The organism is Thioalkalivibrio sp. ALJ21 (genome assembly GCF_000378605.1).
GTDB lineage: Bacteria > Pseudomonadota > Gammaproteobacteria > Ectothiorhodospirales > Ectothiorhodospiraceae > Thioalkalivibrio.
The window spans coordinates 1-114,684 of sequence record NZ_KB905156.1 but is presented as its reverse complement, the minus strand read 5'-3'; the positions used below and the strand labels follow the sequence as shown (position 1 = coordinate 114,684).

Annotated in this window: 101 protein-coding genes, 9 tRNA genes and 1 other RNA gene; 71 read left to right on the top strand and 40 right to left on the bottom strand. The window is 66.4% G+C overall.

Annotated elements, in window-relative coordinates; all coding sequences use genetic code 11:
- Nucleotides 1-104: 104 nt before the first annotated feature.
- On the bottom strand, nt 105-428 hold the full coding sequence (locus F579_RS0106545; protein WP_019023903.1) for a high-potential iron-sulfur protein: 324 nt from the start codon (nt 426-428) through the stop codon (nt 105-107).
- Between the two features lie 313 nt (nt 429-741).
- Between F579_RS0106545 and F579_RS0106540 the strand changes: the two genes are divergently transcribed.
- Nucleotides 742-1,287 carry an outer membrane beta-barrel protein gene (locus tag F579_RS0106540; RefSeq protein ID WP_019023904.1) on the top strand — a complete coding sequence of 182 codons (546 nt, stop codon included), beginning with the start codon at nt 742-744 and terminating at the stop codon, nt 1,285-1,287.
- Nucleotides 1,288-1,383: 96 nt separating this feature from the next.
- On the top strand, nt 1,384-4,134 hold the full coding sequence (locus F579_RS0106535; RefSeq protein WP_019023905.1) for a cation-transporting P-type ATPase: 2,751 nt from the start codon (nt 1,384-1,386) through the stop codon (nt 4,132-4,134).
- A gap of 32 nt (nt 4,135-4,166) precedes the next feature.
- Here the strand turns inward: F579_RS0106535 and F579_RS0106530 are convergent, their stop codons facing one another.
- The 3 genes from F579_RS0106530 to F579_RS0106520 form a co-directional block, all read right to left on the bottom strand.
- Complete coding sequence (locus F579_RS0106530; RefSeq protein ID WP_019023906.1) at nt 4,167-6,224, bottom strand: bifunctional diguanylate cyclase/phosphodiesterase; 2,058 nt, start codon at nt 6,222-6,224, stop codon at nt 4,167-4,169.
- Nucleotides 6,225-6,428: 204 nt separating this feature from the next.
- Nucleotides 6,429-6,962, bottom strand: coding sequence for a cytochrome c (locus tag F579_RS0106525; RefSeq protein ID WP_019023907.1), 534 nt, complete (start codon nt 6,960-6,962; stop codon nt 6,429-6,431).
- Nucleotides 6,963-7,039: 77 nt separating this feature from the next.
- Nucleotides 7,040-7,609 carry a hypothetical protein gene (locus F579_RS0106520; RefSeq protein WP_019023908.1) on the bottom strand — a complete coding sequence of 190 codons (570 nt, stop codon included), beginning with the start codon at nt 7,607-7,609 and terminating at the stop codon, nt 7,040-7,042.
- Between the two features lie 115 nt (nt 7,610-7,724).
- Between F579_RS0106520 and F579_RS14625 the strand changes: the two genes are divergently transcribed.
- On the top strand, nt 7,725-8,141 hold the full coding sequence (locus F579_RS14625; protein ID WP_038029777.1) for a hypothetical protein: 417 nt from the start codon (nt 7,725-7,727) through the stop codon (nt 8,139-8,141).
- Nucleotides 8,142-8,171: 30 nt separating this feature from the next.
- Here F579_RS14625 and F579_RS0106510 read toward each other — a convergent pair whose 3' ends face one another.
- A complete protein-coding gene (locus F579_RS0106510) occupies nt 8,172-8,834 on the bottom strand; it encodes an O-methyltransferase (RefSeq protein ID WP_019023910.1) in 663 nt (220 codons plus the stop codon).
- 222 nt (nt 8,835-9,056) lie between these two features.
- On the opposite strand from F579_RS0106510, the gene F579_RS0106505 reads away from it, so the two are divergent.
- Nucleotides 9,057-9,524, top strand: coding sequence for a CopD family protein (locus F579_RS0106505; RefSeq protein ID WP_019023911.1), 468 nt, complete (start codon nt 9,057-9,059; stop codon nt 9,522-9,524).
- Here F579_RS0106505 and F579_RS0106500 read toward each other — a convergent pair.
- Nucleotides 9,521-10,018, bottom strand: coding sequence for a DUF3293 domain-containing protein (locus F579_RS0106500; protein WP_019023912.1), 498 nt, complete (start codon nt 10,016-10,018; stop codon nt 9,521-9,523). The two genes, F579_RS0106505 and F579_RS0106500, sit on opposite strands and share 4 nt — an antisense overlap.
- Before the next feature lie 156 nt (nt 10,019-10,174).
- Between F579_RS0106500 and F579_RS0106495 the strand changes: the two genes are divergently transcribed.
- Nucleotides 10,175-11,902, top strand: coding sequence for a diguanylate cyclase domain-containing protein (locus F579_RS0106495; protein WP_019023913.1), 1,728 nt, complete (start codon nt 10,175-10,177; stop codon nt 11,900-11,902).
- A gap of 11 nt (nt 11,903-11,913) precedes the next feature.
- Here the strand turns inward: F579_RS0106495 and F579_RS0106490 are convergent, their stop codons facing one another.
- Nucleotides 11,914-14,805, bottom strand: coding sequence for an EAL domain-containing protein (locus F579_RS0106490; RefSeq protein WP_019023914.1), 2,892 nt, complete (start codon nt 14,803-14,805; stop codon nt 11,914-11,916).
- 84 nt (nt 14,806-14,889) lie between these two features.
- Nucleotides 14,890-16,314, bottom strand: coding sequence for a phospholipase D-like domain-containing protein (locus tag F579_RS0106485; RefSeq protein ID WP_019023915.1), 1,425 nt, complete (start codon nt 16,312-16,314; stop codon nt 14,890-14,892).
- A 108-nt stretch (nt 16,315-16,422) separates the two neighbouring features.
- On the opposite strand from F579_RS0106485, the gene parC reads away from it, so the two are divergent.
- Nucleotides 16,423-18,684, top strand: a complete 2,262-nt coding sequence (gene parC, locus F579_RS0106480) for a DNA topoisomerase IV subunit A (protein ID WP_019023916.1) — start codon at nt 16,423-16,425, stop codon at nt 18,682-18,684.
- A 111-nt stretch (nt 18,685-18,795) separates the two neighbouring features.
- Nucleotides 18,796-19,683 carry a protease HtpX gene (gene htpX, locus F579_RS0106475; protein ID WP_019023917.1) on the top strand — a complete coding sequence of 296 codons (888 nt, stop codon included), beginning with the start codon at nt 18,796-18,798 and terminating at the stop codon, nt 19,681-19,683.
- A gap of 103 nt (nt 19,684-19,786) precedes the next feature.
- On the opposite strand, the gene F579_RS0106470 is transcribed toward htpX, so the two are convergent.
- Nucleotides 19,787-20,467 carry an MBL fold metallo-hydrolase gene (locus F579_RS0106470; protein WP_019023918.1) on the bottom strand — a complete coding sequence of 227 codons (681 nt, stop codon included), beginning with the start codon at nt 20,465-20,467 and terminating at the stop codon, nt 19,787-19,789.
- Nucleotides 20,468-20,833: 366 nt separating this feature from the next.
- On the opposite strand from F579_RS0106470, the gene F579_RS0106465 reads away from it, so the two are divergent.
- From F579_RS0106465 to F579_RS0106415, 12 genes are all read left to right on the top strand, one after another.
- The gene (locus F579_RS0106465) at nt 20,834-22,369 is read left to right on the top strand and encodes an ATP-binding protein (protein ID WP_019023919.1); all 1,536 of its coding nucleotides are present in this window, start codon (nt 20,834-20,836) and stop codon (nt 22,367-22,369) included.
- Nucleotides 22,366-23,793, top strand: coding sequence for a sigma-54 dependent transcriptional regulator (locus F579_RS0106460; protein ID WP_019023920.1), 1,428 nt, complete (start codon nt 22,366-22,368; stop codon nt 23,791-23,793). Before F579_RS0106465 ends, F579_RS0106460 begins: the two co-directional genes overlap by 4 nt.
- Nucleotides 23,794-24,105: 312 nt before the next feature.
- The gene (locus F579_RS0106455) at nt 24,106-24,564 is read left to right on the top strand and encodes a hypothetical protein (protein WP_019023921.1); all 459 of its coding nucleotides are present in this window, start codon (nt 24,106-24,108) and stop codon (nt 24,562-24,564) included.
- Between the two features lie 98 nt (nt 24,565-24,662).
- Nucleotides 24,663-25,190, top strand: a complete 528-nt coding sequence (locus F579_RS0106450; RefSeq protein ID WP_017925837.1) for a DUF4168 domain-containing protein — start codon at nt 24,663-24,665, stop codon at nt 25,188-25,190.
- A gap of 259 nt (nt 25,191-25,449) precedes the next feature.
- Entirely contained in the window at nt 25,450-25,878 is a 429-nt protein-coding gene (rplM, locus tag F579_RS0106445) for a 50S ribosomal protein L13 (protein ID WP_012981954.1), read from the top strand.
- Nucleotides 25,879-25,907: 29 nt separating this feature from the next.
- Nucleotides 25,908-26,300, top strand: a complete 393-nt coding sequence (gene rpsI / locus F579_RS0106440) for a 30S ribosomal protein S9 (protein WP_012981955.1) — start codon at nt 25,908-25,910, stop codon at nt 26,298-26,300.
- 39 nt (nt 26,301-26,339) lie between these two features.
- Nucleotides 26,340-26,413 (top strand) — tRNA-Gln (locus F579_RS0106435).
- 38 nt (nt 26,414-26,451) lie between these two features.
- A non-coding RNA gene (locus F579_RS14975) (RtT sRNA) lies at nt 26,452-26,585 on the top strand.
- Between the two features lie 427 nt (nt 26,586-27,012).
- On the top strand, nt 27,013-27,930 hold the full coding sequence (locus F579_RS0106430) for an MBL fold metallo-hydrolase (RefSeq protein ID WP_019023922.1): 918 nt from the start codon (nt 27,013-27,015) through the stop codon (nt 27,928-27,930).
- A gap of 53 nt (nt 27,931-27,983) precedes the next feature.
- Complete coding sequence (locus F579_RS14970) at nt 27,984-28,133, top strand: DUF3096 domain-containing protein (RefSeq protein WP_012981957.1); 150 nt, start codon at nt 27,984-27,986, stop codon at nt 28,131-28,133.
- 150 nt (nt 28,134-28,283) lie between these two features.
- Nucleotides 28,284-32,126: a DUF3683 domain-containing protein gene (locus tag F579_RS0106420; RefSeq protein ID WP_019023923.1), complete on the top strand. Its 3,843-nt coding sequence runs from the start codon at nt 28,284-28,286 to the stop codon at nt 32,124-32,126.
- 199 nt (nt 32,127-32,325) lie between these two features.
- Nucleotides 32,326-33,162 carry a rhodanese-like domain-containing protein gene (locus tag F579_RS0106415; protein ID WP_019023924.1) on the top strand — a complete coding sequence of 279 codons (837 nt, stop codon included), beginning with the start codon at nt 32,326-32,328 and terminating at the stop codon, nt 33,160-33,162.
- A gap of 79 nt (nt 33,163-33,241) precedes the next feature.
- On the opposite strand, the gene F579_RS0106410 is transcribed toward F579_RS0106415, so the two are convergent.
- The gene (locus F579_RS0106410) at nt 33,242-33,451 is read right to left on the bottom strand and encodes a DUF2905 domain-containing protein (protein ID WP_018138812.1); all 210 of its coding nucleotides are present in this window, start codon (nt 33,449-33,451) and stop codon (nt 33,242-33,244) included.
- Nucleotides 33,451-34,110, bottom strand: coding sequence for a ribose-5-phosphate isomerase RpiA (gene rpiA / locus F579_RS0106405; RefSeq protein WP_018138811.1), 660 nt, complete (start codon nt 34,108-34,110; stop codon nt 33,451-33,453). Before rpiA ends, F579_RS0106410 begins: the two co-directional genes overlap by 1 nt.
- A gap of 96 nt (nt 34,111-34,206) precedes the next feature.
- Between rpiA and ilvA the strand changes: the two genes are divergently transcribed.
- From ilvA to F579_RS0106390, 3 genes are all read left to right on the top strand, one after another.
- Entirely contained in the window at nt 34,207-35,721 is a 1,515-nt protein-coding gene (ilvA, locus tag F579_RS0106400; RefSeq protein ID WP_019023925.1) for a threonine ammonia-lyase, biosynthetic, read from the top strand.
- A 122-nt stretch (nt 35,722-35,843) separates the two neighbouring features.
- The gene (locus F579_RS0106395; protein WP_019023926.1) at nt 35,844-36,272 is read left to right on the top strand and encodes a rhodanese-like domain-containing protein; all 429 of its coding nucleotides are present in this window, start codon (nt 35,844-35,846) and stop codon (nt 36,270-36,272) included.
- Nucleotides 36,273-36,333: 61 nt separating this feature from the next.
- Nucleotides 36,334-38,667, top strand: a complete 2,334-nt coding sequence (locus F579_RS0106390; RefSeq protein ID WP_231365769.1) for a bifunctional diguanylate cyclase/phosphodiesterase — start codon at nt 36,334-36,336, stop codon at nt 38,665-38,667.
- 35 nt (nt 38,668-38,702) lie between these two features.
- Here the strand turns inward: F579_RS0106390 and F579_RS0106385 are convergent, their stop codons facing one another.
- The 4 genes from F579_RS0106385 to purM are packed head-to-tail and all read right to left on the bottom strand — an operon-like array spanning nt 38,703 to nt 42,658.
- Entirely contained in the window at nt 38,703-40,109 is a 1,407-nt protein-coding gene (locus tag F579_RS0106385) for an NAD(P)/FAD-dependent oxidoreductase (protein WP_019023928.1), read from the bottom strand.
- Between the two features lie 5 nt (nt 40,110-40,114).
- Nucleotides 40,115-40,915, bottom strand: coding sequence for a DUF3108 domain-containing protein (locus F579_RS0106380; RefSeq protein WP_019023929.1), 801 nt, complete (start codon nt 40,913-40,915; stop codon nt 40,115-40,117).
- On the bottom strand, nt 40,866-41,603 hold the full coding sequence (gene purN / locus F579_RS0106375) for a phosphoribosylglycinamide formyltransferase (RefSeq protein ID WP_019023930.1): 738 nt from the start codon (nt 41,601-41,603) through the stop codon (nt 40,866-40,868). Before purN ends, F579_RS0106380 begins: the two co-directional genes overlap by 50 nt.
- Nucleotides 41,600-42,658, bottom strand: a complete 1,059-nt coding sequence (gene purM, locus F579_RS0106370) for a phosphoribosylformylglycinamidine cyclo-ligase (protein ID WP_019023931.1) — start codon at nt 42,656-42,658, stop codon at nt 41,600-41,602. Before purM ends, purN begins: the two co-directional genes overlap by 4 nt.
- Before the next feature lie 441 nt (nt 42,659-43,099).
- Between purM and F579_RS0106365 the strand changes: the two genes are divergently transcribed.
- Genes F579_RS0106365 through hda form a run of 3 tightly spaced genes read left to right on the top strand, consistent with a single transcriptional unit; the run spans nt 43,100 to nt 45,935 of the window.
- Entirely contained in the window at nt 43,100-44,131 is a 1,032-nt protein-coding gene (locus F579_RS0106365; protein WP_038029785.1) for a DUF2066 domain-containing protein, read from the top strand.
- A complete protein-coding gene (locus tag F579_RS0106360; protein ID WP_019023933.1) occupies nt 44,128-45,207 on the top strand; it encodes an AI-2E family transporter in 1,080 nt (359 codons plus the stop codon). The genes F579_RS0106365 and F579_RS0106360 overlap by 4 nt, the downstream gene beginning before the upstream one ends.
- A gap of 32 nt (nt 45,208-45,239) precedes the next feature.
- Complete coding sequence (gene hda, locus F579_RS0106355; RefSeq protein ID WP_026301012.1) at nt 45,240-45,935, top strand: DnaA regulatory inactivator Hda; 696 nt, start codon at nt 45,240-45,242, stop codon at nt 45,933-45,935.
- A 12-nt stretch (nt 45,936-45,947) separates the two neighbouring features.
- Here hda and F579_RS0106350 read toward each other — a convergent pair whose 3' ends face one another.
- Genes F579_RS0106350 through arsC form a run of 3 tightly spaced genes read right to left on the bottom strand, consistent with a single transcriptional unit; the run spans nt 45,948 to nt 47,277 of the window.
- Nucleotides 45,948-46,310 carry a DUF2069 domain-containing protein gene (locus F579_RS0106350; RefSeq protein WP_012981970.1) on the bottom strand — a complete coding sequence of 121 codons (363 nt, stop codon included), beginning with the start codon at nt 46,308-46,310 and terminating at the stop codon, nt 45,948-45,950.
- Entirely contained in the window at nt 46,307-46,924 is a 618-nt protein-coding gene (wrbA, locus tag F579_RS0106345) for an NAD(P)H:quinone oxidoreductase (protein ID WP_019023935.1), read from the bottom strand. The genes F579_RS0106350 and wrbA overlap by 4 nt, the downstream gene beginning before the upstream one ends.
- Nucleotides 46,921-47,277, bottom strand: coding sequence for an arsenate reductase (glutaredoxin) (gene arsC, locus F579_RS0106340; RefSeq protein WP_019023936.1), 357 nt, complete (start codon nt 47,275-47,277; stop codon nt 46,921-46,923). Before arsC ends, wrbA begins: the two co-directional genes overlap by 4 nt.
- 22 nt (nt 47,278-47,299) lie before the next feature.
- Here arsC and yccX point away from each other — a divergent pair, with 22 nt between their 5' ends.
- The 21 genes from yccX to F579_RS0106235 all read left to right on the top strand — a co-directional run bounded on the left by yccX (nt 47,300) and on the right by F579_RS0106235 (nt 64,087).
- A complete protein-coding gene (yccX, locus tag F579_RS0106335) occupies nt 47,300-47,590 on the top strand; it encodes an acylphosphatase (protein WP_019023937.1) in 291 nt (96 codons plus the stop codon).
- Between the two features lie 81 nt (nt 47,591-47,671).
- Nucleotides 47,672-48,718: a Holliday junction branch migration DNA helicase RuvB gene (gene ruvB, locus F579_RS0106330; protein ID WP_019023938.1), complete on the top strand. Its 1,047-nt coding sequence runs from the start codon at nt 47,672-47,674 to the stop codon at nt 48,716-48,718.
- On the top strand, nt 48,715-49,167 hold the full coding sequence (ybgC, locus tag F579_RS0106325) for a tol-pal system-associated acyl-CoA thioesterase (protein WP_019023939.1): 453 nt from the start codon (nt 48,715-48,717) through the stop codon (nt 49,165-49,167). The genes ruvB and ybgC overlap by 4 nt, the downstream gene beginning before the upstream one ends.
- A gap of 40 nt (nt 49,168-49,207) precedes the next feature.
- Entirely contained in the window at nt 49,208-49,882 is a 675-nt protein-coding gene (tolQ, locus tag F579_RS0106320) for a protein TolQ (protein ID WP_018138796.1), read from the top strand.
- A gap of 3 nt (nt 49,883-49,885) precedes the next feature.
- Complete coding sequence (gene tolR / locus F579_RS0106315; RefSeq protein ID WP_018138795.1) at nt 49,886-50,338, top strand: protein TolR; 453 nt, start codon at nt 49,886-49,888, stop codon at nt 50,336-50,338.
- A gap of 11 nt (nt 50,339-50,349) precedes the next feature.
- A complete protein-coding gene (gene tolA, locus F579_RS0106310) occupies nt 50,350-51,363 on the top strand; it encodes a cell envelope integrity protein TolA (protein WP_012981978.1) in 1,014 nt (337 codons plus the stop codon).
- Nucleotides 51,364-51,395: 32 nt separating this feature from the next.
- Nucleotides 51,396-52,682 (top strand): Tol-Pal system beta propeller repeat protein TolB, encoded by a 1,287-nt coding sequence (tolB, locus tag F579_RS0106305; protein WP_019023941.1) that lies wholly within the window; start codon nt 51,396-51,398, stop codon nt 52,680-52,682.
- A gap of 39 nt (nt 52,683-52,721) precedes the next feature.
- Complete coding sequence (gene pal / locus F579_RS0106300; RefSeq protein WP_018138792.1) at nt 52,722-53,288, top strand: peptidoglycan-associated lipoprotein Pal; 567 nt, start codon at nt 52,722-52,724, stop codon at nt 53,286-53,288.
- Between the two features lie 78 nt (nt 53,289-53,366).
- Nucleotides 53,367-54,134, top strand: a complete 768-nt coding sequence (gene ybgF, locus F579_RS0106295; RefSeq protein ID WP_019023942.1) for a tol-pal system protein YbgF — start codon at nt 53,367-53,369, stop codon at nt 54,132-54,134.
- Nucleotides 54,131-54,829 carry a 7-carboxy-7-deazaguanine synthase QueE gene (queE, locus tag F579_RS0106290; RefSeq protein ID WP_019023943.1) on the top strand — a complete coding sequence of 233 codons (699 nt, stop codon included), beginning with the start codon at nt 54,131-54,133 and terminating at the stop codon, nt 54,827-54,829. The genes ybgF and queE overlap by 4 nt, the downstream gene beginning before the upstream one ends.
- A gap of 3 nt (nt 54,830-54,832) precedes the next feature.
- Nucleotides 54,833-55,516: a 7-cyano-7-deazaguanine synthase QueC gene (queC, locus tag F579_RS0106285; protein ID WP_038029789.1), complete on the top strand. Its 684-nt coding sequence runs from the start codon at nt 54,833-54,835 to the stop codon at nt 55,514-55,516.
- A gap of 137 nt (nt 55,517-55,653) precedes the next feature.
- Nucleotides 55,654-56,925 (top strand): YeeE/YedE family protein, encoded by a 1,272-nt coding sequence (locus F579_RS0106280; protein WP_012981984.1) that lies wholly within the window; start codon nt 55,654-55,656, stop codon nt 56,923-56,925.
- Nucleotides 56,926-57,056: 131 nt separating this feature from the next.
- Nucleotides 57,057-57,132 (top strand) — tRNA-Lys (locus F579_RS0106275).
- A gap of 118 nt (nt 57,133-57,250) precedes the next feature.
- A tRNA-Leu gene (locus F579_RS0106270) sits at nt 57,251-57,337 on the top strand.
- An 85-nt stretch (nt 57,338-57,422) separates the two neighbouring features.
- A complete protein-coding gene (tig, locus tag F579_RS0106265; RefSeq protein WP_019023945.1) occupies nt 57,423-58,730 on the top strand; it encodes a trigger factor in 1,308 nt (435 codons plus the stop codon).
- Nucleotides 58,727-59,401: an ATP-dependent Clp endopeptidase proteolytic subunit ClpP gene (gene clpP, locus F579_RS0106260; RefSeq protein WP_019023946.1), complete on the top strand. Its 675-nt coding sequence runs from the start codon at nt 58,727-58,729 to the stop codon at nt 59,399-59,401. Before tig ends, clpP begins: the two co-directional genes overlap by 4 nt.
- Before the next feature lie 115 nt (nt 59,402-59,516).
- Entirely contained in the window at nt 59,517-60,794 is a 1,278-nt protein-coding gene (gene clpX / locus F579_RS0106255) for an ATP-dependent Clp protease ATP-binding subunit ClpX (protein ID WP_019023947.1), read from the top strand.
- A gap of 108 nt (nt 60,795-60,902) precedes the next feature.
- Nucleotides 60,903-63,368, top strand: coding sequence for an endopeptidase La (lon, locus tag F579_RS0106250; protein ID WP_019023948.1), 2,466 nt, complete (start codon nt 60,903-60,905; stop codon nt 63,366-63,368).
- A gap of 250 nt (nt 63,369-63,618) precedes the next feature.
- Nucleotides 63,619-63,891, top strand: coding sequence for an HU family DNA-binding protein (locus F579_RS0106245; protein ID WP_012981989.1), 273 nt, complete (start codon nt 63,619-63,621; stop codon nt 63,889-63,891).
- A gap of 11 nt (nt 63,892-63,902) precedes the next feature.
- A tRNA-Val gene (locus tag F579_RS0106240) sits at nt 63,903-63,978 on the top strand.
- Nucleotides 63,979-64,010: 32 nt separating this feature from the next.
- Nucleotides 64,011-64,087 (top strand) — tRNA-Asp (locus tag F579_RS0106235).
- A gap of 206 nt (nt 64,088-64,293) precedes the next feature.
- Here F579_RS0106235 and motB read toward each other — a convergent pair.
- Both motB and motA read right to left on the bottom strand, forming a co-directional pair.
- On the bottom strand, nt 64,294-65,271 hold the full coding sequence (motB, locus tag F579_RS0106230) for a flagellar motor protein MotB (RefSeq protein WP_019023949.1): 978 nt from the start codon (nt 65,269-65,271) through the stop codon (nt 64,294-64,296).
- 19 nt (nt 65,272-65,290) lie between these two features.
- Entirely contained in the window at nt 65,291-66,142 is an 852-nt protein-coding gene (motA, locus tag F579_RS0106225) for a flagellar motor stator protein MotA (RefSeq protein ID WP_018138782.1), read from the bottom strand.
- A gap of 110 nt (nt 66,143-66,252) precedes the next feature.
- On the opposite strand from motA, the gene F579_RS0106220 reads away from it, so the two are divergent.
- The 4 genes from F579_RS0106220 (at nt 66,253) to F579_RS0106205 (ending at nt 72,089) form a co-directional block, all read left to right on the top strand.
- Nucleotides 66,253-67,626, top strand: coding sequence for an HDOD domain-containing protein (locus F579_RS0106220; RefSeq protein ID WP_019023951.1), 1,374 nt, complete (start codon nt 66,253-66,255; stop codon nt 67,624-67,626).
- 156 nt (nt 67,627-67,782) lie between these two features.
- Nucleotides 67,783-69,354 carry a PAS domain-containing methyl-accepting chemotaxis protein gene (locus F579_RS0106215; protein ID WP_019023952.1) on the top strand — a complete coding sequence of 524 codons (1,572 nt, stop codon included), beginning with the start codon at nt 67,783-67,785 and terminating at the stop codon, nt 69,352-69,354.
- A 609-nt stretch (nt 69,355-69,963) separates the two neighbouring features.
- Entirely contained in the window at nt 69,964-71,349 is a 1,386-nt protein-coding gene (gene mgtE, locus F579_RS0106210) for a magnesium transporter (RefSeq protein WP_019023953.1), read from the top strand.
- 83 nt (nt 71,350-71,432) lie between these two features.
- Nucleotides 71,433-72,089, top strand: coding sequence for a TorF family putative porin (locus F579_RS0106205; RefSeq protein ID WP_019023954.1), 657 nt, complete (start codon nt 71,433-71,435; stop codon nt 72,087-72,089).
- A gap of 128 nt (nt 72,090-72,217) precedes the next feature.
- Here F579_RS0106205 and ispG read toward each other — a convergent pair whose 3' ends face one another.
- From ispG to F579_RS0106190, 3 genes are all read right to left on the bottom strand, one after another.
- Nucleotides 72,218-73,444 carry a flavodoxin-dependent (E)-4-hydroxy-3-methylbut-2-enyl-diphosphate synthase gene (gene ispG, locus F579_RS0106200; protein ID WP_019023955.1) on the bottom strand — a complete coding sequence of 409 codons (1,227 nt, stop codon included), beginning with the start codon at nt 73,442-73,444 and terminating at the stop codon, nt 72,218-72,220.
- Between the two features lie 112 nt (nt 73,445-73,556).
- On the bottom strand, nt 73,557-74,651 hold the full coding sequence (locus tag F579_RS0106195; RefSeq protein WP_019023956.1) for a hypothetical protein: 1,095 nt from the start codon (nt 74,649-74,651) through the stop codon (nt 73,557-73,559).
- Complete coding sequence (locus tag F579_RS0106190) at nt 74,632-75,462, bottom strand: hypothetical protein (protein WP_019023957.1); 831 nt, start codon at nt 75,460-75,462, stop codon at nt 74,632-74,634. Before F579_RS0106190 ends, F579_RS0106195 begins: the two co-directional genes overlap by 20 nt.
- 107 nt (nt 75,463-75,569) lie before the next feature.
- On the opposite strand from F579_RS0106190, the gene F579_RS0106185 reads away from it, so the two are divergent.
- Together F579_RS0106185 and F579_RS0106180 are read left to right on the top strand one after the other, a co-directional pair.
- Nucleotides 75,570-76,208 carry a TIGR02281 family clan AA aspartic protease gene (locus tag F579_RS0106185; protein ID WP_019023958.1) on the top strand — a complete coding sequence of 213 codons (639 nt, stop codon included), beginning with the start codon at nt 75,570-75,572 and terminating at the stop codon, nt 76,206-76,208.
- A gap of 63 nt (nt 76,209-76,271) precedes the next feature.
- A complete protein-coding gene (locus tag F579_RS0106180) occupies nt 76,272-77,606 on the top strand; it encodes an MFS transporter (RefSeq protein ID WP_019023959.1) in 1,335 nt (444 codons plus the stop codon).
- Nucleotides 77,607-77,628: 22 nt separating this feature from the next.
- Here F579_RS0106180 and F579_RS0106175 read toward each other — a convergent pair whose 3' ends face one another.
- Complete coding sequence (locus tag F579_RS0106175; protein ID WP_019023960.1) at nt 77,629-78,336, bottom strand: MarC family protein; 708 nt, start codon at nt 78,334-78,336, stop codon at nt 77,629-77,631.
- A 220-nt stretch (nt 78,337-78,556) separates the two neighbouring features.
- Here F579_RS0106175 and cysM point away from each other — a divergent pair, with 220 nt between their 5' ends.
- From cysM to F579_RS0106125, 10 genes are all read left to right on the top strand, one after another.
- A complete protein-coding gene (gene cysM / locus F579_RS0106170) occupies nt 78,557-79,468 on the top strand; it encodes a cysteine synthase CysM (RefSeq protein ID WP_019023961.1) in 912 nt (303 codons plus the stop codon).
- Nucleotides 79,465-80,271, top strand: a complete 807-nt coding sequence (locus F579_RS0106165) for a 3'-5' exonuclease (protein WP_019023962.1) — start codon at nt 79,465-79,467, stop codon at nt 80,269-80,271. The genes cysM and F579_RS0106165 overlap by 4 nt, the downstream gene beginning before the upstream one ends.
- Entirely contained in the window at nt 80,271-81,599 is a 1,329-nt protein-coding gene (rlmD, locus tag F579_RS0106160; RefSeq protein ID WP_019023963.1) for a 23S rRNA (uracil(1939)-C(5))-methyltransferase RlmD, read from the top strand. The genes F579_RS0106165 and rlmD overlap by 1 nt, the downstream gene beginning before the upstream one ends.
- A gap of 35 nt (nt 81,600-81,634) precedes the next feature.
- Entirely contained in the window at nt 81,635-82,279 is a 645-nt protein-coding gene (locus tag F579_RS0106155) for a MotA/TolQ/ExbB proton channel family protein (RefSeq protein WP_018860499.1), read from the top strand.
- Entirely contained in the window at nt 82,276-82,701 is a 426-nt protein-coding gene (locus F579_RS0106150) for a biopolymer transporter ExbD (protein ID WP_018860498.1), read from the top strand. Before F579_RS0106155 ends, F579_RS0106150 begins: the two co-directional genes overlap by 4 nt.
- 35 nt (nt 82,702-82,736) lie before the next feature.
- Entirely contained in the window at nt 82,737-83,876 is a 1,140-nt protein-coding gene (locus tag F579_RS0106145) for a glycosyltransferase N-terminal domain-containing protein (protein WP_019023964.1), read from the top strand.
- Nucleotides 83,877-83,878: 2 nt separating this feature from the next.
- Nucleotides 83,879-84,904 carry a tetraacyldisaccharide 4'-kinase gene (gene lpxK, locus F579_RS0106140; protein ID WP_019023965.1) on the top strand — a complete coding sequence of 342 codons (1,026 nt, stop codon included), beginning with the start codon at nt 83,879-83,881 and terminating at the stop codon, nt 84,902-84,904.
- A gap of 29 nt (nt 84,905-84,933) precedes the next feature.
- Nucleotides 84,934-85,128 carry a Trm112 family protein gene (locus tag F579_RS0106135; protein ID WP_012982008.1) on the top strand — a complete coding sequence of 65 codons (195 nt, stop codon included), beginning with the start codon at nt 84,934-84,936 and terminating at the stop codon, nt 85,126-85,128.
- 7 nt (nt 85,129-85,135) lie between these two features.
- Nucleotides 85,136-85,903 (top strand): 3-deoxy-manno-octulosonate cytidylyltransferase, encoded by a 768-nt coding sequence (gene kdsB, locus F579_RS0106130; RefSeq protein ID WP_019023966.1) that lies wholly within the window; start codon nt 85,136-85,138, stop codon nt 85,901-85,903.
- 201 nt (nt 85,904-86,104) lie between these two features.
- Nucleotides 86,105-88,006 carry a SurA N-terminal domain-containing protein gene (locus tag F579_RS0106125; RefSeq protein WP_019023967.1) on the top strand — a complete coding sequence of 634 codons (1,902 nt, stop codon included), beginning with the start codon at nt 86,105-86,107 and terminating at the stop codon, nt 88,004-88,006.
- A 119-nt stretch (nt 88,007-88,125) separates the two neighbouring features.
- Here F579_RS0106125 and F579_RS0106120 read toward each other — a convergent pair whose 3' ends face one another.
- A complete protein-coding gene (locus tag F579_RS0106120; RefSeq protein ID WP_018138759.1) occupies nt 88,126-88,932 on the bottom strand; it encodes an enoyl-ACP reductase in 807 nt (268 codons plus the stop codon).
- Between the two features lie 372 nt (nt 88,933-89,304).
- Here F579_RS0106120 and F579_RS0106115 point away from each other — a divergent pair, with 372 nt between their 5' ends.
- The 4 genes from F579_RS0106115 to F579_RS0106100 are packed head-to-tail and all read left to right on the top strand — an operon-like array spanning nt 89,305 to nt 95,458.
- Nucleotides 89,305-91,164: a peptide-binding protein gene (locus F579_RS0106115; protein WP_019023968.1), complete on the top strand. Its 1,860-nt coding sequence runs from the start codon at nt 89,305-89,307 to the stop codon at nt 91,162-91,164.
- A gap of 45 nt (nt 91,165-91,209) precedes the next feature.
- A complete protein-coding gene (locus F579_RS0106110; RefSeq protein WP_019023969.1) occupies nt 91,210-92,589 on the top strand; it encodes an ABC transporter permease in 1,380 nt (459 codons plus the stop codon).
- Complete coding sequence (locus tag F579_RS0106105) at nt 92,582-93,835, top strand: ABC transporter permease (RefSeq protein WP_019023970.1); 1,254 nt, start codon at nt 92,582-92,584, stop codon at nt 93,833-93,835. The genes F579_RS0106110 and F579_RS0106105 overlap by 8 nt, the downstream gene beginning before the upstream one ends.
- 3 nt (nt 93,836-93,838) lie before the next feature.
- The gene (locus F579_RS0106100) at nt 93,839-95,458 is read left to right on the top strand and encodes an ABC transporter ATP-binding protein (protein ID WP_019023971.1); all 1,620 of its coding nucleotides are present in this window, start codon (nt 93,839-93,841) and stop codon (nt 95,456-95,458) included.
- 22 nt (nt 95,459-95,480) lie between these two features.
- Here F579_RS0106100 and folD read toward each other — a convergent pair whose 3' ends face one another.
- Nucleotides 95,481-96,344: a bifunctional methylenetetrahydrofolate dehydrogenase/methenyltetrahydrofolate cyclohydrolase FolD gene (gene folD, locus F579_RS0106095; protein WP_018860488.1), complete on the bottom strand. Its 864-nt coding sequence runs from the start codon at nt 96,342-96,344 to the stop codon at nt 95,481-95,483.
- A 79-nt stretch (nt 96,345-96,423) separates the two neighbouring features.
- Nucleotides 96,424-97,299, bottom strand: a complete 876-nt coding sequence (locus F579_RS0106090) for a GGDEF domain-containing protein (RefSeq protein ID WP_019023972.1) — start codon at nt 97,297-97,299, stop codon at nt 96,424-96,426.
- 162 nt (nt 97,300-97,461) lie between these two features.
- Here F579_RS0106090 and F579_RS0106085 point away from each other — a divergent pair.
- From F579_RS0106085 to F579_RS0106065, 5 genes are all read left to right on the top strand, one after another.
- Nucleotides 97,462-97,538: transfer RNA gene (locus F579_RS0106085), tRNA-Pro, on the top strand.
- A 68-nt stretch (nt 97,539-97,606) separates the two neighbouring features.
- Nucleotides 97,607-97,683 (top strand) — tRNA-Arg (locus F579_RS0106080).
- A gap of 39 nt (nt 97,684-97,722) precedes the next feature.
- A tRNA-His gene (locus F579_RS0106075) sits at nt 97,723-97,798 on the top strand.
- Between the two features lie 15 nt (nt 97,799-97,813).
- Nucleotides 97,814-97,889 (top strand) — tRNA-Lys (locus F579_RS0106070).
- 327 nt (nt 97,890-98,216) lie between these two features.
- Nucleotides 98,217-100,214 (top strand): nucleoside-diphosphate sugar epimerase/dehydratase, encoded by a 1,998-nt coding sequence (locus tag F579_RS0106065; RefSeq protein WP_019023973.1) that lies wholly within the window; start codon nt 98,217-98,219, stop codon nt 100,212-100,214.
- 59 nt (nt 100,215-100,273) lie between these two features.
- Here the strand turns inward: F579_RS0106065 and F579_RS0106060 are convergent, their stop codons facing one another.
- From F579_RS0106060 to F579_RS0106000, 13 genes are all read right to left on the bottom strand, one after another.
- Nucleotides 100,274-101,290: a glycosyltransferase family 4 protein gene (locus F579_RS0106060; protein WP_019023974.1), complete on the bottom strand. Its 1,017-nt coding sequence runs from the start codon at nt 101,288-101,290 to the stop codon at nt 100,274-100,276.
- A 153-nt stretch (nt 101,291-101,443) separates the two neighbouring features.
- Nucleotides 101,444-102,412, bottom strand: coding sequence for a D-2-hydroxyacid dehydrogenase (locus F579_RS0106055; RefSeq protein WP_019023975.1), 969 nt, complete (start codon nt 102,410-102,412; stop codon nt 101,444-101,446).
- Nucleotides 102,403-103,254, bottom strand: coding sequence for an aldolase/citrate lyase family protein (locus tag F579_RS0106050; RefSeq protein ID WP_019023976.1), 852 nt, complete (start codon nt 103,252-103,254; stop codon nt 102,403-102,405). Before F579_RS0106050 ends, F579_RS0106055 begins: the two co-directional genes overlap by 10 nt.
- Nucleotides 103,251-103,901, bottom strand: coding sequence for a sugar transferase (locus tag F579_RS0106045; protein ID WP_019023977.1), 651 nt, complete (start codon nt 103,899-103,901; stop codon nt 103,251-103,253). Before F579_RS0106045 ends, F579_RS0106050 begins: the two co-directional genes overlap by 4 nt.
- On the bottom strand, nt 103,898-105,112 hold the full coding sequence (locus tag F579_RS0106040; protein WP_019023978.1) for a glycosyltransferase family 4 protein: 1,215 nt from the start codon (nt 105,110-105,112) through the stop codon (nt 103,898-103,900). The genes F579_RS0106045 and F579_RS0106040 overlap by 4 nt, the downstream gene beginning before the upstream one ends.
- A 183-nt stretch (nt 105,113-105,295) precedes the next feature.
- Entirely contained in the window at nt 105,296-106,585 is a 1,290-nt protein-coding gene (gene tviB / locus F579_RS0106035) for a Vi polysaccharide biosynthesis UDP-N-acetylglucosamine C-6 dehydrogenase TviB (protein ID WP_018993711.1), read from the bottom strand.
- A gap of 74 nt (nt 106,586-106,659) precedes the next feature.
- Nucleotides 106,660-108,006, bottom strand: a complete 1,347-nt coding sequence (locus tag F579_RS0106030) for a glycosyltransferase family 39 protein (RefSeq protein WP_019023979.1) — start codon at nt 108,004-108,006, stop codon at nt 106,660-106,662.
- Nucleotides 108,003-109,139: a glycosyltransferase gene (locus F579_RS0106025; RefSeq protein ID WP_019023980.1), complete on the bottom strand. Its 1,137-nt coding sequence runs from the start codon at nt 109,137-109,139 to the stop codon at nt 108,003-108,005. The genes F579_RS0106030 and F579_RS0106025 overlap by 4 nt, the downstream gene beginning before the upstream one ends.
- Entirely contained in the window at nt 109,136-110,473 is a 1,338-nt protein-coding gene (locus tag F579_RS0106020; protein WP_019023981.1) for a phenylacetate--CoA ligase family protein, read from the bottom strand. The genes F579_RS0106025 and F579_RS0106020 overlap by 4 nt, the downstream gene beginning before the upstream one ends.
- A 12-nt stretch (nt 110,474-110,485) precedes the next feature.
- Nucleotides 110,486-111,205, bottom strand: coding sequence for a hypothetical protein (locus F579_RS0106015; RefSeq protein ID WP_018994653.1), 720 nt, complete (start codon nt 111,203-111,205; stop codon nt 110,486-110,488).
- 26 nt (nt 111,206-111,231) lie between these two features.
- Complete coding sequence (locus F579_RS0106010) at nt 111,232-112,317, bottom strand: sugar-transfer associated ATP-grasp domain-containing protein (protein WP_012982029.1); 1,086 nt, start codon at nt 112,315-112,317, stop codon at nt 111,232-111,234.
- A gap of 34 nt (nt 112,318-112,351) precedes the next feature.
- On the bottom strand, nt 112,352-114,187 hold the full coding sequence (locus F579_RS0106005) for an ABC transporter ATP-binding protein (RefSeq protein WP_019023982.1): 1,836 nt from the start codon (nt 114,185-114,187) through the stop codon (nt 112,352-112,354).
- The coding region (locus tag F579_RS0106000; protein ID WP_019023983.1) for an NAD-dependent epimerase/dehydratase family protein at nt 114,187-114,684 on the bottom strand (498 nt) is incomplete at its 5' end. The genes F579_RS0106000 and F579_RS0106005, both read right to left, overlap by 1 nt.

Genomic DNA, 114,684 nt, shown 5'->3' with positions numbered 1-114,684 from the left:
CGGTTTGTGACCCCGTCTGCAAGTCGGGCCGTTCAATTGCGGGGGCAGAAACGCGAACACCGCCCGGAGGCGGTGTTCACAGGTGCCCTCAGGCGGTGTGGCGATCAGCCGCCACGGACATGGGCATCGCACCATCCGTCGGCGTTGACCAGGACGTCCTGGAAGGCCTGGTGGTGGCAGCCACCCCAGCCGTCTTCTTCTTCACCCGCCCAGAAGGCGCAGTTTTCGCACACGGCACCGTCTTCGTAGGCGTCGTGGTCGGATGCGTCGGAGGCGTCGTTCACGTAGTCATGGGCGTGGCCGTCTTCGGCTTTGGGCTTGGCGTAGGCAACGCCGAAGGTGGTCAGGCTCGCGAGCGGGACGGCCGCCACCGCCATGGAGGCGCGGCGGAGAAAGGCTCGACGGTTCGCGTTCGGTTGATCGGACATGGAGTGACCTCCGTAAATCATTTGAATTTATTCTGAAGCCGATCCGGGGTACGCGGGGTACCGGCGAATCAGTCCATTTGAGTACGGGACTGGGCGGGTGTTCCCGGAAAATTTCGCCGTGGGTCGGCTTCGCCCCGGAAGATGCATCGGCGTCACGGAAAATTCCATTGCGCTCGTATTCCGTCGCTGAGCGTTCCGTTCAGGTTCCCGGGTGCCGATCGATGATCTAGGATTCGAGTCATGCCGTCGGCCGGTGGCGATACGGGAATCGGCCCGGTGGCAAGTCCTGGATGGAAAGACGCGGAGGTGGGCTATGTTGAAGAGTCATTCGTTCTGGGTGGTGCTGGCGGCGGGTACCGTTGCGCTGGCGACTACCGGCATCGCGCAGGCACAGGAGCGGGGTCCCCAGCCAAGCCTGGCCGTAATGGCCGGTTCGGTTTCGCCCGACCCCTCCGGCACCAGCTCGGACTGGGGCTATGGCATCGAGTTCGGTCACAACTGCCGTTTGTTGCAGCCAACGGTCGGGGTGCTCCGGCATAATCTCAGCGTCAGCCGCTACAGCGAGGATCCGCTGCGTATGACCAGCGCCGAACTCAACAGCCACTGGATGTTTGATGCGACGCCGAACCTGCAGATCGGTTTTGGCCCCGGGCTGGGTTATGTGCGCGCCAAGCTGGGTGACGAAACCAACGGCGTCTGGGCGGCGCAGGTGGGGGCCAGCCTGAAGTACAACATGGACAACCGCATGTTTCTCGGGCTGGAGGCGCGCCACCAGTTCACCGAAAGCGATCGTTTTCGCAATGGACGCGAAGACGTGGACAACTTCCGCGTGATGGCCAAGGTGGGCATGAATTTCTAGGCCACCTGGCAGGCTTGGGACAAACCCCGCGGCCAGGCTTGCCGGTCGCGGGGTCTTCGCCGAGGATGGGGGATCATATCTCGTCATCGATACGGCATGGACGAATCGCAAAACGCGCAGGCCTCGAAGACCGACCCCACCGCCTGGCATGCCCTGAAGCCCGATGTCGCCCTGAGCGAGTGCGACAGTCGCCGTGAGGGGCTGTCTGCCGAGGCGGCCCGGGAACGCCTGGACCAGTACGGCAGCAACCAGTTGCGCCCGCCGGAGCAGGCGAGCCTGATCCGGCGTTTCTTTCGCCACTTCCACAACATCCTGATCTACATTCTCCTGGCCGCCGCGGCCGGTACGGCCCTGCTCGGCCACTGGGTCGACACCGGCGTGATCCTGGCCGTGGTCCTGATCAACACGCTGATCGGCTTTGTCCAGGAGGGCAAGGCGGAGAAGGCACTGGACGCGATCCGCAAGATGCTCTCGCCGCGCGCGTTGGCGCTACGTGATGGTCATCGGCGCGAGGTGCCGGCCGAGGAGTTGGTCCCGGGGGATATCGTCTATCTCCAGGCGGGCGACCGCGTACCGGCGGACCTGCGCCTGCTGGAGGTCAAAAATCTGCGGATCGAGGAGGCGGTGCTGACCGGGGAGTCGGTCGCGGTGGAGAAATACCCCGAAGCCGTGGCTCGCGAGGCGGATCTGGGGGACCGAACCTGTATGGCCTTCTCCGGCACGCTGGTCGCCTTCGGGCGCGGGCATGGCGTGGTGGTGGCCACTGGCGAATACACCGAGATCGGTCGCATCTCGTCGATGCTGGGCGAGGTCGAAAGCCTGCAGACGCCGCTGGTCCGCCAGATGGAGCAGTTCGGCCGCTGGCTGGCGGGCGTGGTCGTGGTCATCTCCGCCGCGACGTTTGCCTTCGGCTACTGGGTGCGTAGCTACCCGCTGGACGAGATGTTCCTGGCGGCGGCCAGTCTGGCAGTCTCGTCCATCCCCGAGGGCCTGCCGGCAATCATGACGATTGCACTGGCGATCGGTGTGCAGAAGATGGCACGACGCAACGCGATCATCCGTCGCCTGCCGGCAGTGGAGACCCTGGGCTCGGTCTCCACGATCTGCTCCGACAAAACTGGCACGCTGACCCGCAACGAGATGACGGTGCAGACCGTGCGCACGGCGGGCGAAGAATACGGCGTCTCAGGCGTTGGCTATGCCCCGCAGGGCGATTTCTCCGTGGACCAGCAGGATGTGGAGGCCGACGAGCAGCCGGCACTGATGGAGGTTCTGCGTGCGGGCCTTCTGTGCAACGACGCCCAGGTATTCGAGCGCGAGGGCGAGTGGGTGATGGAGGGCGACCCGACCGAGGGGGCGCTGGTGGTGGCCGCGCGCAAGGCGGGGCTCGACCCGCACCTGGAGGCGGAGCGCTTGCCGCGTACCGATGTGATCCCCTTCGAGTCCGATCATCGCTATATGGCGACCCTGCATCATGATCACGACGGGCATGCACGGATCTTCCTGAAGGGGGCCCCGGAACGGGTGCTGGAGCTGTGCGATCAGGTGCGTACGGGCGAGGGTGTCGATGACCTCGACCGTAAGGCCTGGCACCAGGCGATGGAGGCCATCGCTGCCCGCGGCCAGCGTCTGCTGGCCATTGCGAGTCGCGAGGTGCCGCCCGATCAGCGCGAACTGAATTTCGATCATGTCGACGAGGGCGGGTTTGCGCTGCTCGCCCTAGTCGGGATTATCGACCCGCCGCGGGAAGAGGCGATTCAGGCCGTGGTCGAGTGCCGGGAGGCGGGCATCCGAGTGAAGATGATCACCGGTGATCATCTGGCGACCGCGAGGGCCATTGGCGAGCAGCTGGGGCTGGGGCGCGATGCCGAGGCGCACGCCGGGCACGAGCTGGATGATGTGGACGACGACCGCCTGGCGCAGATGGCCGAGGCCACCGACGTGTTCGCACGCACATCGCCCGAGCACAAGCTGCGCCTGGTCCAGGCCCTGCAGGGCCGCGGCCGGATTGTCGCCATGACCGGGGACGGGGTGAATGATGCCCCGGCGCTGAAGCGCGCGGACGTCGGGGTCGCGATGGGCGGCAAGGGGACCGAAGCGGCGAAGGAGGCCTCGGAGATGGTGCTGGCGGACGACAACTTCGCCTCGATTGCCCATGCGGTCGAGGAGGGGCGCACCGTCTACGACAACATCCGCAAGGCCATCCTGCACATGCTGCCGACCAACGCCGGGCAGTCACTGACTATCATGATGGCGATCCTGATGGGGCTGGCCCTGCCGCTGACACCGGTGCAGGTGCTGTGGGTGAATATGGTGACCTCGGTGACCCTGGCGATGGCGCTGGCCTTCGAGCGCGCCGAGCCCGGGGTCATGCAGCGTCCACCGCGTGATCCGGATCAGCCGCTGTTGTCCGGGTTCCTGTTGTGGCGTATCCCGTTCGTTGCGGTCCTGTTGTGGCTCGGGACCTTCGGACATTTCGTCTACATGGAGACGTTTGTCGGCGTCAGCGACGAGCTGGCACGGACTGTCGCAATCAACACCCTGGTGGCCGGGCAGGCCTTCTATCTGCTGAACCTGCGCCTGATCCACCAGCCGGTGCTGCCGGGGCTGGAGCTGTTTCGCTCGCACAGCATGTGGATTGCGATCGGTGTCCTGATCCTGCTCCAGCTGGCGTTCACCTATGCCCCGGTGATGCACACCCTGTTCGGGACGACCACGATCGGCCTGGGCGACTGGCTGCGCATCCTGGCCTTCGGCCTTGCAGTGTTCGTGGTCGTGGAGCTGGAAAAACTGGTTGTGCGACAGGTGCTGGCCCGCCGTCGGGGGGTTGCCCCGACGGCGGTGTAGCTCCATTGCCCCTTCCTGCCCGGGCAGTGACCTCAGGTGGTGACTAGCGGGAGCTGGTCGGCGGCCAGAAGTTCGCCGGCCCGGTCGGCGGGTACCGGGCGGGAGTAGTAGTAGCCCTGGGCGCGGGTGCACCCCAGGGCGCGCAGCGTGGCCGCGTGGGTATTGCTCTCGACGCCCTCGGCCACCGCCTCCAGCCCGAGGTTGCGCGCCATATTGATCACGGTCTGCACCAGGCGCTGGCTGTATTCGTCGCGGTCCAGCCCGGCCACGAAGGCGCGATCGATCTTCAGGATGTCCAGCGGCAGGCGGTGTAGATAACTGAGCGACGAGTAGCCTGTGCCAAAGTCATCCATTGCCAGGCTGACACCCAGGGCCTTCAGGCCCCTCAAGGTGGCGATCAGCTCGTCGAGGTTGCCCAGCGTCGCGGTCTCGGTGATCTCCAGGCGCAGTTGTTCTGGCGGGGTGTCGGTACCGCACAGGATCGTGGCGACCTCGTCTACCAGTTCGGGGCGGGTGAGCTGCCGTGCGGAGAGGTTGGTGCTGATCGTCAGCGGCGGGCCGCTGCGTTGGGCATTCCAGGCCTGTAGCTGGGAGCACGCCGTGTACAGTACCTGCATGTCGATCAGGTGGACCAGCCCGGCATCCTCCGCGATCGGGATGAAGCGATCCGGGGGCAGGAGTTCGCCTTCCCGTTCCCAGCGCACCAGGGCCTCGAACCCGGTAATGCGATTGTCCGCCAGGGACATGATCGGCTGGTAGTGCACGACAAAGGCATTGCGCTCGACCGATTCGCGCAGGCTGGTTTCCAGGCGCAGGCTCTCGAGTGCCTGCGTCTGCATGCCCGGGTCGCAGAACTCGCAGCGGGCCTTGCCGAGTGACTTGGCGCGATACATCGCCATGTCCGCCTCGCGCATCAGGTCCTCGGCGCAGGTCGGGCCGTCCTGATCGGGGCTGATCACCGGGCAGGCCTGGCCATAGGGGCGCGTGGCGATGCCGATGCTGACCGTGACATAGACGGTCTGGCCGACGATCGAAAAGGGTTCGTGCAGGACGGCCTGCAGGCGCTCGGCGACGCGCAGTGCGTCCACCGGCTCGTGCAGGCCCTCCAGTAGTATGGTGAACTCGTCACCGCCCAGACGAGCCAGTGTGTCGTCCGGTCTTGTGTTCTGGCTGCCCCCAGGCCGCGAGACGGTGTCGTTCTGGCGCAGGGCGGTCAGCAGGCGCTGGCCGACCTGGGACAGCAGCTCGTCGCCGGCCGTATGGCCGAGGCTGTCGTTGACGAGCTTGAAGCGGTCGAGGTCGACGAACAGTACGGCGAACAGCGACTCTGGCTCGCGCGCATAGCGCGCGATCGCGTGCTCCAGACGGTCATGAAAGAGCCGCCGGTTCGGCAGGCCCGTCAGCGGATCATGGGAGGCGTGGTGGATCAGCCGTTCGGCGTGGCGGTTGCGCTCGACCACGCGCCCCAGTTGCACACCGGCCTGCGCCAGCAGGGCCAGCACCTCCGGTTGCTCGGGCGTGGTCTCGGCGGCGAAGAACTCCAGCACGCAGGCCACCTCCTGGCCGACCATGACCGGGAAGGCAAAGCCCGAACACAGGCCGCTCGTGGCCGCCGCCGCGCGCCGGGGGAAATTGGGGTCCTGATCCAGATGCTCGACCCACACCGGGGCACGCTGTTCGAGGACGCGTCCGGGCAGGCCCTGGCCGGACCGGAAGACCGTGTCCTCGGTGGATTCGCGGAAGGCCTCGACGGGGTCGAGGGTCCGCAGGTGCCAGATGCCTGTGGGACCCAGTTCCAGGTCGCTGCTGGACGTCTTGCGCGCGAGGTAGGCGTGGCCGACTGGCCAGTCGAGGAACTCCCCGATCCCGTTCAGGGCCGTGCGCAGAACCTCGGCGATGGAGTCGGACTGGTTGGCCGCGGAGGCGATCGTGTTGAGCAGTTCGATCTGCTGTTGCTTCGCGTAGAGGTCCTGCAGGCGGGTCTCGGCCAGGGATTCGGCATGTTGCCGGGCCTCGCGTTCCTCGTAAATCAGGCCCTCAAGGCGCGCTCGCTCCTCGTCCGGGAGGGCGTCGCTACGGCGGCGATTCATGGGTGGTTTCCGTGTTCGCGGCGACCACTGGCTGCGTCATGCATGGGCTTCCCCGGTCTTCCATACCCTGGGTGTGAACGCGGCGGATCATAACCCGTTTGCGGCTAGTTATCTCGGCAGACGCCGCGACACTCGCAGCTATTCCCGCCTGGGCGCAATTCCCGTGGGGCGGTGCAGGGAGTGCGCGGCCCGGTTGAGCGCTGGTTAGTGATGCTCGTGCCCGGTGGAAGGGGTGCGCGGATCGGATGCATGAGTGACCCAGGGCTCGCCCATCTCTTCCTCCCAGGCCTCCTGAGTCGGGTGGTTCTGGTCGTAGCGGATCCATGCCTCGAAGATCTCGTCCGGCCACTGCGCCTGTATAAAGGCGATGATCGCCTCCACGTCGTCGTAGGACAGGGTGTCCTCGAAGCTGGGCATGGCCCCGCCGCGGGCTTCCGCGCCGTAGCGGATCATGTCCTTGAGCTGCCAGTAGGGGTGATGCCAGGTGTGGGCGCTGCCATCCAGGGGCGGGGGCGGCATGTAGCCGTCCTCATCGCGCTGGCGCCAGTTCTCCGCGCCCTCGCGATTCTCTCCGTGGCATACCGCGCAGTGCTGCATGTACAGCCGTTCGCCGTATTGCAGGGTCTGGTCGTCCCAGTCGCGCTGGTGATGTTCCGGGGTAGTGTCCAGGCCGGGCAGACCGTCGCAACCGACCAGGGCCGCGCTGGCGAGCAGCGCGGCCAGGGTCGGAAAGAACATGATGGGCCGGCGTCCGTGTCGGCTTGGCTTCATTCAACCCCCATTGTGACGAATACCATTTCAGTCCGTCCGTCGGTTCAATCCGTCTGCACGGCCGGATCGTCCGGGTCTGCCGGATTTTCCTGCGTACCCGGTTCGCCTTGCTCGGCCGGCGGGCGATCCCCGCGGACGGCGTCGCGAACGGAGCCCCAGGCCTTGCGCGAGCCATCGCGTACGCCGCCCCAGGCATCGCGGGCGCCTTCACGCACACCCTGCCAGGCACCAGAGGAACGTTCGCGGGTCTCGGCGGACCATTCCGCCAGGTTGTCGCGTTCGCGTACCAGGCCGTCGTAGGCCCGTTCTCGGCGCTCGCGGGTGGCATCGCTCAGGTCATCCCAGCCCTCGCGTGTGCGCTCGCGCAGGGTGGTGAGCTGCTGGTCCATTGCATCCAGGGTTTCGCGGGTGCGCGAGCGGGTCGCCTCGCGGTCGCGTTCGGCATCGGCCTGAATCTCTTCGCGGGTCTGCGCCCAGTCGTCGCGCAGTTCTTCCATCTCGGTTGCGGTTTCGTCCTCGGCGGCCTGCTCCTCGGCCAGCACGAGCGGTGCACTGAGTGCCAGCGCGGCCGCGGCCACCAGGGCGAGTCCTGTCGTGCGGATGTGGTCCATCATCGTATCCCCCGTGGGAATGGGCTTGTGGTCATGTGATGATAAGACGTTCGGGCAGTGGAATTTGTTGCAGTGGATGATGGATTTGCGACGCGAGACACGTGATGGGGTACCAGCCATGATAGACAGACGACTAATCGGGACGCTGCTGCTGGGCGGGCTAATGGTGGGCTGTGCGCCATTCCCGTCGGAGCAAAAGCGAGCGACGGACGTGTTCCAGCCGCAGCCGACCGAGCGCAAGGCGCTGGAGATCCCGGAGCTCGAACCGGCTGCCACGCCGGGGGGCGCGGTGATGGACTGGGTGGAGGCCAGCGGCTGGCGCGAGGGCCTGGGTACGGATTATTCCAGTCTCGAGATCCACCACCAGCGCCGTGAGCGGGCCGAGGTCTTCGTCAAGAACCTGCGCGACGACGCCGTGCGCGATCATGAATACCGGCTGACACTTCGTGAACGCGACGATGGCTGGGCGGTGACCGGGGTGGAACGGCGTGTGATCTGTCGCCGGGGGCTGTCCGGCGACGGGCTTTGTCGCTGATCGCCTGATTCGCGCGCGGCCCGCCGACGGTCAGCGGCGACGCGCCAGGGACAGGCCGTCGCCGATCGGTACCAGCGAGAGGTCAATGCGCTCGTCGCGATGCAGCGCCTGGTTGAAGTCGCGGATGGCCCGGGTGTCCTCGTCATCGCAGTGCCGGTCCGCCACCTGTCCATGCCAGAGGGTGTTGTCCACCATGATCAGTCCGCCCGGGCGCACCAGCCGCAGACAGGCCTCGAAGTACTCCGGGTAACCGGTCTTGTCGGCGTCGATGAACGCAAGATCGAAGCGGCCGCTCTGTCCTTCCGCCTCCAGCTGTTGCAGGTTGGCGCGCGCATCGCCCAGGCGCAGGTCCATGCGCGCGGCCAGACCGGCCCGGTCCCAGTAGCGCCTGGCGATCGCGGTCCAGGCCTCGCTGTGATCCAGGCAGACCACCTCGCCGTCGTCGGGGAGCGCCTGCCCCACCGCCAGCGCGCTGTAGCCGGTAAAGGTGCCGACTTCCAGGTAGCGCCGGGCCCCGACCAGGCGCGCCAGCAGCGCCATGAACTGCCCCTGTTCGGGGGCGATCTGCATGTTGTGCTCCGGCAGTCCCGCGGTCTCGGCGCGCAGCTCCGCCAGCAGGCTGGACTCGCGCAGCGAGCGATCCAGTACATAGGCCTGAAGGGCGTCATCGAGTCCGATCGAACGGTTGGACATCACGGTTCCTTATTCGGGGCCAGCGTCCAGCCAGCGTAGCGGACGCAGGGCGATTTCGAACACCATGGTTCGATGATTGGTGACGGGCGGGCGGGGTGCAAGAGGGCGTGGGTGGATGGGCTCTTTGATCCGACGTGGTTGGCGGCCTGGTTCGCCAGTTTTCCGCCGAGACCGCTACACTGCTCCGCCAGGATCCCTGATGAATAAAACAAGGAGTTCGCAATGACCGGCTACGCATTGGCAAATCTGCTGCATCTACTGGCGGTTGTAGTGTGGGTAGGGGGGATGTTCTTCGCCTACATGTTCCTGCGGCCGGTGGCCGGGCAGCAGCTGGACGGGGTGGTGCGCCTGAAGTTGTGGGAGGGGGTGTTCGCGCGCTTTTTCCCCTGGGTCTGGGTATCCGTAATCCTCCTGCTGGCGAGCGGGCTGTGGATGATCTTTGGCTTCTTCGGCGGGATGGGCAATGTGCATCCCTCGGTGCATGTGATGCTGCTGCTCGGGCTGGTGATGATGGCGATCTTCGCCCATGTGTTCTTTGCCCCGTATCGCCGCATGCGTCAGGCGATCGCGGCGAATGACACCGACGAGGGCCTGCGCCGGCTGGCCCAGATCCGCGTGCTGGTGGGCATCAATACGTTGCTGGGTCTGGCCGTGATCGTGGTGGCCACCGGGGGCCGCCTTCCCTTCTAGGGAGAAGTAGGGCATCTGCTTCCCGGGCCCTCTCCCGGGTGCCAGATCAGGCGAGGGGCTGAGGGCGGCTGGACCAGGACGGCCGCATTCTGGTCGAACGCGACCAGCCAGGGATCCAGATCCGCGGCGCCCATCCCCAGTACGCAATAGCCGGGTTCGTCGGGCCACTGGCCGGTCGGATCGCGGTGGAGGGTGGGCCAGCAGGACCAGCCGGCCTGTTCCAGCTCGCGTGTGATGCGGGCGTGGCGCGCGCGGTTCTCCTGCTCCGGCACGATACGACTGCGCGGATTCCAGGCGGTCAGCAGGCTGGCCTGACTCCAGCCCTCTGTCTGCAGACAGGTCTCAAGGCCACGATCGCGTTCACCGATGCGCAGGACGAACGCCTGCCCCGGGGGCTCGATGCGGTAGTGCGTGGCGGAGTAGGCCCGGGCCAGTTCCGAACTGGCCCCTGGCGCATTGCTCGGTGTCCCGTTACCTCTTGAGTTTGGCGTCATCCCGGGGCACTCTCGCGTGTGGTCGTGTTCACCCACGATCACACAGGGAGACAACATGCGCGTCAAGGATTGGACTCAGCCCTGCCTGGCGGTCGGTGATGACCCGACGATCGCGCGGGTGCGTGATCTCGGGCCCGGAAGGCCGGGGGGCTGATCGTGTCCGTCGATCGCCTGCGTGTCCCGGGAATCACCAGCGTCTTTGCGCTGGTGCTGTTGCTGGTCGCGGCGATCGCAGTGTTCAGCTGGTTGCGGGTGCAACACCTGCAGCAGGACATCCAGACCCTCACCGAAGAACACATCCAGAAGGTGGATCATGTGCATCGCATGCGCAGCCTGGTGCGCGAGCGGGTGCTGCGTGCCTCGCTGGTGGTCAGCGCGGAGGATACCGCGCTGCAGGAGCGCTACTACCGCGAGTTTCGCGAGCTGGCGCCCCGCTTTGTCGAGACATTGGCGGCCGCCGAGTCCCAGGCCGACCGCCCCGCGGACCGTCAACGCATGCAGGAGTTGCGGGAGCTGACCTCGGTGGGGGCCCCGCTGCTGGAAGATATTGTCGACATCGCCCTGGTCGGGGACCGCAACGAGGCCCTGGGGATGCTGTACGCCGACCTGATGCCGGTCCAGGAGGAGGTGCTGGACCAGATGGAGCGCATCCTGGAGGCTTTCCACCGGGACAACGCGCGGGCGATCGAGGCGATGGCCCAGCGCCACGAACAAAGCCAGGAATGGATGCTTTGGGCGACCGTGCTGGCGGCCGTTTTGATTGTGCTGCTCGGGGCGCGCGTACGCTATCGCCTGCGGCGCAACCATCAGGCCTTGCAGGACGAGTTGCGCGAGCGTATGCGGGTGGAGGCCCGCCTGCGCGAGACCCAGGGCGGGCTGGAGGCCGCGGTGGCCCGCCGCACGGCGGAGCTTGAGGAAACCACTGCACGCCTGGAAGAGGCGCAGCGCAGCGCCGGCGCGGGGTTCTGGGACTGGGACATCCGCAATGGTCAGCTGAACTGGTCCGCCCATGTGTTCGAGCTGTTCGGGCTGGACCCCAGGGCGGACGAGGCGGGCTTCGAATCCTACATCCATGCGGTGCATCCGGATGATCGCACCCGTGTGCGCCGCACCATTAACCAGGCCCTGGCCAGTGAGGCGGTCTATCGTGTCGATCATCGGGTCGTGCGGCCGGATGGCGGCGTGCGCCATGTGCGCGTGGAAGGCGAGATCGCCCGTGACGATACCGGTCGCCCCCTGCAGGTCCTGGGGATGGTGCGGGATGTCACCCTGGAGAAGGCCTCGGAGGAGCGCCTTTGGCATCAGGCCCATCACGACTCGCTGACCGGGCTGGCCAATCGCAGTCTCTTTCAGGAACACCTGCGCCATGCCCTGCGCCGCGCCCAGCGCAACAACACGGGACTGGCCCTGGTGGTCTGTGATCTGGACGGCTTCAAGCCGATCAATGACCGGCTGGGCCATGACGCGGGCGATGTGGTGCTGGTGACGGTGGCCGGGCGTCTGCGCGAGGGGGTGCGCGAGTGCGATGTGGTGGCCCGCATGGGGGGCGACGAGTTTGTGATCCTGCTGGAGAACATGGACGACCCGGATGCCCTGCTCGGGGTCGGTCTGAAGCTGATCGAACGCTTTGCCGAGCCCATCGAGGTCAATCGCGAGGCCGTGCAGGTGGGCTTGAGCATGGGGGCGGCCCTGTACCCGCATGACAGTGCCGATGCGGAGGGGCTGATGCTGCAGGCGGATCGTGCGATGTATGCGGCCAAGGAGGCCGGGGGCGGCGGGATCGTGCTGTACGAGCAGGTCGATGCCAGCCGCGCCAGCCGGTCGCACACACGCCATCGGCGGCGCGGGCCGCTGGGCTGCGGCCTTGGTCTGGAAGGCCCGTAGCCCGTCCTGGGTCAGCTCTGGCGTTGCACTGCCGGGGTGGTGTTTTGTTCCAGCCAGGCCGGGAACTCGTCTTCCGCGATCGGCTGGCCGTACAGAAACCCCTGGAAATGCGTGCAACCCAGTGCCAGGAGCTGCTGGCGCTGGGTCGGCTGGGCCACGCCCTCGGCGATGACGCGCAGGCCCATGTTGTGGCCGATATCGAGGATGTTCTCGACCAGTATCTGCTCGCCCTTGTTCACCAGTTTGTCGATGAATGACTTGTCGATCTTGAGCTCGTCCAGCGGCAGATCGCGCAGATAGGCCAGCGACGAATATCCCGTTCCGAAATCGTCCAGCGCCACCTGGACGCCGAACTCGCGCAGGGCCCGCAGCTTGCCCATGGCATCGGACAGGTCACGCAGCAGGCCCGACTCGGTAACCTCCAGCGTAATCTGGCCGGGTTCCAGGCCGGCGGCCTGCACACGTTCCCGGAGCTGTTCGACGAAATCGGGTCGGGCCAGTTGCCAGGGCGAGATATTGATAGCCACGCGGGGCGGAAGCGGCAGACCTCGCGCGCGCCAGTCCTGCAGATTCTCGAGTACATGCTCGACCACCCAGGTGCCGATGGGGTGGATGAGCCCGGTCTCCTCGGCGATCGGGATGAACAGCGCCGGCCCGACCGGGCCCCGTTCGGGGTGGGTCCAGCGCAGCAGCGCCTCGGCACCGATCATGTTCTCCTGGGCATCGAACTGCGGCTGGTAACTCAGGTGCATCTCGTGATTCACCAGGGCCTGGCGCAGCCCCTCCTCGATCTGCAGCCGGGCGCGGGCCTCGTCCTGCAGCGCATGGCGGTAGAACTGCACCCCGCCGCGTCCGGCCCGCTTCGCCTGATACAAGGCGATGTCGGCATGGCGCAAGGCATCCGACGAGGTCTGCCCCGCGTCCGGGAACAGCACGCAGCCCAGACTGGCGCCGACACTGAAGGTGCGCTCCCCCAGCACGATCGGGTGCTGCAGGGCATCCAGCAGCCGGTGGGCCGCGTCGTTGACCGTCGCCTCGATCGCCTGACGCGATGCGCGCCGGGGATGGATCAGGGTGGCGAATTCGTCCCCGCCCAGGCGCACCACCAGTGCCTGTGCGGGCGCGTTCTGCCGCAGGCGGTCGGCGACCGCGGCCAGTACGGTGTCGCCGACCGCATGCCCCAGGGCATCGTTGATCGTCTTGAAGTGGTCCAGGTCGATCAGGATCAGGCCGCCCTGCTGATCTCCGTGCTGAGCCAGTTCCAGGTCTCGTGTCAGCGCGTCGTGCAGCTGGGTGCGGTTGGCCAGACCGGTCAGCGGATCGTGGTAGGCGAGCCGGCGTATATGCTCCTCGCCTTCCAGTCGCTCGAGTTCGGCGGCCGCCCGGTCGGCAAAGATCTCGAGGATGCCGACTGCCTGCTCGGTCTCGTCCAGCGGATAGCGATTGATAATGGCGATGTGCCCGAGCTCGCGCCCCTGGCTGTCGAGCATGGGGGTGCCGAGATAACTGCGCGCCCCCATCTCGCCCAGGAGATGGTCGTGCGGGAACAGCTCCTGGACGCGGTCCGGGTAAACGCACATGCCGTGCGAGAGCACCTCGTCGCAGGGGGTGCTGGCCAGGGCATAGCGGATGTTGTCCACCAGTTCGCCATCCTGGCAAAGCGCGGCGGTCTCGACGTGCCCGGGCATGTCCGGGACGTTCACGCCCGCCAGGGCGTAGTCGGCACGAAAGACCTCGCGCAGCCGCAGCACCAGGTTCTGGAAGAAGCTCTGGCGGTTGTCAGCGCGAAAACCCTGGGCGATGACGCGCAGGGCCTCTTCGCTGCGCCGCGCGAGCGTGATGTCCTCCTGCATCACGACGATGTCCTGCACCTCGCCGCGGTGGTTCTTCAGAGGGTAGACGCAGCCCTTCAGCCAGTGGTTGCCTGTCTGTCTGGTCGCGGGTTCGGAGCCCGCGTGGTATGCGAACGGGCCGACGAGCTGCCGCTCGCCCTGCGCGGCCGCGCGGATCGCGTCGGTGATGCGCCCGTCGATAGTGTCGGGGCGGTGCAGCACGCTGGAATCCCGGACGCGTTCGCCCTTGCGGCCGTGCATCGCCTCCCAGGCCGCGTTGACCTGGCGCACCCGGCCCTCGGGCGTGAGTACCTCCACGGCCATCGGGGCCTGGTGCACCAGGTCACGAAAGCGATGCTCGGATTCGCGAACGCGCTCCTGGGTCTCCCGGTGCAGCACCAGGCTCATCACCAGGATCATGCCCAGGTACCCGAACACCGCGAGCGGGACCGAATCGATCACGCCGAGCCGCGCGAGCGCGCCCTGGGCCGTGCCCAGCAGGAACAGGACAATCGCGCCCAGCAGGATCAGTGGGCTTGCGCCGCCCTCGCGGTACCAATGGCGGATCAACGCCCACAGGGAGAAACCGAATACCAGCAACAGGCCGGCCAGCGCCAGCAGAAACCACGGGCTCGAAGACCCGACCGCGAGCGACAGCGTCTCGCCCCAGGGCAGGGTCACCGTACGCAACTCCCTGACCGTGCTCAGTTGCAGGCCATACGGTTGTTGCACGTTGGCGATCCAGGCGGCGACCACCAGCACTCCCAGTATCGCGAGCAGGCCGCGCGCGGGGGTTCCGGTGTAGCGGGCGATGAAGGCCGCGAACAGCACATACACGGGGGCAATCAGGGCGTAGTACGCCTTGATCGGGCCGACATAGGCCTCGATGGACGTTGCCTGGTAGGACAGGGCAATGCTGATCGCGGCGCCCGTCATCAACAGGCACATCGCGGCGAACAGCAGGTGTTCCACGCGGCGCAGGCTGTGGGCCGCATGCAGGATGTGGCTGGCCGTGGCGTAGACACACAGCCCGGCGAGCAGGTACAACGCTGCGATCAGTGGACCACTCATGGCCGCCCCCCCTGTTGCGACGGAAATCCTTTTCCTTAACGACAAGTTAAGCACAACCACAAGTGGGTTGCGCGCCGCCGGTGCCTACAGGTACGGGGTCAGCAGGCGGGCGGCGCCGTCGCGCAGGCGGGCGGGGAGGGTGCGCGCGTGGACATCTTCCAGGCTCAGCGGGTGGGAACGCGAGCGCAGATCCTCGGCCCAGTCGGCCAGCTGTTGCCCCAGGTCGCGGTCCACGCATTCCAGGTTGCACTCGAAGTTGAGGCGCAGGCTGCGTGGGTCCCAGTTGGCCGATCCCACCAGGGCCCATTCCCTGTCGACGAGCATCAGCTTGGAATGGTTGAACGGGGGCGGCGTCAGCCAGATGCGGCAGCCCCGGGTCAGCAGTTCGCCGTGCAGCGGACGGGCGGCCCACTCGACCAGGCGCAGGTTGTTGCGTTCCGGCAGCAGCAGATCAACCTCGATGCCGCGCAGGGCCGCGGCCTTCAGCGCCCCCAGCAATTCCAGGTCAGGCAGGAAATAGGGCGTGACCACGGTAACGTGCTCGCGCGCCTCCGCGATCGCGGCCAACAGGGTGAACTTGAGCACTTCGAAGTCTTCATCAGGGCCGTCCGGCAGCGCGCGACACAACTGGGTGCCGATCAGGCGAGTCTCCTCCGGGAACCAGGGTGGGCCTTCCAGTGCCTCCTGCGTGCTGAACTGCCAGTCTTCCGCGAACACCCGCTGCAACTGCAGGCAGATCGGACCGCGGACCTCGAAGTGCAGGTCCTGAATTGGGTGCGGTCCCGGGTTGCTCGCGCTGTGCCCGCGGCGGATATTCATGCCCCCGGTAAAGCCGTGCTCGCCATCCACCAGCAGCATTTTGCGGTGATTGCGCAGATTGAACGCCGCAAGCGTACGCGGCAGGTGATGGACGGGCATGAAGGCGGCGGCCAGGATGCCGGCGCGCTTGAGGAAGCGCAGTGTGTTGCGGCGGCTGTAGCGGGCGCCGATGCCGTCGATCAGGACACGGACCTCGACGCCGCGGTCGCGGGCGGCCTTCAGGTGACGCACGAAGCGCTGTCCGACCACGTCGTAGTCAAAGATGTAGGTCGCCAGGGTGATGCTGTGGGACGCGCGGTCGATCGCCGCGAGCATTGCCGCGTAGGCCTGGTCACCATCGGTCAGCGGCCGGACCGAATTGCCGGCGCTGGCGCGAAACGGCGCGAGCCGGTCGCCACAGCCCAGCAGGCGACTCCAGCGGGGCGGAATGCCGGGGCCGTCGGCATCGCGCGCGGCGGGGTCAACCAGCAGATGGCCCTCGCGCAGGGCGTGGGCGCGGCGGCGGATGCGGTTGACCCCGAACATCCAGTACAGGATCGAGCCCCCCACCGGCAGCAGCACGATCAGCCCGACCCAGGCGATTACGGTCCCGGTCTCGCGGCGCTGGAGCAGCGCGTGCATCACACTGGCGGCGGCCAGTGCAAAGGCGGCGACGGCAGTGATACTGGCAATCCAGCCGGTACCCAGCACGGCATTCTCCCCGGGAATGGAATGGTGGCGGTGTGATCGCTACAGTACGCGGGCCGGGCGAGCGGTAAAAGGCCGCCATGGTGATCCATCCGCCCTTCGAGAGAGCCGATGACCGATATCGAGACCCCAAGCCTGTTTGCCAACAGCGGCGAGCAGCTGCCGCTGAAGGACTTCACCGAGAAGGCGTACCTGGACTACTCCATGTACGTGATCCTGGACCGTGCGCTGCCTCACATCGGTGACGGTCTCAAGCCCGTGCAGCGCCGCATCATCTACGCGATGAGCGAGCTGGGGCTCTCGGCCACGGCCAAGTACAAGAAGTCCGCGCGCACGGTCGGCGACGTCCTCGGCAAGTTTCATCCGCACGGCGACTCGGCGTGCTACGAGGCGATGGTGCTGATGGCGCAGCCCTTCTCCTACCGCTACCCGTTCGTCGACGGGCAGGGCAACTGGGGCTCGCCGGACGATCCCAAGTCCTTCGCCGCGATGCGCTATACCGAGTCGCGCCTCTCGCGCTATGCGCAGCTGCTGCTCTCGGAGCTGGGGCAGGGCACGGTGGACTGGGTACCGAACTTCGACGGCGCGCTGGACGAGCCGAAGGTGCTGCCGGCCCGGCTGCCGAACGTGCTGCTGAACGGCGGTTCCGGGATTGCCGTGGGCATGGCCACCGATATCCCGCCGCACAACCTGCGCGAGGTGGCTGCGGCCTGCGTGCACCTGCTGGAGTACCCGAAGGCGACTGTCGCCGAGCTGTGCGAGCACCTGCCGGCGCCGGACTTTCCCACCGAGGCCGAGATCATTTCCCCGCCCGCCGAGCTGAGCCGGGTCTACGAGACCGGGCAGGGCTCGATCCGCGCGCGGGCACGCTATGAACGCGAAGGCGACGACATCGTGGTGACCGCGCTGCCGCACCAGGTCTCCGGGGCCAAGCTGCTGGAGCAGATCGCCAGCCAGATCCGCGCGAAGAAGCTGCCGATGGTCGAGGACCTGCGCGACGAGTCCGACCACGAGCACCCGACTCGCCTGGTGATTACCCCGCGCTCGAACCGCGTGGATGTCGAGGCGCTGATGGCGCACCTGTTCGCGACCACGGATCTGGAAAAGACCTACCGCGTGAACATGAACGTGATCGGCCTGGACGGCCGACCGCAGGTGCGCGACCTGGCCGGGCTGCTGGGCGAATGGCTGACCTTCCGCATCGAGACTGTGCGCCGGCGCCTGCAGTGGCGCCTGGAGAAGGTGCAGGCGCGGCTGCATGTGCTGGAAGGCCTGCTGATCGCGTATCTCAATATCGACGAGGTGATCGCGATCATCCGCGAGTACGACCAGCCCAAGCCCGAACTGATGAGCCGCTTTGCCCTGTCCGACATCCAGGCCGAGGCGATCCTGGAGCTGAAGCTGCGCCACCTGGCCAAGCTCGAGGAGATGAAAATCCGCGGCGAGCAGGACGAACTGGCCAAGGAGCGCGATCAACTGGAGAAGACCCTCGGGTCCGAGCGCCGCCTGCGCACCCAGGTGCGCCGCGAGATCGAGAAGGACGCCGCGGACTACGGCGACGAACGCCGTTCGCCGCTGGTTCAGCGCGCCGCCGCGCAGGCGCTGGACGAATCCGCGCTGGTGCCCACGGAGCCGCTGACCGTCGTGCTGTCGGAGAAGGGCTGGGCGCGCGCGGCCAAGGGCCACGACGTGGACGCGCGCGGCCTGAACTACAAGGCCGGGGATGCTTTCCAGGCCGCGGTAACCGGGCGCAGCAACCAGGCCGTCGCGTTCATCGACTCCACCGGTCGCACCTACACGATCGCCGCGCATACCCTGCCGTCCGCGCGCGGGCAGGGCGAGCCGCTATCCGGCCGCGTGAACCCGCCGGAGGGCGCGCGCTTTGTCGGCATGGCCACTGGCGCGGAGGAAGACCGCTGGCTGCTGGGCTCGGATCACGGCTACGGCTTCGTCGCGAAACTGGGCGATCTGCTGGGGCGGCAGAAGGCCGGCAAGAACGTGCTGACCGTGCCCGACGGGGCGGCCGTGCTGCAGCCGGCGCCGGTGCGCAACCCGCACGAGGATCACATCGCGGTCGTCACCACGCGCGGCTATCTGCTCCTGTTCCCGGCCACCGAGCTGCCGGAGCTGGCGCGCGGCAAGGGCAACAAGCTGATCGGCATCCCGTCCGCGGCCCTCAAGGACGGCTCCGAACGGGTCCTTGGTGTGGCCGTACTGGGGCCGCAGGACACCCTGGTCGTGCATGCCGGCAAGCGCTTCAAGGCGCTGGCTCCGGCGGAGTGGGCGGAGTATGTTGGCGAGCGCGCTCGGCGCGGTCGCCAGCTGCCGCGCGGCTACCAGAACGCCGACTGGATCGAGGTGCGGCCGGCCTGAACCGCGCGCGCCAACGGTGGTCTGTGGAAGGGGTCGGGCTTGAATTTTGCGGCCGTGCCCTGACTATAAGCACATCCCGAAGAGTTTATTGATGGAGTACAGGAAGGCTTCATGAAACGTATTGCGCTGTTTCTGGCGACGAACTTCGCCATCATTATTGTGCTCAGCATCACCCTGCGCCTGCTGGGCGTGGAGCGCATCCTCGACGAGGAGGGGGTCAACCTCGACCTCAATGCGCTGCTGATCTTTGCCGCGGTATTCGGTTTTGGCGGTTCCTTTATCTCGCTGGCCATCTCCAAGTGGATGGCCAAGAAGACGATGAAGGTCCACGTGATCGACAAGCCGCGCAACGCCACCGAGCAGTGGCTGCTGGAGACCGTTCAGCGCCAGGCCCGCGCGTCCGGCATCGGTATGCCGGAGGTGGGCATCTATGACTCGCCGGACCCGAACGCCTTTGCCACTGGCATGAGCAAGAACAACGCGCTGGTGGCGGTCAGCACCGGGCTGATGCAGAACATGAGCCAGGGCGAAGTCGAGGCCGTGCTGGGGCACGAGGTCGGGCACGTCGCCAATGGCGACATGGTTACGCTGGCGCTGATCCAGGGGGTGGTGAACACCTTTGTGATCTTCCTGGCGCGCGTGGCCGGGCATTTTGTCGACCGCGTGGTGTTCAAGAACGAGTCCGGCCATGGCCCTGCGTTCTGGATCACCACCATCGTGACCGAGATCATCCTGGCGATCCTGGCGTCGATCATCGTGATGTGGTTCTCGCGTCAGCGCGAGTTCCGCGCCGACGAGGCGGGCGCGAAGCTCGCCGGTCGCGAAAAGATGATCGGCGCACTGGAGTCGCTGGCGCGCGCTTCGGGGCGCCCGGTGGACATGCCCGATCAGATGGCGGCCTTCGGCATTCGCGGGGGCATGGCCCAGGGGCTGAAGAAGCTGTTCATGAGCCACCCGCCGATCGAGCAGCGCATCGCGTCGCTGCGTGCGAATAGCTGATTCGCCTCCGGCATAAGGTAGGAGCAGAGAAGGCCGCCGATAGGGCGGCCTTCTTCGTTGGGGGCTGGTTACTCGTAGGATGCGTTGAGCGCAGCGAAACGCATCAATAATAACGTCCGCGCCCGGGCTGACCGCCAGCGGCCAGGGCCGCATCACCCACAAAAGGGTTGCTGCGGCGCTCTTCCCCGAAGGTTGATTCCGGGCCGTGTCCGGGCACAAAGCGCACATCGTCGCCCAGCGGCCAGAGGCGCCGGGTGATGGACTCGATCAGTTGCGGCCCGTTGCCGCGCGGGAAGTCGCTGCGGCCGATGGCGCCATGAAACAGGACATCGCCCACCAGGGCCAGGCGACTCTCGCGGTCGAAGAACACGACGTGCCCCGGAGTATGTCCTGGGCAGTGCAGCACCTCGAGCGTGACCTTGCCCAGCGGCAGTTGTTCGCCATCGTGCAGCCAGCGATCCGGAACCAGCGCAGGCATCTCGGGGAACCCGAACATCTCGCACTGCATCGGCAGCTGATCCAGCCAGAAGGCATCCTCAACCTGAGGGCCCAGGATCGGGATATTGCAGCGGCGCGCCATCTCGGCGGCGGCCCCGACATGATCGAGGTGGCCATGGGTCAGCAGGATGCAGTCCAGCCGGACATCCTGCTGCCGTGCAATCTCGATCAGCGTGTCGGCCTCGGCCCCGGGATCTACCCAGGCGGCGGCGCGGGTCTGGTCGCACCAGATCAGGGTGGCGTTCTGCGCGAGTGCGGTAACGGGGTGGCTCAGGTGCTGGAGCATAGGGCTGTGCAGATCGGTGAGGAGAACGCGGATTGTGCCCGTTTTTGATTCGTGACGAGAGTCCGGGAATAGAACGCGCGCGCCTGCGTCTTAAAGGGTGTGCAGGTCTTTAGAAAAAGCGGTCGAGCGGAGCAGCCCGAGAGTACGACCCCCTGCGTACGAGGCTGCTTGACAAGAAGATCGTTGTATTAGAAGATTTGCATATGCTGATTGCTGTCCCCCCTGGCAGCGTCAGCAGACTCCTCCATCCTCCTTTGGTGGTTTTCTTGGCGCGGGCTTCGACCTGCGCTTTTTTTTGCCCGGAATTCGCATCCCGCCGAGCCCCCGCCTAACATGGCGGCGTCCTGTCGTTGCATTCAATCGGCCATGCCCACACGTCTGAACAGTCTGCGCAATGCGGTGTTGCTGTTTGTCCTGCTGCCCCTGTTGTTGGTGGTCGGCGGCACGGTGACGCTCGGGCTGCAGGAATTCCAGACGCAGATGGAAAATCGCATGCAGGCCGATATCGAGCTGGTCGCGCGTTCCATCCGCCTGCCCGTAGCCACGGCGATGATCGATCAGGACGTGACCACGGTGCAGCAGTCGCTGGACTCGCTGTTCCAGATCGACCAGGTGTTCGGCGTCTACGTCTACGACGCCCAGGGCGACATGGTCGCCACCAGCGGGCCGCCCAGCCCCACCATTCGCCACCCGGGCGAGGCCCAGGCGATCAGCGAGACGGGCAGCCTGGGCGCTTTCGACGAGCATCAGGGGCGCGAGGTCTTCTCGTTCTTTCTTCCGCTGTCGGATTCCGCCGGGCGCATCGTCGGCCTGTTGCAGGTCACGCGTGACGTCTCGCCGTTCCGGGCCTATGTCTCGCAGCTGCGCTGGCAGGGGGGCATGGTGATGCTGGCAGTCAGCGTGCTGTTCTTGCTGGTGGTCCTGATTGGTCACCACCGCGCCGTCGGGCGTCATGTGGCGCGCCTGATTGGGGCCATGCGGGATATCGGCGACGGCCAGCGGGGGCTGCGTGCCCCGGAGAAAGGCCCCTGGGAGCTGCGCCGCCTGGCGATCACGATGAACGGAATGCTCGAGCGCCGCGAGGCCTCCGAAGCGGCATTGCAGGCGCAGCGCGAGGAACAGGCGCGGCTCGAGGAAAAGCTGCGCCATTCGGAAAAGCTGGCCGCTATTGGCCAACTGGCAGCCGGGGTCGCGCATGAGCTGGGGACACCCCTGGGCATTATCGCCGGCCGGGCCCAGCGCGCGTCGCGGCGGTTGCCCGCGGACGACCCCGCGCACAAGGAGATGAAGGAACTGCAGGCGGAGCTCGAGCGTGTGGAGACTATCGTCCGCCAGCTCCTGGATTTCGCGCGGCGCAATCCGTTGCAGCAGCGCCCGCTGGAGTTGCAGGGCCTGGTCCGCGAGATCGTGGCACGCGTACAGGAACGTGGCAAAGGGCGCGAACAGGTGCGCTTTGATCTGGACGGCGGGGCGTTGACCGTGGCGGCGGACCGACTGCGTCTGGGGCAGGCGCTGGAGAACCTGATCGACAATGCCGCGCAGGCCGCGGCCGAATGTGTGCAGGTGAGCTGGCGCTGTCAGGGTGACACGCTCGAGTGTCTGATCGCGGACGATGGTCCGCGCGCGGGGCGCGGGATCTCCGACGAGCAGGCCGAACGCCTGTTCGAGCCCTTCTTTACGACCAAGCCGACGGGCGAGGGGACCGGCCTGGGGCTGGCGGTCGCACAGGTGGCGCTGGAGGACCATGGTGGCCAGGTGAGGCTGGACCGACAGGATCCGGAGCTCACCCGCTTTGTCGTGACCCTTCCACTCGGGGACGGCGCCTGTCGTGACGGCAAAGCACAATCGCAAGGGCCGGAGGCGCCCCCGGGCGCACCGGTATCGGGTGGAGGAACCGCATGAACACGTCCCCGGAAACTGGGCTGAATGATCGCGTCCTGATCGTTGAAGACGATCGGGGCCATCGCGAACTCCTGGCCGAGGAGCTGGCCGAGGTGGGTTACGCGGTCACTGCGGTGGAGACGGCCGAGGAGGCCGAGCAGGTACTGCGCCAGCAAACGGTTTCCCTGGTGGTCAGCGACCTGCGTCTGCCCGGTGCCGATGGCTTCCATGTGCTGGAGGTGGCGCGCGACACGGTGCCGGTGCCCGGATTCATCATGCTCACGGGCTTCGGAACGATTGATCAGGCCGTGACGGCATTGAAGGCGGGTGCGGACGACTTCTTGACCAAGCCCGTCGATCTGGAACACCTGCGTCTGGCGGCCGAGCGGGTCGCCGAGGCCCGTCGTCTGCGTGCGGAGGTACGCCAGTATCGCGAGGTCCTTGCGGGCGACGAGAGCTTTCATGGCATGCAGGGCAAGAGCCCGGCGATGCTCAAGCTGCATGACCTGATTCGTCGGATCGCCGCGGCCGATGGCAGCGTACTCATCACCGGCGAATCGGGGACGGGCAAGGAGCTGGTGGCCCGCGCGCTGCATGCGGAGAGTGCCCGCGCCGATGGCCCATTCATCGCGCTGAACTGTGCGGGCATCCCGGAGACCTTGCTGGAGTCGGAGCTGCTGGGGCATGTCGCCGGGGCGTTCAGTGGCGCCAAGGGCGCGCGCCGCGGCCTGTTTACCGAGGCCGACGGCGGTACGCTGTTCCTCGACGAGATCGCCGAGATGCCGGTGGCCATGCAGAGCAAACTGCTGCGGTTGCTGCAGGACGGGCGTGTCCGACCGGTCGGTTCCAACGAGGAGATCGAGACGGACGTGCGCATCGTGGCCGCCACCCATCAGGACCTGCAGGAACGTATCCGCCAGGAGCAGTTCCGTGAGGACCTCTATTATCGTCTGGAGACCTTCCGTATCGAGATCCCGCCCCTTCGCGATCGCGGTGACGACATCGAGCGCCTGGCGCAACAGTTCCTGCGGGAGCAGGCGCTGGCGCGCGGGCTGCCCGTGCGCGAACTCAGCCCGGAGGCCATGCGTGCCCTGCTGCGCTACGGCTTCCCCGGGAACGTCCGCGAACTGGCCAGCCTGATGGAGCGCGCGGCGACTCTTGCATCCGGCGAGGTGATCGAGCTACGCGACCTGCCCGAGCGTGTGCGCCAGTCCGGGGCCGCTGGCGGCTCGGGTGAATCGCCCGGGAATATCGCTGGAACCGACCTGCCGATACCCGGCACCGGTGATGACAGCCATTGGCCCAGCCTCGCCGAGGTCGAGCAGGCCTATCTGCATCGGGTCCTGGAGCATGTCGAGGGCAACAAGCAGCGCGCCGCGCGCATTCTGGGAATCGGGCGCAAGACGCTTTATCGCAAGCTGGGCGAGAGCGAGTCGGATTCCTGAGCGCCTTTGCTCGGCGCCTCTCCACGGTTCACGGTCGGCTGTATCGTGACCCCTTTCACCTCGCCCGACCCTTGATGGGCCGTACTGACCCGGGTCGCCCTGACCCATGTGTCGTTTTGACCCGTATCTCACTGTGACCCAGGCCCACCTGGTGCCCGTTTGTTGGTTCGTAACCATCGGAAAATAAAAGCGTTTGTATTTTTCGGCCGTTTTTGGCACGGCTTCTGCTACTTCCTTGGGTGCAGTCAACCGAAAGCCAATCGAGCCGTTCCGTTGACTGTGCTGAAACCTCAAATGAAGGAGAGAAGCACAATGTCGACTTTCCGCAAATCCGCTCTTGCAATCGCGATGAGTTCCCTCTTTGCCCTCGGCGGTCTGAGCGCCGCGCAAGCCCAGGGTATGGGCGAAGGTGCCGAGGCACCGGACGAAGAGGAAAAGGAAGAACAGGGTGGTATGCCGCCCCAGATGATGGTCCAGGCGGGTGACGCTGGTGCGCCGCCGGCCGAAGACGATGACGAAGATCGTGATGGTGGCATGCCGCAGATGGTTCAGGCCGGTGATGCCGCTGGCCCCGCGGACGAAGATGACGACGAAGACCGCGACGGTGGTATGCCTCCGCAGATGGTCCAGGCCGGTGATGCCGCTGGCCCCGCGGAAGATGATGACGACGAAGACCGCGAAGGCGGTATGCCGCAGATGGCCCAGGCGGGCGGCGCTGAAGCCCCGGCTGGCGATGATGACGACGACGAAGACGACGCCCCGGATTGGTAAGGGGCTAACGGGCAAGCCGGGCAGTGTTCGTCTGCCCGGCCCCCATCTCTGAGGCAGGAGCCTCGAGATTTTTTCACCCAGAGGAAGAGGTAGACACGATGAGCTTTCGCAAGACCGCACTCGCATTCGCTTTGACTTCCATGTTCGCGATCGGTGGCGTGGCGACCGCGCAGACCGGCGATATGGGTGGTGCCCAGGGTGGCGCCGAGGGTGCCCCGCCGCAGGGTGGTGCCGAAGGTGCGCCTCCGCAGGGCGGTCAGCCGCCGCAAGGTGGTGCCCAGGGTGGTCAGCCGCCTGAAGGTGGTGCTCCGCCGGAAGGTGGTGCTGCTGGTGCCCCGCCCGCTCAGCAGGCCCCTGAGGTTGATCTGAGCGAAGAAGATATCGACACCTTCGTGGGTGCCTTTGTGGCAGTCCAGGAAGTGCGCGAAGACTTCGCCAACCGCCTGCAGGAGGCCGAGGACGAAACCGAAGCCCAGTCCATGCAGCAGGAAGCCCAGGACGAAATGGTCAGCGCTGTTGAAGACGCCGGCATGACCGTCGAGGAATACAACGAAGTGGCCATGGCCCTGCAGAACGATCCCGAACTGATGCAGGAAGTCCAGGAGCGCGCCGAAGCGGAGATGTAATCCATTCCCGCTCCGGACCCCGGGCCTCGTGCCCGGGTCCAGAAAGGGCCGGCCTTCGTGCCGGCCTTTTTATTGTTTTCTGTTACGGGATGTTTCCGGAAAGGAGCCATGCTCGCTCCTGAAGGGACATCTCATGGATGCGAACTCACACGGGTTCTCTCGGGACGTGCAGATTAATCAGTGTGTCCCTTGAACCGCGCGCCGGGAAGCGCTATTCTTGCGCGCTTTCTGAATCGCCCCGACATCGGAGCATCAAGACATGAGCACCATCAGCGCCAAGCCGGCTGAAGTCGAACGCGACTGGTTCCTGGTCGACGCCGCGGACAAGACCCTCGGCCGCCTCGCCACGGAAATCGCGCGTCGCCTGCGCGGGAAGCACAAGCCCGTCTACACGCCGCACGTGGACACTGGCGATTACATCGTCGTGATCAACGCGGAGAAGATTCGCGTGTCCGGCAACAAGGCCAGCGACAAAAAATACTTCCGCCATACCGGCTACCCGGGTGGGATCAAGGAAGCCAACTTCAACCAGATGATTGACCGTCATCCGGAGAAGGTGCTCGAGCTCGCCGTGAAGGGCATGCTGCCGCGTAACCCGCTGGGCCGCGCCATGTTCAAGAAGCTCAAGGTGTACTCCGGTACCGAGCATCGCCACACCGCGCAGCAGCCGCAGCCGCTCGACATCTGACGGCTAAACAGCAAGGGAAATCGATCCGTATGGCTACCAATCAATACTACGGCACCGGCCGTCGCAAGACCTCCTCGGCCCGCGTGTTCCTGCGCCCGGGTACGGGCAACATCACGGTCAACGACAAGCCGCTGGACGAGTTCTTCGGCCGCCAGACCTCGCGCATGGTCGTGCGTCAGCCGCTGGAGGCCACCGAGTCCACCGAGAACTTCGACGTGATTGCGACCGTGGAAGGCGGCGGCGGCAACGGCCAGGCCGGTGCCATTCGTCTGGGCATTGCCCGCGCGCTGGTGCAGTACAACGAAGACATGCGTTCGCCGCTGCGTCGTGGCGGTCATCTGACCCGTGACGCCCGCGAGGTCGAGCGCAAGAAGGTCGGTCTGCGCAAGGCCCGCCGCGCGACTCAGTACTCGAAGCGCTAAACGGCGCTCGAGTGCCGGCGCGTACGGCACCCGGTTTACTGGGGGATCGTCTAGCGGTAGGACTACGGACTCTGACTCCGTCAACCCAGGTTCGAATCCTGGTCCCCCAGCCATCCATGGAAGAAGGCCCCCTTGTGGGGCCTTTTTTCATGGATAGATGGAAGTTTCCAGGATGAGAACCTGCAAGGTTCGACGGCGAGGCGAAGCCGAGCCGAACAGCGCCGCTTGCGGCGCTGGCCCGAAGGGCGAGGCGCGTAGCGCCGAGTAATCCTGGTCCCCCAGCCATGGCGGTGTGCCCCTCGAAGGGGCTCACCGCCATTTGCTTTGGACTGGTCGTTACTTCAGGGAAGGGCCCCCTCGCGGGGCCCTTTTCTATGGATATTTGAGCGAGTCCAGGGTTCGAACCTGGAAGGTTCGGCGCAGCGCAGCGGAGCACTGCACGCGCAGCGCGCGTGCAGCCCCGAAGGGGTGAGGCGGCGCAGCCGCCGAATCATCCGGGGCCTCAGCTGGCCCCCGCAAGGCGATGCGGCCATCAATGCCGTTGCTTTCCCTCCCCACGCTCCAAACTCGCTACACTCCCCTGATCGGCGCCCCGCCACCCGCATCCAGCGGGAATTCTTGCGGCCCCTCTGCGTCGAACCCTTCAGGAATGGCGCGAACGTCGACTCGATGTGCGCCAGATAAAACCAAAAAACAGGAGAGGAGAGAGTCCATGTCGGTACCTGACAACCCCTACGAGCCGGTCAGTGTCGATACCACCGCCCACGAGGTCGAGGGCGCGGATACCTGGTACATGATCGGGATATCCGGTATCCCGGACCCGGACAACGAGGGGCATACCTCGAACGCCGGCTTTGTGGTGACGGACGAGGGTGTGGTGGTCTACGACGCCCTGGGGACGCCGCCGCTCGGGTTCGAGATGATCCGGCGGATCAAGGAGGTTACGGATCAGCCGATCAAGTACGTGATCGCCGGGCATTACCACGCGGATCACATCTATGGCCTGCAGGCCTTTGCCGATCACACGGACGCGAAGATCATCGGCCAGTCGCGCGCGAAGGACTATCTCGACAGCCCCGGGGCCGCCGCACGGCTCGAGCAGCGCCGAGGCGTGCTGACACCCTGGGTTGATGAGGACACCCAGATCATCCCGCCGGACGAGTTCTTTGATGACGAGTACGTGATCGAGCTGGGCGGCAAGACGTTTCGTTGCGTACACGCCGGCCCGGCCCATTCACCGGATGACATCATCATGGTGGTTGAAGAGACCGGTGTGGTCTTTGCCGGCGACATCGTGTTCGACGGCCGCATCCCGTTCATGGGTGATGACGCACTGGACTCGGAAAACTGGGTCAATCGTCTGGAAGAACTGATGGAGATGGACCTGAAGTTCCTGGTCCCGGGGCATGGCGACGCCACCGACGAGGCCGCACGCGCAGTGAAGTTCACCCGTGACTATATCGCCTATTTGCGTGAACACATGGGCGCGGCAGTCGAGAATATGGATTCCTTCGAAGAGGCCTATGCGGCAATGGACTGGTCCGACTACGAAGACCTGCCGGCTTTCGAGGAGACCAACCGCAGTAACGCCAATGCCGTTTACCTGGAGATGGAAGAAAAACTCTTCTGATCTCGACCACTCGCGGTATGCCGGGCCGTAGCGCCCGGCAAAGGAGTATCCGCATGACGCTGCATATCGATCCTGGCCTGCTGACGGCTATCCTCTCGCTGGGTGCCGGCATCCTGATCCTGATCTGGCCCCGGCTGCTGAACTACATCGTGGCGATCTACCTGATCGTGATCGGAGCGGTGGGGCTGCTGGCCTACCTGTAACGCCGGGTCGTCAGAAGCCGGGCACCGACCTGCGCGGCGATCGGCAGGTACTTTGGTGCCCAAAAGCATGGACGAAGAGTGCGACTTCGTGCGCCTCCCGCACGGAGCCGTTACTCTTTGCGCTCATTCTGATCGGGGGGCCAAGCCTCAATGACCGCCGAACGCGTTCGAGAAATACCCTATAACTACACTTCATTCTCCGACCGCGAAATTGTCATCCGCTTCCTGGGTTCCGATACCTGGGACCTCCTCAACGAACTGCGTGGGGAACGCCAGACGGGTGTGTCCGCGCGCATGCTGTTCGAGGTGCTTGGCGACATGTGGGTGGTCGCCCGCAACCCGTATATCCAGGACGACCTGCTGGACGACAAGAAGCGCCGCAAATCGCTGATCGATGCGATGCAGCATCGCCTGGACCAGATCCGCAAGCGTGCCGACGGCAACGAGAAGGCGTTGACGCTCGCGCGCCGTGCCCAGGCCGCGGTGACCGCATTTGCCGACGAGTTCCAGCAGACGCTGGAGCTGCGCGAGCGTGTGCGCAAGCGCCTGAAGGGCCTGACACACAAGGACAATATCCAGTTCGGCGGTCTGGCCCGTGTCTCCCACGTTACCGACGCCACCGACTGGCGCGTAGAGCTGCCGTTCGTCGTGCTGACGCCGGATTCCGAGGAAGAGATGGGGCCGCTGGTCGCCGCCTGTATCGAACTCGGCCTGACTGTGATCCCGCGTGGTGGTGGTACCGGCTATACCGGCAGTGCCGTGCCGCTGTCCAAGCGTTCCGCGGTCATCAATACCGAAAAGCTCGAAGGTATAGGCCCGGTCGAGCGTCGCCCGCTCCCGGGTGTTGATCAGGACGTGGCCGTCGTGCGTGTCGAGGCCGGCGTGGTGACCAAGCGGGTCTCCGAGCTGGCCGCCGAGAACGGACTCGTGTTCGCGGTGGATCCCACTTCGCAGGATGCCTCCACAATCGGCGGCAACGTCGCGATGAACGCCGGGGGCAAGAAGGCCGTGCTCTGGGGGACCGCGCTGGACAACCTGGCCTCCTGGACCATGGTCACCCCCGAGGCCGACTGGATGCGGGTCGAGCGCCTGAATCACAACCTCGGCAAAATCCATGATGCGGAGACGGTGCGTTTTCGCATCACTCGCTATGGCCCCGACGGCCGCACCCCCACGGGCGAACCCGAGACGCTGGAGATGCCGGGTGCGCGCTTCCGCAAGGTCGGCCTGGGCAAGGACGTGACCGACAAAACCCTGATGGGCGTGCCGGGCATCCAGAAGGAGGGCTGTGACGGCCTGATTACCTCGGCCGAGTTCATCCTGCACCGGATGCCGGACAACATCCGTACCGTGTGCCTGGAGTTCTATGGGACCGATCTGCATCAGGCCGTTCCGGCGATCGTCGAGATCAAGGATGCGGTGGATGCCGAGGACGACGTCTTGCTGGCGGGGCTGGAGCACCTGGACGAGCGCTACGTGCGTGCCGTCAAGTACACCCCGAAGGGTGCCCGTGGCGAGCAGCCGAAGATGGTGCTGATCGCCGACATCGTCTCCGACAACGAGGATGCCCTGGGCACGCTCGCCGCCAAGATGGTGCGCGCCGCCAATGCCCGCAACGGCGAGGGCTTCATCGCCGTGAGCCCGGAGGCACGCAAGCGCTTCTGGGCCGATCGCGCGCGCACCGCCGCGATTGCCCACCACACCAACGCGTTCAAGATCAACGAGGACGTGGTGATCCCGCTGGAGCGGCTTGCCGAGTACACCGAGGGGGTCGAGACCCTGAACGTGCGCGAGTCACTGAAGAACAAGCTGGCGATGGTCGACGAGGTGCTGGAGTGCATGCGCGGCGATCACCCCGAACTGCGCGAGCTGCTGGAAGACACCGGTGGCGAAGGGCAGCAGTGGTTCGAGGCCAAGCGCGAACGCGCGGTCGAGAAGCTCGAGGCAGTGCAGAAGCGCTGGAAGGCGATCGCGGACAACTTCTTTACGCTGGCCTCCGAATGCGACGAGCTGCTGGACGAACCCGCCCGCGCCGATCGCCGTGACCACGACAAGCTGATCAACCTCTTGCTGCGCCGCAGCCTGCGCATTTCCTATCGCGCGGAGGTGGAGCGTCCGCTGTTCGAGATCTTCGACGGTCACCAGATGGAGTCAGTGCGCAAGCGCCTGGCCGCGATCCACGACCGCGTGCTGACCAGTCGGCTGTTCATCGCCCTGCACATGCACGCCGGGGACGGCAACGTGCATACGAATATCCCGGTCAATTCGAACGACTACCAGATGATGCACCAGGCCGAACGCCTGGTGGACGACGTGATGCGCCTGGCGCGCGAGCTGAACGGCGTGATCTCCGGCGAGCACGGGATCGGGCTCACGAAGATGCAGTATCTCGAGCCCGAGCGCATCGAGTCGTTCGCGGAGTACAAGAAGCAGGTCGACCCGAACGGCGTGTTCAACGCCGGCAAGCTGCTCGAGGGCTCCGGGCTGTCCAATGCCTACACGCCTTCGCTGCGTCTGGTGCAGCAGGAGGCACTGATCCTGGAGCAGAGCGAGCTGGGCGATCTCAACGACGAGATCAAGGACTGCCTGCGCTGCGGCAAGTGCAAGCCGGAGTGCAACACGCATGTCCCGCGCGCGAACCTGCTCTACTCGCCGCGCAACAAGATCCTGGCCACCGGGCTGATCGTCGAGGCCTTCCTCTACGAGGAGCAGACCCGGCGCGGGCTGTCGCTGCACCACTTCGACGAGATGAACGATGTGGCCGACCACTGCACGATCTGCCACAAGTGCCTGAATCCGTGCCCGGTCGACATCGACTTCGGCGACGTGACCATGCACATGCGCTCCATCCTGAAGAAGAAGGGCAAGCGCAAGGCCACGCCGGCGACGATGATGTCCATGGCCTTCTTGAACACCAAGGATCCGTCCAAGATCAAGGGCATCCGCAAGGGGGCGATCCAGATGGGCTATGCCGCCCAGCGCCTCGGCCACTACGCGTTCAAGAAGCTCAACCTGACCGGTGAGGGCAAGCGCCCGCGTTCCACGACCGGCAAGGCCCCGATGCACGAGCAGGTCGTGCACTTCGTGAAAAAGCCGATGCCGGCAGGGCTGCCGAGCCAGACCACCCGTCAGATGCTGGGGCTGGAGGATTCGCGCTATGTGCCGATCCTGCGCGACCCGGTAAAGACCGATCTCGATTCCGACGCAGTGTTCTATTTCCCCGGCTGCGGCTCCGAGCGCCTGTTCAGTCAGGTCGGGCTGGCGACGCTGGCCATGCTCTACGACGTCGGCGCACAGACGGTGCTGCCGCCGGGCTATCTGTGCTGCGGCTATCCGCAAAACTCCAATGGCGACTTCGACAAGGGCTCGCAGATCACCACCGAAAACCGGGTGCTGTTCCACCGCGTGGCGACCACGCTGAACTACCTGGACATCAAGACCGTGGTGGTCTCCTGCGGCACCTGCATGGATCAGCTGCTCAAGTACGAGTTCGAGCGCATCTTCCCGGGCTGCCGACTGCTCGACATCCACGAGTACCTGATGGAGAAGGGCGTGAAGCTGGAGGGGCTCAACGGGGTGCAGTACATGTACCACGACCCCTGCCACTCGCCGATGAAATCGCACAAGCCGACCGATGTGGCCGGCAAGCTGCTGGGACAGGAGGTCCTGCAGTCCAACCGTTGCTGCGGCGAGGCGGGCACGTTCGCGGTCAGCCGTCCGGACATCGCCACCCAGGTGCGCTTCCGCAAGCAGGAAGAGCTGCACAAGGGGATTCGTCAGCTCACCGGCGAGGAGAAGGCCGAAAACGGCAACGTGAAGCTGCTGACCTCCTGCCCGGCCTGCCAGCAGGGCCTGTCGCGCTATCGCGAGGACACCGGACTGGATACCGACTACATCGTGGTCGAGATGGCCAATCGCCTGATGGGCGACGGCTGGCAGAAGGACTTCATCGACCGGGCGCGCGAGGGCGGCATCGAGAAGGTCCTCCTGTAGGGGGGCGACGGCGCGGCGCCAGGATGGGCGGCAAGGCCCGCGCCTGGAAAGCCGCGTATGGTTGGCTACAATCGGGCAACCGGGTACCCTGCCAGAACGTGCATCGCGGGATGTGCGTTCCGGGTCGGGACCCGGAGGGCTAAAGGGCGATTCGTGGGCCGCAGTTCGCGGACGCCCATCGTCAACCAAGGGAGTTCGCATGATCGTTCGTTTCGCTCGCCCCCGAGTGGCCCTGGTGGCCCTGTGCCTGAGTCTGGCCGGAGCCCCCATCGTGGCCTCGGCCCAGCAACCTTTTGTGGAATTCCCTGGCCGCCCGCTCTATGAACGCTTTGGCGTCGAGGCGGTAGATCTGTTCGATCTGCGCGGCCAGTTGTCGGGCTCCACCGTGGTCGACGTTCGCCCCCGGCTGGAATACGACATCCTGCATATCGAGGGCGCTCATCACGTCGATATCGACAGCGAAGACTTCGATCAGCAGATCCTGGCGCTGGAAGAGGAACACGGCAGCCCGCTCGTGTTCTACTGCAACGGACGCCAGAGCTACGCCGGCTATCGCGCAGCGGCGCGCGCCAACGAGCTCGGCGTGGCCTCGGCCCAGGCCTATGACGCCGGGATGCAGGATTGGGTCGAGCGCTACCCGGGGCTGGCCCGTTTCCGTGGCGAGCCGGCCAACGAGGCCGAGGACGAGCTGATCAGCGAGGACGCCTTCGAGGCCCGCGTGCTGGCGGCCGACGCGTTCTCCCGGCGCGCCCGCCAGGGTGAGGATGTCGTCGTTGTGGATATCCGCAGCCGCGGCGAACGCGACGAGATCTCGCTGTTTGGCGGCCGCGAGGTCGGAGCGCCCCTGTCGGACATCAGCGCCCTGGACCGTATCGTGGACCAGGCCCGGCGCAACGAGCAGACCCTGCTGATCTTCGACCAGTACGGGCAGCAGGCTCGCTGGCTGCAGTACCACCTGGAAGAACGCGGGGTGGATGACTACTACTTCCTGGAAGGCGGCCTGCAGCGCTTCTACGACGAGGTCATGGCGCGCTAGCGATTGTGGCCGGGAGCCGCCTTGCAGGGCTCTCACAAACAAAAAGGCCGGGGACATCCCCGGCCTTTTTGTTGCGTGGCTAACGCCGAAACAGCGCGAGAATAATCGAGATCACCACGCTTACGATGATCATCGTCGTGATCGGGAAATAGAAGCGGGCATTTTCGCGTTCGATCACGATGTCGCCCGGCAGACGACCCCAGGGGACCTTGCCCAGCCAGGGCCAGAGCAGGCCGATCAGAACGATCAGCCCGCCGATGACGATCAGCCACTTGCCGGTCTCGCTCACTAGGCGGTCATTTCCTCGACGCCAGAGGGCGAGCCGACCAGCATTACATCCGCCGGTCGGCGGGCGAACAGGCCGTTGGTCACCACGCCGGCGATGTGGTCCAGCTCGGACTCCAGCTCCACCGGGTTCATGATGCGCAGATTGTGCACGTCCAGGATGACGTTGCCGTTGTCGGTCTTGAAGCCCTCGCGCAGTTCCGGATTGCCGCCCAGCTTCGAAAGCGCACGGGCCACGTGGCTGCGCGCCATCGGAATCACCTCGACCGGCAGCGGGAAGGCCCCCAGGTAATCCACGACCTTGGTCTCGTCGACGACGCAGACGAAGGTCTTCGAGGCCGCCGCGACGATCTTCTCGCGGGTCAGCGCGCCGCCCCCACCCTTGGTCAGGTGCAGGTGGCGCGTCGCCTCGTCGGCCCCGTCGACGTAGATGGGCAGCGGGCCGGCGGAGTTCAGATCCAGGACCTCGATCCCGTGGCCGCGCAGGCGCTCCGCGCTGGCTTCGCTGGAGGCCACCGCGCCGTCGATCTTGCCCTTGATCCCGGCCAGGGCATCGATGAAGTAGTTCGCGGTCGAGCCGGTACCGACCCCCACGATCCAGCCACTTTCGATGCGCTCGAGCGCGGCCTCGGCGACCGCCTTCTTCATTTCGTCCTGAGTCATTACGCTGTCTCGTCTGTGATGTCCATAACCCAGCGAGGATACCGACTGGCGCGTAATCGAGACAAGCATGATTCGCGCCGTGCTATCGTTCCGGCCATGACAGTCCCCTACCTTGAGAAGATCCTCACGGCGCGCGTCTACGATGTCGCGCGCGAGACGCCGCTGGAGCCGATGCCGACGCTTTCGCAGCGTCTGGGGTCCAGTATCTGGCTCAAGCGCGAGGACCTGCAGCCCGTGTTTTCGTTCAAGCTGCGTGGGGCCTACAACAAGATCGCACAGCTCACGCCCGAGCAGCGCAAGAAAGGCGTGATTGCCGCGTCCGCCGGCAACCATGCCCAGGGCGTGGCGTTGGGGGCGAGCCACCTGGGAATCAAGGCCGTGATCGTGATGCCGGTGACTACCCCTTCGATCAAGATCGATGCCGTGCGCCGTTTTGGCGGCAAGGCAGTGCTGCATGGCGATTCTTTCGACGAGGCGGCCGCGCATGCGCGGACCCTGCAGGAGAAGCATGGCTATACGTTCATCCACCCGTTCGACGATCCGGACGTAATCGCCGGGCAGGGCACCGTGGCGATGGAGCTGCTGCGTCAGCACTCCGCGCCGTTGGATGCGGTGTTCGTCTGCATCGGTGGCGGAGGCCTGGCGGCGGGCATGGCCGCCTACATCAAGCGCCTGCGTCCGGAGATCAAGGTGATCGGGGTCGAGCCGGACGACGCCCCGTCCATGTACAAGGCGTTGCAGCAGAATCGTCGCGTCACGCTGAAACAGGTCGGGATCTTTGCCGACGGTGCTGCCGTGCGCCAGGTGGGCAAGGAGACCTTCCGCCTGGTGCGCGAGCTGGTCGACGAGGTCCTGCTGGTGGATACCGACTCGATCTGCGCCGCGATCAAGGATGTGTTCGACGACACCCGCGTACTGGCGGAGCCGGCGGGTGCGCTGGCGGTGGCCGGGATGAAGCAGTACATCGCGCGCGAGGGAATCACGGGGGGCGACTTCGCCGCCGTTCTGAGCGGTGCCAACATCAACTTTGACCGCCTGCGCCACGTGGCCGAGCGCGCCGAGATCGGCGAGCACCGCGAGGCCCTGTTCGCGGTGACCATCCCCGAGCGCCCGGGGAGCTTTCGCCAGTTCTGCCAGGCCATCGGCAAGCGGGGCATTACGGAGTTCAACTACCGCTACGCGGACGACGAGCGTGCGCACGTGTTTGCTGGCATCAAGCTGGAAGGCGGCGACAGCGAGCGCCAGGCGATCCGCGAGACGCTGGAGGCGCAGGGATACGAGGTCATGGACATGACCGAGAACGAGGTGGCCAAGCTGCACCTGCGGCACATGGTCGGCGGTCATGGCGGCGAGGTCCGCAACGAACGCCTGTACCGCTTCGAGTTTCCCGAGCGCCCCGGAGCGTTGCTGAACTTCCTGACCCACATGGGCCAGACCTGGAATATCAGCCTGTTCCACTACCGCAACCACGGGGCCGCCTACGGGCGCGTGCTGGTGGGGATGCAGATCCCGGCCGAGGATCGCGCGCGCTTTCGCGAATTCCTGAAGGAAGTCGGCTACCCCTGGCACGAGGAGACGGCCAACCCGGCCTACTCGCTGTTTCTGCGCTGATCGCTTCGGAACCCCCGGCATAACCTGCTCCGGACTGATATCTTTCTGGTTGTCGATGCAGTCGATGCGGCATCGCAACGGGGTGGTTCGGGGGCATGATGGTTGGGGCAGGGTTGTACAGATTGGGTGTCATTGCGCTGCTCTCGGGTGTCCTGGCGGGCACGCCGGGCGCAGAAGAGCCCTACCGCGCACCTGACTCGATCCCTGGTACCGAGTTGATCGGCGCGGATGGCGCCTGGCTGCGCTTTCGCGAGGGTGTCCCCTTTGTTGATACCCGCCTGCCGAGCGATTTCGAGGCCGGGCGCATCCCGGGTGCCGTCAATCTGACCATCATGCGGGACCACGACGACCCGCGGAATCGCTTTACCCGGGAGCGCCTACTCGATGTCGTGGGCGGTACCGACCAGCCCGTGGTGGTCTACTGCAACGAACGCGATTGCTGGCGCACCGAGGCCGCCGCGCGGCGGGCCCAGGAGTGGGGCTTCACCCGCGTCCACTACTTCCCGGGTGGCTACCCGGAATGGATCCGCTATGGCTATCCATTCGAGTAGCCGGCGGCCGCCCGCTCGGTCTGCACGCCGCTGGTCCCTGCGTACCATCCTGATGCTGGTGATGTTCGGCAGCCTGCTGGTGCTGGCTGCAGCGATTATCGTGGGTGCGCAGCTTGCGATGGGGCAGGCCGAGCAGCGTTTCGATCGCTTGGGGATAGAGGGGCAGACGGCGGTGTGGAACCAGACGCTGGAGAACGAACACCAGCGTCTACGTTCCGAAATCACCTCGGTGACGCGCAACGAGGATCTGGCCGATGCGCTGGCGAATGAGGAGGCCGTGGGCCCGTATGCGGCACCTCTGGACAATCGCTTGCGGGCGGCGGGTGTCGCCGATCGTATCGTGGTGCTGGACCGTGGCGGGCAACTGCGTTTCGATTCGGACCCGCGCGACGAGCCGCTCCTCATGCTGGCCGAGGCCGCCCTGGAAGACGGCCGGTTTCGCGAAGGCCTGCATCATGTCCCGGGGCACACCCTGTATGCCGGGCTCGTAGTGCCGATCTACCGGGCCGGGCAGCCGTTGGGGGTCGTGGTGCTGCTTCGCGACCTGTCCGGCGTGGCCCTGCGGTCGCTGGCGCAGGCGAGCCAGGGGCAGGCCGCGCTTCTGGACCGGGAACATGTCCTGGGCAGGACCGCGCCGGCGCAGGTGGCACTGCCCTTGGGCGGGGTCTGGCACGAAGGGCCCGCGGCGACTCGTGTCCGGCGGGATGGCCATGCCTTCCAGGTCGTCCATCTGCCGTTGACGCCTTACGGCGCGGACGAGCCACGGGCCAATGCAGTACTCGTGCGTGATATCACCGCGTCGGTGCGGACGCAGGACCGGATCAACGCCGTCACCTATGCCTCGGCTCTGGCCGTCTTTGGATTGATCGCCATCGGGTTGTTCTACTGGCTGGGCCGTACCCTGCGGCCGTTGCGCCAGGCAGTCGATACGCTGGAGGCGATTGGTCAGGGACACTTTCCGCAGGAACCGCCCGCACATTCCCGTGTATCCGAGGTCGCCAGCCTGCAGGAGGCCACGAGTTCCATGTCCCAGGGCCTCAAACGCATGCTGGAAATCGAGGAAGAGAATGCGCGCCTCGCGTTTCGTGATGCGCTGACCGATCTGCCCAACCGGCGGTTGCTGCTGGAACATCTGGAACATGCGATCCACGCAGCACGGCGAACTGGCGAGCACGCGGCGCTGCTGCTGCTGGACCTGGACAACTTCAAGACATTGAACGACACCTGTGGGCACTCGGCCGGGGATCAGTTGCTTCAGGCTATTGCACGGCGGTTTACGGAGCGTCTGCGGGCCCAGGACATCGTTGCGCGGCTGGGGGGTGACGAGTTCGTTATCCTGCTGGAGGCGCTCTCCGCAGATCGCGATCAGGCCGCGGTGGATGCGCGCGGGGTGGCAGGGGACCTCCTGGAAGCGCTAAACCAGCCGGTGACCATCGACGGTATCGAACACGCAACCTCCGGGAGTCTCGGCATTACGGTGTTTCCGCAGACCGGCGATACCCCGGAGGAATTGCTCAAGCAGGCCGATTTTGCGATGTACCAGGCCAAGCGCCAGGGCCGCAATGGAGTCCGATTCTACGATCCCGAGATGCAGCAGCTATTGCAGCGCGAGGCGGAACTGGAGCGCAGTCTGCGCCAGGCGCTGGAGCAGGGGCAGTTACTGATCCACCTGCAGCCCCAGGTAGACCAGCATGGACGCATCACCGGGGCAGAGGCATTGATGCGCTGGCCACGCGCGGACGGCAGCTGGGTTTCGCCGGGCGAATTTATCCCCGTTGCGGAACATAGCGGCCAGATCGTGGAGATTGGACGCCTCGCCCTGCGCCAGGCCTGTTCCACGCTGGGTCGCTGGCAGGCGGACCCGCGGCTGGCAGGCCGGCCGATATCGGTGAACCTGTCGCCACACCACCTGCGCCAGAGCCGCCTGGCGGACGAGGTGCGCGGGTTATTGCGCGAGTACGGTGTGGATCCCTCGGTGCTGCAGATCGAGGTGACCGAGAGTGTGATGGCCGAGGCGACCGAGACCCTTTTCGCGAACCTTGAGGCTCTGCGTGCGCTGGGTGTGCACCTAGCCCTGGACGACTTCGGCACTGGCTACTCGTCACTCGGGTATCTCAAGCGCCTGCCGCTGGACATCTTGAAGATTGACCGCTCTTTCGTACGGGACCTCGAGACGAACATCGACGACGCCAATATCGTCGCCACGATCGCTGCGATTGCGCAGCAGATGGGGCTGGAACTCATCGCCGAAGGCGTGGAAACCGAGGGGCAGCGGGCATTCCTGCTGCGCCATGGGTGTCATTGTTTCCAGGGCTTTTTGTTCCATCGCGCCATGCCCGTCGAAGCATTCGAGGACGCGGTCGTGCGCGAGCAGGGGCAAGCCGGGTCGTCATGACCCGACGGGGCCCACCCCTGTAACGTGAGCGCCCGCTAAAGTCCGAAGATCTCGGACTTCAGGTTCCACTTCGACGCGAGGGTTTCCGTTGCGTTGAGGAACTCCTCGGCGCGGGCGGGGTGGTTCCACTGGCCACGGGCGAGCCAGGCCAGTGCGGTGTCGCGGTCGGGGGCCAGCGAAAGGATGTGAATCAGCTCGCCGGCGTCGCTGCCGATGACCTCGCCACCCAGCAGGGCGCCGGTGTCCATGTCGCCGATCAGACGCACGAAGCCCTCCGGCTCGTCCTGGCCCAGTGCACGCGGGGAAGTCTCGAAGGCGGCGAAGCCGACCGCCGGTTCCAGTTCCTCGTCCTCGGCGTCGTCCTCGTCCATGCCGAGACGCGCCATCTCCACCGCGGAGTAGATCGCGATCGGCACGAAGCGTTCGTCCTGCTCTCGGGTATTGCCGTTCTGGATGTTCTCCACCGCGATGGTGGCGTCGGCCAGCGCGTGGTTCGCGGTCTGCCATTCGCTCGCGACATCGCCGATGGCGTAGATGTTGTCGACATCGGTCTGCAGGGTGGGGCGGCGCTTCACGAAGCCGCGGGCGTCGGTCTTCACACCGATCTCGTCGAGGTTCAGACCCTCGGTATGCGGGGTGCGGCCGGTGCCGAGCAGGACCCAGTCAACCTCGAAGGTGTTGCCCTCGCTGTCGGTGATGATCACGTCGTTGTCGGAGGTCTCGACCTTTTCATATCCCTTGACCCGCACGGGCTCAATGCCGTCCGCGGCCAGCTGCTCCTTCAGCGTGCCCAGCGCCTGCGGACTGAACTTCTGGGTAGACAGGGGCTTGGAGCGCGACAGCCAGGTCACCTTCTTGCCGAGGTGATGGAAGATCCAGGCGAATTCGGTGGCGACCACGCCGGAACCGATGATCGCGACGCGCTCGCCCGCCGGTGGCTTGTCGTCGAACAGCATGTCGGTGGTCAGTACGCGGCTGGGCTCGACCGCGAACGGGGCTGGCACGGTGGCGGTGGCGCCAGTTGCAATGATGGTGTGGCGGGCCTGGACGGTCTCGTTGCCATCCTGCGTCGCGACCTCGAGGGTCTCGGCATCGCGGAAGCGGGCAGTCCCGTGGCGGTACTGGATCTTCAGGTGCTTCATGTAGCCCAGGTAGGAGTCGCGCACGGTGGTCACGACCTCCTTCTGGTGATCCCAGGCGCGGTCCATGTCGGCCGTGAGGCTGCCGCTGATGCCGCGGCCCTCGAAGTGGCGTTGCGCGGCGACGGTGCGTGCGGTGTGGTACCAGTCCTTTTTCGGCACGCAGCCGCGGTTGAGGCAGCAGCCGCCCCAGTCGCCCTTTTCGACGATGACGACGTTGAGCCCGCGCAGGGCGCCCAGAACGGCGGCACGATAGCCCCCGGGGCCACTTCCGATGATGGCCAGGTCAAAGGTCTCGCTCATGGTGTCTACTCGGTCAGGTCAATGATCGGGTCGTGCCACTCCAGCCGGGTCAGCTTCAGTTCGAACACGCGGCCATCAGCCTCGTAATCGAACCGCACCGGCAGGTGGCTGAGGTCGGGGGCGAACCAGGCAGAGAGTTCGATGTCACTGTCCTGGCTCTTGCGCACGACGCGCACCGTCTCGATACGCCCCATCGGAGATTCGATCGTCTCCGTATCGGCGTACTCGAAGCGATACTCGCGCAGGCGGTCGCGCTCCAGGGTCTGGACCGTTTCGCCGTCGCCCTCTCTGGCGAGGTCGCCCGCTTCCAGGCGCTGCATCATGAAGTACAGCGAGCCGAGGAAGTCGAGGGTATGCGGGGGAACCTCGATATCGAATCGCTCGTTGTCTACATGTCCGATCGCACGGTCCTCTTCCCAGTCGAAGCGCGTCTCGACCTTGCGTTCGCGGCGGGGCGTCACCTCGCGGCTGCGCGAGGTGACCAGCTGCAGTCCGACGTCGTTGGCGTTCATCAGCGCCTCGCGGCTCAGCTCGAAGCGACCGAGGATCCGCAGGAAGCCGGATACATGGGCATCCATGGCCATGCGGGTCTGTACATCCTCGTGGTTCAGGGTGATCCGCGCGTTCAGGGTATTGCCCATGGCCTGGGCCTCGTAGCTGGCCGTGAATGGCGGCAGGCGCGGACCCTCCTGGGGCTCATTGGCGGCAGCGGACGCCAGCAGGGCCTGTCCCAGCAGGAGCAGGGCGGCCAGCAGGCTAGTCCGCGTCGCGCGGCACAGGGCTCCGTTCCTCGGGAGCTTCAACATCGGGTACTACCTCATTGGTTTCGAGCTGCAGCGGGATCGTCAGCGGGGTGTTGTCCCCGGTCACGATGCGGTCGCGCCACTGAATTTCCCCTGAACACAGGCGCCGCACGACCTCGGGATACAGCCGGTGTTCGGCGCGCTGGACGCGGGTGGCGAGGCTCTCCGGCGTGTCATCGGGCAGGACCGGCACGCGGGCTTGCATGATCACCGGGCCGCCGTCCAGTTCGGGGGTGACAAAATGCACGCTGGCGCCGTGTTCGTCCTCCCCGTCGGCCAGCGCGCGGGCATGTGTGTCCAGCCCACGGTACTTCGGCAACAGGGAGGGGTGAATGTTCAACAGCCGTCCCGTGAAGCGATCGACGAATCCGGGGGTCAGGATGCGCATGAAGCCGGCCAGGATCACTAGATCGGGCTCAAAGGCCTCGATTGCATCGGCCAGGTCTTCGTCGAAGGCCTCGCGAGAAGGGTAGTCGCGGTGGTTCAGAACGCGTGCGGGGATCGCGTGCTGTGCCGCGTAGGCCAGCCCGCCTGCATCGGGGCGATTGCTGATGACGCCGACGATCCGGGCCTGAATGTGGCCACTGTTGCAGGCCTCGATCAGGGCGCCGAGGTTGCTGCCGCGTCCAGAGATCAGGACGACCAGGCGCGGTAGCGAATCCGTGGTTGCGGGGCCGGCGGTGCTGCTCATCGCGCGGCGTAGACCACCCCGGGGGCCGTGTCTTCGCAGTCCTCGATCGTGCCGATCGGCCAGCTCGGGATGCCTGCACGGGCCAGTGTTGAACTGGCGGCCTCGACGCGGTCTTCGGGCAGGATCAGCGTCATGCCGATGCCGCAGTTGAATGTGCGCAGCATCTCTTCAGGCGCGATATCGCCAGCCTGCTGCAGCCACTCGAACACGGGCGGCCATTGCCAGGCCTGCGGATCGATGCGGGCGCACAGCTGGTCCGGCAGCACCCGCGGGAGGTTCTCGGTCAGGCCGCCGCCGGTGATGTGGGCCGCCGCGTGTACCGGAAACTGTTGCATCAGATCCAGCAGCGGGCGCACGTAGATCGTGGTCGGCGCCATCAGGGCATCGCCCAGTGTGGTGCCTTCGGCCCCTGGCAGCGGGGCATCCAGGGCCGCGCCGGAGTGTTCCAGCACGCGCCGGATCAGGGAGTAGCCATTGGAGTGCGGGCCGCTGGAGGCCAGCCCGAGCACGACATCGCCCGCGCTCACCCGGGTACCGTCGATCAGGGCCTCCTTCTCGGCGATGCCAACCGCGAAGCCTGCGACGTCGTAGTCCTCGCCCTGGTACATGCCCGGCATCTCGGCCGTTTCGCCCCCGATCAGGGCGCAGCCGGCCTGTTCGCAGCCGGTGGCGATACCGGTGACGACATCCGCGGCAATGTCGACGTCCAGGTGCCCGGTGGCGTAGTAGTCGAGGAAGAACAGCGGCTCGGCCCCCTGCACCACGATGTCGTTCACGCACATCGCCACGAGATCGATGCCGATGCTGTCATGCCGCCCCGTCTCCTGGGCCAGGCGCAGCTTGGTGCCCACGCCGTCGGTGCCGGAGACCAGGACGGGCTGCCTGTAGCGATCCATCGGTAGCTCGAACAGGGCGCCAAACCCGCCCAGCCCGGCCATGACGCCGGGGCGCTGCGTGCGGGCGGCATGTGGTTTGATGCGTTCGACCAGCTCGGCGCCGGCCTCGATGTCGACACCGGCCTCGCGGTAGGTCAGGCCTGAACGGGTTTCGGACATGGGTACCCTGGGTGGTTGATGGCCGCATCCGGTATCCGGCGGCGCTCGCGGAATCCGGCATGGTAGCGAGGCGCCGGGGGGCGTGCAAAAAGTCGGGCGCTGCAGGTTAGGGAAACACTGATGAATGTACACGCTCGCTGCTTCGTCGCTTTTGCGTGCGAACAAGGCGCGGTGACTGCCGTGCAGTCATTCTGCACAAGGGAGCCGCAACGCCGTTCCCACGCAAAAGAGGCCGAGCCCCTTCGGGGTTGGCACCCCAGGTTCCCCGATCCTGCGTTGCGGCCCGAATCAGTCAAGAACGGGCCGGTAGAACCACTACCGGCTGCGCCCCGCGCCTTGTCTCGGAAAACCTGGGGTGCCAACGCGAGCGTGTACATTCATCAGTGTTTCCCTGGGGCGCTGTGGTATTTTGAGCGCCTGTCGAAAACGCCATTCAACCCTATGCTGCGCCTCCTTCGCTCGTCCCGCGCCCTGGCTGCGTGCCTTCTCCTGTGTCTGCTGCTGGGTGCCTCTCCATTGCTGGCGGATGATGCCGTGGTGGTGTACGTCCATGCGGAGGACGAAACGGCCGCGCTGGCGCAAGGCCTGGAACAGGCGCTGGTGCGCGTGGCCGGGCAGCGTTCGCCGGAGCTGAGCGAACTGGTGCAGGTCCTGTTGCTGGAGCTGGACCAGGAGGGGCGTATTGAGGCCCTGCGTCGGCGCCAGGAGGTGGACGACGGGGAATACCGCCTGGAGTTCGATCGCGACCGGCTACGCAGTGCCCTGCGCGCGGCCGACGTGCCCGTAGTGCTGGGCGCGCGCCCGCAACTGCTGGTTTGGGCGGTATACGAGGAGGGCGGGCGCCGCCACCTGCTGGGCTCCACCCAGGACGAGGCCGATGTGCTGGCCGGGATTGACGCGCTGGGGCGCGATCGCGGCACGCCTTTCGTGCTGCCGCTGGGGGATCTGGAAGATCGCCGCGCCGCGCAGGCGGGGGATGTGATTGGTGGCGTGACCGAGCCGCTGCAGGAAGCGGCCAGGCGCTACGGGCCGACGGGTATCGTGGCGCTGCATGTACGCCCGGTCGGGGGTGGTGCCGAGGCGCGTGCCATCACCGTGCATGGTGGGCGCGAGTACCGTAGCGAGGGCCGTGGCGAATCCCCGGCCGCCGCGGCCCGCGCGGCGGTTGAGGATGGTCTTGACCAGGTCGTGGCACCGCTGGCGCGCGTTGCCGCCGAGCCCGACTGGGTGAAACTGGGCTTTGTCGGGGTCGAGGGCTTTCCCGCGTTCGAGGCGTTGCGGCGGGAGCTGGCGCAGATCGAGGCCATCGAGAGTGCAAGGCTGGATTCACTGGGTGGTAACGCGGTGACGCTCGAGGTGCGCACGGGACTGGCGCCGGATGACCTGGTAGACCTCTTGCACGCCAGCGGCTACGGCGTGGCGGAAGACCCGCACGGCGATTCCGAGGCGAAGGCTTGGCTGCGCCGCGAGTGAACTCTCCGGCACCGTTCTCCACCGCCACGCTGGCGGCCCTGGTCGGGCTGGTGATCCTGGGGGTTGCACTCTATCTACTGGCGCCGATTCTCACACCGTTTCTGATCGCGCTTCTGATCGGCTACCTGTTCAACCCGCTGGTCACGCGCCTGGCGGTGCGCACGGGCGGTTCACGCACCCTGGCCACGCTGGTGATCTTCGTGCTGGTGATGCTCGGGCTGGCGGGGCTGGTGCTGGTCCTGATCCCGCTGGCCATGGCCCAGTTCGAGCGCCTGATGCTGCTGTTGCCCGAGGTGATTGCCTGGTTCGACGAGCGGGTTCGTCCCTGGATCGAGCAGCAGGCGGGCGATCGCCTGCCGGCCCTGGAGCCGGCGGCACTGCAGGAACTGCTGGCCGAACACTGGCGCGAGGCCGGCGGGCTGGCGGGCGGGCTGCTGCACTGGCTGGGCAGCTCGACCAGCGCCCTGGTGCTGGGCGTGCTCAATCTGGTGCTGATCCCGGTGGTCAGTTTCTATCTGCTGCGTGACTGGCCACGGCTGGTCGCGGGGCTGCATGACCTGCTGCCGCGCGCCTGGCGTGATCCGGTCACGCGTTTTGCGGTGGAATCGGACAATACCCTGGGGGCGTTTCTGCGCGGGCAGTTGCTGGTGATGCTGGCGCTGGGGCTGTTCTACGCGATTACCCTCAGTGTGGCGGGCGTGCAGATGGGGCTGGCCATTGGCCTGATTGCCGGGCTGGTCAGTTTCGTCCCCTATGTGGGTGTGATCGTGGGCATTGTGCTGGCCACGGCGGCTGTGCTGTTCCAGGGCGATGGCTGGACGCTGTTGCTGGCGGTGCTGGTGATCTTTGCGGTGGCGCAGGTCCTGGAATCGGTGGTGTTGACGCCATGGCTGGTGGGGGACCGGACTGGGCTGCATCCGGTGGCGGTGATCTTTGCTGTGCTCGCCGGCGGTCAACTGTTCGGTTTCTTCGGGGTTCTGCTCGCGCTGCCGGTGGCGGCGGTGCTGGCGGTGGCGGTGCGTCAGGCGCTGGCGCGCTATCGGGGCATGAACGCAGCCGAGGCCGATACCCCGTGAGATCCGAGGGCAACAGCCCGCTCGAGCGTCAGCTGCCGCTGGATCTGCGCCTGCGGGATGCCTCGCGTTTTTCCTGTTTTTACGCGGCGGGCAATGCCCTGGCGCGGGATGCCGTGCAGGCCCTGAGCGTCGGGACCGGGGTCCAGGAGCCTCAGATCCTGCTGCACGGGCCTTCCGGCTCCGGCAAGACGCACCTGTTGCAGGCTGCTTGTCACCAGGGCCACGAGCGCGGGGAACCGGTCAGCTATTTGCCGCTTGGCGAGGTGCGTGATGCGCCGCCGATGGCCGTGCTCGATGGCCTGGAGCGCTCGCGTCTGGTGGCGCTGGACGATCTGGAGGCCGTGGTGGGAGGCGGGGACTGGGACGAGGCCCTGTTCGGACTGATCAACCGGCTGCGCGATGCCGGCTGCCGCGTGCTGCTGGCAGCTACGGCCCCGCCCGAGGGGCTCCCGGTCCAGCTGCCGGATCTGGCCTCGCGCCTGGCCTGGGGCCCGGTGTTCCGCATGCAGCGGCCGGATGATGTGGCCTGCAAGGAGATCCTGGCGCAGCGCGCGGCCCTGCGCGGGCTGGAGCTGCCGGAGCCGGTGGCGGATTACCTGCTGCGCCGCTGCTCGCGTGACCTGTCCACCTTGCTGGCGTTGCTGGACCGTCTGGATCTGGCCGCGCTGGCCCAGCAGCGGCGACTGACCATCCCGTTTGTGCGCGAGCAGCTGGCCCGCATGGGCTGAATCCGGGATTGCCTAAGGTTGCTCGGCTGCCGCGCGGGCCCGCCGGGCGTCCAGTTTCACGAACAGCAGGCTGCCCGCGAACCAGGCGAGGCTGGTACCGGTCATCAGGAGGCCGTAGAGCCGGTCCTCCGCGGCCGCGCCGATGGTGATCCCGAGTGTGATGTAGGCGAGCGCCAGCAGGCTGGACCAGGCATGGGTGTAGCGCCTTCCGTGCAGCATCCCGCGCAGCGGAAACAACAGCGGCATGACCAGCACGATCAGCGCCAGCCAAACCGGGACGATCTCCGGCGGGGCGATCCAGGTGGTCCAGATCAGGATCAGCAGCAGCAGTCCAAGAAAGCCGGCCAGGGCCAGGGCGCGAGACAGCGCGATCATGCCGGGGCGCCAGGTGCCGCGTCGAGGCGCAGGGCGATACGCGCGACGCGTTCCCCAAGGGCTGTTGCGATGCGCTGTTCGTCGCGCGTGACTGCCTGTTCGCCCTGGGTGCCGGCCACGTGGCTGGCGCCATAGGGCGTCCCGCCGCTGGTGGTGCTGTTCAGTTCCGGCACGGTGTAGGGTACGCCGACCCACAGCATGCCCTGATGGATCAGCGGCAGGGCCATGCTGAGCAGGGTGGTCTCCTGCCCGCCATGCTGGGTGGCGGTGCTGGTGAAGACGCCGAAGGGCCGGTCTACCAGCCCGCCGCTGGCCCACAGCCCGCTGGTCCCGTCGAGGAAGTACTTCAGCGGTGCGGCCATGTTGCCGAAGCGGGTCGGCGAACCCATGACCAGCCCCGCGCATTCCTCGAGATCGCGCAGTTCGGCATAGGGCGGCCCGTCCTCGGGCACCGCCGGACGGTCCTCCCCGATATTCGTGGAGACCGGGGCTACGGTGCGCACCCGCGCGGAGGCACCGGCCTTTTCGACGCCGGTTGCGACCTGGCGGGCCAGCTCGGCGGTCGCCCCGTAGCGGCTGTAGTACAGGACCAGGATCTCCGGTGCCGCGCTCACGATACGATCTCCAGTACCTGTTCCGGTGGACGCCCGAGGCGGGCCTGATCCCCGACAACCAGAATCGGGCGTTCGATCAGTTTCGGGTGCTGGATCATGGTCTGGATCAGCGCCTCGTCATCCATCTCGGCGTCCTTCAGGCCCAGTTCGCGATACTCCGCCTCCCCGGTGCGCAGCAGGTCGCGGGGGCGGATGCCCAGCTTCTCGATCACACTCTTCAGGGTCGCGGCGTCCGGTGGTGTCTTCAGGTATTCCACGATCTCGGGCTCCACACCTTGCTCCCGCAGCAGGGCGAGGGTTGCGCGCGACTTGCTGCAGCGCGGGTTGTGATACAGCGTAGGGGCATCGGACATGAATCGACTCCGGAGGTCATCGATGGCAAAGGCCCATGATACCCACGCCCGCCGCTGGCATGTCAGGGGGCGCGTGCAGGGCGTGTTCTTTCGCGCCTCGACCCGGGAACAGGCGCAGGCGCTCGGGCTGACAGGGTATGCGCGCAACCTGCCGGACGGTCGTGTGGAGGTGCTGGCGGTCGGTTCCCCGGATGCCCTGGACCGGCTGGAGACATGGCTCCGGGAAGGCCCGCGCATGGCCCGCGTGGAGGGGCTGGAGACGCAGGCTGTGCCGCCGCCCGAGCCACTGCCGGCGGGCTTCAGGACCGACTGAGTCGTCTGGTGTCGGGACGCTGAGTCCAAAGTTCTAAAGGGGTCTATAAACGCCATCGCGACGGATGCATACTGCGGGGTCATGGAATCACGCCTGGTTGATATGCAGAGTCAGTCGGAGGACACGCGGGTGGAGGTCAGCCTGCGTCCCAAGCGGCTGGACGACTACACCGGACAGCCCCGGGTGGTTGAACAACTGGGCCTGTTCATCGAGGCGGCGCGCGGGCGCGGGGAGGCCTTGGACCATACGCTGGTGGCCGGCCCTCCGGGCCTGGGCAAGACGACCCTGGCCCATATCGTGGCGAACGAACTCGGGGTGGGGCTGCGCCAGACCTCGGGCCCGGTACTGGAACGCGCCGGGGACCTGGCCGCGATCCTGACCGCGCTGGAGCCCCAGGACGTCCTGTTCGTCGACGAGATCCACCGCCTGCCGACTGTGGTCGAGGAGATCCTCTACCCCGCGCTGGAGGATGGTCAGCTCGATATCGTGATTGGCGAGGGGCCGGCCGCGCGCTCGATCAAGGTGGACTTGCCCCCGTTCACACTAGTGGGCGCGACCACGCGCGCGGGCCTGCTTTCGGCGCCGTTGCGTGACCGGTTTGGCATCGTTCAGCGACTCGATCATTACACTGTCACCGATCTCGCCCATATTGTCGGTCGCGCCGCCGGATTGCTGGGTGTCGGGATCGAGCCCGAAGGGGCGGCGGAGATTGCACGGCGCGGGCGGGGCACGCCGCGCCTGGCCAATCGCCTGTTGCGGCGCGTACGTGACTATGCCGAGGTCCGCGCATCGGGCGTGATTACGGCCGAGGTAGCGGCCCAGGCACTGGACCTGCTGGCGATCGATGCCTCGGGCCTGGATGCCCAGGATCGACGCCTGCTCGAGGTGCTGGTCGAGAAATTCGACGGTGGGCCCGTTGGAGTCGAGAGCCTGGCCACGGCGCTGAACGAGGATCGCGGCACCCTGGAGGATGTGGTCGAGCCGTTTCTGATCCAGCAGGGGTATCTGCAGCGAACCCCGCGTGGGCGTCAGGCTACGCGGCGGACGCTGGCGATGTTCGGTCTGGCCGGGTCGGTGGAACCCGACCTGCCGGCGCCGGTCGACAGCCAGGGCGGAGATCGTCGATGACGGATTCTGACGCCCCGTTCGAGTGGCCGGTGCGGGTCTATTACGAAGACACTGACGCCGGCGGCGTGGTCTACCACGCGAACTACCTCAAATTCATGGAGCGCGCGCGAACCGAGTGGTTGCGCGCGCTGGGGTTCGAGCAGGATGCATTGCGCGAGGAGTACGGGATCGTTTTTGCGGTGCGCCGCTGCTGTGTGGACATGCGGCGCCCGGCGCGCTTCAACGATGCCCTGACGGTGACCTGCCGGCTGCACTCGTTGCGCCGGGCGAGCCTGGAGTTCCACCAGGGTGTGGAGCGCGACGGGGAGACCCTGGCCAGCGGCGAGGTGGGGATTGCCTGTGTCGAGGTGGCGCGCCAGGCGCCCGCCGCGATCCCCGGCCCGGTGCTGGAGGCCTTGCGTCGACATCATGATCACGGACCGGCAGCGCGCGCGGCCGGAACCAAGTAACGCTGTAACGGGAGACGGACAAGTGGCAGTCGACTTTTCGATGTACCAGCTGGTGATGGAGGCGACCCTGGTGGTCCAGCTGGTGATGGTGATTCTGGTGCTCGCCTCCGTACTCTCCTGGCTGGCGATCGTGGTCAAGGCCAGGTCCCTGAACGCGGCGCATCGCGCCTGCGACGATTTCGAGGAGCGCTTCTGGTCGGGGGCCGATCTGTCTCACCTCTACGAGGGGGTGCGGCGCAAGCAGGAAATGACGGGCATGGAGCACGTCTTCTCCTCTGGGTTCAAGGAATTTCTGCGTGCGCGCCAGCATGGCATCCCGGCCGGTGAGCCCGCCCAGCGCGCCATGCGTGTGGCGATCGCGCGCGAGATTGACGAGATGGAGCGTTACCTGCAGTTCCTCGCCACGGTGGGGTCGACCAGCCCGTATATCGGCCTGTTCGGCACGGTCTGGGGCATCATGCATGCCTTCCTGGGGCTTTCCGGAGTGCAGCAGGCGACCCTTGCGATGGTGGCACCCGGCATTGCGGAGGCACTGATTGCCACGGCGCTGGGCCTGTTCGCTGCGATCCCGGCCGTGATCGCCTACAACCGCTTTGCGGGGGATGTCGATCGCGTGGCCGTGCGCCTGGAGAACTTCAATGACGAGTTCGTGGCCCTGCTCAACCGACAGGTACACGCCAAGTCCACGGATACGGCCTCCGAGGCCACGGCCTGACCCATGTCCGAGCAGCGCCGTAACAGCCGCCGCCTGCGGCGGCCCATGTCCCAGATCAACGTCGTGCCGTTTATCGACGTGATGCTGGTGCTTTTGATCATCTTCATGATCACCGCGCCGATGCTGCAGCAGGGCGTGGAAGTCGACCTGCCGGAGGCGGACGCCGAGGCCCTGGACCGGGACGAACAGGCGGCCGAGCCGTTGGTGGTGACCGTGGACGCCAGCGGGGCCATGAGTCTGAACCAGGGGCCGATCATTGACGAGCCGCTGGCGCCGCAGGAGATGACCGAGATCGTGCGCGAGTTCCTGGCGGAGCATCCAGGTACCCAGACCTTCGTGCGTGGCGACCGTAATGTGGACTACGGGCGTGTGATCGATGCCATGATCGCCCTGCAGCGCGCGGGCGGCGGGCGTGTCGGACTGATCACCGAGCCGCCGCGCGAAACCGGCGACTGACGTACGCTGCCGTGTTCGAGCTTGTCCGCCGCCACCCCGTCAGCTTCCTCCTCGTGCTCCTGTTGCACGGGGTGCTGTTCGCGGCGTTGATGTTCAATATCAGCCTGATATCTCCCACCTCCTCGCAGGCTGCGGTGGAGATCTCGGTGCAGGAGGACATTGAGGTGATCGACGCGGTGGCGGTGGATGCCGAGGCGTTCGATCAGGTCGAGCACCAGCGCGAGGTTGCCCGTCAGGAAGAAGTCGCCGAGCAGCTGCGCGAGGAAGAGGAGCAACGGCGTGCCGAAGAAGAGGCCCGCCGCGAGGAGGAGCGGCGACAGGCCGAAGAGCAGCGCCGCCGCGAAGAGGAAGAACGGGCGCGCCAGCAGGCGATCGAGGAAGCCGAGCAGGCCCGCCGCGAGGCCGAAGAGGAACGCCAGCGCGCACAGGAAGAAGCCGAGGCCGAGCGTGAACGCATCCGTGCCGAGCGCGAGGCGGCGGAGCGTGAGCGACAGGAGGCCGAGGAGGCCCGCGAGCGCGAAGAGGCGGAGCGACGCGAGCGTGAAGAGGCCGAGCGCCAGGCCCGCGAGGAGCAGGAGCGCCGCGAGCAGGAAGAGGCCGAGCGTCGCGCACAGGAAGAGGCCGAGCGTCGGGCCGAGCAGGAGCGCGAGCTGGAGGAGCAGCGCCGCCGCGAGGCGATGGAGCGCGAGCAGGAGCGCCTGGCGGAGGCGCGCGAACGGCGTGAGGCCGCCGAGCGTCAGGCGCAGATGGATCGCGAAGTGGATGAGTGGCGTGCCCAGGTGCAGTCAGTGGTCCAGCGTCGCTGGCGTCAGCCGTCGGATATCGACTCCTCGGACCGTGCCATTGTTCTCGTGCGTGTAAACGAGACCGGGCGTATCATCGACTTCGATATCGAAAGCTGTTCCGGCGACAGCCGGTTCTGCGACTCCGTGCGCCAGACCATGGACCGTCTGAGTTCGCTGCCACGCCCGCCGGATGCGAGTGCGGTGCGGGGCGGGGTGCGGATCCGATTTGAACCGGACTGATTCGCGGGCCATGCCCGCCTGACGAGGAGCTCATGCGACGACTGATTCACTGGATGCTGCCGGCCATGCTGCTGCTGTGGGCGGCGCAGGCACAGGCCGTACTGGAAGTCACGGTCACCGAGGGGGTTACCGGGGCGATACCGGTAGCCGTTGCGCCGTTTACCTACGAGGGCGAGGGGGAGCTCGACGAGGACATCTCCCAGATCGTCGCGGCCAATCTGGCCCGTAGCGGGCTCTTCAATGTCGAACAGGACGATCTGCCCGCGGCCCCGTCCGGGCCGGCCGACTTTCTTGCCGAGCCCTGGGCCGACACCGGGGTCGAGTACCTGGTCGTCGGCAATCAGCGCCGCGATGGCGATGACGTGCTGGTGGAGTTTCACGTATTTGACGTGCTGTCCGAGGAACGTCTGGGTGGCTGGCGCATTCCGGTGCCCGGCGACATGCTCCGGCGCGGTGCGCATCGCATCTCGGATATCATCTACGAACAGATCACGGGTGACCCGGGGGCATTCAGTGCGCGTATCGCGTTCGTGAGTGTGGAGCGTAACGGCGAGGAGCGGCGCTTTGCCCTTGAGGTCGCCGATTCCGACGGGGCCAATCCACGCACCCTGTTTCGTTCCGCGAAGCCGATCATGTCACCGGACTGGTCGCCGGATGGGCGCGAACTGGTGTACGTCTCGTTCGAGAATCGCCGTTCCGAGGTCTATCGCCAGAATGTCGAGACCGGCAGCCGCGAACGGGTGGCCAGCTTTACCGGCATTAACAGTGCGCCTGCCTGGTCGCCCGATGGCCGTCATCTTGCACTGAGCCTGTCACGCGACGGTGCGCCGAACATCTACCTGATGGAACTGGAGACAGGCGAGATGCGCCAGATGACCCAGACCAGCTCGATCGAAACCGAGCCGGTCTGGTCGCCCGATGGCGAGACCCTTTATTTTACCTCCGACCGCGCTGGTGCGCCGCAGATCTATGCGCTGCCGCGAGAGGGGGGTAGCCCCCGGCGTCTGACCTTCGAGAGCGGCTATGCGGCCGCCGCGACGGTTTCTCCGGATGGGCGCTATCTGGTCTACGTGCACGGTGGCGATGGCGGATTCCAATTGGCCCGTCTCGATTTGAACGACCGCCGTGTGACCCGCCTCACGGAAGGGCGGGACGCGGAATCGCCAAGCTTTGCCCCGAATGGCAGCATGATTATCTATGCGATGACGGACGGCGGGCGTGGCGTGCTGGGCTCGGTGAGTCAGGATGGACAGGTCCATCAGCGTCTCGCTGCCAGGGAGGGCGAGGTCCGTGAACCGGCCTGGTCACCCTTGAATTGATCTTCCTAATAACAACCGCTTTTCGAGGATAATGACGTGATGAGCACGATCTTTCGCTGGTTTTTTGTGGCCATGGTGATTGGGGCGCTGTCGGCGTGTGCGACGCCGACGCGTGATGCCGAGGATGCCGAACGCGAGGCCGAGCGGGCCGCGGCCGAGCAAGCGGAGCGCGAACGCGCCGAAGCCGAGGCCCGCGAGGCCGAGGCCCGCGCGCTGGGCCGCGATCGGCAGTTCGATGCCGATGCGCTGGATGATCCGGATAGCCCGCTGGCCGAGCGCCTGGTCTATTTCGAGTTCGACCGTGACGAGGTGCAGTCGCAGTACATGGATATGCTCGAGGCGCATGCGGCCTATCTGTCGCAGAACTCCGGGGCCCGCCTGCGGCTGGAGGGCCATACCGACGAGCGAGGTACTCGCGAGTACAACCTGGGGCTGGGCGAGCGCCGCGCACAGTCGGTGCGCCGTATCCTGACCCTGAACGGGGCCTCGGATGACCAGATCGAGGTCATCAGTTATGGTGAAGAAATGCCGGTCGCCTTTGAACAGAACGAGGAGGCCTGGGCCAAGAATCGCCGGGTCGAGCTGGTCTACGAATCCCGGCGCTAGATGACGGGAGGCGCCATGGGGCGTTTGGCAGGTAGCAGTAACCGAAATGCCCCCCCGGGGGCATTTCTCTTTCCGCAGGTGGGTGTGGCGGCTGCCGCCGGGCTGTTGGTCCTGGCGATGGGCTCGTGGGGCCCGCTTGCCAGCGAAGCCGTCGCCCAGGACGAGGTGTTCGCCACCCAGTCGCAGATCCGGGATCTCTCGCGGCGACTCGACCGCATCGAGCGGACGCTGGACTCCAGTGCCATGCAGGAACTCCTGCGGGGTGCGGAAACCATGAACCGGGAGATGCGCGAGCTGCGGGGCGAAGTGGAGACGCTGCGCCACGAGCTGGAGCGTCTGAACGCCCGGCAGCGCGATCAGTTCCGTAACCTGGACGAACGTGTAGCCACGTTCGAGACCGGCGCGGCCGCGCCCGCCGATACCGCTGCCCCGGCGGACGAGGTTATCGAGTTCGACCTGCCCGAGGCGGACGAGCAGGCGGCCTACCAGGAGGCCTTCGAGCAGTTGATGGCGGGTGACTACAACGCCGCGATGAGCGGTCTTGAGCGCTTCATCGAGACCTATCCAGACAGTGACTATTCCGCCAATGCCTGGTACTGGCTGGCCGAGGCCAAGTATGCCAGTGGCGACTTCGAGGCGGCCCTGGAGGATTTCGAGCATTTGCGCGAGCAGTACCCGGAGAGCGACAAGTCCGGGGATGCCCTGCTCAAGATCGGCTATGCGCATTACGAGTTGGGCAACGAAGACGAGGCCCGCGAGGCGCTGGAGGCGGTGCGCGCCGATTTCGGCGGCACGACCCTCGACCGCCTTGCGCGCGAGCGGTTGCGGCGGCTCGACGGGCAATGACCGAGATCCCCGTGCGCGCAACGCGCGCACCGACCAGGGGCGATTCGGGGGGGGCGACCCAAGTCCGCATCACCGAGATGTTCGTTTCGCTGCAGGGCGAGGCGGCGGATTCCGGCTGGCCGACCGCGTTTGTGCGGCTGACCGGGTGCCCGCTGCGTTGCCGCTGGTGCGACAGTGCTTACGCCTTCGAGGGTGGCGAGGTGCGCGAGCTGGACTCGATTCTCGCATGGGTCGGCCAGACGGGTGTGCGCCATGTCTGTGTCACGGGTGGGGAGCCACTGGCCCAGCCCGGTTGTCGCGAGCTGCTGGCGCGGCTGTGTGATGCAGGTTATCGGGTGTCGCTGGAAACCAGCGGCGCTCTCGACATTGGCGGGCTCGATTCGCGCGTCACGGTCGTGATGGACTGGAAGGCGCCGGGTTCCGGCGAGCAGGACCGCAACCTGGAAGCCAATATCGCCCACCTGGCGGCCGGCGATCAGTTGAAGTTCGTACTCGCCAACCGGGCCGATTTCGACTGGGCATGCGCCGAACTCGGCCGCCTGGATCTCGCGCCCGGGGTCGAGGTCCTGTTCTCGCCGGTATTCGGTGAGCTCGCCCCGCGCGAGCTGGCCGACTGGATCGTCGCCGAACGACTTGCCGTGCGGTTTCAGCTTCAGCTCCACAAGCTCCTGTGGGGCGACCAGCCGGGGCGTTAGGTAATGTCGCAACGGGAAAAGGCAGTGGTCCTGCTTTCGGGCGGGCTGGACTCGGCGACCTGCCTGGCAATGGCGCGGGCCGACGGGCTCGACTGTCATGCCCTGTCGATCGACTACGGCCAGCGCCACCGCACCGAGCTGGACGCGGCGCGGCGCGTGGCCGCCTCCCAGGGCGTGCAGGACCACCGCGTGGTCCGGGTCGATCTGACCGCGATCGGCGGCTCCGCGCTCACCGATGACGCAATCGCAGTGCCCACCGAGGCGAGCGAAGGCATCCCGGTTACCTATGTGCCGGCGCGCAACACGGTGTTTCTTTCCCTGGCGCTGGGTCTGGCCGAGACACTTGATGCCCGGTTGCTCTATGTCGGTGCGAATGCGGTCGACTACTCTGGGTACCCGGATTGTCGTCCGGCCTTCATCGATGCCTTCCGCGATCTTGCGCAGGTTGCTACCCGTGCGGGGGTGGAGGGCGTACGCTGGGAGGTGCGTGCACCGTTGATGCACATGAGCAAGGCCGAGATCATCCGTGCCGGGGCGTCCCTGGGGGTCGATTACGCCCAGACGGTGAGTTGCTATCAGGCCGATCCGGACGGGCGGGCCTGTGGGCGCTGCGACAGCTGCCGTATCCGTCGCGAAGGTTTTGCGGCCGCTGGTGTCCCCGACCCGACTCTCTACCGGGCAGGCTGACGGCGGACGGTTCACCCTCGTCAGGCGGCTCCGGATCCGGAATGAAATGGGGGTCGATCTCGTCTTGCGTCCGATGTATGCTGCGCACCCCATGGGTGCAGGCGTGCCCGACAACCGATCAGTGAGAGGATACGTTGATGGAATTCTCCAGCTTTTCAACCGCCGCAATGATGTTCCTGGGCGGCACGTTCGTCCTCGCCTTCATCATGGGTGCGGTCGCGAACAAGACCAACTTCTGCACCATGGGAGCCGTCTCCGACTGGGTGAACATGGGTGACACCGGGCGCATGCGCTCCTGGCTGCTAGCCATCGCCGTGGCCATGCTGGGTGTGGCGGCACTCGAGTTCTTCGGGGTGCTGAGCGCCGAGGGTTCCTTCCCTCCCTACCGCGGCGAGAATTTCAACTGGCTCGGGCACGTGCTGGGTGGCTTCCTGTTCGGCATCGGCATGACCTATGCGTCCGGCTGCGGTAACAAGACGCTGGTGCGCGTGGGTGGCGGCAACATCAAGTCGGTGATGGTGATGATCATCATCGGCGTGATCGCCTTCTGGCTGACCAGTCGCGCCACTGTCTTCGGCACCGGCCAGACGCTGTTCCAGCTGCTGTTTGGCTGGATGGATGCCGTCTCCATCCAGATGGAAGGCGGCCAGGATCTTGGCTCCATCATCGCCGGCGAGAACGCCCTGGGCGCCCGCCTGGTGATGGGTCTGGTGATCGGCGTGCTGCTGCTCGCCCTGATCTTCAAGGCCGCGGACTTCCGCAAGAGCTTCGACAACATCCTGGGTGGTCTGGTGATCGGCCTGGTCGTGATCGGGGCCTGGTGGCTGACTAGCAACATCCAGATCGACGACGGCATGGGCGGCGTGTACAGCGCCCAGGAATACATCCAGGAATGGGATTTCGTCGCCGATGACGACGATGGCGAGCGTCCGGCGCTGTCCGGCCCCTGGGCGAACCAGTCGTTCACCTTCATCAACCCGATGGGGCAGAGCGTGGGCTACGTGTCCAGTGGTTTTGACCGCACCATGCTGTACTTCGGTGTGATGGCGCTGGCCGGCGTGATCCTGGGTTCGTTCTTCTGGGCCCTCATCTCGCGCAGCTTCCGCATCGAGTGGTTCTCGTCCTTCCGTGACTTCGTCAACCACTTTATCGGCGGCATCCTGATGGGTGTCGGCGGCATCCTGGCGCTGGGCTGCACCATCGGTCAGGCGGTCACCGGGATTTCCACGCTGGCGCTGGGTGGCTTCTTCACCTTCGCGTTCATCGTGTTCGGCTCCGCGCTGACCATGAAGATCCAGTACTACAAGATGGTCTATGAAGACGAGGCGACCTTCGGCAAGGCTCTGGTTACCTCGCTGGTGGACATGAAGCTGCTGCCGGGTGGCATGCGCAAGCTCGAGGCCATCTGATCGTCGGCCGCCGGGGGAGCCTTGCGTTTTCCCCGGCGGGCCGTAAACTACGCGGCGCGGTGATCCAGGTGCTGCCGCGTAATGACAAGGTCGGCGGGCCCCTGCGGGGGTGCCATGCGGGCCGCAGACATGGGTCGTTAGCTCAGTTGGTAGAGCAGTTGGCTTTTAACCAATTGGTCGTAGGTTCGAATCCTACACGACCCACCATTATTCCCGGCCGCGTGCGAGCGTGGCCGGCACAAGGGCCCGCCTACGCGGGCTTTTTGTGTTTATGGGGCGCGAACAGGCTAGAATGCGCGCCTTTATCGAACCATTGAATACACACGCGAAAGTGGCGGAACTGGTAGACGCGCTGGGTTTAGGTCCCAGTGGGGTAAAACCCGTGAGAGTTCGAGTCTCTCCTTTCGCACCAATGTCCCGTGAACGCCCAGGCAGGCAGCCGGCGAGTGCTGCGGTCGGCAGGGATGACCGATTTTTGAACTATTGCGAGGCCCTTCATGCAAGTTTCCGTTGAAGCCACCGGCAACCTGGAACGCAAGATGACCATCCAGGTCCCCCCCGAGCGCGTCGAGACCGAAGTCGACAACCGTCTGAAATCGCTGGCCAAGCGCGTCCGGCTCGACGGCTTTCGCCCGGGCAAGGTCCCGCTGAAGGTCGTGCGCCAGCGTTACGGCGCCGGGGTCTATCAGGAGGTGCTGAGCGAGGTCCTGCAGGAGAGCTATCGCGAGGCCGTGCAGCAAGAAGGTCTGGAGCCCGCGGGGAACCCGAGTATCGAGCCGCAGAGTGTGGAAAGCGGGCAGCCGATCGAGTTCGTTGCGAGCTTTCAGGTCTTTCCCGAGGTCGAGGTGGCCGATTTCTCCGATGCCAAGATCGAGCGCCCGGTGGCCGAGATTGGCGACGAGGACATCGATCGCGTGATCGACTCCCTGCGCGAGCAGAACAAGGAGTGGGCCGAGGTCAAACGCAAGGCGAAGAAGGGCGATCGCATCACGCTGGACTTTGTGGGCAGCATTGATGGCGAGGAGTTCGAGGGTGGCAAGGCCGAAGACTTCCAGGTCGAAGTGGGTGCCGGCCGTCTGATCGAGGACTTCGAGAAGCAGCTCAAGGGCGTGAAGACCGGCGAAGAGCCGACCATCGACGTCACCTTCCCCGATGACTACCCGGCCGAGAACCTGAAGGGCAAGACGGCGCAGTTCGCCCTGACCATCAAGAAGGTCGAGGGGCCCAAGCTGCCCGAGGTGGACGAAGAGTTTGCGAAGAAATTCGGCATCGAGGACGGCTCCGTCGAGAAACTTCGCGCCGACGTGCGGTCCAATATGGAGCGCGAGCTGAACCAGGCGCTGAAGGGCAAGGTCAAGAGTCAGGTCATGGAGCTGATTATCGAGCGCCATGGCTTCGACCTGCCGGATGCCCTGGTGAAGTCCGAGATCAATCGCCTGCGCGAGGAGGCTGAGAAGCGCTTCGGTGGTGCCCAGCAGACCCAGCCGCTCCCCGACAGCCTGTTCGAGGAAGAAGCCAAGCGCCGCGTGCGCCTGGGTCTGGCCCTGCGGGCCATCATCGACCAGAAGGGGTTCGAGGTGGACGCGGAGCGGGTCGAGCGTGACCTGGAAGATATGGCGGCCACGTACGAGGACCCGGAAGAGGTCAAGCAGTACTACCGCTCCAACCCGCAGGCGAAGAGCAACCTGGAGTCGCTGGTGCTCGAGGACCAGGTGGTCGACTGGATCGTCGATCAGGCCAAGGTCACCGAGAAGAAAACCAGCTTCCAGGACGTCATGAATCCGAACAAGGAGTCGACTGAATGAGCCACGACATGGCCGGTCAGGGTGCGCAGCACGCCCAGGGGCTGAATCTGGTCCCGATGGTGGTCGAACAGACCGCCCGTGGCGAGCGCGCCTATGACATCTACTCCCGGTTGCTGAAGGACCGGGTCATCTTCTGTGTGGGTCCGGTCGAGGACTACATGGCCAACGTGATCGTGGCCCAGCTGCTGTTCCTCGAGTCGGAGAACCCGGACAAGGAGATCAGCCTGTACATCAACTCCCCGGGCGGGGCCGTGACGGCGGGTATGGCGATCTACGACACCATGCAGTTCATCAAGCCCGAGGTGAGTACCCTGTGTGTCGGCCAGGCCGCGAGCATGGGTGCGGTGCTGCTGGCCGGTGGAGCGCCGGGCAAGCGTTATTGCCTGCCGCACTCGCGGGTCATGATCCACCAGCCGCTGGGAGGCTTCCAGGGGCAGGCGTCGGATATCGACATCCACGCCCGCGAGATCCTGAAAATCCGCGAGGAGCTCAACCGTGTGCTGGCCCACCACACCGGGCAGACCGTGGAGCAGGTGGAGCAGGACACCGATCGTGACCGCTTCATGACCGCAGTGGAGGCCAAGGACTACGGTCTGGTGGACAACGTCCTCTCCAGTCGCGGCGCGCCGGCCGCCGGCGACAAGGAAGCCGGCAAGAAGGACAAGTCCTGATCGAAGCACGGCCGGGGCGCGCGGGATATACCGGACTCGCGCCCGGTCCGTTTGCAACGTGGCTGCAAACGGGGCATGTTCTGAGAAACCCTGACAGCGCAACCGAGGCATACGGATGAGCGACGACAAGACCCCCTCCGCCGACGGCAAGCTTCTGTACTGCTCTTTCTGCGGGAAGAGTCAGCACGAAGTGCGCAAGCTGATCGCGGGTCCCTCCGTGTTTATCTGCGACGAGTGTGTCGAGCTTTGTAACGACATCATTCGCGAGGAGATGCAGGAGGCGGGGCATACCGAGCGCGATTCGCTGCCGAAGCCGCGCGAGATCCGCGAGATCCTCGACGACTACGTGATCGGGCAGAACTCCGCGAAGAAGATCCTCTCGGTCGCGGTGTACAACCACTACAAGCGGCTCGAGGCCCGGGCCGGCAAGGACGACGTCGAGTTGTCTAAGTCCAACATCATGCTGATCGGCCCGACCGGTTCCGGCAAGACGCTGCTGGCCGAGACGCTGGCGCGGGTGCTCAACGTCCCGTTCACCATCGCCGACGCGACCACGCTGACCGAGGCCGGTTACGTAGGCGAGGACGTCGAGAACATCATCCAGAAACTGCTGCAGAAGTGCGACTACGATGTGGAGAAGGCCGAAAACGGCATCGTCTACATCGACGAGATCGACAAGGTCTCGCGCAAATCGGACAACCCCTCGATCACCCGCGATGTATCGGGCGAGGGTGTGCAGCAGGCCCTGCTGAAGCTGATCGAGGGCACCACGGCCTCCGTGCCGCCGCAGGGCGGGCGCAAGCATCCGCAGCAGGAGTTCCTGCAGGTGGACACCCGCAACATCCTGTTCATCTGCGGTGGCGCCTTCTCGGGCCTGGAAAAGATCATCCAGCAGCGTGCGGAAAAGGGCGGTATCGGTTTCTCTGCCGAGGTCAGTTCCAAGGACGAGAGCAAGAGCGGCGGCCAGTGGCTGAAACAGCTGGAGGCCGATGACCTGGTGCGCTATGGCCTGATCCCCGAGTTCGTTGGCCGTCTGCCGGTGCAGGCGACGCTGGACGAACTGGACGAGGACGCGCTGATCACCATTCTGACGCAGCCGAAGAACGCGCTGGTCAAGCAGTACGCCCGTCTGTTCGAGATGGAAGGCGTGGAACTCGAGTTCCGGGACGATGCCCTGGCCGCGATCGCCCACAAGGCGATGGAGCGCAAGACCGGCGCCCGGGGGCTGCGCACCATCATGGAGAATATCCTGCTCGACACGATGTACGAGCTGCCCTCGATGGAGGGCGTCAGCAAGGTGGTGATCGACGAGGCCGTGATCCGCGGCGACGCCGAGCCCTACCTCATCTACGAGAACGCATCGTTCTCCAAGCAGGCCGCCGCGGATTCCTGAAGCCGCGCGGTCTTACGCAGGGGGGCGAGCAGGGGCTGGCCCCGGCTTGAAAAACGGTCAGGGCGCCCCCATCTCTCCCGTACATTCGTTTAGCCCTGAGGGGGCCACATGACCGACCAACACTCCTCCCAGAACGAGGTGGACTCCCCCGTGAAGCGTGTCGCGGTCCTGCCGCTGCGCGATGTCGTGGTGTATCCGCACATGGTCATCCCGCTGTTCGTGGGTCGCGAGAAGTCGATCCGCGCGCTGGACTCGGCCATGGCCCAGAACAAGCAGGTCCTGCTGGTTGCGCAGAAGAGCGCCGAGGTGGACGAGCCCGAGGCCGGGGATCTGCACGAGATCGGGACCCTCGGCAATATCCTGCAATTGCTGCGCCTGCCCGACGGCACCATCAAGGTGCTGGTCGAGGGCGCCCAGCGCGCGCGTGTGATGGACGTCTCCACGACCGGCGATGCGGAGAAGGAAGAGGACTACTTCACTGCCGATATCCGCATGATCGAGGAGGAATACGACACCGAGGAGAAGGAACTCGAGGTCCTCGGTCGTTCCGCGCTCAATCAGTTCGAGCAGTACATCAAGCTGAACAAGAAGGTCCCGCCGGAGATCCTGACCTCGCTGGCCGGGATCGACGACACCTCGCGTCTGGCCGACACCATTGCCGCGCACATGTCGCTGAAGCTCGAGGAGAAGCAGCAGGTCCTCGAGATCGCCAACGTGCGCGCGCGTCTGGAACACCTGGTCGCCAAGATCGAGGGCGAGATGGACGTGCTGCAGATCGAGAAGAAGATCCGCGGTCGCGTGAAGCAGCAGATGGAGAAGTCTCAGCGCGAGTACTACCTGAATGAGCAGATGAAGGCCATTCAGAAGGAGCTGGGCGATCTCGAGGATGCCCCGAACGAACAGGAGGACCTGGCCGAGAAGATCGAGCAGGCCGGCATGCCGGCGGAGGCCAAGAAGAAGGCCACCGCCGAGCTGAACAAGCTTAAGATGATGTCGCCGATGTCGGCCGAGGCCACCGTCGTGCGCAGCTACATCGACTGGCTGGTCAACGTCCCGTGGAAGAAGAAGACCCGGGTCAGCAAGGACCTGGCGCGCGCCGAGAAGATCCTCAACGAGGACCACTACGGCCTGGAAGAGGTCAAGGAACGCATCCTTGAATACCTCGCCGTGCAGTCGCGTGTGCGCAAGCTGAAGGGCCCGATCCTGTGCCTGGTCGGTCCCCCTGGGGTCGGCAAGACCTCGCTGGGGCAGTCCATCGCGCGTGCCACCAACCGCAAGTTCTCGCGCATGGCCCTTGGCGGTGTACGTGACGAGGCGGAGATCCGTGGTCACCGCCGGACCTATATCGGCTCCCTCCCGGGCAAGATTGTCCAGAACCTGTCCAAGGTCGGGGTGCGCAACCCGCTGTTTTTGCTCGACGAGATCGACAAGATGGCGATGGATTTCCGCGGCGATCCGGCCTCGGCGATGCTCGAGGTCCTGGACCCGGAGCAGAACCATACCTTCAGCGACCACTATCTGGAGGTCGATTACGACCTGTCCGATGTGATGTTCGTGGCCACGGCCAATTCGATGAACATCCCCGGGCCGCTGCTGGATCGTATGGAGGTCATCCGTCTGTCCGGCTACACCGAGGACGAGAAGGTCAATATTGCCCATACCTATCTGGTGCCGAAGCAGATCAAGACCAACGGCCTGAAACCCGAAGAGATCAATATCTCGGACGCTGCTGTGCGCGACATCGTGCGCTACTACACCCGCGAGGCGGGTGTGCGTGCCCTGGAGCGCGAGATCGCCAAGATCTGCCGCAAGGTGGTCAAGCAGCGGCTTCTGGCCAAGGGCAAGGAGCGTGACCGCACCACGTCGGTCACCCCGAAGACCCTGGACAAGTACCTGGGTGTGCGGCGTTTCCGCTTCGGCCTGGCCGAGGAGAACGATCAGATCGGCCAGGTCACCGGCCTGGCGTGGACCGAGGTGGGTGGCGAACTGCTGACCATCGAGGCGACGGTCGTCCCGGGCAAGGGCAAGACCCAGCAGACCGGCAAACTCGGCGACGTGATGCAGGAGTCGATCCATGCCGCGCTGACCGTCGTGCGCTCGCGTGCCGAGTCCCTGGGGGTCGAGGAGAACTTCCACGAGAAGAAGGACCTGCACATCCACGTCCCCGAGGGCGCCACGCCCAAGGACGGCCCCTCGGCCGGTATCGCGATGTGCACGGCCATCGTCTCGGCGCTGACCGGCATCCCGGTGCGCGCCGATGTGGCGATGACCGGCGAGATCACCCTGCGGGGTCAGGTGCTGCCGATCGGCGGGCTCAAGGAGAAGCTGCTGGCGGCCCATCGTGGCGGGATCCGCACGGTGCTGATCCCCGAGGAGAACGAAAAGGACCTGGTGGACATCCCGAAGAACATCAAGAACAAGCTCGATATCCGTCCGGTGCGCTGGATCGACGAGGTGTTCGAGGTGGCGCTTACGCACCTTCCGGAGGCCAAGGGCGGCGACACACCGGCCAAAGTCGAGGAGGCCGTGAAACCGGCCAAGGAATCGGGTCGGCGCAGGGTCCGACACCACTAAGCAACGGATTTGCAATCAGAACCGCGGCTTCGGCCGCGGTTTTTTTGCGCCCTGGCGCACAGCGATCCGCGGGCGGGTGTGTAACGCTTGTTTGACACTTTTTCGAGCCCCTTGATATAACCCCAATCGCATTATTTGATTCCCGGCTGGGCAAGCCTGCGACAGGATGGAGAACCCTCCCCGCGCTGGTGTAAGCTTGGCCTTCATCGGGCCACAAGCCTGAGTCACCACTGAGATAAGGAAGCGCTTCATGAATAAATCCGAACTGATCGACGCGATCGCCGCAGAAGCCGATGTCCCGAAGGCCCAGGCCGGCCGTATGCTGGACGCCATGGTGACCGTGGTGGGCGATACTCTGGCCAAGGGCGACCAGGTCTCCCTGGTGGGCTTTGGCACCTTCCTCGTCCGCGAGCGCGAAGCCCGCACCGGCCGTAACCCGCGTACCGGCCAGTCCATCCAGATCGCCGCCTCCAAAACGCCTTCTTTCAAGGCTGGTAAAGCGCTCAAGGATCGCGTAAACTAGCGCGCTTTATCGGGTGCTTAGCTCAGTTGGTAGAGCGTCGCCCTTACAAGGCGAATGTCGGCGGTTCGAACCCGTCAGCACCCACCATGCAGCCTGATCTGGCTGCATGAAGAAAATTTGGAGCGGTAGTTCAGTTGGTTAGAATACCGGCCTGTCACGCCGGGGGTCGCGGGTTCGAGTCCCGTCCGCTCCGCCATATCTGAGAAAGGCGCCCTCGGGCGCCTTTTTCTTTGCCTGTCGTACAGGCCATGCCTCGCCCAGGACAGGCCCACGCCCGGGAAGCGGCCTCTAGGTGTACGGGAAAGAGGGGCGGGCCCGTGCGGCCCGGCTTGAGCCCGGCATGCGGTCGGCACTGTTGCTGCGAGCGCACGCCGAGGCGTGCGCGAGAGGCGGCCGTAGCGCTTAGGTGTCGCTTGGGGCGGTTTCGTCGATGGGCGTTTGGGGTTCGATCAGTGTGCCCGGGCCGTTCTCGCTCTCAGGGAAGGGCTCGGATTCCGGTGCGTAGGTCTCGCCCTCGAGGCTCTTGCGCATCGCCTCTTCGGCCTCCTGATTGAGCACGATGATCGAGATGCGCCGGTTGATGGCCGCCTCCGGGTCGTCGCGGGTAAACGGCACACTGTCGGCCAGGCCCACAACCCGTGCGACCTGTCCCGATTCGGTACCACCCGCAATCAGCGCACGGCGTGCGGCATTGGCGCGGTCGGTCGAAAGCTCCCAGTTGGAATAGTCCGGACGCAGCAAGGGGCGGGCATCGGTGTGGCCGGTGATCGAGATGCGATTCGGCACCTGGTTGATCAGGCTTGCGAGCTCACGCAGGATCGCGTCCGCGTGCGGAAGGGGGGTGGAGCTTGCCGTGTCGAACATCGGCCGATTCTCGCGGTCGATGATCTGGATGCGCAGTCCCTCGGGAGTGATATCCAGCAGCAACTGGTCCTTGTAGGGCTCCAGGGCCTGGCTCTGGCTCAGGGCTTCCTCCAAGGCTTCCTGAAGTGCCTCCAGGGCCTCGCGGTCGCGGGCTTCGGCCAGCTCGTCCAACGCCTCTCCATCCAGCCCCATGGGTGCCTCCATGGCCTCGGGGTCCTGGATCAGCTCGGGCATGCCCTCGAAGTCGATCAGCGAGGGATCGACCCCGGTCCCATCGCCCGGTGCCTGGCCGGGCGCGGCGGCCTCGCCGACGAATGCGGAAGGGTTCTGGAAGTACTCGGATATGCCGGCGCGTTGTTCGTCGTCCAGCGCCACGAGCAGCCATAACACCAGGAAGAAACCCATCATCGCGAGGGTGAAGTCGGCAAACGCGATCTTCCACGCGCCACCGTGGTGGCCGCCCTTGACCACCTTCTTCTTGACGATGATCGGCTGGGTCTTGTCCTCGACGCCCATGTGGCTGATCCGGAGGCGGTCAGGCCCCCTTCACGTGCTCCTCGAGCTCGGTAAAGCTCGGGCGCATGGCGCCTTCCATGGTCTTGCGGCCAAACTCGACGGCGACCTGCGGGCTGTAGCCCTGGACATTGGCCAGGATGCAGGCCTTGATGCACTGCAGGAACTTGGCTTCTTCCTGGGCGCGGGTCTCGAGCGCCGTCGAGGTCGGTCCGGCAAAGCCGTAAGCCAGCAGGATCCCGAGGAATGAGCCGACCAGCGCGGCCGCCACGCTCGAGCCGATCTCCTCGATCGAGCCGTCGAGCCTGCCCATGGTCATTACGATCCCCAGCACCGCGGCGACGATCCCGAAGCCGGGCAGGGCCTCCGCAACGCGGTGCACGGCGTGGGCGGGCTTGTGCGATTCCTCGTGATGGGTCTCGAGGTCCAGATCCATCAGGGCATCGAGTTCATGCGGGTTCATGCTGCCGGAGATGATCAGGCGCATGTAATCGGTGATGAACTCCATCGCGTGGTGATCCTGCAGGATCCGCGGGTGGGCCTGAAAGATCTCGCTGTTCTCCGGCTCCTCGATGTCATTCTCCACTCCCATCAGCCCTTCCTTGCGGGCCTTGGTGAAGAGCTTGTACATCAGTGCGAGCAGGTCGAGGTAGTCGTCCGACTTGTACTTGCTGCCCTTCATCAGGCTGGGGATGGACTTGAAGACGGTGATGACGACTCGAGGCGGGTTGGCAATCAGGAATGCGCCCAGCGCTGCACCCCCGATGATCCAGTATTCGTACGGCTGCCACATGACCCGAAGGTCGCCGCCATGAAAGTAGTATCCCCCGAAGACCGACGAGAATACGACGACGATGCCTAGAAAGTACTTCACGAAACGGGAACCCCGAGCTGGTCGATGGGGCGAAGGTGACGCCGGTCACGCGTTCGCTGTTGATATAGTGACGGCCATAACGATAACGACTCCCCCGCGCGAGGTACAGCATGGCCCAGGATGAGGGCGCGCCCTACAGCGACCAGGCACATCGCCTGGCTGGACTCGACTGGCCGATTCTGGAAGCCAGTGCAGTCGCCTTTTCCCAGCCCGACGCGCTGGTGCAGCGCTCCTTGCGAGAGTTGGGCCAGTGGGCGGAGCGCGACCCCGGTCTTGCACTGCGTCTGGTCCTGCGTGCGAACGGCTCGCGCCGCGGTATGCGCCAGGAGGTGCATTCAGTGCCTGATGCCATCGCCATGCTCGGTCTGCAGAACGTCTGCGATGAAGTCCGCATGGCCCCGCCGGTTGGCGAGGTTGTACTTGAACCGCAGCGATATCGGCAGGTGGCGGCCCAGTCGCGGCTGGCGGCGATGATCGCGGCCGACGTCGCCCAGCGTCGACGCGACTCCGAGCCGGAGGAAGTCGGTCTGGCCGCCCTGCTGAATCAGCTGGGCCTGCTCGGTCTCCTGGTGGCCGGCGAGCCACGCCTGGGCCGTCTGCTTGCCATGCTGGAGCTCAATGCCTTGCCAGACGAGGCCAGCTATACCGCGCTGGGCTACGCGACCGACGACCTGTCGCGCGCGATGACCGAGGCGATGGAGTTGCCCGAACTGGTCGTGGGGACTCAGCGTGCGGTCAACGCTGTACATCCGCGTGCCTTCGAGGTCATGGTCGCCAGTGCGGTGGCCTGGCAGATCATGCGCGGGATGGACACAGTGCGGGGCGATCGCGACCTGCGCCTGCTGGCCGGCCTGACGGGAGTCAACGAGAAGGTGGTCGCAGACCGGCTGTCGGAGATCATCGAGCGCTTCAATGAAGATGCCGACGTGTATCACATCGAGCCCCTGAATCCCGCGACACCCGGGTCGGTCTGGCTCGGCGCGCGCCACCGCACGCGGCTCGCGCTTTGCCCGCGTGCCGATGTGCTGGAGGAGGGGCTGGCGCGACTGCAGGAGGACACCAACCGCGTGTCGCGGCTGCGGCGCATGCTGCGCGTGATGCAGTTCGGGCTGGGACTGAACCGGGTGGTATTCGCGCGGCTTGCGCGCGACGGCGAATCACTGCGGGCCGAACATATGGTCGGCACACTGCACGAACCGGAGTTCAGCCACTTCGTGATCGAGCGCTCTGCCCTGGGGCCGCTCGAGGCCGTGCTGGAGGATGACACGCCGACCTGGTGGGGGCGCCACTACCCGGGCGTGGCACTGCCGGAGGCGATCCAGGCCCTGACAGGAGGGGTCGATGCCTTTTATGCGCCGGTGCGGGACCAGGGGCAGGTGATCGGTCTGGTGTATGCCGATCGCCGCAGTCGCCAGCATGCCCTCGACGACCGAGCGTTCAAGGGTTTCTGCCACGTTGTGCAGGCAGCCTCGAGCACCGGTTAGTCTTTTCTCGTACACGATCGGCTGGCCCGTGCCTCAAGCTACGATGGCCCTGGCCGTTATATCGGGTGGTGCATATATGGTCGCGCATGAAGGCGAGGCCATGTGTCTGCCGCTTCGGCTCCACCCCGACACTGGAACAACAGGACCTCGTCCCTTATGCGCAAGAACCTTCCCGTTACTCAGGCCGAGTATTCCCTGGAGGCCCACGGAGACCTGATCTCGGCCACCGACGAGAAGGGCCGCATCCGTTACGCCAATGACGACTTCGTTACGGTCAGCGGTTTCGACTGCGAGGAGCTGGAAGGATCGGCCCACAACATCGTGCGCCACCCGGACATGCCGGAGGCCGCCTACGCGAACATGTGGGAGACCCTGAAGGCGGATCACCCGTGGATGGGCATCGTCAAGAACCGGCGCAAGAACGGTGACCACTACTGGGTGGATGCCTTTGTAACGCCCGCCTACGAGCACGGCCGCAAGACCGGTTACGAGTCGGTGCGGGCCATCCCGGAGCGCGAGCATGTTGCTCGCGCGGAGCAGGTCTATGCCGCGCTCAACCGGGGCCGGAGCTTTGCGCGGCGCTGGTATCACAGCCTCATCTGGCGTCTTGCGGGAACCTGGCTCGCGGGCTTCCTGCTGGCGCTGGCCGCCGTCTTTCTGGCGCCTTCGCCGCTGGCCCTGGCCGGCCTGCTGGCGTTGATCTTCGTCGCCGGTGGCGGGGTGTCGCTGGCGTTGACCACGGGTATCCGGCAGGCCGTTAACCGCGCCCGCGAGCAGTTCGACAACCCCGTGATGGAGGCGATCTATACCGGGCGTCGCGACGACAGCGCGTCGCTGGAGCTGATCCAGCACTTCAACGAGGCGAAGCTGCGCACGGTGCTGGGCCGCATCGAGGACAAGGCCGATGCCGTGGCCGGGGATGCCCAGGCGATGGCCAGCAGCGTCGATCAGACGGCCTCGGGGGTGGAGCGCCAGCAGAACGAGATCGACCAGGTTGCCACCGCGATGAACGAGATGAGCTCGACCATCCAGGAGATGGCCGGCAATTCCGCGCGCGCGGCCGAGGCCGCGAACCACGCCGAGAAGGAGACCGGGGCCGGGCAGGAGGTCGTGAACGACACGGTTGCCGTGATCAATCGTATGGCAGCCGAGGTGGAATCCACCGCGGAGAAGCTGGGCAAGCTGGAGGCGAGCACCGAGGAGATCGACAAGATCCTGGGTGTGATCCGCGAGATTGCCGAACAGACCAACCTGCTGGCGCTGAACGCCGCGATCGAGGCCGCGCGTGCGGGCGAGCACGGGCGCGGCTTTGCGGTGGTGGCCGACGAGGTGCGCTCGCTGTCGCAGCGTACTGACGAGTCCACGGTGACCATCCGCAACATGATCGAGACCCTGCAAAACGGTGCGCGCGAGGCGATGTCTGCGATGCGCGCCAGTCAGGAGCAGGCGGCCGACGGGGTGGAAAAGGCCCAGGCGGCGGGCGACTCGCTGACCACGATCCGCGAGGCCGTCGCCCAGATCACCGAGATGAACACCCAGATCGCCACGGCGGTCGAGGAACAAAGCGCGGTCTCCGAGGAGATCAACCGCAACGTGACCTCCATTCGTGATGTCGCCAGCGAAACCGGTTCGGTCTCGGTGCATGCACGCGATGCCAGCGCGCGCATGCTGGCCGAGGCCGCCGAACTCAAGGCGCTGATCCAGCGTTTTGAACAAAAGTCCGTGTAGAGATTTTATTTACGGGGTTGCGAAAGTGAATGGTCGTCACTACAATCGCGCCCATCTTGAGTAGCAGAGGTCTGTCAATGGACTGTTGTCGATGGATGCATGAGCGTCGGGCCGGTGGCCGGTACGAGCGTGCATATCGTTGCCAGCGGGGTCCCGCCACCCGGTAGAACGGTGGTGCCCTCCGGTGTCAGCGATATGCGTGACTCCGGGGGGGTGACAGAACGCCTTCCCCCTAGCGTCCCTCGCGGGCGTTTCTCCAGCCCCCAAGCCCGTTCTGCGCCCGCCCTTGCGCGTGGCGCGCTGCCCCATGCCATTCGATGATATTCCGCCTCTGCTCGGATTCCGGGCCGGTGCGTGCGTTGCTGTGCGCGCAGCGGAGTGGACTGTACCTATGAACAACCAGCAGGAGGTCGCCATGCCAGCGCCTGAAAACGACGACCCCGGGTCTAGATCCGGAATATCACTGCGGGGCAGTGAGCAAAGGAAAAAGGTGTTCGTCTCGCTGATGGGGGTTTTGTAAAAGACCGCCACCAGCGGTCACGGGATTCTTTTGTCTTTTGTAATGCCCCGTGTGCGTTTTTTATTTTTTTAAGCACAAGGAGCATTGCAATGAACGACAAGATTCTGGAAATGATTCATGCCGGTGACGTGGGTGCTGCCCGCGACGAGGTGATCCATCCGGTCCCGGCCATCACCGCCAACCGCCTGTCGGAACTGGACCCGCGTTCCCGCTTGGTAATCCTCGCGGGTGTGGACACCAATGAGCGTCGCGCCATCTTCCTGGCAATGGACGACGAAGAACAGGCGATCCTGTTCGAGCATATGCCCGAGCCGGAGGCCCGCGAGCTGGTGCAGGCCCTGCCGGCCTACACCCTGGCGCGGTCTCTGGCGCTGGTGGGCAAGTCCCTGGCGGATGACCTGCTGGATGCCCTCCCCGGGGCCAAGCGCGACAAGGTACGCGCCCTGTGGCGTCAGGACGAGGACACCGTGGCTCGTGTGATGCGTCGCCCGGTGTTCTGGGTGACTCCGGAAGAGACCGTCAGCGAGGTCACCTCCCGCCTGCGCGACGATCGCAATATGCCGGACGATATCGGGGCCGCACTGCTGATCACGGATCGCGACCACCACTACAAGGGGCTGGTGCGCCTGGGCCGGATGTTCCGCGCGGAGTCCGGCCAGACGGTTGGGGATCTGATCGAACTGGAGGACTTCTACACCACGCCCGACGGTGACAAGGTCGAGGCCGCCCGCCTGCTGCAGCGCACGGATCTGCCGTATCTGCCGGTGGTGGATGCCGATGGCGTGCTGGTGGGGGTGCTGCGCATCGACGACGCGATGGACGTGCTCGAGGAAGACACCTCGGAGGACTTCTACAAGAAGGCCGGGATCGGCGACCTGCTGCACCAGAAGGATGTCGTGCGCTCGGAGAAGCTGACCTCCGGCGGGATCGGCTATGCGGTCAAGGTGCGCATGGCCTTCCTGATGGTGACGCTGGCCGGTGGTCTGGCCGTAGGCGGGGTGATCGACTTCTTCGAGGACACCCTGGCGGCGGTGGTTGCGCTGGCCATCTTCATCCCGCTGGTGATGGACATGGGCGGCAACGTTGGCACGCAGTCGACCACGATCTTCGCCCGCGGGCTTGCCCTGGGGCATATCAACCTGGGCCGATTCTTCCGCGCGCACCTGGTCCGCGAGGGGGGCGTAGGCCTGGCCATGGGGGTTGTGATGGCCGTCATCGCCGGTACCATCGCACACTTCTGGCAGGGTGCGCCGAACGGCATTCCGGAGCTGGGCATCGTGGTTGGCGTGGCGCTGTTTGTCTCGGTGTTTACCGCGTCGATCCTGGGCTTCCTGCTGCCGTGGGTACTGCTGAAAATCGGTGTGGACCATGCGCCAGGCGCGGATCCGTTCATCACCACCATCAAGGACTTCACCGGTCTGGCCGTGTACTTCGGCATGGCCGCCTGGCTGCTGAGTGCGCACATGCCGGCGTGAATGCCGGGGAACCCGAACTGTGTTGCCGGATACAGAATCCGGCAACACGCCTGCAAAGAACGATCGAGCAAAGAGGAATCGACATGAACCATCGCAGCTTCCATCGCGGCGTGCTGGCCGCCACCGTGGCCGGGGTCTTCGCCTTCGGCGTGCCGGCCATCCAGGCCGCCGAAGCCGAATTCAACATTGGCGTGTTCACCGACTACATCGACGACGGCGCGACCAAGTCGGACAACGACCCGGTGGTGCAGGGCGGCTTCGAGCTGGGCTTCCCCACCGGCGTGTTCACCGGTGTGCAGGCCTCCAGCCTTGGCAGTGGCCGTGGCACCGAGATCGTGCCGTTCGTCGGCTATGGCTTCGACGCCGGCCCCATCGGCATCGAATTCGGCTACGAATACTTCCACTACTCCAGCCTGGACGACGAAGACGAGGGTGAATTGTTCCTGGGCGCCGACTGGGGGCCGCTGTTTGCCGAGGTGGCGTATGTCGCGCACGCCGACGATCGCGATGCCGAGGGCAGTCGCGTCTGGTTTGTCGGGGCCGGGCACGAGGTGGCTCCGCGCACGGAGCTCTTCGGCGGGCTGGGTTATGACGATCCGGCCGATGACAACGGCGCGAAGTTCTGGGAGCTGGGTGCGGCACACGCGACCGACTTCGGCACCTTCTCGCTGACCTACGCCTCTCGCGACGAGAGCGGCGCGCAACACCTGCTGGTCGGAGGCTACAGCGTCCACTTTTGACGCTCGTGTAGGAGCTTGGGCTTACGGCGCCATCCCGGACGCCGCGCGGTGGTGGTCCGGGATCCTGCAGCAGAGGCCGAACGCCGGGGATCCCGGCACTTCGCTTCGCTTCAGTCGGGGGTGCCGCGTCAGGCGGTCTGGCCGTAGCGGCGTTCGATGTAGGCCTCGACGCGGGCCTGGAATTCCTCGGCGATGCGTTTGCCCTTGAGCGTCACGGTCTTCTCGCCGTCCTCGTAGACCGGGGCCACCGGCTGCTCGCCGGTGCCGGGCAGGGAGATGCCGATGTTGGCGTGCTTGCTCTCGCCGGGGCCGTTGACCACGCAGCCCATCACCGCGACGGTCATCTCCTCCACACCCGGGTACTGCTGCTTCCAGTTCGGCATCTGCTGGCGGATGTAGGACTGGATGTCCTGCGCCAGGTGCTGGAAGTACTCGCTGGAGGTGCGACCGCAGCCGGGGCAGGCGACCACCGACGGCAGGAAGCTGCGCAGCCCCATGCTCTGCAGGATCTCCTGGGCGACCAGGACCTCCTTGGTACGGTCGCCGCCGGGCTCCGGGGTCAGCGAGATGCGGATGGTGTCGCCGATGCCCTGCTGCAGCAGCACGGCCAGCGCGGCGGTGGAGGCGACGATGCCCTTCGCACCCATGCCGGCCTCGGTCAGACCGAGGTGCAGCGGGTAGTCGCAGCGCGCGGCCAGGTCCTGGTAGACGCTGATCAGCGGCTGCACGCCGCTGACCTTGGCCGAGAGGATAATGCGGTCGTGGGCCAGCCCGATGCGTTCGGCCTCGGCCGCGCTCTCCAGTGCCGAGGCGATCAGCGCCTCCTGCATCACCGCCTCGGGCGCGGCCGGCTCGGCGCGCTGGCTGTTCTCGTCCATCATGCGCGCGAGCAGGGCCTGATCCAGGCTGCCCCAGTTCACGCCAATGCGCACCGGCTTGTCGTAGCGGATCGCGGTCTCGATCATCGCGGCGTACTGGGCGTCGCGCTTCGAACCACGGCCGACATTCCCGGGATTGATGCGCAGCTTGGCCAGCGCCTCGGCACACTCCGGGTACTTGGTCAGCAGCTTGTGCCCGTTGAAGTGGAAGTCCCCGACCAGCGGCACCTCCAGCCCCATGGCCTCCAGCCGTTCGCGGATCTCCGGCACCGCCTTCGCCGCGTCCTCGGAGTTGACCGTAATGCGCACGACCTCGGAGCCGGCGCGCGCCAGCTCCGCCACCTGCACGGCGGTGCGCAGCGCATCGGCGGTATCGGTGTTGGTCATCGACTGCACCATCACCGGGGAATCACCACCGACGGTGACAGGGCCGATGCGAACGGGGACAGTCTTGCGGCGGGTGGAGGTCGTGTTCATGTCGAGGCAGCGGGCGCGTCAATTCGGTGCGCGGAGTGTAACGCAGGCCCCGCTCGCTGCCGAGACGCCGCAGGCGCGCAGGGGTTGCCGGGGCTGCAACGGGTGCCGCGGTTCACGGATTCAGGGCCGCCTTCCACGGCTGAAAGGTCCGGTCGATCGCCTCACGGCTGGCCGAGTGGCGTGCCTCGACATGCTCGGCAATGGCCTGCTGCCAGGTCAGGCGGGTCTCGGTATGCAGGGCGTCCAGGGCCTCGTGCAGGGCGGCCTCGAGATCCTCGCGGTGGCGCGCCTCGTCGATGCGCAGCAGCACCCAGTCGGTCCCGACCCAGGCCGCGCCGGCGGCCACGATTCCGCAGCCGAGCGAGACCGGACCGCTCCAGGCGCAGACGCCTGCGCCCAGGGCCCCCGCGCGCCCGGCCCGGGTCAGTGCCGCACCGCCACTGCGCGCCACCTGGGCCGCCAGCCGGGCCTGGACCGCACGGGCGATCAGCGGGGTGGCCAGTCCCGTTCCGGCGGCGGCAGTGGCCGCCAGGCCCGCGCGCTGTTCCAGCCGGGCGAGATCCGCGTCCATTGCGCTGGCAAGTTGCTGGGCCCGCTCGATGCGCGCGTGCTGTTCGATCGGCGACTGCAGGGCCGCCGGCGTGGCGGGTACACGGGCGTCGGCCATCTCGCGTGTCAGGGCGATGCGCCAGGCATCGCGGACCTTGCGCTGATCCTCGTCCAGACCCCATTGCGCCCGTTCGGCCAGCGTCTGCAGGGGGCCGTCCCAGAGGTCTGCCGGCAGGAGCCGGTCGCGCAGGGCCCGCGTGGCCGCGTCGTCTTCGGCCGTGCCCAGCCACTGGGCGCCGCGGAGCAACAGGCGCTGATATTCCGCACCCAGCGAGAAGTACCAGTCCGCGACCTCGGGCACGCGGTCGTGCAGGATCTGGAAATGCTGGTCCAGCTTGTGATCAATACGGGTTTGCCACTGGGCTCGGACCTGTTCGTCACCGGCCTCCAGCCACTCCAGCGAGAAGCGCTCCAGGCGGCTCAGCCGGTCGCCGTCGAGCCGATAGCGCTCGCCCTCGAACTCCAGCTCGACATGCGCCTGGTCGTCCCACTGACGCGGCTCGTGGCGATCGACCTGGGCCAGGAACGCGGCCGCCGCAAGGGCGGTCAGCGCGAACCAGACCAAGGTCCGCAGGAGTCTACGGTTGCGCGGGGTCATCGCCGGGATCACGCGGCGGGAACAGCCCGTTGGCCAGCAGCAGGAAGCCGGCGGCCAGGAATGCCTGTTCGATCAGCAGCAGCGACCAGGCCACCAGCACCGGCAGAGGCTGGGCCCCAGGCGGCAGCCACTGCTGGCCAAGCCACAGGCGTAGCCCGTCCTGGGCCGCGGCCAGTTGCAGCCCGATCTCCAGCACCGCGCTGCGGGCCCCTTCGTGCTCCACCATGAACCAGATCACCTGTTCCAGCGAGGCGCCCGAAAGGTCCGGATACCAGCCACGCAGGGCCAGAACCAGCAACGCCAGCGTCAGCCCGCCGCCGGTGATCCACAAGGCGCCGCGCCGGGCCAGCTCCGGGGCCAGCCGCGGGTGCGCATGACCGGCGATCAGACGGGCAAAGGCGGCCTCCAGCAGGACCAGTGCCAGCGCGCCCGCGACCAGGATCGCCCACACCGCCGGAGTCTGGATGCGGGCCAGCGCCAGCACCAGCAGCCCGCCCAGCAGGGCGCCCACGAGCAGGTGGCGCAACGCCATCAGCGGGCCGCCGCGCAGGCGTTCGCTCCACGGGCTTTCCGCATCCAGGTAGCCGCGCAGGAAGGCGGCCCGGCGCAGACGGTGGCGGCGAAAGCCGCCGTAGCCGATCAGCAGGGTCGCCCCGATCCACAGGGCCAGGATTACCGCCTCGGGCGCCACGCGCAGGTTCAGGTGGAGCAGCCACAGCCCCATCAGCAGGAGCACCAGCGTGAACAGCTGGCGGGCGGCGTTGGCCGGCGCCCGGGTGGGCACCGCGGCGGCGAGGGCAGTGGCGGACATGCATGACTCCGCAAGGGATGTCTCCCGATGGTAGCAAGCGCAGGCGTCGCGCGATGCAGGGAGAAGCCGTTCTGGTACGGTTCAGGTGGTCAGGGTATAACCGGGGCATGCCACGCACCGCCGTCATCATCCTGCTTTGTCTGTTCGCCGCGCCGGTAGCGGCGGAGGACTGGCAGCTGCATGCCGTGTTCGGCAATCAGGTCGTATTGTCGGTCGACGGCGAGCGCGCGCTGGTCGGCGAGGGCGAGACCGGACCGGGCGGGGTGCGGGTGCTGCGCATCTCCGGCAGTGGCGCGGTGGTCGAGCGCGCCGGCGAGCGTCGTGAACTTCGGGTGGAAAGACGCCCCCGCGGCGCCGGTGCCCCCCAGGCCGACCGGCGTGGCGCCGGGGTTACCGTGCATCGGGATTCGGCGGGCGAGCACGCGGTCACCGGCGGGGTCAACGGCCACGCGGTGACCTTCGTGGTTGATCCCGAGGCCGAGTGGGTGTTGCTGCGCGAACGCGATGCCCGGCGCGCGGGTCTCGATCCGGATCGCGGGGAGTCGGTCCGTGTCGAACGCGCCCGTGGAAGGGTAGAGGGGCGTTCGTTGCGCGTTGACCGCCTGCAACTGGGGCATCTGGCCCGCGATGACGTCCCGGTGATTGTCCTGACGGACGAGGACCTGCCGCGCTCGCGTCTGGGCCAGGCGTTCCTGGATGCCTTCGAGGTCGAGTTCGACGGCGGGGCCTACACCATCCGGCCGTAAGCTCAAAAACTGCCGGGCGGATTCGCGTTAGGATGCCGCAAGTCCACCACTGCTGATCTCCCTATGCCGCTGATCCGGCGTCACCCCGTCGATGCCCCCGCCCCGCGCCGCGAGATCTTCGGCTGGGCGATGTTCGATTTTGCCAACCAGGCCTACACGCTGCTGATCATCACGGTGATCTTCGGCGATCTGTTCACCCGCATCATCGTCGGCGACGGGCCGGACTACCGGCTGGGCAATCTGCTGTGGAGCCTGGCCCTGGCGATCAGCTACGGGATGGTGGTGATCGCCGCCCCATTCGCCGGTGCGATCATGGATGCCACGGCCTCGCGCAAGCGCTTCCTGATGGCCTCCTGGATGCTGACCGTGGTTGCCACAGCGATGCTCTACTTCGTCGAGCCGGGGCTGGTGGTCTTCGGCATGGCGCTAATCATCGCCTCCAACTTTGGCTATGCGATTGGCGAATCCTTTATCGCCAGCTTCCTGCCGAGCCTCGGGCCGCCGGAGAAGCTCGGCTGGATCTCCGGGCTCGGCTGGGGCATGGGCTATGTCGGCGGGCTGATTGCCACCGCCTTTGCCCTGGGTCTGCTGGGCGATGTCAGCGAGGAGAACTTCGAGCGCATCCGCTGGGTGGGGCCGTTCGCCGCGGCCTTCTTCCTGATTTCCGCGATCCCGACCTTCCTGTTCCTGAAAGAGCGCGGCACGCGCCGGCGGATGCGTCGGCGGTTGCAACTGGGGTTGGGCTGGCGCCGCGTGCGCGAGGCGCTGGTCACCCTGGCTCAGCGCCGCGAGCTGCGTGCGCTGTATGTGTCCATCTTCTTCATGATGGCCGGGATCTACATCATCATCTCCTTCACCTTCATCTACGGCTCGCAGGTGATCCAGTGGGAGGAGTCCGTGCGCATCGCGATGTTCGTGATCACCCAGGTCACGGCGATCATCGGGGCGATCGGGTTTGGCTTCCTGATGGACCGCGTCGGGCCGGTGCGTATCTACCGCATCACCCTGGCGCTGTGGGCGCTGGCGGTGCTGGCGATCTTCGGTACCTCGGCCATTGCACAGTGGCTGAGCGCGTTGCTGGGCCAGCCCGTTGAGGCGCAGATGGTGTTTCTCGGGGTCGGGATCATTGCCGGGCTGTGTCTGGGGGCCGCGCAGTCGGCCGGGCGCGCGCTGGTGGGCATGATGGTGCCGGTCCGCGAGGCGGGGCGCTGGTTTGGCTTCTGGGCGCTGTCGGCGCGGGCGGCCGCGATCTTTGGCCTGGTCGGGATTGGCCTGCTGCAGGCCTGGCTGGGCCTGGCCAACGCCATCCTGTTCTGCCTGTTCCTGTTCGTGGCCGCCCTGCTGGCGTCGATTCCGGTGCATCTCGCTCGGCGCAACCGCGAGCCCGATACGGCCTGACCCGGAGGGCCGTTGCGGTGCCCTAATCGTGATCGCGCGCCGGCACGCGCGGGTCCTCCACCTCGTTCTCGTCCAGCATCTGCGTATCCAGCATGAACCCGATCGCGGCGTCGCTGATGCCGTTGATCACGAACTGCACGGCCAGCACCGCGAGGATCAGGCCGAAGACCTTGGTCAGGATGTCCTTCCCGGTGTCGCCCAGGTACTGGACGATATAACGCGAGTAGACCATCGCGTAGTAGCAGGCGACCATGCAGGCCAGCACGCCGAGGAACACGAGTCCCGTGTGATAGACGGTCGGGGCCTCGCTGGTCAGGATCATCACCGTGGCGATCGCGCCCGGGCCGCTCATGAACGGGATCGCCAGCGGGATCACCGAGATGTCCTCGGTCACCTGTCCCTTGTCGGCCTTGACCTCCTCGGCGGTCTCCTTCTCGGTCGCCCCCTTCTGCCGGATCATGCCGATCGCGATGCCGAACAGGATGATCCCGCCGGCGATGCGAAACGCCGCCAGGGTGATCCCGAACAGCTGGAAGATCACCCCGCCCAGCAGGGCAAAGGCGAACAGCAGGGAGGTGGCGACCTTCACCGAGCGCAGCGCGATCGCCCGGCGCTTCTCCTCCGATGCGCGCGGCAGCATCGCCATGAAGATGAACGCCGTGGTCAGCGGGTTCACGATCACGAACACCGCCAGGAAGGTGACGACCAGGTATTCCAGCAACACGAGCATGAGTTTGAGCTTAGGCCGGAACCCGCAAGGTTGCGAGGCAGGCTCGCGCAGGTGGCCTGGTCATACCGATCGCCACGACGCTTCGCGCCTCGCGATGACGGTGCCCCCCTTCGCGTCATTGCGAGGAGCAACGCGACGAAGCAATCTCCATGGGAAGCCCCGACGCCGGACCGTCGCGTGCATGGGCAGGGACGGGGCCCGGTCGTTATACTCTGCGCGCATGAAGAAACGCCTGCATCCCGAATCCTTCCCGACCCTCGAGCACTTTGTCGGCAACACGCCGCTGGTGCGCCTGCAGCGCATGGCGGCGGATCTGCCGTCCACCGTGCTGGTGAAGCTCGAGGGCAACAATCCCGCCGGTTCGGTCAAGGATCGGCCCGCGCTGAACATGATCCAGGCGGCCGAGCGCCGCGGGGACATCCAGCCCGGCGATACCCTGATCGAGGCCACCAGCGGCAATACCGGCATCGCGCTGGCGATGGTCGCGGCGATGAAGGGCTATCGCATGATCCTGGTGATGCCGGACAACATGTCCGCCGAGCGCCGCGCGTCGATGAAGGCCTTTGGCGCCGAGCTGGTGCTGGTCTCGCGCGAGGAGAGCATGGAGGGCGCGCGCGACCTGGCCGACCGCATGGAGGCCGAGGGCAAGGGCCGGGTACTGAACCAGTTCGGCAACCCGGATAACCCCGATGCCCACTACATCGGGACCGGGCCGGAGATCTGGCGCGACACCGAGGGCACGGTGACCCACTTCGTCTCGGCGATGGGGACCACCGGCACCATCATGGGTGTGTCGCGCTATCTGAAGGAGCGCGACCCCAGCGTGCAGATCGTCGGCGTGCAGCCCACCGAGGGATCGTCGATCCCCGGTATCCGGCGCTGGCCGGAGGCGTACCTGCCGACCATCTTCGAGGCCTCGCGCGTGGACCAGACCGTGGACGTGACCCAAGAGGAGGCCGAGGACACCATGCGCCGGCTGGCTGCCGAGGAGGGCATCTTCGCCGGGGTCTCCTCCGGCGGTTCCGTGGCCGCGGCCCTGAAGCTTGCGGCCACGACCGAGGGCGGCACCTTCGTTGCGATCATCTGTGACCGCGGCGACCGCTACATCTCCACCGGCGTGTTTCCCGCATGAGTGCCCCGATCCTGGTCTTCGATCTCGAGACCGTCCCCGACATCGACGGCGCACGGCGCCTGCACGACTTCGAGGGCCTCGACGATCACGAGGTGGCCGAGGCGCTGTTCGCCCTGCGCCGCGCGCAGGCCGGCACGGAGTTCCTGAAGCACCCGCTGCACCGCATCGTCTCCATCGGCGTGCTCTACCAGGGCGGCGACGCGCTGAAGCTCTCTGCCTTCGGGCGCGAGGGCGATGACGGCCAGGCGCCGACCGAGGCCGAGCTGCTGCGCCAGTTCTTCGATGTAATCGACAAGCGCACGCCGCAGCTGGTCAGCTGGAACGGCGGCGGCTTCGACCTGCCGGTGCTGCACTACCGCGCGCTGGTCAACGGTGTGCAGGCCCCGCGCTACTGGGAGCAGGGCGACGACGACCGCGAGTTTCGCTACAACAACTACCTGTCGCGCTTCCACTGGCGCCATGTGGACCTGATGGACGTGCTGGCCGGCTTCCAGGGCCGCGCGGTCACCAGCCTCGACATGATGGCGAGCCTGCTCGGCTTTCCCGGCAAGCTGGGCATGGACGGCTCCCAGGTCTGGCCGGCCTGGCGCGACGGCCGCGCCCGCGAGATCCACGACTACGTGGAGCACGACGTGCTGAACACCTATCTGGTCTGGCTGCGCTTCGAGTACATGCGCGGCAATCTGACCGACGCGGCCCTGGCCAGCCGGCAGCAGCAGCTGGCCGAGTACCTGGAGGCCAGCGGCGCGGCCCACCACCGGGAATTCCTCGACGCCTGGCAGCCGGCCGGACGCGCGGACTGATGGCACGCATCGACAAGACCCCCTTCGAGGCCACCATCGAGGAGGTCACGCTGGATGGCCAGGGCGTGATCCGCCGCGATGGCAAGGCCTGCTTCATCCACGGGGCGCTGAAGGGCGAGCGGGTGATGGCCCAGCAGACCGGGCGCAAGCGCCGCTTCGACAGCGCCGAGGTGGTCGAGGTGCTGGAGCCGGCCCCGGGCCGGGTCGAACCGCCCTGCGAGTTTTTCGGCCTGTGCGGCGGCTGCAAGCTGCAGCATGCCTCCATCGAGAACCAGCGTGCGATCAAGGAGCAGGCCCTGTTCGATGCCCTGGAGCGTATCGGCCACGTGACCCCGGAGGCCCGTTTCGAGCCGCTGACCGACACCACCCTCGGCTACCGCCGCACCGCGCGGCTGGGGGCGAAGTACGTGCCGAAGAAGGGCGGGGTGCTGGTTGGCTTTCGCGAGCGCGGCAGCCCGTATCTGGCCGAGATGGGCCACTGCGAGGTGCTGCACCCGGCCGTGGGGCAGCGCATTCGGGCCCTGCGCGAGCTGATCGGCGGCCTCGAGGCGCGCGACCGCCTGCCGCAGATCGAGGTGGCGGTGGATGACGACGAGCGCGTGGCGCTGATCTTCCGCAACCTCGATCCGCTGTCCGAGGCGGACAGCGCGCGCCTGTCGGCCTGGGCGGAGGCCGAGGGCATTCAGGTGTACCTGCAGCCTGGCGGCCCGGAGACGGTGGAACCGCTGGCCGGGCCGATCGAGCCACTGGTCTATCGCCACCCGGACTACGGCGTGTCGGTCCCGTTCATGCCCACGGACTTCATCCAGGTGCATGCCGGCATCAACCGCAAGATGGTCCCGCAGGCGCTGGCCGCGCTGGACCTGCAGCCGGGCCAGCGGGTGCTGGATCTGTTCTGCGGGCTGGGCAACTTCACCCTGCCGCTGGCGCGCACGGTGCCCGAGGGCGAGGTGGTCGGTGTCGAGGTGGACGACGCGATGCTGGCACGGGCGCGCGCCAATGCCCGCGACCAGGGCATCGCCAACACCCGCTACGAACGCGCCGATCTGGATGACGTCGAGGCCCTGAAGAACGCCGCATGGCTGGCCGAACGCTACAACCGCGTACTGCTGGACCCGCCGCGTACCGGCGCGGCCGCGGTGATCGAGGCACTGGCGCCGCAGCGCATCGAGCGCATGGTCTATGTTTCCTGCAACCCGGCCACGCTCGCCCGTGACGCCGAGCGCCTGGTGCATCATCATGGCTATCGCTTGGAGCGGGCCGGGATCATGGACATGTTCCCGCATACCGCCCATGTGGAATCCATGGCCGTGTTCCGGCGCGACTGACGCGCCGGCCCGACGAGCCAAGAGGGAGAGACCGAATGCTGGAGATCGTACAGGCAGGCGGCTGGCTGATGCTGCCGATCCTGCTGTGTTCCGTACTCGCGGTGGCGATTGTGCTGGAACGCCTGTGGACGCTGCGGCGTTCGCGCGTGGTCCCGCCACGCCTGCTCGGCACGATCTGGGAACAGATGCGCATGCAGGGGCTGACCCTGGAGGATATCCAGCGCATCCGTGCCGGTTCGCCGCTGGGTGCTGTGCTGGCCGCCGGCCTGGCCACCCATGACCGCGCGCGCCAGATTACCCAGGAGAGCATCGAGGAGGCCGGCCGTCGGGTGGCTCACGAACTCGAGCGCTACATGAACACGCTGGGTACCATCGCGATGATCACCCCGTTACTGGGTTTGCTCGGCACCGTGGTCGGGATGATCGAGGTTTTTACCGTGATCACCGAGATCGGCGTGGGCAGTCCGCGCGATCTGGCCGGGGGTATCTCCCAGGCCCTGATCACCACCGCCGCCGGCATCGGTGTGGCGATCCCGGCGCTGGCCTTCCACCGCTACTTCCGGGGCCGCATCGATGAACTGGTGCTGGAGATGGAGCAGGAGGCGACCAAGCTGGTCGAGGTGATCCACGGGGAGCGGGACGCAACCGCTGCCACGCCGGAAGGCGGAGTCACCGCGTGAACTTTCGCAGGCCGCACCATGACGAGCCGGGCGTCAACCTGACGCCGCTGATTGATGTGGTGTTTCTGCTGCTGATCTTCTTCATGGTCTCGACCACCTTCGATCAGCATGCGGACATCGAACTGACCCTGCCCTCGGCCGACCGCGAGGCCGAAGCGGTCGAGCGGGCCTGGCTGGATATCGTGGTGGATGCCGACGGCAACTACTTCGTCAACGGCCAGGAGTTGGTCAACCGTCGCGCCGAGACCCTGGAGCGCGTGTTGTCCGAGGCGCGTGAGGGCCGCGAGGATGACCCCGTGCTGATCCGCGCCGACGCCAATGCGTCGCATCAGTCGGTGGTGCGCGCGCTGGACGTGGTCGGCCGCCTGGGCATTACCTCGGTCTCGATCGCGACCCTGGGCGAGCGCGGCGACGATGACTGAGGGCCCGCGCGAACATGCCGCCTCCGGGGCTGCGCATGGGGGATGAGGCAGCGGGCTACGGTGATCGCCCGCTGCCGGTCTGGCGTGCCGTCTGGCGCGACTATCGCCAGGGCAACGGGGTACGGGCGCGGGCGCGCCGCGGCTTTTTGAGCCCGCCCGCCGAGCGCGGGCGTCTGGTCTGGATTAAGGCTGGCGGCACCCCCGAGGATGTACGCCTGGGCATTGAGCTGCTGGGCGCCGTGCGCGACAAGCGTCAGGACGTGCGCATCGTGCTGACCTTCGAGCAGGACTACCCCGAACTGTTCGAGCGCCATATGCAGCCGTTCAGGAAGGTCGGAGTGGGCTATGGCCCCTGTGATCGCCCGCGCGTGGTGCGCCGTGTCCTGGATCGCTTCCAGCCCCACGGCATCCTCCTGGCCGGGGGCGATGCCCCGCGCAGCCTGCTGGCGCAGGCCCGATGCCCGGTGGTGGTGGTCAATACCCGTACCCCCACGTGGAAACCCGCGCGGCCAGTGGACCAGTATTGGCCCCTGAACACATCCACGAGCTGGGCCAAGGATGCTGTGGCCGACACACTGCCGGTCGCCGATCCCCAGGCGCGCTTCGTCGAGGCCCAGGCGGACGTGGTCCTGCGCGCCCTGGTGGGCGGGGAGGTGCAGCGGCTGTGGTGGTGGCATGGACGTGACGACCAGTGGTCGGCGTGGCGTGCGGCCTGGGAGGCTTCCGGCATGGGGGCGACCGATATCCTGCTGGCCAGTCGCCGGGGCGGGGCGGCGGCGACTGCGCGCGATCTCCCGGGGGCCGGGCTGCGGGTCTCGGACTGGGATCGCTCGGCGCTGGCGCCGGGGGCCATCCTGCATCTGGATGACCGGCGCTGGTTTGCGGCCGCCGCCAGCGCCGCGCATGCGGTACACCTGGCCGCGCCCGACCGTCAGGCCCTCTGGCAGGGGCTGGCGGGGGGCGCGGCCGTGAGTCTGGGGGAGGCGCCGGCAACCGAGGTGCCATGCCCGGTGCTGGAGGACTCCGCCGCCGTGCTGGAGGCCTGGGCGCGCCTGCGGGACGACCCCGCCACCCGGCGCCAGCAGGGCGATGCGGCCCGGCGGCGCTTCTGGGAGGAGCGCCGGCAGGTGGATGCCAACTTCGATGCCGTGCTGCGGCGGGTCTGGGACTGGTAGCCATGGGCCGGTTCAAGGCGTGGCTGGGCGCCCGAATCTGGGATCAGTGGTGTCAGCGCGGGCCGTTCGCGGCGGCGATGTACCCGCTGTCGCTGGCCTATGCCGGGGCGGTGGAGTGGAATCGCCATCGTCTGGAGCAGGCCCGGCGGGGCATCACGATCCCGGCCAAGGCGGTGATCGTGGTCGGCAACCTGACGGTGGGTGGCAGCGGCAAGACCCCGATGACCATCTGGCTGGCGAAGCGCCTGGCGGATGCCGGGTATCGTCCGGGTATCGTCAGCCGGGGCTACGGCGGGCGTGGGGATGTCGCGGGGATTCGAGTGACCCCGCTGTCCGACCCCGTGGTGGTCGGGGACGAACCCCTGCTGATTGCACAGCGCACCGGGGTCCCGGTGCAGGTCGACCGCGATCGTGTGCGCGGGGCGCGGGCGCTGACGGACCAGGGCGTGGATGTGGTGATTGCCGACGACGGGATGCAGCATCACCGCCTGCCGCGTGACATCACCATCCTGATGATCGACGGCAAGCGCCGGCTGGGGAATGGCCTGTGTCTGCCGTCCGGGCCGTTGCGCGAGCCGAAGACCGCGCGGGAGCGGGCGGACTTCGTGCTGGTGACCGGGGGCGAGCCCGGCCCCGGCGAGTTCGCGATGGAGCTGGTGCCGTCCAGCCGTCTGCAGCGCGTGGATGGGCATGGCGAGGGTTACAAGCCGCATCGCTTTGCCCGTCGCGATGCCCATGCGGTCGCCGGCATCGCCGACCCGGAGCGCTTCTTTCGCATGCTCGAGGCGGCCCAGATCGACATCATCCGCCACCCGTTTCCGGATCATCACCGCTTTCGTCCGCACCAGATCCGCTTCGGTGACGGGCTGCCGGTTCTGATGACCGAGAAGGATGCCGTAAAATGCCGGGCGTTCGCGCAGGAGAATCACTGGTACTGGCCGATTGCGGCCCGCGTGCCGTCCGCCTTCGAGTCGGCTTTGCTGGCCCGTCTGGAGACGGTCGCCCGAATCAAGAAGACGCTGATCTGACCGCGTCGCAACTACTATTGGGGTATTAAATGGACAAGCGTCTGCTCGATATTCTCGTCTGCCCGGTGACCAAGGGCCCGCTCAAGTACGACCGCGAGAACCAGGAACTGATCTCCGTCTCCGCCGGTCTCGCCTATCCGATCCGCGACGAAATCCCGGTGATGCTGGAGGACGAGGCCCGCGCCCTGTCGGACGAGGAAAAGGAGCGCTGGCGCGACGCCTGAGCGTTCCATGGCCGCCTTCCATGTCGTGATCCCGGCCCGGATGGCTTCCAGTCGGCTGCCGGGCAAGCCGCTGGCGGCTGTCGCCGGGCGCCCGCTAATCGCGCATGTGATCGCCCGGGCGAAGGAGAGCCGGGCCTCGCGCGTGATCGTCGCGGCGGACGACGAGCGTATCCTCGATGTCGCGCACCAGTGCGGGGTCGAGGCCTTTGCCACCGATCCCAACCTGCCCTCCGGTACCGACCGCATCGCGGCGGTGGCTGCCGCCGAGGGCTGGGGCGACGAGTCCATCGTGGTCAATCTGCAGGGTGACGAGCCGCTGACCCCGGGGCCGCTGCTGGATGACCTGGCCCGCCTGCTGGCCGACGCGTCGGAAGCGGACATGGCGACCTTCGGCGTCCCGATCCGCCGCCCAGAGGACCTGGCCGACCCGAACCAGGTGAAGCTGGTCACCGATGCGTCGGGGCGCGCCCTGTATTTCTCGCGTGCCCCGATCCCCTGGGATCGCGAGGCCCATCGGGAAGGCCGTGCCCCGGCGCTGGATCAGGCGACCCGGCATCTTGGCGTCTATGCCTACCGTGCCGGCTTTCTGCGTCGCATGAGTGCCGAGCCACCCGCCGCCCTGGAACAGCTGGAGCAGCTCGAGCAGCTGCGGGCCCTGGCCATGGGTGCCTGGATCCAGGTCGGCCGTCGCGGCGAGGCGCATCCGCCGGGTGTCGATACCCCGGAGGACCTCGACCGAGTGGATGCCCTGCTGTCGGGGCGTACCCGCGTCTAGGGAGCCACTGATCGAATCGCGCGCAAAAGCGACTTGCGCGCTAACGTGCGATTCGATCAGTGTCTCCCTGGTGAGCGAATTTCCCGGCTTCGGCCGGGGGCTGGCGCAGACGCGGGGCGCCGCTCCTGCTACCATCGCTGATTGATTCTGAAACCCCCGGCACCAAGCGCCGGGGCGACCCCGGAGCACGCAGAGACCACCATGCTGCAAGCAATTCGCGACCGGGCGAGCGGCTGGCTCGCCTATGTGATTATCGGCCTGATTACCATCCCCTTTGCTGTCTGGGGGCTCGGGGAATATTTCGGTGGCTCCGGCCCGCTCGTCGCGGCCGAGGTCAACGGGACCGATATCCAGGTGCGCGACGTGCACAACGAGGCGCGCGCACAGCGGGACCAGATGGCCCGCATGTTTGGTGGCCAGATCCCGGATGACCTGCTCGACGAGGAGGGCATTCGCATGCAGGCGCTGGAGACCCTGATTCGCCAGGAACTGCTGCGCCAGGCAGCCGACTCGGCGGGCTTCAAGGCCGCAGGGGACAGCATCTCGCGCGAGATCCGCGGGATGCCCGTATTCCAGGAAGGTGGCCAGTTCAGTCGCGAGCGCTATGCGCAGTTGCTCAATGCGCAGCGTCTGAGCCCGTCGGACTTCGAGCGCGACATCGGCCGGTCGATCATCCTGTCGCAGCTCCAGGGCGGCATCCAGGCCACGGGCTTCCCGGCGGATGCAGTGGTGGATGACTTCAGCCGCCTGCGCAACCAGACGCGTGTCGCCAGCTGGCGCATCTTCCCGGTCGATGATTTCGACCAGCCGGACGTGGTCGACGACGAGGCGATCGAGGCCTATTACGAGGCCAATCAGGACGATTTCACCACCGAAGAGCGGGTGCGTATCGCCTACCTGCAGCTCGACCCCGAGGCACTGGAAGACGCGGTGGATGTATCCGAGGACGATATTCGCCAGCACTACGAGGTGAACCGCAGCCGCTACGAAGAACCGGAGCTGCGCGAAGTGCGCCAGATCCGGATTCAGGACACCGGCGAGGAAGGCGAGGCGAAGATCAACGAACTGCGCGATCGCCTGGACGACGGCGAGGACTTTGCCGAGCTGGCCGAAGCCTATTCCGAGGACAGCCTCAGTGCCGACCGTGGCGGCAGCCTCGGCGAGATCGCCCGCGGCGACCTGGATCGCACGCTCGAGACCATCATCTTCACGCTGCCGGAGGGGCTGATCAGCCGCCCGGTGCGTACTGATCGGGGCTGGTTCATCCTCGAGGTGACGTCTATCCAGGAGGCCCGCCCGCAACCGTTCGAGGACGTGCGGGACGAGGTTGAACGCGATCTGCGCGACCGCAGCGCCGAACAGATGCAGATCGACGCCCTGGATGACCTGATGGGGCAGGCCGCCGAATACCCGGACAGCCTGGAGCCGGCCTCCGAGGCGACCCGTCTGGAGATCCAGACCAGCGACTGGTTTACCCGCGGCTCCGGCGACGGCATCGCCCAGCACCGTTCGATCCGCAATGCGGCCTTCGATCCACGCGTGCTGGAGGATGGTCACAACAGCGAGGCGATCGACCTGCAGGATGGCTCGACTGTCGTGCTGCGAATCGAGGAGCACGAGCCGTCCGAGGTCCGTCCGCTGGCCGAGGTCGAGGACGAGATCCGCGAGCGTCTGCGGCGCGAGGCTGCCGCCGAAGCCGCCCGCGAAGCGGGTGAGGAGTTGATCGCGCAGCTGCGTGACGCCGACGACTGGGCAGATGCCATCGAGGATGACGACGCCTGGCAGATGGAGCGCGAGGTACGCCGGGATTCGCCGGTGGATGGCGATAACAGCGTGCCCGGTGGCTTGCAGCAGCACCTGTTCCGCCTGTCGGCCCCGGGCGAGGACACCGTCGAGATCAGCGGTACTCGGCTGGGGAGTGGCGACTTCGCTGTCGCGATCCTGCATGAAGTCAGGCTCGACGAGCAGGAGGCGGACGAGGCGATGCGTCAGCAGGCCCGCGAACTGATGCGCAATGCCTATGCCAGCGCCGAGTTCCGTGCCTATCTGGCCTGGCTGGAATCCGAGGCGGATATCAAGCGTTATCCGGAGAATCTGGACTAGTCGCACCCAACGGGCGGTTCATCGAAACCGCCGAACATAAAAAGGCCCGGTCCGCGAAAGCGGGCCGGGCCTTTTTCGTGGGTCGCGTACCCTGCCAGCCGGACGGCCGGGGCGGGCGCTTAACTGTCCTTGTCGAGCCCGATCTCGGCGGCGCCCAGGCCGACGGTGTTGTAGCCCGAGTCGACGTACATCACCTCGCCGGTGATCCCGGAGGCCAGGTCGGAGCAGAGGAAGGCCCCGGCATTGCCGACCTGTTCGGTGGTCACGTTGCGGCGCAGCGGCGCGTTCGCCTCGACGTGGTCGAGGATGCGCTTGAACTCGCCGATGCCCGAGGCGGCCAGCGTGCGGATCGGACCGGCGGAGATCGCATTCACGCGAGTGGTTTCCGGGCCCAAGGTGTAGGCGAGATAGCGGACATTGGCCTCGAGACTGGCCTTGGCCAGACCCATCACGTTGTAGTTCGGCATGGAGCGTTCGGCGCCGAGGTAGCTCAGGGTCAGGATGGAGGCGTCGCGGTCCTTCATCATGCCGCGACCGGCCTTGGCCAGGGCCGCCAGGCTGTAGGAGCTGACATCGTGGGCGATGCGGAAGCCGTCGCGGGTCATGTTGTCGAGAAAATCGCCGTCCAGTTGCTCCTTCGGGGCGAAGGCGACCGAGTGCACCAGGATATCGACGCCGTCCCAGTAATCGTCCAGACGCTCGAAGACCTGCTCGATCTCGCGGTCGTCCTCGACGTTGCAGGGCACGAGGATGTCGGAGTCGAAATCGGCGACCAGCTTCTCCACACGGTCGCGCAACCGTTCGTTCTGATAGGTGAACGCGAGCTCGGCGCCCTCGCGATGCATGGCCGAGGCAATGCCGTAGGCGATGGAGCGGTTACTGGCCACGCCGACAATCAGCGCGCGCTTGCCCTTCAGAAAACCCATGTGAATCTCCTTGAATCTGGTTCGTGTCGGCGCCCTTGAAAGGGGCCGCCCCGTGGCGGCCGGACCGGGCGGGAACCCAGTGCCGACGCGACTGTCTCGGGATCATACCGATGTGCCGCGGGTCGGGCCAGCTAGGGGAACACTGACCAATGTACACGCTCGCGCTCGAGTCGCCTTTGTGTGTGAACGAGGCGCGGTGACTGCCGTGCAGTCATTCTGCACAGGGGTGCCAACGCGAGTGTGTACATTGGTCAGTGTTCCCCTGCACCCGGTGAGAGCGGCGGGCGGGATTGCTATAGTGCGCGAAGTGCGGTCTGCATCGTTTGTCCCTGGGGAGCGCGGACGTCGGTGCCACTCAAGAGCGGAGGCCTTGTGAGTCGTCATTTTGGTTGGATTGTCACCCTGATCGTGCTGGGCATCCTGTTGTTGCTGGTCATGGTGCAGGTGGATCGCCAGTGGCAGCGCATGGCCGCCATGCAGAACATGATGAGCGAGCAGGCGCGCGACCTGCGGGCACTGCGCCGCAGTCTGCAGAGTCTCGAGTCCGATCTGGCCTCGGGGCGTTTCACCACTGGGGACGGCGAGCGCGCACCTCGGGTCGCGGAGGTCCCCTCGGCATTCGAGCGGGCGGCCGAGGCGGCGGGGCGTGATGATTATGCCGAGGGCGACTGGCTGGTGCAGGCCTTCGGTACGGGGCTGGCGACGATCACACCCTATGTCTCCAGCGACGCCTATGCCGCTGACGTACAGAACTACGTGCTGGAATCGCTGGTGCAGCGCCATCCGGAGACCCTGGACTGGCAGGGCTTGCTGGCCGCGTCCTGGGACTTCGATGAATCCGGTCAGGAGCTGACCTTCCAGCTGCGTCCTGGCCTGCAGTTCTCCGACGGCGAGCCGCTGACCGCGGAGGACGTGGAGTTCACCTTCAACTTCCTGATGACCGATGCGATCGCGGTGCCGCGCGCGCGGGCCTTCCTGGAGAAGGTCGAGAAGGTGGAGGCGGTGGACGAGCGTACCGTCGTGTTCACCTTCGAGGAGCCGTATTTTGACGCCTTGCGGGTCGCCGGTGGGCTGAACGTCCTGCCAAAGCATTTCTACGAGCGCTACCTCGACGAGCCCGAGACGTTCAACGAGTCGCGCGGGATTCTGCTGGGATCCGGCCCCTACCGGCTCGAGGACCCGACCGGCTGGACGCCGGATGCCGGGCGGATCGAACTGGAGCGCAATCCGCGCTACTGGGGGCCGGTGGAGCCCTCGTTTGACCGGCTCGTCTGGCGCGTGATCCAGAATGACAGCGCGCGCCTGACGACCTTCCGCAACCGCGACATCGACGTCTACGGGGCCCGGCCGCGCGAATACGCCCGGCTGCGCGATGACGAGGCCCTGCGTGAACGCGCGGATACCCACGAATACATGAGCCCGACCGCGGGCTATTCCTATATCGGCTGGAACCAGAAGCGCGATGGCGAGCCGACCCGCTTTGCCGATCCCCGCGTGCGCCGGGCGATGAGCTATCTGACGGATGTCGATCGCCTGATCGAGCAGGTGATGCTGGGCTATGCCGAGCGCGCGATCAGCCCGTTCAGCCCACGCAGCGACCAGCACAACCCCGACCTCGAACACATCCCCTTTGATGTCGAACGCGCGCTGGAGCTGCTGGCCGAGGCCGGCTACTCCGAGAAGAACCGCGACGGGGTGCTGATCAATGAGGACGGCGAGCCGTTCTCGTTCGACCTGGTGTACTTCCAGGACAACGAGGACACCCGCCGTATCGCCTTGTTCCTGCGCGATCTGTATGCCCGCGCCGGGGTTCATATGCGGCCGCAGCCAACCGAGTGGTCGGTGATGCTGGAGAAGCTCAGCCGCCAGGACTTCGATGCCATTACCCTGGGCTGGACCAGCGGCGTGGAGGTGGACATCTACCAGATGTTCCACTCCAGCCAGACGGTCTCTGGTGGTGACAATTTCATCAACTACGAAAACCCCGAGCTGGATGCCGTGATCGAGGCCGCGCGCGGCGAGGTGGACGAAGACAAGCGCATGGAGCACTGGCGCGAGGCCGAGCGGATCCTGGTGGAGGATCAGCCGTATACCTTCCTGATGCGGCGCCAGACCCTTGCCTTCATCGACCGGCGTATCCAGAACCTGGAACAGACGGCACTCGGCCTGAACCTCGGGTTCGTGCCGGTGGAGATCTACGTCCCGTTTGACCAGCAGCGGTACGGGCAGTAGCCGCATGCCAACCGGGGCCGGAGTGCCAGAGAACCCGCGCACGCCATGCTGACCTACATCCTGCGCCGCCTGATGCTGATGGTGCCGACGCTGTTCGGCATCACGATCGTGGTCTTTGCCGTGATGGCGGCCGCGCCCGGTGGCATCAGCGCACTGACCCTGATCGAGGGGCAGGGGCTGGAGCCGCAGGCGCAAAAGGCGATGGAGGAGTACTACAACCGCCTCTATGGCCTGGACCAGCCGCCGCCGGTGCAGTACGGGCGCTGGTTGAACAACATCTCGCCGGTGGGCTTTGCCCAGGACGAGGACGGCTCGCTGACCGGCTGGCCGAAGCTGAAGGCCCCCAATCTCGGGACCAGTTTCCGCTTTGGCCGCCCGGTTTCCGATCTGATTGCCGAACGCCTGCCGATCACCCTGCTGTTGAATGTGCTGTCCATACCACTGATCTACATCGTGGCGGTGGCCGTCGGGGTGCGGGCAGCCACCCAGCAGGGGCAGGCCTTCGATTCCCAGTCCGGGGTGGTGCTGCTGGCCCTTTGGTCGGTGCCCACAATGCTGGCGGGCGTGCTGCTGATCGGTTTCTTTGCCTCCGATCAGTTCTGGCAATGGTTTCCGACCGGGGGCTTGAGCCAGCGGGCGGCGCTGGACATGACTTTCCTGCCGACGGTGGAGGTGGCCTGGGCCATACCGCTGCTGCTGGTGCTGCCGTTTCTGGGGGCGGCACTCGGCATTTACCTGGCGCGTTACCTGCCCGCGCTGATCCGGGGCGGGCTCGGTGCGGCCATTGGGGGCTTCTGCGGTTGGCTGATGTTCAGTGACCTGGCGCCTGCGGGCTGGATCAGCACGACGGTTGCCATGGGGATCGGTCTGGTGCTGGGCTGGCTGATGGCGCACAGCGACTGGGGCGTGCTGCGTGGCTTTTACCTGGGCACGGTGGGCTTGGCCGCGGGGTTTGCGATAGCGCTGGGCTTGGCGCCGGGCAGCATGGTCCCGGGTTTCCTGCTCGATCGCGCCTGGCACCTGGTGCTGCCGGTGTTGTGCCTGTCCTATGGGGGACTCGCCTTCCTGGCCAAACTCTCGCGTTCGTCGGTGCTGGAGAACCTGAACTCGGACTATGCCCGCACCGCGCGAGCCAAGGGCGTGCCCGATCACGAGGTGCTGTGGCGACATGTGTTCCGGAACAGCCTGCTGCCCCTGATTACCGTCTCGGCCACGCTGTTGCCGTCGCTGCTGGCCGGGTCGGTGATCGTGGAGGCGATCTTCTCGATCGACGGGATGGGCAAGCTCGCGGTGGAGGCGGTGCAGACCCGCGACCGTGAACTGGTGCTGTCGATCACCCTGATCTCCGGCGTGCTGACCCTGGTTGGCTATCTACTGGCGGACCTGGCCTATGCCATTGTCGACCCGCGGGTGAGCTATGACTGAGTCGGTACAGCAGGTCGAGGGCCGTCGCAGCCGCTCCTGGGCACGTCGTGTGGTCGGAGAGGTGCTGCTGCGCTGGGGCGCGCGGCTGGGGATCGGCTGGATCGCGCTGCTGACGCTGGTCGCGATCCTGGCGCCCGTGCTGGCCAGCTCGCACCCGCTGCTGGTGCAGACGGCGGACGGCTGGTCCATGCCGTTTCTGCGCTACCTGACCGCGGCGGATGTCACGCTGTTCGGGATGCTGGTGCTGGCGGGCGTGTTCTGGCTGCTGCCCGGCCGGCCCTGGCGGCGCTTTGTACTCTGGGGAGTGCTGAGCGCGATTCTGGGGGCGGTCGCCTGGCAGACGGTCTCGGCCCCCTCGCTGGTGATCTACGAGCAGTACCGCGAGGCCGAGGCGCAGGGCGAATACCAGACCGTGATCCGAGCGCCGATCCCGTATTCGCCGCGCGACTACCTGCGGGATTACGCGGACACCGGGCTCGAGGCCCCGCGCGAGTCCCCCGATCGCGTGCACTGGTTCGGTACCGACGACAACGGCGCGGACGCGCTCTCGCGCATGATCCATGCCTCGCGCATCGCCCTGTCCATCGGCTTCATCGCCACCGGGATCGCACTTGGGATCGGGGTGATACTGGGCGGGTTGATGGGCTATTTCTCGGGGATCGTGGACATCATCGGTATGCGCCTGGTAGAGATCTTCGAGGCCATCCCGACGCTGTTCCTGCTGCTGACCTTCGTCGCCTTCTTCGGGCGCTCGCTGTACCTGATGATGCTGATCATCGGCCTGACGTCGTGGTCCGGCTATGCGCGTTATGTGCGCGCCGAGTTCCTGCGCCTGCGCCAGCAGGACTTCGTGCAGGGGGCGATCGCCTCCGGGCTGTCGCTGCCCTCGATCCTGTTCCGCCATATGCTGCCCAACGGGATCGCGCCGATCCTGGTGGCGGCCAGCTTTGGCGTGGCCTCCGCGATCCTCGCCGAGGCCACGCTGTCGTTCCTGGGCCTGGGGCTGGTGGACGAGCCCTCCTGGGGGCAGATGCTGAACCAGGCGGTGCAGAGCTCCACCTTCAATTGGTGGATGGCGGCCTTCCCGGGGGGCGCGATCTTCCTGACTGTGTTCGCCTACAACCTGATTGGCGAGGCCCTGCGCGATGCGGTGGACCCGCACTCGCGCTCGGCCGCGAAGGCGGCCAGCCATGCCGCGCCGGCCCGCCCGGCCGCCTCGGGTGCCACCAGCGGGGGGGTGCGCTAGGCCATGCTCGAGGTGCGCAACCTCCGCATTCGCCATCGCGACAGCGAGGCGCCGCTGGTCGAGGACATCAGCTTCTCGATCCGCGCAGGCGAGCTGTTCGCGCTGGTGGGCGAGTCCGGGTCCGGCAAGTCGATCACGGCGCTGGCGATCATGCGGCTGCTGGACGGGGGCTTCGAGCCCTCCACGGGTGAGGTCTGGCTGGCCGGGCACGGGACCCGGCAGGAACTGCTGGGCCTGCCGGACCGCGTGATGCAGCAGGTGCGCGGGGATCGAGTGGGCATGATCTTCCAGGAACCGATGACCTCGCTGAACCCGGTGCTGACTGTGGGCGACCAGATCGACGAGGTCCTGCGCCTGCATCGCCCGCAGATGACCCCGGCCGAGCGCGAGGCGCGGGTGCTCGAGGTGCTGCGCGAGGTCCAGCTGCCGAACCCGGAACAGCGGCGTCACGACTATCCGCACAAGCTTTCCGGGGGGCAACGTCAGCGCGTGATGATCGCGATGGCGCTGGTGGCGGAGCCGGATCTGCTGATTGCCGACGAGCCGACCACCGCGCTGGATGTGACCATCCAGGCCGAGATCCTGAAGCTGATTGATCAGCTGCGCGAAAAGAACGGGATGGCCGTGCTGCTGATCACGCATGATTTTGGGGTGGTCGCCTCGGTGGCGGATCGCGTGGCGGTGATGCACAAGGGCCGGCTGGTGGAGCAGGGCGAGTGTCATCCCTTGTTACGCGATCCACAGGATGCCTACACACGCAAGCTGATCGGGGCCCTGCCGGAGAACCTGCCGGCCTTGCCCTCCGTGCCGGGGGCCGGGCGCGAGACGCTGCTGGACGTGCGCGACCTGCAGGTCCACTTCCCGGTGCTGAAGGGCTTGATGCGTCGCCAGGTGGATGTCGTGCGTGCAGTGGACGGTGTGTCGTTCCAACTCGAAAACGGTGAGGTGCTGGCGGTCGTGGGGGAGTCCGGCTGTGGCAAGACGACGCTGGGCCGCGCGATACTGCGCCTGATCGAACCCACCGGCGGCGAGATCCGCTATCGCGACCAGCCGCTGACCGGGATGCCGCGCAAGCCTTTGCGGCGTCTGCGCCGTCACCTGCAGGTGGTATTCCAGGACCCGGCCTCGTCGCTGAACCCGCGCCTGAACGTGATGACCCTGCTGACCGAACCGATGGCCGTCCACGGGATCGGCGAGGATCAGGAAGATCGCATCGAACGCGCCCGGGCGACCCTGGACCAGGTCGCGCTGCCGCCGGATACGCTGTGGCGCTATCCGCACGAGTTCTCGGGCGGCCAGCGTCAGCGCATCGGCATCGCCCGGGCCCTGGTGCTGGACCCGGACGTGATCATCTGCGACGAGGTGACCAGTGCACTGGATGTCTCGGTGCAGGCGGAGGTCCTGCAGATCCTCGGCCGACTGCGGGTCGAGCGCCGCCTGGCGCTGATCTTCATCACTCACGACATGGGCGTGGTCGAGTATTTCTCCGACCGCATGCTGGTGATGCACGACGGCCGTATGGAGGAGATCGGCAACACGGCCGAGGTGCTGGCCAATCCGCGTGCCGACTACACCCGGCACCTGCTGGACGCGGTGCCCCGGGTCTCGCGCTACGTGCAGTAACGCTCGTCCATCTGGCGGTTGCCTAGCTCGCCTCGTGGGTGCCGAAGGCGCGGGCGCGCAGGGTGTTGTCCAGCAGCATCGCCACGGTCATCGGGCCGACCCCGCCGGGGACCGGCGTAATCCAGTCAGCCTTTTCCGCAGCCGCATCGAACTCCACATCACCGCACAGGGTGCCGTCTTCGCGGCGGTTGATGCCGATGTCGATCACCGTGGCGCCGGGTTTGACCCAGTCGCCCTTGACCAGGCCCGGCTTGCCGGCCGCCGCGATCAGGATGTCGGACTGGCGCGCGATACCCGCGGTATCCGGCGTAAAGCGGTGGCAGATGGTCGGGGTGGCCCCGGCCAGCAGGAGTTCCAGGGCCATCGGGCGGCCCACGATGTTGGAGGCGCCGATCACGCAGGCGGTGCGGCCCTTGAACGGTTCGTCCAGGTGGCGCAGCAGCTGGATCACGCCCCAGGGGGTACAGGGGCGCAGGCGCGGAATGCGGGCGACGAGCCGGCCGACGTTGTAGGGGTGGAACCCGTCAACGTCCTTGGCGGGCGAGATGCGCTCGATCACCGTCTCCGGATCGATATGGCTGGGCAGGGGGAGCTGCACCAGGATGCCGTCGATGGTGCGGTCGGCATTGAGCTGGTCGATCAGGGCCAGCAGGTCCGTCTGCGGCGTGCCCGAGGGCAGGTCGTATGAGTGCGAGACCACCCCCACCTGTTCGCAGGCCTTGCGTTTGTTGCGCACGTAGACCTGGGAGGCGGGGTCGGACCCGACCAGCACCACCGCCAGACCCGGTGGACGCAGGTCGCGGGCGGTCATGGATTCGATCTCGGTGGCGATGCGGGCGCGATGGGTCTGGGCAATCGCGCGGCCGTCGATGAGCTGGGCGGTCATGGGAGGCTCTGTCTCGGAAACTGGCCGCGATCATCCCACGCGCGCGGGAGCGCCTCAAGCCAGTATGCTCGTGGGCGTGTCAGATCGCCGCGACCAGGCTGGCGCGACTGGGTCCGGCCTCGCAGCGATTGCGGCCGCCGGCCTTGGCGCGATAGAGGGCGTCATCCGCCCGCTGGATCAGGAAATCCGCGTTGTCGCGCGAGTCGGGCTCGATGTCGAGGCTGGCGACGCCGACCGATACCGTCACGTAGAGTTCATCCGGCGCGCAGGGCGGTACGTGCTCGTGACCCTTGAGGATAATGGGCGTCTGGGCGATTTCGGTGCGCAGTTTTTCGGCCAGCTGCATGGCGGCATCCTGGTCGGTATGCGGGGTGATAACCACGAACTCCTCGCCACCAAAACGCGCCGCCAGGTCCACGCGGCGCAGATTCTGCCGCAGGCGCTGGGCGATCGATTCGAGGATATAGTCACCCGCCAGGTGTCCCAGGCGATCGTTGATCCCCTTGAACTGGTCGATGTCCAGCATGACCACCGACAGCGCCTGCCCATAGCGGCGTGCACGGGCGGCCTCCTCGTCCAGGCGGCGATTCATGTGGCGACGGTTGAACAGGCCGGTCAGCGGATCGGTGATTGACTCGTGTTCCAGCCGGGTGATGCGGCGGATGCTCTCCACCGAGCTGTAGGTCAGGCGTACAACGGTGCAGACGAAACAGCCGCCCAGCAGGAAGATGATCGGCACCAGAAGATCGGGGATCGAGTGGTACAGGCCCCAGTTCAGCGGGATGAAGCCGAGATATCCCAAGGTGAAAATCGGGATCAGGAGGAACATCAGCAGCCAGCCGGTGCGCACGCGGCTCTCCGGCAGCTCGCGCAGCAGGCGGGCCAGATTCCACTGGGCATAGATCAGGCCCGCTGCACCCAGCACGATGGCCCCGTTGGCGATCCAGTTGAGCATCTCCCTGTCCCCCGCACGCAATCCCGATTTGCGTACCTGCAACGTACCACGGAAACGTGCATGAAAGAACAACGTTTCTAACCCCTTGTACCTTGACCGCTGGCGGTGGTAGCGCTACCATCCTGCGCTCGCTGTGTAGGCCCTTTTGCGGGGACGGCTCGACGGGGTATAGCGCAGTCTGGTAGCGCGCCTGCTTTGGGAGCAGGATGTCGGGGGTTCGAATCCCTCTACCCCGACCACCCCTCCCGGCCAATGGTTTGCAGGCAGGCTCGAGATCAGGCGTGGCACCTCGACGTTCGGCGGTAACGCGCTCGTAGCTCAACCGGATAGAGCATCGGCCTTCTAAGCCGACGGTTGCAGGTTCGAGTCCTGCCGGGCGCGCCAGAGCCGCCCTGTGGCAGTTGCCTGGACAGTGACACGGTGGTGACCGTAGCTCAGTTGGTAGAGTCCCGGATTGTGACTCCGGTTGTCGTGGGTTCGAGTCCCATCGGTCACCCCATCCCCTTTTTCTTGGGGGCCGTTAGCTCAATTGGTAGAGCAGTGGACTCTTAATCCATTGGTTGTAGGTTCGATTCCTACACGGCCCACCATCTCCAAGCCTGATCTTCCGCGTCTGATCCGCATTTTGCTTCCTTCGAGTGGCCTCGCCTGTTCGGTCTGGCTGTGCCTGGCGGTGCTGACCTGTGCTCGAATGTCGGGTGTATCGAGCGGTATTCGGTCAACCTTTTACTCCTGATCTCGCAGCGATCTACCGACAGCGTGATGGTGCCCTCAGTCGTTCGTCTGACAGCGTGATTTCCCCCCCAATTAGTCTGCCATTCAGGTGCTAGCCTCCCCACACGTTTGCGGTGCAAGGCAAGCCGACAGGTTCGGCAAGCACACCGTGCCCGGTTGCTGACACATTGGAGGCCCTAATCATGGCGGTACTGGATCGTAGTCTGGAGAACTTGCTGCGACTGCCGCGCGGCAAAAAACAGGGATTGATGGTGCTGGCGGACATCGTGATGCTGCCGCTGGCGCTGTGGCTGGCCTTTGTGATTCGCACGGGGCAGCCGTTGCCGCCCATGATGGTAGAGGCCTGGTGGCTGTTTGCCCTGGTCCCGACGGTCGGCGCACTGGTGTTTGCGCGCCTTGGCCTTTATCGAACCGTCGTGCGTTTCATGGGGGCGCGCGCGGTGCGTGCGGTGATCGTCGGGGTCTCGGCGCTGGCGCTGATGATCTGGGCCTCGGCCGAACTGACACAGACGCCCGGTTTCTTCGGGGCGGTCGCGGTGAACTTCGCCCTGCTGGCCTTTGCCCTGGTAGCGGCGGGACGATTTGTGGTGCGCAGTTGGTACCAGGCTGTGTCCGATGCGCGTACCGGCAGCGAGCGCGTGGTCATCTTTGGCGCCGGCGAGGCAGGGGTTCAGCTGGCCTCCGGCCTGCAGTCCAGCGGCCGCTTCCGGGTGATGGCCTTCATCGACGAGGATCCGGCGGTCCAGGGGCGTTCGATTGACGACATCCCGGTCTGTGGCCGCGAGGCCCTGGGCACCCTGGTGGAGCAGTGTGGCGTGCGCCGGGTATTGCTGGCGGTGCCGTCGGCGAGCCGTGCCGACCGCCGGCGCATCCTCGAATGGCTGGAGCCCTATCCGCTGCATGTGCAGTCGGTGCCCTCGCTGGAGGCAGTCGTCTCGGGCCGGGCCCCGCTGGATCAACTGGAGGATCTGGATGTCGCCGACCTGCTGGGCCGCGATCCGGTGCCGCCCAACGAGGCCCTGCTGGCGCGCAGCATCCGGGGCCGCGTGGTGATGGTCACCGGGGCCGGCGGGTCTATCGGTTCGGAGCTTTGCCGCCGCATCCTCAGTCTGGAGCCGGCCGCCCTGGTGCTGTTCGAGCGTAACGAGTTCGCGCTCTATCGGATCGAACAGGAGATTACGCAGCGCCGGTCGTCCATGCAGTCGGGCGTCGAGGTGCACGCGGTGCTGGGCTCGGTCGCCAACCAGGCGCGCGTCGAAGAGGTCCTGCACCAGTATGGCGTGCAGACGCTCTACCACGCGGCGGCCTACAAGCATGTGCCGCTGGTCGAGGGCAATCTGCTGGAAGGCCTGCGCAACAACAGCCTGGGTACCGCCGTGGTGGCCGATGCGGCGATCGCGGCCGGCGTCGAGCGCTTTATCCTGGTGAGCACGGACAAGGCTGTGCGGCCCACGAATGTGATGGGCGCGAGCAAGCGCCTGGCCGAGATGGTGCTGCAGGACCGCGCACGCCGTCAGAACACAACGGTGTTCAGCATGGTGCGCTTTGGCAACGTCCTGGGTTCTTCCGGGTCCGTCGTGCCCCTGTTCCATCGCCAGATTCGCGAAGGCGGGCCGGTCACGGTGACTCACCCGGAGATTACCCGCTACTTCATGTCGATCCCGGAGGCCGCCGAGCTGGTGATTCAGGCCGGGGCGATGGCGCAGGGGGGCGAGGTCTATGTGCTCGACATGGGCGAACCCGTGCGCATCATCGACCTGGCCCGACGCATGATCCGTCTGCACGGTCATCAGGTCCGGGAGGACGAGGCCGAAGGGGAGGGCATCGCCATCACCTGTACCGGCCTGCGTCCCGGCGAGAAGCTCTACGAGGAGCTGCTGATCGGGGATAACGTGGAGGAGACCCCGCACAGCAAGATCATGCGTGCGCGCGAAACCTGTGCGGAGCCGGCGGTTCTCGCCCGCGCCCTGCGCACGCTGGAAAAGGCCGACCGCGAGCGCAATGCCAACGTGGCGTTCGAAGTGCTCCGCGAGATCGTCGATGGGTACGAGCCGGGCCGCGACGAAGAGGCCACGCACAGTGCCCCCGCACCGGTCGGTCGGCCCCGTCCGGCTCCTGCCCCGACCGCGCGTCCGGCGGCAGTCGCCTATGCACGGATTGCCGATTCGGTTCCACGCTAGGACCAACGAAGCCCCCTGAGGGGTGTCGGATGATCCGGGTCTCCTCGGCGAGACCCGGATCAGTCGCGTCCGGCGCGCAGGGCGATGGCCAGCAGGAGCAGGGGCAGGTAGCCCATCACGACACCGGCGGCACCCGGTAGATGGTTGGCAACGACCAGGACTGCAATGGGGAGTAACCAGAGCAGGTTGATCGCGGCGACACCCAGGGCCACCGGGATATGCGACCCGAACCGGTGGGCGGCATGCTGGTAGGCATGGCTGCGATGGGCCTCATAGACCCGCATTCCCCGAAACAGGCGTACCGCCAGCGTTGTGGTGGCGTCGACAATGAACACGCCCAGCAGGATCAGCCAGGCGGCCAGGAAGTTCGTGTCCAGCCCCGCTGCGTGCATCGACAGCAGACCCAACAGCAATCCGAGCGTGCCACTCCCGACATCCCCCATGAAGATCCGCGCCCGCGGAAAGTTCCAGACGAGGAACCCCGCGCTTGCCGCGGCCAGCAGCGCCGGCAGCCACCACGCGTGCGCATCCCCCCAGCCAAAGAGCAGGCCGGCCATGGCCAGACAGGTCGTGACTGCCTGAATGCCGGCCAGACCGTCGATGCCGTCCATGAAGTTGTAGAGGTTCAGCAGCCAGACGACGTAGAAAAGCGCGAGTACATGGCCGATCCATCCTGCATCGATCTGGACGCCGACAATCGCCACGGGTGGCAATCCCCCCAGCCAGGCCAGACCCCAGACGGCCGCAAGAAAATGCACCAGCAGTCGCCAGCGTGCGGCCAGGTGGCCGTGGTCATCCAGCCAGCCGACCCAGGCGACGGCGCCCGCCGCCCCGATCAGGGCGGCGGCGGTCGGCACGCCGACCCAGCCGATCCCGGCGGAGAGCAGGGTTCCGAGCAGAAAAACCAGCACCAGTGCCAGGCCGGCACCGCGTGGCGTGGGGGTCTGGTGCGAGCTGCGTTCGCCGGGGATGTCGACCAGCTGCCGCGTCAGGGCGTAGCGGCGAATCCAGCCCGTGATCACCACCACCAGCACGAAGGCGGTCAGCAATCCGATGGTCTCGATCACGTAAGTCATCCCCCATGGGTCCCGGCTGGCGGCCCCGGACAGGCAATCGGATTGATGCCGCCCCGGGCCGGATGCCGCGCATTGTGGGGGAAGGAGAGGTGGGACTCCAGCGCTTGCCTGGTAGCCGTCGAGCCAGGAACCGCCGACCTGGTACTTGCCGACCTAGTAACCGGCGATCGGGTCGACCGGAGTCACCGGGGGCTCACCCTGCGCCATCGCGCGGGCATTGCGGATGAAGATCTCCAGCGCACGTTCCATATAGTGCGGCGAGGTGCCCGAGACATGGGGTGTGACGAGGACGTTCTCCCGGTTCCACAGCGGCGACTGGGCGGGAAGAGGCTGCTGCTCGAAGACATCCACCGCCGCGCCGCGCAGGCGTCCGGCATCCAGCGCCCGGGTCAGCGCCTGCTGATCCACAACCCCGCCGCGCGAGATGTCCACCAGCACGGCCCCCGGCTGCAGCCGCTGGAACTGGGCTTCGCCGATCCGGTGCCGGGTGTCCCGGGTGAGCGGCAGGCATACGATCAGGTCGTCCACCTCCGGCAGGCGGTCCTCCACGCTATCCAGGGCAATGACCTCGTCGGCGCAGTCATGGGGGCGCGGGTTGCGCTGGACACCGATCACGCGCATGTCGAACGCCCGGGCCCGGCGCGCCACCTGGGTACCGATATGCCCCATGCCAAGCACCATGGCGGTGCGCCCGGTCAGCTCCCCGAGCCAGCAGCGCTCCCAGCGCTTCTCGCGGCTTTGTGCGTTGAAGCGGTCGAAGTGCTTGGCGAAATAGAGCATGGCCCCGATCGCATACTCGCTCATCGGGGCGCCGTGGACGCCACTACTCTTGGTCATCAGCAGGCCATCCTTGGGGAATGGCATGTCCCAGATCTTCTCGACCCCGGCGGACAGAAAGTGCACCCAGTCATACCGCGACAGGCGGTCCAGGGCGTCGGGCAGCCAGGGCAGGGTGGGGGCGATCACCGCATCGACCGCGAGCCCCTCGGGGATGGCCTCGGGCTGATCCGCGAAGGTCAGCGTGGTGCCGGGCAATGCTTGCTGCAGGTGGGCCTCGATCGTGTCCTGCTGCTTCTCCAGAACCTCCGGTTTCTGCAGGAACAGGGTGTGGCTCAGGCGCATGCACGGCTCCGGTTGTGCATGCGGGCCGCCAGCCGGAAGATGCGGGTGCGGACCTCGTCGCGGTTCTCCAGCAGTGCTTCCGGGGGGGCAGCGCGAAACTGCTGTTCCGCGGCCTGCAGCCGCTCCAGCTCGCCGCGCAGGCGCGCCGTCCCGGTGGCCGGGTCTTCCTGACTGACGACCTCGCGGAAGGCGCGCGAAAGGATCACCCATTCGGACCCAAGGCGGACATGCTCGCCCAGTATGGATTCGGCCGGGACCTCGCCCTTGCCCACCGCGCCGACGCCCCCGAACCCGAACGCGACGCCCGCCTCGCGGCAGAGGGCGGCCGGCGCCTCCAGCATGCCGCCGGCCAGCGGTTCGAACAGGAAATCGAGCCCGGACGCCAGGCTGAGATCATTCAGGCCGATATGAATCTGGTCCTTTGGCCCGAGCAGGGGCAGGTAGGACGGCAGTCGGATCAGGGCCTGCGGGGTCTCGACCAGCAGGGTCACCGGCACCTGTCCGCCGACGGCGTCGAGAAAATGCTGCACCTCGTCGATGCGGGTGAACATCGGCAGCATCAGCCGGTCGGCGCCGGCGTCGATCGCCTGACGGACCTCGGAGGGCGTTTGCGGAGCCGGCGGATTGATGCGCACCATCAGCTCTGCGCTCGTGAGCACGTTGGAGATGCGGCGGACATCGTCGAGCGTGTGACGCGCCTTGTGGGTGTCCAGATGGCCCTGGCGTTCGGCCTTCCCGCGGGTCTCCATGTCGACAAAGATCCGTGCGATCCCCGCTGCCTCGGCCTGCCGGGCCACATCGGCGGAGGGAGTGATGAACATGTGTTTCAGGGTCGAAGTCATTCCATGTCCCCTTGCTGTCGGTTACGCAACGAATCGCGATAGGTACGCCAGTTGATCCCGGCCTCGCCGTAGACCCCCTGGCCGGTCAGGACGACGTAAACCGTCTTCAGAATCAGCCCCAGGTCGTACAGCAGGTTGTGCTGCGCGGCATATTCGGTGTCGGCCTCGAGCTGCTGGATCCAGCCCAGCGTGCGGCGACCACGGACCTGGGCCAGTCCGGTCAGGCCGGGACGCACCGAAAACCGGGAGGCGTAGGAGGGGGGCACGACCTCTACCTGTTCCGGCAGGATCGGGCGGGGACCGACCACGCTCATGTCGCCGCGAAGGATGTTCCACAGCTGCGGCAGCTCGTCGAGACTGGTCGCACGCAGCCAGCGACCCACGCGGGTAATGCGCGGGTCGACCCCGGTGCTGACCACCTGTTCCTGGTGCTGGTCGATCGCGTCCGGGTCGCGATCCACCATGGTGCGGAACTTCAGTACCCGGAACGGCTGGCCGTTGAAGCCAATGCGTCGCTGGCGGAAGAGGATCGACCCGGGGCTGTCGAGGCGAATCGCAATGGCGATCAGCAGCAGCAACGGGGCCAGCACGAGCAGCGCCGCCATGCTGGACAGGATGTCGAACAGGCGTTTGAGGGTGGCGTTCATGCGAGCTCCATCGTTCGAAGAATGACGCGGTTGACCTGCCCCACCTCGTACTTCGCCTCGACCCGCTCGCGCGAGGCCCGGGCCATGCGGGGCAACAGTTCCGGATGGTCGAGGAGCCGCTGCATGGCGTCCGCCAGGGGCGCGGAGGTCCGGGGCGGGACGAGGAGGCCGTTCTCGCCGTCGACGACGGTCTCGCGGCAGCCCGGGGCATCTGTGGTGATAATCGGGCGGCCCACGCTCATCGCCTCCAGCACCGAACGCGGGGTGCCTTCGCGGTAGGAGGGCAGGACGAACACGGAGGCCTTCTGAAGCCAGGGTCGAACATCGGCCACACCACCGACGAACTCGACAATGCCCTCGCGCTTCCAGGCCTCGACCTGCTCCGCCGAGATCGTGTGCGGCAGGTCCGGGTTATGGGGGCCGACCACCACGAAGCGGGCATTGGGGTGTTGCGCGTGAACCTGGCGCGCGGCCTCCACGAACTCGAGGATGCCTTTCTCGGTGAGCAGACGGCCGACAAACAGGAACAGCGGGTCGCCTTCGGGAAGGGGATGCTGGGCGAAGCGGTCCACGTCCACCCCGGATCCGTTAATGCGAACGACTCGCTCGGTATCCGGCAGCACACCCCGATCGAGAAAATCCTGGAGGTCATCCGGGTTCTGGAAGAACACTCGATCGCAGCGGGCCAGCGCCTGGCGATACAGGCCGGAACTGATCGTGCGCAGGATGCGCGTGCGCCAGGACTCGGTGGTAAAGGCATGCCCGAGACCGGTAATCATCGCGTAGACCCGCGGGACCCCGGCCCAGCGGGCGGCCAGAGAACCGTACACCACGGGCTTCACGGTATAGCTGAACACGGCCTCCGGTCGCAGGCGCCGCATCAGCTGGGTCAGGGCGAAGGTCGTGCGCAGGTCTTCAATCGGGTTGACACCGGTACGGCCCAGGTCGAACGGGTAGATCGGGATGCCCAGCTCCTCGACCTCGGGCAGGTAGTCCTTGCGCGGGACGGCGGCGGCCACCGTTTGGCCGCGGCGGCGGATCTCGCGGATCAGGTCCCCGCGGTTGGCGATCAGCGATCGGGCATTGGCCGCCACGATCAGGAGATCGATCCCGCTGTGTTCCCGCGACTCGCTTTCCCGGTCGGCCTGTGCCGTGCTGGTGGCATCCCCGCGCAGGGTGGTGGCCACCCTGCGGTGCTCGGTGTTCTGCATGTCTGTTGCTCCTGTTCCCAAGAGGTGCCGGGTGGTCTCCGCCTACGCTGGAGAGGTCTCTCGGAAGTCCTTGTGCATGGGTACAAAAGGTAAACAGGACAATGATTTATCGCTATGTTTCGGGGTGCTCAAAGTGTGCGAGACACCCCGAAAAGGCAGACCGGCTCAAGGGGGATGGCCGGTTTATAGACGCAGGTCACTCGCCTCGGGTGGGAGGACGGATTTCACGTCGAAGATGACCGCGCGCTCGCGCCCGAACTTCTGCAGGCCCTGGGCCCCGAGTTCGACGAACTCGTGGTGCGGGACCGCAAGGATGATGGCGTCGTACTCGCCCTGCTTCGGCGACTCGCTCAGCAGGTCCAGGCCATACTCGTGACGGGCCTCGGCGGTATCCACCCAGGGGTCCCAGACATCGACTTCGGCGTTGTAGCCGTGCAGGTCATGGATGATGTCCACGACGCGCGTATTGCGCAGATCCGGGCAATTCTCCTTGAACGCCAGTCCCATCACCAGGACGCGCGATCCCACGACCGGGAATCCCTTGCGGATCATGGCCTTGATCGTGCGGTCCGCGATGTAGCCGCCCATGCCGTCGTTGGTGCGGCGTCCGGCAAGGATCATCTCCGGGTGGTAGTTGGCGGCCTGTGCCTTGTGCGTCAGGTAGTACGGGTCGACGCCGATGCAGTGCCCGCCCACCAGGCCGGGTCGAAACGGCAGGAAGTTCCACTTGGTCCCGGCTGCGGCCAGCACGGCCTCGGTATCGAGATCGAGTCGTTCGAACAGCATCGCGAGTTCGTTGATCAGCGCGATATTCACGTCGCGCTGGGTGTTCTCGATCACCTTGGCCGCTTCGGCCACGCGAATGCTGGGGGCCGGATGGGTGCCGGCACGGATGATGCGGGCGTACAGCGCGTTGACGAAGGTCGCGACCTCGGGGGTCGAGCCCGAGGTGACCTTGACGATATCGGGGATGCGATGTTCCTTGTCGCCGGGGTTGACCCGCTCCGGGCTGTAGCCGAGGAAGAAATCCTGGTTCAGTTCCAGGCCGGATTCGCGGGCCAGCACCGGGGCACAGTCTTCCTCGGTCGCGCCGGGGTAGACGGTGGACTCGTAGATCACCACGTCCCCTGGTTTAAGGGCGCGACCCACCGTGCGGCTGGCCGCCAGCAGCGGGCCCAGGTCCGGGCGCCGGTGGGCATCGATCGGGGTGGGCACCGTCACGATGAACACGTTGCAGTCCTGCAGTCGCTCCAGGTCGGCGGTCAGTTCCAGATGCTCGGCGGCGGCGAGTTCCTCGCGGGAGACCTCGCGTGTGCGGTCGTGTCCCTCGCGCAGTTCCTCGACGCGGCCCGTATCGATATCGAAGCCCAGCGTGGGCAGGACCCGTCCGAACTCGGCTGCCAGGGGCAGGCCGACATAACCTAGACCAATTATGGCCAGACGCGGGGCGTCCGGTGCCGCAAATTCCGCCATCTTCCAATCTCCTGTGTGAATGTTGGTAATGGCCCCGGGAACGGGGCAGGTGCGCGCGCGTCGCGCGCGGCCGATCAGGGCGCGGCACGCCGCGGTTGCGGCAACTCCGCGCCGGAAGTCTCCGGTGGGTCCGTGGTGCTGTTCGGGCCTGACGAGCGACTGGCGCCAAGGCGTCGCAGTCGTTCCCAGCGCCACAGGCGGCGCCCGGCCAGGCCCGCCGCCAGGGCGATCAGGATCCCGAGGAACTTGGCGCGATGGCGGGCAGCGGTCCCGAAGTTGCTGGTGCCCCAGGCGAAGATGATCGCCAGCACGATGAACACCACGACCAGCACGCGGAAGTCCGAGCGATGCCACCAGTGCCGGCGATACACCGCCAGCAGCAGGACCAGCGCCAGATAGAACAGACCCTCTGCCATGCCGATCAGATGGACGGGCGAGCGCACCTCCCACAGCGGAGGGCCGAACAGCAAATAGCCCACCCGGACCGGGGTCAGGAGCAGTGCCTGTAGGTCATTGGACGGGATCAAAAAGGACGGGTAGGCCGCCCCGCCGCGGGCGCTGCGCTCGGCCCGCTGGTCCAGCGTCTCGGTCTGTTCCATCACGTCGCCCAGCTGCCCGATCGACGAGAAGCGCATCTCGTCCATCACCACGAATCCGAGGACCCCGGCTGTGCCGAGCAGCATGCCGCCGAGCAGCAGGCCGGGGCGCAGGTGGCCCAGATCCGAGCCGCGCAGGAATTCCTTGATCGACCAGCCGACCAGCACGACCGCGATGCCCGCGATCGCAAACACCGCCGCGCCATGCACGACCGCCGCACCCAGCAGGACCCCGACGGCGGCCACCAGGAAACCGGTGCGCTGACTCTGAACCCAGCGCACCAGCCAGAGCACGCCCAGCAGGAAGAAGGCGGTGAACCAGACCTCGCGCAGTGGCACGGCCGCGTTCACGATCAGGATCGGGAACAATGCGGCGATCCAGGCTGCACGCACGGCGGCCTGGCGATCCCAGAGCTGCTCGGCGATGCGCGCAATCAGATAGACCGTCAGCATGCCCAGGGCGATGTTCACGGCCTGGAAGGCCAGGGGGGCGCGGTCGGCACATGCGTAGACGTTCGCGATCAGCCAGCTGTGCAGGTACGAGCTGCCCATGCTGAAGTGGTCGCCGAGATTGCCGCAGCCGTTCTGGGCCCAGAACCAGGCCCGGCGCTCGAAGCTGATCGCATCGGCGCCACCCTGAGGCAGGGGAAACAGGAAGCGCTGTACCAGCGCCGCCCCGATGCGGGCCAGCAGGGCCGCCAGCAGGGGCCACAGATAGCCCTCGCGCCTGGCCCCGGTCCACAGCACGGCGACCAGCACCACCATCAGGAAGCTGGCCGACAGCAGCAGCTCCATCGTCGTAAACGGGATCGATGTATAGCTCATGGCGAGACGGGCGCGGTATCGGCCATCGCATCCCGGAACACGGTCTGGTAGCGCGCGGCCACGGCCTCGAGGGCGTAATGCGATTCCATGCGTGCACGGGCCTCGCCACCCAGCGCGTGCAGGCGCTCACGGCCCTGGCCGATGGCCCGGGCAATGGCGTCCGCCAGATCCTGCGGCTCGGGGCTGGCGGCGACAAAGCCGGTGGACCCGACCACGCGGGCGGCATCGCCGATATCCGTGACCACGGCCGGTCTGCCGCAGGCCATGGCCTCGCCCACGACATTGGGGAAGCCCTCGCCCCAGCGCGAGGGCAGCACCAGCAGGTCCAGGCCCGGGTAGAGGGCCTCGGGTTCGGGGGTGGGCGGCAGCAGCGTGACATGCCGGTCCATCCCGTGTTCGCGGATGGCCTGGGCCAGCGGGTTGTCATCTGCGGACACCCCGGTGCCCACCATTACACAGTGCACGTCGGCTCCACCCCGGACCAGGTGCGCCAGGGCGGCCACCAGTCCGGCATGGTTCTTCATTGCGTGGGCGCGCCCGACCATGCCCAGCAGCCAGGTATCCGCCCCGATACCCAGTTGGGTGCGCAGCCCGGGGGCGGCGTCCGGCGCCGGATGGAAACGCGCCAGGTCAAAGCCGTTGGGCAGGACCACGCGACGATCCGCGGAGAATCCCAGCGCCTCGTGCTGCGCGGCGGCGGTGGCGCTGTTGTAGACGATGCGGGCCGGATACCGCGACAGCCAGGCGCCGGTGCGGATCACCCAGCGGGTCCCGCGTTTCTCGTGCGCCAGGTCATGCAACGAGTGGCGCACGTTCCAGAACACCGGGCCCTGATGCCCGAGGCGTTGGGTCAGCGAGGCCGCCAGGTTGCCGTGGTACATCCAGCCCATCACGCCATCGGGTTGATAGGCGGCCAGCGCGCGGCGCAGGGCGGCGATCCATCCCGTGGAGAGCGGGTTGCGCAGTCGCCCGGTATAGACCGGGATACCCTGCGCCCGGATGTCGCCGGCCATCACCCCGGGTTCCTTGAGCGCGAACACGGCACCGGCGTCCGGTGCCGCGCGCAGCAGGTTGCCCAGCTGGCGCTCCGCGCCGCCCTGGCCGAGCCCGTTGATCACGTGCAGGATCTTCACCGTCGGTTCTCCTGCAACTCGCTGATCACATGCAGGTGCTTGCCGCTGGGCGACGGCGGGATCGCGTCCACGCGATCGATATCCAGGCGTGTGCCCGCGCCGAGTTGTTCGCGGATCTCGGGCTCCAGGCGCGCCTGCAGACGCTGTTCTCGCTCGCCCTGCGGGGCACGATCGATGGGGATCAGGCGCAGGCGGATATGATCTTCCGCGTGCTGGACCCACTGGTACTGTCCGATCCAGTCTTCCGGGTACAGCAACTGGCGCAGCCACCCGCCGAATACCACGGCACCGCTGGTGCCGCGGATATGGTCGGTCACGCGTCCCCATACCCCCTCCAGCAGCGGCCATTCCCGCCCGCAGTCGCAGGCCTCGCCGGACCAGCTGGCCAGGTCGCCGATCGCATAGCGCAGCAGGGGCATGCTGTAGTTCGTCAGCGAGGTGACCACGACCCGTCCGGGGATGCCGGGTGGCGTCGGACGGCCGTCGTCGTCGAGGATCTCCAGGTACTGGGTCAGCGGGTTGACGTGCAGCCCGCGGTGGCGCTCGCATTCGCAGGCGATGTCACCCACCTCGCGCGAGCCGTAGCGGTTGAACACGGGGGCATCGAAGGCCTTCTCGATGGTCTCGCGCATGTCGGGAAAGAGGGTGCCGGCCGAACTCAGCACACTGCCGATACCCGGCACACGGACTCCCCGGCGCAGGGCATGCCGGGCGAGTTCGTGGCCACTCTCCGCGTAGATCTGCAACTGGCTGGGCGGCGCGGCGCGCAACTGCTCGAGGTGCGCATCCATCGTCTCCGGGTCCATGCGGTAGGCGTTCAGCAGGGTGCGATTCTTCAGGCGTTCGGCGAGGCGGCGGGTGCCCCGGGGTGCCGTCAGGTCGCGTGAAGCCGCCCACAGCACGGCCTTGGGCTGCCCCGGGCGGTAGCCGGTCCAGCCGTCGAACAGGGCCTTGGTGGCGCGGCCCCAGCGGCGATAGGCGGTGTCCTGGTAGAACGTGGCCGGCTCGCCGGTGGATCCCCCCGAGGTGTTGCGCCGCAGCCCGGGTCGGGGCCGCTGTGCGCACAGGCGCTCGCCCTCGCGACGGATGGTGTCCTTGTCGAGGATGGGCAGCGACAGCAGGGTGGCCAGCGGATCGGCGGCGATGGTGTCCGCATCTGGCAGGATTTCCCGGTAGTACGGCACGTCGTCGCGTGCCTGTACCAGTAGGCGCGCGAGCCGCTCGGCCTGCAGGCGCTGCAGGGCGGGCAGGGGCAGCCGCTCCGCCCGGCGCAGCGCGGCATATTCGCGTGGGCCGGAGAGCCAGGGGAGGAGGGCACCAAAGGCCAGGGACATGACGGTTGTGCCTCAGGCGCTGGCGGTGCGCGTCGAGCGCAGGCTGGACCGCGCCCGGCGGGCCAGCTCCAGGAACGGACCCAGACGCGAATACTGGATCGTGCGCCGCGACTCGCGCGAGAAGCGGCAGGGCTGACAGTGACCGCAGGGCTGGCCGAGGATCGGCGAGTGGCAGAACCACGACTGCTCCAGCAGCGGCAGGAAGCCCTTGGCCTCGGCGTCGTACTTCATCGCCTCCTTCGTCACCGACAGCAACGGGAAGCGGTAGTACTGGAACAGCTCCCAGGCGAAGTCGTCCTCGCGGAAGCGAAAATCGCCGTACTGCGGGTTGCGGAACAGACGTTCCTGCAACTCGGTGCCGGCCTCGTGGCCGGTGAGCGACAGTTCCAGGTCGCGCAGGCCTTCCTGTTCGCACAGGCGGGCGAGCCAGTCGTACTGGGTACCCACATGCACCTCGCTCGCCAGGCGCTGGTAGAGCTCGGTGATGTTCGGGTCCTCGAGGATGTCGCTGCGCAGATAGACACGAACCGGCGCCACGCGCCCGCGGGCCTCCGCCCGCGCCTCGATGCCCGCACGGATGTTGGCCATGGCCCGCAACTCGTACACATAGGATTTCCGGCGCGGGTCCAGCACGTAGATCGGCTGTACCTTGCGGTTGCGATAAAGCGCCAAGTCCAGCAGGCGGTAGCTGGAGTCCCAGCCACCGGTCCACAGCAGTTTGATCGTGTTCATGTCGTTCTCCTGATGGCAGTGGCGTATCAGCGCGGATAGCCGCGCGGGACCGAGGGCAGCAAGGGTCCGAAGCAGGACTCGTTGCGCGACCAGGCCACCTGCTCCGCATTCCACTCGAGGATTACGGGCTCGCCGCTGGCCTGAATGCAGACGTCCCAGCCAATGAAGCGCAGATAGGGGATGCGGCGATGGGCATTCAGGCACAGCTCGCGTACCGCGCCGAAGTTGGGGATCCGGCAGTCCTTTACGTCCACGCCGCTGTCGGGGTGGACCGAGCCGATGCTGACGCAGACCGGGTCGCGCAGGTGGCCGTCCAGCCAGCCCTCACCATCGACACCGACGAAGTAGCCACCGGTGGAGACGTTGTCGGTGCGCTGCCCCTCGCGGCCCAGGCGGAGGAAATGGTTCAGGATGCGCAGTTCCCCGGATTCCGGATCGAGGAAGGTCAGAACCCGCAGCGTATTGACCGAGCTGGCGTTGATCCGCGCGATATCGGGATGCTGCTCGATCAGGGGCTGCACGATACAGTTTCCGGGGACCTTGCCGAGTTCTTCGGCCACCTGCTCGGTAGTCGTGAAGGTCACGCCGAGGCCCTGGCGTCCCTCGTCGGGCTTGATCACATAGGTCTTGCCGGCCTCGAGCCGGGAGAGGGCGGTTTCCAGCGGCTCTGGCGTCCCCTGGGCATCCAGGTACTGGCCACCCACGCGCACGAAGACCGGGGGCACGACGCTGTCCGGGAACAGGCGCGAATCCATGGTCTTGAGTCCGCTCAGGCGGCGGATGTCCTGCCGGTTCCAGAGCGGGTTCAGGTGTTCGGTGTAGTAATCGTCGCCGATCCACCCCTCGACGAACTCGCGCCGCACCTCGGTGTAGGCGGCCAGCCATGGCCACCAGGACTCGCTCCCGTAGGTGTCGGTCGCATAGCGCTTGATCCGCTGCAGGACCGGGCGCGTGACCGCAGACTCGCCGTGGGCGCGGATCAGCTTCTCGCGCCACTGGATGGCGATCTTGCGCGACTTTTGCAGGTGGCGCAGATGGACGGCGCGCGCAATGGTGCGGGCGATGCGGCCGCTGTTCTTGATCTGCAGCGGCTGGGATTGAACGTGCGTCACGGGCAACTCCTCGTGTGGTGTCGACACGGCGGGTTCAGCCATGGGTGCCGGAGGCCGCAGGGCCGGGGACGGACTGGACCTGGGGGTTATCTGCCTCGGTGTGAGTGACCAGCTCGTCGAAGCGGCCAACGGAGGCGAACGATCCCCGTTCCAGGTGGGCGACCTGATCGCAGGCGCGCACGGTACTCAGGCGGTGCGCGATCAGGATGATGGTCTTGCTGCGTGACAGGGACTCGATCGCCTCCATCACGGCGCGTTCGGTTGCGGTGTCCAGGGCACTGGTGGCCTCGTCGAACACCAGGACGTCGGGGTCGTGGTAGAGGGCGCGGGCGATCCCGATGCGCTGGCGCTGGCCCCCGGACAGGCGCACGCCACGCTCGCCTACCATCGTGGCGTACTGCTCCGGCATGTCCTGAACGATGAAGTCATGCACCTGTGCCATGCGCGCGCAGCGCTCGACGCGATCGTGGTCGATCTGCGCGGCGGGAATCCCCAGCGCGATGTTTTCGGCCACGGTCGAGTCGGTCAGGAAGATGTCCTGGGGGACGTAGCCCAGGGACTGCTGCCAGGCGCGCAGGTTGGCATCCGTGACCGGCTGGCCATCCACCAGGATGGCGCCCTCGGTCGGGCGCAACAGGCCCAGCAGGACGTCGACCAGCGTGGTCTTGCCGGAGCCGGTGGTGCCGATGATCCCGACCGATGTGCCGACCGGGATCTCCAGGTTGATGGACTGCAGCGCGGGGCGGTGGCCGCCTGGATAGGTGAACTCGATGCCCTCGAGAGCGATGGTCTTCTGCGGGACCAGCGGCTGGGGGGCCTGGCGATGCAGCTCCGCCAGGGCCTCGCGTTCGCGCAGGTCCTCGGTCACGCTCTCCACGGCGGCGGCGCCGAAGCGAAGCTTCGCAAGGCCCGCGTAGATGTGCTGCGCGGCGGGCAGCAGGCGGTAGCCGGCAAAGGCGTACAGCCCGAGGATCGGCAGGATCTCGCCCAGCGCATCCGTACCGGTGCCGCCCTGGGTATGCAGCAGGATCAGGGTGAGCCCGATGATGCCGCCGAAGCCGATCGCCTCGATCAGGAATTTGGGTACCTGAGAGATGGTCTGGTTGGTCGCCTGGTGCCGGGCCTGGCGCTTGGAGGGGGCATCGAAGCGCGACAGGTACGCATGCTCGCGACCCAGCAGCTTGATGTCCTTGATGCCGCCGAGGGCCTCGCCGGCGGCCGTGAAGCGTTCCTTGTTGGCGAGCGAGCGATCACGGCCGATGCGCCCGAGCAGGCCGCGCACGAACAAGAAGATCGTGCCATATACCCCGCCAATTACGACCGCGACCCCCAGCGCGAGCCACGGATCGACAAAGATCAGCAGTGCCACGATGGCGATGGTTACGACCAGGTAGGCGATCATCGTGATCCCGGGACGGAAGACATTCAGCACCAACTGGTCGACCTCGGACAGGATGCTCTTCGCCATGTCGCCGCTATGACGGTTCAGGAAGAACGCATACGGCTGGCGCAGGTAGGTCTCCAGCAGGCGCTTGCCGAGGCTGTGACGGCGCATCTCGATGAAGCGGTTCATCGCGTAGTGCGTGAGTGTGCGAAATACCGCCGAGAACAGGATCAGCGCGAAGGCCGCCGCACCCAGGGCAAAGATGAACTGATCCACCGAGTTGAAGCCGAGCCCCGTGTAGAGCTGGTTCAGTACCGGGTTGGTGTTGACCAGCTCCGGGTTACCCAGCACGGACAGGAACGGCATGATCGATGCGACCCCGGCGGTCTCCAGTACCGCCATGATCATCATCAGCCCCAGCACGAGCGCACCCCGGCGCTTCTCCGCCGGGGTGAGCAACTGCAGCGTTTTGCGGTAGACCCCCATCAGGCGGCTGCCCGGTAATACCCCAGATACCACTCGACGAAGCGGGCGACGCCCTCCTCGACCGATGTGGTCGGTTCGTAGCCGGTGTCTGCGCGCAGCGCCTCGACGTCGGCGTAGGTGTCCGGCACATCGCCCGGCTGTAGCGGCAGGAGATTCTTCTCCGCCTTGCAGCCCAGGCAGTCTTCCAGCACCTCGATGTAGTGCATCAACTCCACCGGACGATGGGCCCCGATGTTGTACAGCCGATAGGGGGCTGCACTGGTCGCCGAGTCGGGCTCGGCGCCGGTCCAGTCGAGGTTGGGCTGAGCCGGACGATCCAGCGTACGGATCACGCCCTCGACGATGTCGTCGATGTAGGTGAAGTCGCGGCGGTGGTGTCCGTAGTTGAAGACGTCGATCGGCTCGCCCGCCAGGATCTTCCGGGTGAACAGGAACAGCGCCATGTCCGGCCGGCCCCAGGGGCCGTAGACGGTAAAGAAGCGCAGGCCCGTCACCGG

Coding starts and splice junctions, on each gene's coding strand:
- queE (WP_019023943.1), top strand. CDS start 54,131: ATGACCGAGATCCCCGTGCGCGCAACGCGCGCACCGACCAGGGGCGAT.
- ruvB (WP_019023938.1), top strand. CDS start 47,672: ATGGAATCACGCCTGGTTGATATGCAGAGTCAGTCGGAGGACACGCGG.
- F579_RS0106535 (WP_019023905.1), top strand. CDS start 1,384: ATGGACGAATCGCAAAACGCGCAGGCCTCGAAGACCGACCCCACCGCC.
- F579_RS0106195 (WP_019023956.1), bottom strand. CDS start 74,651: ATGACCCCGCGCAACCGTAGACTCCTGCGGACCTTGGTCTGGTTCGCG.
- F579_RS0106525 (WP_019023907.1), bottom strand. CDS start 6,962: ATGTTCTTTCCGACCCTGGCCGCGCTGCTCGCCAGCGCGGCCCTGGTC.
- F579_RS0106090 (WP_019023972.1), bottom strand. CDS start 97,299: ATGCTCAACTGGATCGCCAACGGGGCCATCGTGCTGGGTGCAGCGGGC.
- F579_RS0106390 (WP_231365769.1), top strand. CDS start 36,334: ATGTTCGGCAGCCTGCTGGTGCTGGCTGCAGCGATTATCGTGGGTGCG.
- F579_RS0106020 (WP_019023981.1), bottom strand. CDS start 110,473: ATGTCCCTGGCCTTTGGTGCCCTCCTCCCCTGGCTCTCCGGCCCACGC.
- clpX (WP_019023947.1), top strand. CDS start 59,517: ATGAGCGACGACAAGACCCCCTCCGCCGACGGCAAGCTTCTGTACTGC.
- lon (WP_019023948.1), top strand. CDS start 60,903: ATGACCGACCAACACTCCTCCCAGAACGAGGTGGACTCCCCCGTGAAG.
- ilvA (WP_019023925.1), top strand. CDS start 34,207: ATGACAGTCCCCTACCTTGAGAAGATCCTCACGGCGCGCGTCTACGAT.
- F579_RS0106110 (WP_019023969.1), top strand. CDS start 91,210: ATGCTGACCTACATCCTGCGCCGCCTGATGCTGATGGTGCCGACGCTG.
- F579_RS0106510 (WP_019023910.1), bottom strand. CDS start 8,834: ATGTCCAACCGTTCGATCGGACTCGATGACGCCCTTCAGGCCTATGTA.
- F579_RS14970 (WP_012981957.1), top strand. CDS start 27,984: ATGACGCTGCATATCGATCCTGGCCTGCTGACGGCTATCCTCTCGCTG.
- F579_RS14625 (WP_038029777.1), top strand. CDS start 7,725: ATGATAGACAGACGACTAATCGGGACGCTGCTGCTGGGCGGGCTAATG.
- F579_RS0106045 (WP_019023977.1), bottom strand. CDS start 103,901: ATGAACGCCACCCTCAAACGCCTGTTCGACATCCTGTCCAGCATGGCG.
- F579_RS0106125 (WP_019023967.1), top strand. CDS start 86,105: ATGCTGCAAGCAATTCGCGACCGGGCGAGCGGCTGGCTCGCCTATGTG.
- kdsB (WP_019023966.1), top strand. CDS start 85,136: ATGGCCGCCTTCCATGTCGTGATCCCGGCCCGGATGGCTTCCAGTCGG.
- F579_RS0106135 (WP_012982008.1), top strand. CDS start 84,934: ATGGACAAGCGTCTGCTCGATATTCTCGTCTGCCCGGTGACCAAGGGC.
- F579_RS0106100 (WP_019023971.1), top strand. CDS start 93,839: ATGCTCGAGGTGCGCAACCTCCGCATTCGCCATCGCGACAGCGAGGCG.
- F579_RS0106165 (WP_019023962.1), top strand. CDS start 79,465: ATGAGTGCCCCGATCCTGGTCTTCGATCTCGAGACCGTCCCCGACATC.
- parC (WP_019023916.1), top strand. CDS start 16,423: ATGACCGATATCGAGACCCCAAGCCTGTTTGCCAACAGCGGCGAGCAG.
- F579_RS0106465 (WP_019023919.1), top strand. CDS start 20,834: ATGCCCACACGTCTGAACAGTCTGCGCAATGCGGTGTTGCTGTTTGTC.
- F579_RS0106015 (WP_018994653.1), bottom strand. CDS start 111,205: ATGAACACGATCAAACTGCTGTGGACCGGTGGCTGGGACTCCAGCTAC.
- clpP (WP_019023946.1), top strand. CDS start 58,727: ATGAGCCACGACATGGCCGGTCAGGGTGCGCAGCACGCCCAGGGGCTG.
- F579_RS0106005 (WP_019023982.1), bottom strand. CDS start 114,187: ATGGGGGTCTACCGCAAAACGCTGCAGTTGCTCACCCCGGCGGAGAAG.
- rplM (WP_012981954.1), top strand. CDS start 25,450: ATGAGCACCATCAGCGCCAAGCCGGCTGAAGTCGAACGCGACTGGTTC.
- F579_RS0106245 (WP_012981989.1), top strand. CDS start 63,619: ATGAATAAATCCGAACTGATCGACGCGATCGCCGCAGAAGCCGATGTC.
- F579_RS0106185 (WP_019023958.1), top strand. CDS start 75,570: ATGCCACGCACCGCCGTCATCATCCTGCTTTGTCTGTTCGCCGCGCCG.
- F579_RS0106120 (WP_018138759.1), bottom strand. CDS start 88,932: ATGGGTTTTCTGAAGGGCAAGCGCGCGCTGATTGTCGGCGTGGCCAGT.
- tviB (WP_018993711.1), bottom strand. CDS start 106,585: ATGGCGGAATTTGCGGCACCGGACGCCCCGCGTCTGGCCATAATTGGT.
- F579_RS0106050 (WP_019023976.1), bottom strand. CDS start 103,254: ATGACTTCGACCCTGAAACACATGTTCATCACTCCCTCCGCCGATGTG.
- arsC (WP_019023936.1), bottom strand. CDS start 47,277: ATGTCCGATGCCCCTACGCTGTATCACAACCCGCGCTGCAGCAAGTCG.
- F579_RS0106460 (WP_019023920.1), top strand. CDS start 22,366: ATGAACACGTCCCCGGAAACTGGGCTGAATGATCGCGTCCTGATCGTT.
- mgtE (WP_019023953.1), top strand. CDS start 69,964: ATGAACGACAAGATTCTGGAAATGATTCATGCCGGTGACGTGGGTGCT.
- F579_RS0106530 (WP_019023906.1), bottom strand. CDS start 6,224: ATGAATCGCCGCCGTAGCGACGCCCTCCCGGACGAGGAGCGAGCGCGC.
- pal (WP_018138792.1), top strand. CDS start 52,722: ATGAGCACGATCTTTCGCTGGTTTTTTGTGGCCATGGTGATTGGGGCG.
- F579_RS0106365 (WP_038029785.1), top strand. CDS start 43,100: ATGCTGCGCCTCCTTCGCTCGTCCCGCGCCCTGGCTGCGTGCCTTCTC.
- F579_RS0106450 (WP_017925837.1), top strand. CDS start 24,663: ATGAGCTTTCGCAAGACCGCACTCGCATTCGCTTTGACTTCCATGTTC.
- F579_RS0106105 (WP_019023970.1), top strand. CDS start 92,582: ATGACTGAGTCGGTACAGCAGGTCGAGGGCCGTCGCAGCCGCTCCTGG.
- F579_RS0106190 (WP_019023957.1), bottom strand. CDS start 75,462: ATGTCCGCCACTGCCCTCGCCGCCGCGGTGCCCACCCGGGCGCCGGCC.
- F579_RS0106520 (WP_019023908.1), bottom strand. CDS start 7,609: ATGATGGACCACATCCGCACGACAGGACTCGCCCTGGTGGCCGCGGCC.
- F579_RS0106205 (WP_019023954.1), top strand. CDS start 71,433: ATGAACCATCGCAGCTTCCATCGCGGCGTGCTGGCCGCCACCGTGGCC.
- rlmD (WP_019023963.1), top strand. CDS start 80,271: ATGGCACGCATCGACAAGACCCCCTTCGAGGCCACCATCGAGGAGGTC.
- F579_RS0106545 (WP_019023903.1), bottom strand. CDS start 428: ATGTCCGATCAACCGAACGCGAACCGTCGAGCCTTTCTCCGCCGCGCC.
- F579_RS0106215 (WP_019023952.1), top strand. CDS start 67,783: ATGCGCAAGAACCTTCCCGTTACTCAGGCCGAGTATTCCCTGGAGGCC.
- ybgC (WP_019023939.1), top strand. CDS start 48,715: ATGACGGATTCTGACGCCCCGTTCGAGTGGCCGGTGCGGGTCTATTAC.
- F579_RS0106030 (WP_019023979.1), bottom strand. CDS start 108,006: ATGAGCTATACATCGATCCCGTTTACGACGATGGAGCTGCTGCTGTCG.
- F579_RS0106220 (WP_019023951.1), top strand. CDS start 66,253: ATGGCCCAGGATGAGGGCGCGCCCTACAGCGACCAGGCACATCGCCTG.
- cysM (WP_019023961.1), top strand. CDS start 78,557: ATGAAGAAACGCCTGCATCCCGAATCCTTCCCGACCCTCGAGCACTTT.
- folD (WP_018860488.1), bottom strand. CDS start 96,344: ATGACCGCCCAGCTCATCGACGGCCGCGCGATTGCCCAGACCCATCGC.
- F579_RS0106175 (WP_019023960.1), bottom strand. CDS start 78,336: ATGCTCGTGTTGCTGGAATACCTGGTCGTCACCTTCCTGGCGGTGTTC.
- F579_RS0106180 (WP_019023959.1), top strand. CDS start 76,272: ATGCCGCTGATCCGGCGTCACCCCGTCGATGCCCCCGCCCCGCGCCGC.
- F579_RS0106380 (WP_019023929.1), bottom strand. CDS start 40,915: ATGTTGAAGCTCCCGAGGAACGGAGCCCTGTGCCGCGCGACGCGGACT.
- tolQ (WP_018138796.1), top strand. CDS start 49,208: ATGTACCAGCTGGTGATGGAGGCGACCCTGGTGGTCCAGCTGGTGATG.
- F579_RS0106060 (WP_019023974.1), bottom strand. CDS start 101,290: ATGACTTACGTGATCGAGACCATCGGATTGCTGACCGCCTTCGTGCTG.
- F579_RS0106415 (WP_019023924.1), top strand. CDS start 32,326: ATGATCGTTCGTTTCGCTCGCCCCCGAGTGGCCCTGGTGGCCCTGTGC.
- rpsI (WP_012981955.1), top strand. CDS start 25,908: ATGGCTACCAATCAATACTACGGCACCGGCCGTCGCAAGACCTCCTCG.
- rpiA (WP_018138811.1), bottom strand. CDS start 34,110: ATGACTCAGGACGAAATGAAGAAGGCGGTCGCCGAGGCCGCGCTCGAG.
- F579_RS0106145 (WP_019023964.1), top strand. CDS start 82,737: ATGGGGGATGAGGCAGCGGGCTACGGTGATCGCCCGCTGCCGGTCTGG.
- F579_RS0106470 (WP_019023918.1), bottom strand. CDS start 20,467: ATGCTCCAGCACCTGAGCCACCCCGTTACCGCACTCGCGCAGAACGCC.
- F579_RS0106155 (WP_018860499.1), top strand. CDS start 81,635: ATGCTGGAGATCGTACAGGCAGGCGGCTGGCTGATGCTGCCGATCCTG.
- lpxK (WP_019023965.1), top strand. CDS start 83,879: ATGGGCCGGTTCAAGGCGTGGCTGGGCGCCCGAATCTGGGATCAGTGG.
- F579_RS0106350 (WP_012981970.1), bottom strand. CDS start 46,310: ATGATCGCGCTGTCTCGCGCCCTGGCCCTGGCCGGCTTTCTTGGACTG.
- F579_RS0106505 (WP_019023911.1), top strand. CDS start 9,057: ATGACCGGCTACGCATTGGCAAATCTGCTGCATCTACTGGCGGTTGTA.
- tolB (WP_019023941.1), top strand. CDS start 51,396: ATGCGACGACTGATTCACTGGATGCTGCCGGCCATGCTGCTGCTGTGG.
- F579_RS0106040 (WP_019023978.1), bottom strand. CDS start 105,112: ATGCAGAACACCGAGCACCGCAGGGTGGCCACCACCCTGCGCGGGGAT.
- F579_RS0106430 (WP_019023922.1), top strand. CDS start 27,013: ATGTCGGTACCTGACAACCCCTACGAGCCGGTCAGTGTCGATACCACC.
- tig (WP_019023945.1), top strand. CDS start 57,423: ATGCAAGTTTCCGTTGAAGCCACCGGCAACCTGGAACGCAAGATGACC.
- motB (WP_019023949.1), bottom strand. CDS start 65,271: ATGGGCGTCGAGGACAAGACCCAGCCGATCATCGTCAAGAAGAAGGTG.
- F579_RS0106420 (WP_019023923.1), top strand. CDS start 28,284: ATGACCGCCGAACGCGTTCGAGAAATACCCTATAACTACACTTCATTC.
- queC (WP_038029789.1), top strand. CDS start 54,833: ATGTCGCAACGGGAAAAGGCAGTGGTCCTGCTTTCGGGCGGGCTGGAC.
- htpX (WP_019023917.1), top strand. CDS start 18,796: ATGAAACGTATTGCGCTGTTTCTGGCGACGAACTTCGCCATCATTATT.
- F579_RS0106540 (WP_019023904.1), top strand. CDS start 742: ATGTTGAAGAGTCATTCGTTCTGGGTGGTGCTGGCGGCGGGTACCGTT.
- F579_RS0106385 (WP_019023928.1), bottom strand. CDS start 40,109: ATGAGCGAGACCTTTGACCTGGCCATCATCGGAAGTGGCCCCGGGGGC.
- F579_RS0106055 (WP_019023975.1), bottom strand. CDS start 102,412: ATGCGCCTGAGCCACACCCTGTTCCTGCAGAAACCGGAGGTTCTGGAG.
- purM (WP_019023931.1), bottom strand. CDS start 42,658: ATGTCCGAAACCCGTTCAGGCCTGACCTACCGCGAGGCCGGTGTCGAC.
- yccX (WP_019023937.1), top strand. CDS start 47,300: ATGGCAAAGGCCCATGATACCCACGCCCGCCGCTGGCATGTCAGGGGG.
- F579_RS0106280 (WP_012981984.1), top strand. CDS start 55,654: ATGGAATTCTCCAGCTTTTCAACCGCCGCAATGATGTTCCTGGGCGGC.
- F579_RS0106490 (WP_019023914.1), bottom strand. CDS start 14,805: ATGAGTGGTCCACTGATCGCAGCGTTGTACCTGCTCGCCGGGCTGTGT.
- purN (WP_019023930.1), bottom strand. CDS start 41,603: ATGAGCAGCACCGCCGGCCCCGCAACCACGGATTCGCTACCGCGCCTG.
- F579_RS0106065 (WP_019023973.1), top strand. CDS start 98,217: ATGGCGGTACTGGATCGTAGTCTGGAGAACTTGCTGCGACTGCCGCGC.
- ispG (WP_019023955.1), bottom strand. CDS start 73,444: ATGAACACGACCTCCACCCGCCGCAAGACTGTCCCCGTTCGCATCGGC.
- F579_RS0106455 (WP_019023921.1), top strand. CDS start 24,106: ATGTCGACTTTCCGCAAATCCGCTCTTGCAATCGCGATGAGTTCCCTC.
- tolR (WP_018138795.1), top strand. CDS start 49,886: ATGTCCGAGCAGCGCCGTAACAGCCGCCGCCTGCGGCGGCCCATGTCC.
- F579_RS0106500 (WP_019023912.1), bottom strand. CDS start 10,018: ATGACGCCAAACTCAAGAGGTAACGGGACACCGAGCAATGCGCCAGGG.